This is a genomic window from Lactiplantibacillus sp. 3062, assembly GCF_055413545.1.
Genome location: NZ_JBVAYE010000007.1, coordinates 57672 through 140140, shown reverse-complemented (window position 1 = coordinate 140140; position 82469 = coordinate 57672). Strand labels below are relative to the sequence as shown.

Sequence of the window (82469 nt, the reverse complement as noted above, 5' to 3'; positions counted from 1 at the left end):
CTGTACTCTCCTTATTAAAATAGTAGAGACCAGCCAGTAAAAACAAGAATCCCAACAAGCATTGATTTGTCGGGATTCTTGTTTTTTATATAATTCAAATCAAACAAGTCAATATCAACATGGTTTGCTACCTACTATACTGTTTGGAAATGGTATGGATACTACTATTACAAAATAGGTTTTAGACTTGAGCTACTCTTGCCTGCTCCAAAATTTTGGCACTCAATATCAACGCTTTCTTGAACCACCTAGAGGTTTTCTATACTATTGGTTTAGTAACATATTCTAAAGCTGCTTCTTTAATTGTTGAATGCCAATTCAAATTCATTCACATCAATGCCTTATTAAACATCGGCACTTGAAATAATCATAATGATCAACAACATCAATCAAGTAATACCATTCTAATCCACAAAAAATATCCGTCAGCCCTTGCCAACGGATACCCAATTACTTCTGTTCACGTGCGGCTTGACCAAAAACAAAGAACGAACCAAGAATACCCACGCATGATAGTAAAAATAAAATGCCATAGCACAGTACATCCCCCACTGTCACTAAAGTCTTCGGAAAACCGGCAGTTGAGACCCATAGAAAAATCACGCTTAACCAAAACCAAAATGAGCGATAAAACCGAACCGGTCGACGTATCCGCATGACGCTCCCCCCTAACTCGTGATTCCAATGAAATAACCGATTGGAATAACGCCTATTATAGGCAGTGCGCAATTAAGTACAAGCTCTGAATACTCAAATCCAACGTTTAAGCTACAATTCATAACCGATTACGTTTGTTAAGTGCCAATCCGATTAATATGCCCCCTCGCAACCTCAATCACGACGAGCCAGTTTACGAGCGATAATCATAAATCGGTCTTCAAACGTCGTGACGCGACCATTAATGGCCAGTAAGGATTGTAACTGATGTAATTTGGGAAGCATCCGTGCCACGTCAAAATGCGGAAACTCCCATGGAATCACCGTGGCATAATAGACAATTGCGCCAACATCCGTAAAACTCAGTGCCGCGTAGGCTTGCTCAGCCCGCAGAATTTCAAATCCCGCAGCCTGCATTTGAGCCATTACCGTCAACAACTGATTGTCAGGATACGCCGGTTCGTAATGCTCGTCAAAGAATCGTGACAACGCATAATTATTGGTCGCACCAACTTGCTGAGTCACAAATCGGCCCCCCGGCTTTAAAACTTCCGCAATTCGCTTCACTGGCATCGCACCATGACTATTCGTTACAATATCAAATGTCGAATTTGGTACGGCCGTCAACTGTTCGGCGGCATCTGGATATAATGTTATCCCCTTTTTAACCACCGTTTGCTTCAACAACTCAATATTTGGTTGCCACCCCTCAGTCACCGCAGTCCGCGCTGGCTGATGGTTAAAACGCCCCATCAATTCACCACCGCCCGTATCAATATCCAACCATCGATCATCGGCACTTAGATGCTCACGAACTAGGGCAGCGTAATCCCACGGTAAGTCCGCAGTCTGCCACCGGCCAGCCAGATGACTAAAGTCCCAGCCGTGCATGGATTGCTGCGCTTCTTCAAACCAACTTCTTTCTAAAGCTGTCATATTTTGCCTCCTTCGTTTCCTGTAAACCAGACCACTCATCAAAGTCTCCGCTGGCCTATTTCAATACGAATTATGCTATGATTACAATATCTTTAAAAGGAGGTTCAGTCAATGACACAATTACTGGTCACGACCACTGAAAATATTCCGGGGCACCCCTATGAAGTTATCGGTGAAGTCTTTGGGCTAACCACTCAATCTAAGAATCTGGTCCGTAACATTGGGGCAGGCTTAAAGGGCCTAGTTGGCGGCGAAATCAAGGATTACACCAAGATGCTCGAAGAGTCGCGCGATGTCGCGGTCAATCGGTTGCGCGATAATGCAAGTGCCATGGGTGCGGATGCCGTTGTGATGATGCGGTTCGACACCGGCTCCATTAGTCAGGATATGCAATCGGTTGCCGCATATGGTACCGCAGTTCGTTTTATCACCGAAGATTTGACCACTGACAATGCTTAATCTGATTCGAGACTAACGAAACCGCCTGCCGGTAATCTGGGCAAGCGGTTTTTTAGCATGGTGGCAGCTGTTTGTATAACACAATTATAATTTTCGTCACCGGCGAATGAACAGACAACCACCACAAGCAAACAGTAATCCCATGGCCGTCAAATAAGCCGCTTCTGGGCTCACGATATTATCCAACAAGACCAATCCAACACTGCCGATTGGAATCGAAATCGTCGCTAATGAATTTATGATGCCGCCTAAGCTCCCAACGATACTTTGATCGGCCACTTTCAATAAACTCGCCATCAATTTAGGATTTGCTTGTCCCATACAAAATCCCCCAATCATCATGATTGTAACCACTACCCAATAGTTTTGCCAAAACAACAGATTAATAAATAAACCCTCAAACGCCACGACGGTAGTTAACATGACACCACGAAACGTCCACCTCTGAAAGTAACCTGTATGTAACAAATTCCCTGCAACCGAGCCAAATACGTCAGCAGTATTCATCACAAGAATTGCGACTCCGAATGAAAATGGTAACTGCGTCGCCCGGTGAATCAGGTATAAATTCAATAGTGCATCGACGCTTGCACCCACCGCATTCAAGAACAAGACGCTCCCCAATAGCGCCAAGACGTTCATGTGCACCCCCGCTTCCATTGCTTGTCGCACTTGTCGTAGCAGTTGACGAAATGTCGACGTCACGGTGACAGTTGCGGAAGGTAATTTTAGCGTTTCATACCCAGACAGCAGCACCAGACCGGCAATCAAGAACGTGATTGCATTCAAATATCCCGCGAGACGATAATCGCCCGTTGCGGCCAATAGACTGACACCCAACGCTTGGCCCATCGTCTGCATTAACACTCCGATGCCTTGGTTGATCCCTAAGGCCTCTTCTTGTAACTCAGACGCGACTTTAGCTTGTAATAATGGCATTCGGAGGCTGCCACTCAACATCCCCAACACGTCTGAGCACAAATTGATGACAATAATAATCAACAGCAACCCGACCTGTTTTTCAGTAATAAGTTGCGCTAACACGAGATATAATGCCGCTTGAACAAATTTCAAACCTGCTAACCACCCCCGCTTATTGGTTTGCGAGTCTGCCAATCGACCAGTAAGCATACCAAAAATACCAGGAAGCACAGTAGCCACCGAAACTAGCGAAACCATCAAATTTGCTTGTGCAAACGTTCGCGCGTACGTTAATAGAATAATGTTAAATAGGCTGGTACCAATTGTCTCAAAAAGATCAGCTACTGTTAACGTGACAAACGCTCGATTACGGCCTAGATTTTTCATAACGCCACTTCCAATTTAATATTATTTATCGCTTAAATAAATTTAAATGATAAAGCAACTTTAATCGTTTGATTTCTATTTGTCAAATGGTTAAGCTAGTATTGAGGTGAAAAATATGCCCAAAAACACACTGGCTCAGTTTGCAAAGTTAATGGTCGATCCCAAGGTGGCCGCTATCTTAAAGGCCACCAAATCTAAAACTGGTTTAACAACTAAGCAAATTTCAGCCCAAACTAAAATTCCCAACAATCAGTTGTACTACACCATCAATAAAATGCAGGATGCCGACTTATTAACCATCGTTAATCAAGTTCAGGTTAAAAATCTAACTGAAAACTACTATTCCAGTGCCCACCTCTCCCATGAGACGCCACAGGAATTAGCAGATCTTGATGGTCTCGATACTGATCTGACTGACATCTCCGGTACGTGGACTCAAGCCCATGTCCAACAAGTTTTACAATGGATCATGCTATTGAACCACGACTTTACCGAAGCCTACCAGGAAGAGATGACCCGCAAGCAACCTGACAAGTCAGCCATTTTTTTCAGTAACGCGATCCTAAACCTTTCAGCGGCAGGCGAGCACCAGTTGCGCTTAGATTTGATCAAATTGCTTGGCGATGCTGAAAAGAATGATCCTGATCCTCAGTCAACGGACAAGCGTCAGGTTAAACTACTCATTGAAAAGTGGCAATAATTAGAATATGCAATTGTTAGTCTTTTTGGCTTGGCTACCAAAGAATCACTGACTATCCAAGCTAACTAACGACCAAAACAAGGGTTAGCAAAAAAGCTCCGAATGACTAATAAATCGTCATTCGGAGCTTTTAATATTGGCTTTAAAATTGCATCAAGCTCAACATATCATAATCTTTAATCTTATCGCGGCCGTGCAACTCTTTGAGTTCGACCAAGAAAGCCGTCCCAACCACGTTACCGCCTAATTCTTCAACCATTTGAATCGTTGCTGAGATGGTCCCACCAGTTGCTAATAAATCATCAGTAACTAGCACATTTTGTCCCGGCTTGATTGCATCTTTATGCAAATAAAGTGCAGACTGCCCGTATTCCAAATCATAAGTTGCTTTGACCGTTTCGCGTGGTAACTTACCCTTCTTACGAGCAGGTGCAAAACCAACGCCTAATTCATAGGCCACTGGACAACCCACGATAAAGCCGCGTGCTTCAGGCCCGACAATCATATCAACATGTTTATCACGCGCAAATTGCACGATCTGATCAGTCGCTTCACGGTAAGCTTCCCCGTCAGCCATCAGTGGTGAAATATCGCGAAAAATGATTCCAGGTTCGGGATAGTCCGGAATACTAGCCACATACTTTTTTAAATCTAATGCCATTTGTTCTTAACAGCTCCTTCAATTCTTAACCGCAGCCTGGTTCTTCACCCATACTTGGAGCGCTGCAGATTTACTATATAAAAGCGTTTCTTCAGCAACGATTTGTTGTTCGCGCAGCTGATAACTAGGGGCGTGATGTAAATCCGCTTTTGCCGGATTCGAAACGCCATTCATGACACCATCATTTATTTTAACAAATCCGACCTCAAAAAACACCTGAATCATGAAAATAAGCAAATTTCGTTCAATATGCAGATGCTTGGCCACTAATGTTAATTGATGATGAATATCAACATCATGGTGCGCTGCGGTAAACTGGAAAAGTTTCGCAAACTGCGCGCGATTTGGCATTCCCGTTAAATAAACCGATTCTTGCCGATATAAGTAGAGCGTCAGCTGATCGAGCGCAATTGTGCTGAGTACCTGGGTCATATCCGCCAGCGTGTCAGGACAATCGACAATGAAGACCGCTTGATTAGCCGTCACGGCAGTCAGATCCGTTTTCGTATCCCCCACCCATACGGCTTGCGCTTGGGAACCTAAATACTGTTCAACTTTTTTCAACAGACGCTGGTGGAAAAAGAGGTAAACCCCCGGTGCTTGAAACAAATGGGCCGAAAGATGTTGCGTCCGGGCGTCGATCACCTGGGTCCCCGTCACTGCAATATCCTTAACCATGATTTGGGGCTTCGTCTGACCGTTCCAAGTATTTTCACTCAACTCACCCACTAACGTCACATCGGTGGGACTCGCCTGAATAGCCGGCAAGGCAGTACCCATCGAAAAACCGATAGCATCAATCGTATTGGTGCCATCACCCAGTTGTAATTTCAAGTGTTGCTGATCACTACCAATCGCGCGTGCTTGCGGAACAGTCGTTGGAACTAATTCAAACAACGGTGCCGGGTTATCCGTTCCAAAGGGGGCCAACGCTTGAATATCTGCCAGAGTTGCCAAGGTTGCCTCAGCTAATGGTAACGTGCCGTCAATTGGTAAACTGACTTGCGCATTGTCTGCTAATTGCTGACCCGCCGCCGCTTCCATCGCCTCTTTAAGCGTTGCTAACTGGTCGGCCATGACAGTTAGTCCAACCGCCATATGATGACCGCCAAAAGCCACCAATGACTCCCGAACTGGGTCGATCGCGGCAAATAAATTATACGCTTCGACGCTCCGGCCACTACCTTTGAGCCGGCCACCATCATCCTCATTTAACACTAGGGTTGGTTTGCCAGTCGTTTCGACCACGTGGCTCGCGACGATTCCCAAAACACCCTCGTGCCAACCATGCCCGGTAATAACTAAGGTTTGACGGGCCTCATTTTCCGACGTCTGTGCTTGCTCGATTGCACTGGCACTGATTGTCTTGACCAATCCTTGGCGTTTTTCATTCAATTGATTGACCTGTTTGGCCAGCGCGGTCGCCCGCTCATCGTCCAAAGTTGTCAATAATTCTACACCGCTCTGCGCCGACTGCAGACGGCCAAGTGCGTTTAGCCGAGGGGCAATACCAAACCCGATATTGGTCTCGGTCAATTTATCGGGAATCAGTCCGGCTTCTTGAATCAGTGCGGCCAAGCCTGGGCGGGTCGTCTGCTGTAAGACCTTCAGGCCGAGCGTTACCAAAGTCCGATTTTCACCAGTTAAGCTGACCAAATCAGCAACCGTTCCAATAGCAGCCAGATCTAATAGTTCCTCGGGTACTTCCTCAAGTAGCGCCGTCGCTACTTTAAACGCCACACCGGCACCAGAAAGACCACCAAATGGATAACTGCCCTCTGGATGTCGTGGATGGACAATGGCGTAAGCGTGCGGCAATTCAGTCGGTAACTCATGATGATCGGTCACCACGACATCGATGCCCTGTTCCTGCACTTGATTGATGACCGCATTTCCCGCGACACCGTTGTCCACCGTCACAAACAGCTTCGTTCCAGCCGCAATCAGCCGGTCAAAAGCGGCCTGATTAGGCCCATAACCATCCTTGAAACGATCTGGAATATAGTAATTCACGTTAGCGCCAATTTGGTCCAACGTTTCATACATAATTGACGTACTTGTTAAACCATCTGCATCATAATCACCGTAAATGGTAATTTGATCCCCGGCAATAATCGCCTCTTGAATGCGGTCAACGGCTTTTTCCATATCGTGCATGGTCGTTGGGTCCAACAATGGTTGTTGATCCGCGTGCAGGAATGGGGCGGCTTCTTTTGCCGTATTAATGCCCCGCATTATTAATAACCGGGCAACTAAGGGGGTCACGCTGGCCGCCTCAGCTAACTTATCAACATCGGCTTCATCAATGGCCGTTGTTAACCGTGGCACCCACTTTTTCTTTGCCGCTAACATGGCATCCTTCCTTTCAACAACTTACTTATCCGCTGGCGTGGTTGGTTGTTCTGCCACCGCTCGTTTTTGTTTACCTTTATTATTCAAACGCAACGTTAATTGCTTATTTTCGGCAGTCAACTTGTCAATCTTAGCCTGGGCCGCTGCTAAAGCTTCACTATGGGCTGTCCGTTCCTTAGATTCATTGACCGTCGCCATCAGTACTGCGGTAATGACACCCAAGATCAACGTCACCACAATGACCAAAATCAGTGGCCAATGAACTGCTGTAATTCCAAAATTGATTCGAACTGGTTCTACATTTAAAATTGCAAAAATAATCACTACTAGTGCAATGACTAGTGCACTCACTAACCGCCATTGATTCTTCATTAAACTCATCCCCTATTTAAAATTAAAAACCGTCCCCGTCAGCCAATCCCCGAGCTTGGGTGCCAGCTGATAACCTAAATTAGCTGCAGACATCACCCAAGGCCGATTCAGTTCGCGCCGTTGATGCCCGAGTTTGCTTACAATCAATTCAGCAAACTTAACGGGGTTCAATGCCAGCTGGTCGACCCGGTCTAAATAGTGCCCCGTGGGATCCGCAATTTTGAAAAAGTCCGTTTTAATGGGACCCGGATTGACCGTCAATACGTTGACATGAGCATCCTTGAGTTCTAAGCGCAACGCATTATCATAAGCAATAATGGCCGCCTTACTAGCCGCATAAACGGCTGATTTAGGTGTTGCGATTTTGCCAGCCATCGAGGCGATGTTGACAATTTCACCTGCATGTTGCTTGACCATCCGTTGCGCAGCCAGTTGGCTAACATACATGGTTCCCAATGTATTGACGCGCAACATTTTCGCCATCACCGGCGCATCCATGGTGATCACCGTGGTCATATCGCCAAAACCGGCAGCGTTAATGACCACATCCAATTGACCAAATAGCTCATCGATGGTCGTAAAGACGTGATCAACGTCCGCCACGTGACCCACGTCACAAGTAATCGCCACGGCCTGCCCTTTTGATAACAGACGACATTGATCAGCAACCTGTGTTAGCCGTTCTCGCCGCCGGGCGGCTAAGACGACATTGGCTCCCTGACTCGCCACAGCTAGGGCTAGTTGCTCGCCTAGTCCACTAGACGCGCCAGTAACCAAAACAGTTTTACCCACTAAGTTCGTCATTTACTTGACCTAACCTTTCTCAGGTAATGGAATATCAATTACATCAAAGTCACGAACGACTTTCGAGTGACTAAAGACTTTCTGTGCTTGTTTTTGTAGTTCCTTACTCAACTTACCCGTGTACCGAGCCGAGATATGGGTCAACAATAGCTGCTTAACACCGGCCTGTTGGGCTACCTGGGCTGCTTGGGTACTCGTTGAATGGTAATAGTTATGTGCCAACTTACCTTCATCTTTTCCGAATGTGCTCTCATGAACTAAAGCATCCGCATCCTGTGCCAAGCTGACCGCGTGCGGTGTCCGCCGAGTATCACCGAGAATCGTCACCGTCCGCCCTTTTTGTGGCGCAGCGATGTAATCTTGACCATTAATTGTCCGACCATCAGGCAACGTCACCGTTTTGCCGGCTTTTAATTGACCATAGACGGGACCACTCGGAATGTTCAGGGCTTTGAGTCGATCGGCTTGTAATTCACCCGGGTGGTCCGCTTCTTCTACCCGGTAACCAAAACAAGCGATCCGATGATCCAGAGGTTCGCAGCTTACTTTGAACGTCGCATCTTCAAAAACTGTCTCAGCCTTCGTGATTTCATGAAACTTCAATGGATATGACAAATGGGTGCCAGAGACCCGCAACGCCGTTTGAACGAAGTCGCGGACACCGACTGGCCCATAAATGGTGAGTGGTTCGTCCCCGCCTTGAAAAGAACGCGAGCTCAATAACCCCGGTAAGCCAAAGATATGATCGCCATGCAGATGGGTAATAAATATTTTTGCAATTTTGCGTGGTTTTAACGTCGTGCGTAAAATCTGGTGTTGCGTCCCTTCGCCGACATCGAACAACCAGACTTCATTTCGCTCATCTAATAGTCGTAATGCTGTGCTAGTGACATTTCGAAATTTGCCCGGTGAGCCGGCACCGGTACCTAAAAATTCTAATTGCATATTTTTGTTCGTCCTATCTATACAGTCTGCTAACTATTTTACCGAATCTAGCGGCAATACACAATTGTTAGCACTGCAAAGTCATGGCCGGTCAACACCGTGCGCTCACCGACCGCAATTCTAAAAAGCAAGCGACGTTGGGCGACTCCTCACAATTAACAGGAAGAACACGAACAACGCTGCTCATTTTATTTTAACATGTCAGGCTAAAATTATCGCACTTGGTTTCAAGATTCCACGCGCCAAGACTGCCTGCCACCGGTGTTATCTATAATCAAAAAATGCACTTTTCCGGGCAAACTGACTATGACGGGTTGTGACCGTTTTCATTCAACCCGTCATCGCCGGCAAATGAATCCTCAGTCCATCTTGCTTAACCCAATTGATTATCGTATACTTGCTTACAAATCGTCTGAACAAGAGGTAACCGTTATGCGACTCATCGACTTTAACTTATCAACCGCTGATCTACAGCAAACTTTACCACTGTATTGGGAACTAACGACTAATCAAATCTGGCCAATCCAAAGTGTTACGCTCGTCGATCACCAGCTGGTTTTAGTAGCTTCAAAAAGCGCGCTCCCACTGACACTCGACCAGTTCAATGCGCGGACGCGCCAAATCGATGGTCAAACGCAGCTCTGTATTCAAACCCCACCGCGCCCGCGCCGATTATTTGGCTATCGCTTAAGCCAGCAGCGCTTACTGTTTGGCTGAGCATCTAATCGCACGTCAGCTCAAAAACAGCGTCGTTAGTTAAAATTCTAACGGCGCTGTTTTTGGATTGTTCATTATTTTATCACTAGTCTACCTATCAGACTGTCGTAACGACAATCATCAACTAATTATGTCGTCACAAAAGTTTAGTCCATAAACTGGAAGGAGTAGTCCAAGATTTGAATCGTATCATCATTCTTGGCACCAGCTGCACGTAAGGCATCATCAACACCCATCCCACGTAATTGTCGAGCAAAGCGCATTAAACTTTCTTCATGATCTAAATTGGTCATCTTAAAGAGCCGTTCTAGCTTATCACCAGACAAGACGAACAAGCCCGGTTCTGGATTATCAATGCTAAAGTCTGCATCCGCTTCAGTCGTGTAATCACGGTGCTTCAAGTCGTCAACACCCTTGATTGGGAATTGTGGCGTCGTATCCAATAAATCAGCCGTCTTGGCTAACAAGGCTTTTAGTCCCTGTTGTGTAATCGACGATACCGGATAGACGGCTGGCGTGTTTGGCAACGTATCATCCGTCGCTAACTTCGCCTTAAAGTCTTCCAGATTAGCTTCGGCATCCGGCATATCCATCTTAGTCGCCACCACGATTTGGGGCCGCTTCAAGAGGTCAGGATCATAACTCGTCAGCTCGTGATTAATTTTGTGATAATCCTCAAACGGATCGTTTTCTTCTACACCACTCATATCAATCAGATGTAAAATAACGCGCGTCCGTTCAATATGCCGCAAGAATTGAATCCCTAAGCCGACCCCGTTAGCCGCACCTTCAATCAAACCAGGTAAATCAGCCATGACAAAGTCACGACCGTCATCCAAACGAACCATCCCGAGATTAGGCACTAAAGTTGTGAAGTGATAGGCCGCAATCTTGGGCTTAGCACTCGTGACCACTGAAAGCAGTGTCGACTTGCCAACTGAAGGAAAACCAACCAGACCAACATCGGCCAAGACTTTCAATTCCATTCGAATCGTTAATTCATCGCCGGGCTCACCATTTTCAGCAATTTCAGGAGCAGGGTTCTTAGCGCTAGCAAAATGAATATTTCCCCGACCGCCCCGGCCACCCTTGGCAACCACTAACCGCTGATCTTTATTGACGATATCGCCAATTAACTCACCAGTTTCAGCATCCGTCACCGTTGTCCCAAGTGGTACTTTGATAATTGTGTCCTTCGCGGAACGACCTGTCATCTGCTTAATCATTCCATTGCCACCAGCTGCGGCTTTGAACTTCCGCGTATAACGAAAATCCATCAGTGTCCGTAATCCTTCGTCAGCCTGCAATACGACGCTTCCGCCGCGACCACCATCACCGCCAGCGGGACCACCATTGGGAACAAACTTTTCACGGCGGAAAGCAACCATGCCGTTACCACCGTTACCGGCCTTTACATCTACTTTTACTTGATCAACAAACATGTTCTTTTCTCCCGTTTCTTCTATATTATTATCTACGAAATCCGATCGTGCGAAATTAGATACCTGACCTAGTATACAAATCTTCGGCCACTTCGTCAAAAGTTCCACGCCTAATTAGACAGATCATCTTTATTTGGATGCTAATGACGATTTGATGACAGGTTTTGGATTATTTTGACAGTTTTTGAAGGTTTTTGTTGCATTTTGACGTTTAAACAGGTATATTATTATGCGGAGGGATTTGAAAGTGCTTACAGAAGAACGTCAACAGTACATTTTAAATACGATCCGTTTCAAGGGCATTATTAAAATCAAGGACATCTGTTCTGAAACTCGTTGTTCCGAGTCCACGGCGCGCCGTGACCTCCAACAGCTAGAAGAACAGGGCGAGTTACTCCGCGTGCACGGTGGTGCGAAGTATATGAACTCACTCCAAGAGGAACCCGCGATGAATGATAAGGTTTCCCGTAACGTTAACGCCAAGGACCATATCGCGCAGCAAGCCGTTGCGAACATTCAAGTTGATGACGTCATTTATTTGGATGCTGGGACTTCAACCCTAGCCATGATTCACCATTTAAATCCGAGCTACAACTTACGTGTCGTGACTAATGGTGTTGTCCATGCTTCCGCTTTGGCAGACATGGGCATCCAAACCTACCTGCTTGGTGGCAATTTGAAAGGCACCACCAAAGCCGTGATTGGTCCCGAAGCCGTTAAATCGTTAGAGGAATACCGATTCAACAAAGTTTTTCTTGGTATCAACGGTGTCCACCCAAAATTCGGGCTCACAACGCCCGACCCCGATGAAGCGGTCGTCAAAAAAACCGCAATTCTACAAAGTGAAGAAAGCTTTATCTTAGCTGACAACACTAAGTTCGACCACGTTTCGTTTGCGCGCGTCGGTGATTTATCCAGTGCAACCATCATCACTGACCAACTCACGCCAAGCGTTGCCGAACAGTATCAACCATTAACTACGATTCAGGAGGTTCAATCATGATTTATACCATTACTGTCAATCCATCAATTGACTACGTGGTGCAACTACCCCAAATGACCCTCGGTAGTGTTAACCGGTTAGCACACACGGCGAAACTCCCTGGCGGTAAAGGCATCAATGTATCGCAGATTCTGAACGACCTAGACCAACCCAACAAGGCCCTCGGCTTTATCGGTGGGTTTACCGGCACGTTTATCAGTGATGCTTTAAAAGCCAAGGGCCTAGATTGTCACTTCACACCGATTGCCGATGACACCCGGATCAACGTGAAGATTCACGCTGAAGAAGAGACCGAATTAAACGGTGCTGGCCCGGACATCACCGCCAAAGAAATCGAAGCCTTCTACACCGAATTGGCCAATTTAACGCCGAATGACGTGGTCGTCATGTCTGGTAGTTTAGCGCCTAGTTTACCAGATAGCTTCTACTACGATATTATTCAGAAGGTCGAAGCTGCTGGTGCTAACTTTGTCATCGACACGACCGGTGAAGCTTTGAAGAAAACTTTACCCAGCCACCCCCTCGTTGTGAAGCCTAATAACCACGAACTTGCTGATTACTACCACACGACGTTTAATAGCCAGGCTGATATCATTGCAGCGGGCCAACGGATGCTAGCTGAAGGTGCACAACACGTGCTGATTTCAATGGCCGGCGATGGTGGCCTCCTAATCACCAAGGATGCGGTCTACTTTAGTCCCGCACCAAAGGGCCAGATAATCAACTCAGTTGGTGCCGGTGATTCAATGATTGGTGGCTTTGTCGGCACGTTCGCCAAAACACACGATGCTGTTGAAAGCTTCCGCTACGGCTTAGCTTGTGGCTCCGCAACCGCCTTCTCAGAAGACATTGCGACCCGCGCCAAGATCGATGAAATTTTGCCACTCATTAACATTGAAAAACTCGCTCACTAAAGAAAGGACTGTTAACTAAACATGGATATCCGCGATTTATTACTAAAAGATGTCATGATCATGGACATGCACGCCACGACCAAGGACGAAGCGATTGATGAGTTAGTTCATAAATATGCCGAACAAGGTATCATCAATGATGAGGCCCTCTACAAGCAAGACATCATCAAACGGGAAGCCGAATCAACTACCGGGATTGGCGACGGGATTGCTATGCCCCATGCCAAAGATAAGGCTGTTAACCGGGCAACCGTGATGTTTGCTAAGAGTAAGGCCGGCGTTGACTTCAACGCGTTAGATGGTCAACCCGTTCATCTTTTCTTCATGATTGCTGCTCCTGAAGGTGCCAACAACACCCATTTAGCCGCCCTCGCCGCCCTCTCAAGCTTATTGATTGATCCTGAATTGGTCGCTAAACTTAAGAATGCACAGTCACCTGAAGAAGTTCAACAACTCTTCGGTGATGCCCAGGCTGCTAAGGAAGAAAAGGAAGCCAAAGATGCAGCTGCCAAGGCCGAAAAAGAAGCCGCAGCTGCCAGCACCACCACTGACGAAAAACGTCCCTATTTAGTTGGGGTTACCGCCTGTCCAAACGGAATCGCCCATACTTACATGGCCGAAGCAGCCTTGATCAAAGCCGGTGAAGCGGCCGGTGTTGACATCAAAATCGAAACGAATGGTTCTGAAGGTGTTAAGCACTTATTGACTGCCGATGAAATCGCTCGTGCCGACGGTGTTGTGATCGCCGCTGACAAAAAGGTCAAGATGGCCCGTTTTGATGGTAAGCACCTGGTTAACCGCCCCGTTACTGACGGGATCAACAAGGCCGATCAATTAGTTCAAGAAGCCTTGAGCGGTAAAGCTCCTGTCTATCACGATGCTGATGGTGGTGCTGCAGATGACGATGAAGGTGGCAGCGCTAATGGTAGTGTTTGGGGTGAAGTTTACAAAGACCTCATGAACGGAATTTCCCACATGTTGCCATTCGTTGTCGGTGGTGGGATCTTAATGGCCCTCTCCTTCATTATTGAGCAATTCGTTGGTAGTAAGAGCTTAGCCTTTACCTTCTTCAACCAAGCTGGTAACATGGCTTTCGCCTTCATGGTACCTGTTTTAGCCGGTTACATCGCCGAATCAATTGGTGATCGTCCTGCTTTGATGCCCGGGTTCGTTGGTGGGTTCATGGCCACGGTATACACTGGCGCTTACGGTGGTGTTTACACGGCCTCCATTACCGCCAATGCTAAGAGTCCCGCTGGTTTCTTAGGTGGTTTAGCCGCTGGTTTCTTAGCCGGTTATATTACTGTTTGGATGAAGAAGTGGACCAAGAACATGCCACAATCCTTAGACGGGATGAAGCCAATGCTGATCTTCCCAATTCTGGGCTTATTGATTATTGCTGCGCTAATGTTCTTCGTTGTTAACCCAATCTTCTCAGTTATCAACGCCTGGATTACCCACTTCCTAAACTCAATGGGTACTGGTAATGCCGTTCTCCTCGGGCTTGTCCTCGGTGGTATGATGTCGATCGATATGGGTGGTCCTTTCAACAAGGCCGCTTACGTCTTCGCAACTGGTGCCTTTACCGCAACTGGACATGGGAACTTAATGGCCGCTGTTATGGCTGGTGGGATGGTTCCACCATTGGCAACTGCGATTGCCACTGCCTTCTGGCCAAAGAAATTTACGGATGACGAACGTAAAGCTGGTATCTCTAACTGGTTACTTGGTATTTCCTTCATTACTGAAGGTGCCATTCCATTCGCCACAGCTGACCCATTGCACGTTATCGGTTCAAGTGTGATTGGTGCTGCCATCGCCGGTGGCTTAACTCAACTTTGGGGCGTTGCCGTCCCTGCTCCTCATGGTGGCCTCTGGGTCTCATTACTCGCCACGAATATCTGGGGCTACATCGGTGCCACAATTATCGGTGCCGTTATCGCTGGGGTTATCCTTGGTCTCTGGAAACCAGCTAAAGCTTCTAAATAATGTGATATCTAAAAAGACGATCAAATTGATCGTCTTTTTTTGTTTTCAAAATTAACGAATCAGCCGTCTAACCCCGCAATAAAACGGGTATAATGAAAGTAATATACTGATTATGTTAACGAGAATCGAGACGAGTTTGATGAAACTACGAAAATCTATCTTTGGCATCAGCTGTGTATTATTCGGTATGATGCTGCTTTCCGGTTGCCAAAAACAAACTAAAATGACCCTGCCCCCTGTCAGTCACAAGACCTTAACAGCGATGGTGATCAGTGATGACCATGTCATTGCGCCCAGGCTGCATGATAATGGTAAGGCTTTCACGCAGTACGCGGCTAACGATGCCGGTGCGGATTTAAAATACAGCGCGACGATTTTTCGCGCTTTTATTGCTAAGGCGTTAATCACCAAGCCTGACGTTGTGCTCATCAGTGGCGATATTACTAACAACGGTGAAAAAGCCAGTCACGAGTACGTTGCCAAGCAGCTTCGCCGACTGACTGCTAAGCACATCCGCGTCTACGTCGTCCCCGGTAATCACGACTTGAACAACCCCATCGCCCGTCGCTTCAAAGGAAAGCATCAATATAGCACCGAGGCGACTAGCCCGACCCAGTTCAAGAAGATCTATCATCAGGCCGGCTACGGCCAAGCCAGTGAAACTGACCCAAGCTCATTGGGATATTTGGTAAAACCTAGTAAACACACTTGGTTTTTAATGCTAAACTCCGCCATTTATAAAAGTAATTATCAACAAGGTAATTCAACGGTCGGTGGTGGCCTGACCGATGGGACCTTACAATGGCTTACTAAAGTCGGTAAGCAAGCAAAACAAGCCCATGCGACTCTCATTCCCGTCCTACATCACAATACAATGGACCACACGGTGATTCATCAGGACTATACAATCGGTTATGCCGAAGATGTCCGTAAGGCCTTTACCACTGCGGGTATCAAGTTATCGCTCAGCGGCCATATTCATGCTCAAAATATCAAGTCTACCAAAGTCAAGAACCAGTCACTGACTGATATTGCCAGTGGCGCCCTGATACTGGGATCTCACTATTACGGTACGCTTAAGATCAACCAGAGTAACGGGACGGCCACGTACCACGCGACCCCGTTAAACGTGAGTGCTTACATCAAGCACCACCGTGGTAATAAAGCGATGCGCGCCTATCAAAAGTACGATCATGACGTGTTATATGCGGCTGGCTATAACGCAGCACTGAGTCAGTTATATGAGGACCGTGACGAAACGCAACTATCAAGCGCTAAAGTTAATCAGCTAGCCCGCGGCATGGCGGCCGCCAATATCGCGCTCTTTCGGGGCACCCCAGTCAAAAATAGCGCCGCTATTCAAGCTTGGCAACAAATGCCCCACAATACAAGTTTGCGCGGCTTCGTGTTAGCCACCAAGAAACTACACGGCAACGTGACGTGGTCTGGGTCCGTACAATAACCACTTTATAAACTAAAGACGACAGCGAATTTTCAGGCTGTCGTCTTTTTGATTAGTCACTACTTATAGCTGGTCAGTCACACCGGCACCACCCTACTTCGATTCGGCTAGATTGGTTTTCGCACACGTAGCATTTGGTTAACAATGGTCATTAAATAATCACGCTTGCTAAATCCGACGACGGCCGTTATCAAAATCAATAGATAACGGAGTACAACACTGTGATAGCCTCCTAAAAATAGAAAGCCAACCGCCAAAAAAGTGAGCGTAATCAGCCCCAGTATCTTGCGATCATATGGAAGCGTGCCAAGTTTTTCGCGACAGATTCGATTCATAAACCAATAATGAACAACCGCATACATCACATAGCAAATTAATGTTGTATATCCCGCCACCTCGTATCCTAAAATTGGAATCAACCAATAATTTAGCGCCACATTCAATACTGCGCCAATAACACTGGCAATCATGATTAAAGATGTTCGTTCATAATAGAACTCAAACTTTGCAAATAAATCAAAAGCAAAAATAAAAAAGACGCTCATTGCGATTGGTGGAACGATCCAGGTCGCCTTAGCATACGCTCGTGGTGCGAATATCGAAACGATTTCGGGCGCAAATGCAATCAATAGCAGGTTGACAACCGCAATTAAAACTAAGGCACCGTAAGCGACACCCGCAATATCGGCCACCCGTCGATCCTTGATTTTTTGATATATCCACGGACTCAGCGTTTGCGACAATGCAACGTTAAATAAAATCATGATTTGTGAAAGTGAGTACGCCAAACTATAAATGCCCGCACTTTTCGTATTTACCATGTTCGCAATCATAATCCGGTCAGCACTACTCAGAACGATTTGTGAAAGATAATGTGGGGCCAACGGGATGTTGAACATTAATGCGTGACGCCAAAAATAGCGCGAGAAAAACGTTTTGCCACGATACATTTGCACAAAAAACAAGCCCGTATAGCCTACCAGTTCCACTAATGCTAGCCCTAAAAATCGAGCTGTCACTTTATCATTCGCATACACAACGAGCAATACGCCCACTACTGGTTTGGCGATTGCGACCAGCAAAGTCACCACCACCAATGATTTGTATTGCAAGGCGACCCGTCGCTCACCGGCCCAAAAATTAAAAACTGACGAGGTCCATACCATCAGAAGCATCGCCAGCATCTGCGTCGTCGTTAAAGAAAAAACGTTATTCCAAAAATCACGAAAGCCAAGATAAATTAGCGTCCATGTTAACACCAATACAACCGTTAATCCTTGTAACGCGGCCGAATATCGACGCCGATCGTGGCTGAACTTGATAAGTCCTTGGGTATAAACGCCGTAGCACAGATTTAGCGAGACGATGATGGTGACGATGGTCAACCAGGAATACAGCACGTTAAATTGACCATACTCGGAAGCAGACATTATCCTGGTAAAAATCGGTGTTGCGATTATTGAAATACTCTTTTCAAAAAAAGCACAGACTAAGAACCAAAGTGAGGCCTTAACTTGCTTTGGCAAATGCCGATATTTATTTCTAATACTGACTAACATAAATTCCTTTCTCATAGATCTGAACTGAGCATCACATCCCGTGCTTACTAATAACAAATCTCATAAGCACCGCACACGTTCAATCACTTGGTTGTTGTCGATACCGGCGCCCATTTACCGACCAAATCGTTCTTAAACGTAAATAGTTGATCACATAGTAACAATTATCTGGGGATGTCACCATTGCGCGGACTAACGCAGCCAGGGCCTGCCCAAGTTTTCGTTTGCGCATACTGGCCATCGCCATCGTAAAATATTTTTGCCCACGATTAAACGTACTTTGGGCACGGACGTCATTTATTTTGTCTGTTAACGCCGACATCCCGCGGCCGAAACTGTCTGCTCCCGTCCGTTTACGTTCCGCATACAATTGTTGAATATAGCGCGATACCAGATACGTTTTCCACGCGTCGCTGGTCATACTATTACCGCGTAACCGATAGTTCAACACTCGGCGGTTAATTGACCCGATTTTGAATCCATTAGCAAGCAGCCGCAGCCAGAGATCATAGTCCTCAGCCGTTGGTAATAAACGGTAACTACCGACTTGTTGGACGGCCGTTTTCCGCATTAAAACGGTGGGATGAATAATTGTCGAACCATAGGGCAGGATTTTTTGAATTAGTGGTTCAGCCTCGGGAATGGCCGATTTTTCACCGACAACCTCATCCTGCTCATCAAAATAAGCAATATTTCCGGAAATTAAATCCAAATCGCGCGTTTTTAGCGCCTCTAATTCCACTTCGAGCCGATTAGTGACAGAAATATCATCCGCATCCATCCGCGCAATCAACTCATTACTTGCTAGCTCAATCGCCTTATTGAGACTAGCGGCCAGGCCGAGGTTTTCTGGATTGCACACTAGTTTGATCATTTCCACACGGCAATCGTAATCCATTAACAAGTCTTTTAAATCACTCCGTTCTGGATTATCCAGTACGATCACAAACTCCCTCGGCAAATAGGTTTGCTTCAAAATCGAGTCAACCGCTTGCTGGACTTGCTCAGGTCGTTCATTATATACACTCATAATTACGCTGATTGCCATTTTTTCTCCTCAATCTTCAATTCAGTTGAAAGTAAATACCCCAAGAATATCATTGCCGTCAGTACCATGCCGCTGCGCGCAACCTCACCTTTATAATTTGCGATTAGTAGAACTACGCCAAAGGCTAGAAAGATTTTACTATCACGAACAACCTTTCCAGACTTTTTGTGGCAAGCTGCCAACGAGGCTATAATCGTACCGTACAGTAGCACCATGTAAATGATGCCGCCCATAAATAAGTCATTAATAAAGCCAATGTCGGACGTTCCGAACCAAATATTGCTGGCATTGCCACCATATACGCGAACGCCATAACCAAACACCCAGTCTAAAAGCTGACTCGGAAACATCAAGAACGAGCCCGTCAGTTGTTCGTAATTGCCCTGCTTACTACCTTCAAAGACGAGTGCAAACGTATCTTCGAAGCCACTGACGATCCAGATATACGTATCAGGTTGGATGGATTGCAAAAACGCTAAACCCAATATGATAAAGGTCACACTCAATATGATAATCAACACAACTTGAAACAGCCCTCGAACACTGGACAGCATCCGTTTGACCAGCATCAAAGCAAAACCAAAAGCCAGCGTGATCAAGCCGGTTCGGCCGTTTAATACGATAATAAAGACACAAAATGGTAGGAACCAATAATACTTTTTGCCATGGTTCATTCCCAGATATATCGCAACTAGCCCCATCAAACTATGATAGATTGGAGTAAAAAATGTGTAATCACTGCTGATTCCATACAAACGTTCACCATAAATAAACTGATTCTGAATAATACCAGTGGCTGTTTTTGCTAAAATTGCAGCGCGAATACCCGAACTTGCCAGCATGACCAAAGCAAATAAGCATTGAACGACCACCATCCATAGCATCCAGGTCAAGACCGTTTCGCTTGTCACGTTAAAATACTTACGAAGAACTTCTAGCCATAACACCAAGGCAACGACGTTCAAAATAATCACAATATTTTGAAACACCCGGGGGTCATTTCCTGCCAACTTTGCCCTGAACGCAAAGTAAATCACTGATAGCATCACACCAATCACAAAAATGTGCAGCCGATTAATAGCAATCGATAAGTCCTTTGGCGACAATAGCAAGACGCAACCACCAGTAATACCCAGTGTAACAATCAGGGGCACATAACTACTGCTCCAAAAGTTGGGTTGGTAAATCAGGTAAAATCCGGCAATCAATAGTCCTAGTCTTAAGAATGGCCCACCAATCTGACGATTTACTGCAGTCATCGTTCCATTACTCCTTTATAAACTTGCTGGATTCGCTGAATGAATTGCCTTTGTTCATAGTCACTAAAATCGACCGCTGCTATTTTAGCCTTGGTTTCCTGATAAAATTTCCCATCCGAAAAGAGACGTGTCAGTACTGCCAATAATTCAGCATCACTCGCATAAACCAGGCCATTTACCCTTGCGGCCGTTTGAGAGATGCCCCCAATGCGGGGGGCAAACGGAATCGCACCCAATAAGGCTGCCTCGACCATGGTCAATCCAAACGCGTCTGATTTGGACGTCGACAGCACAACTTTGGCATGCCGCATGTATTTGTAAGGGTTACTTTTAAAACCAAGCCAGCGTATTTGCGGGGTGGCTGCAATCTGTTTAGCGATGGGTGTACTCAGGCTACCATCGCCGACAATCCCAATCTTTAGTTCAGGAATATCATCCAATAATTTATGTGCAATTCTCACAAATCTTGCCGGATCTTTGACATCTTCCAACCGTCCCACGAACAAAAGGTCAAATGCAGTGGTTGTACTGACAGTAGCCAGTTGACGTACCCGTGAGCTGTCGATTCCATTGGGAATAATCGCTGTATTGGATAAATGATTATGGAAGACATACGATTGCATGGCCCAATCTGAAACATATAAAACCCGTGAGCTCTTGTTGCCGATATATTGAAACGCCAAACTTTTCCAGTTCACACTAGTCTGCCATGCCGGAGCTTGATGGATATGGATAATAATTGGCACATGGTGAAAAAGCAGGTTGACCAAAAAACTCGCTTTGAAATCGTGTGCATGAATAATATCTGGCTGGAGTGCCAGAATAGCACGCCGAAATTTAAGAAGCTGTTTCGGTGAAAAACTTTGATACGCGATCCCGGCTGCTTGTAAGCTTTCTTGTATTGATCCTGCTTGTGAACAGTAAGTGAAATCATAGAATTCACTCAAACCCTGACTAATATTAATGACCACCTGCTCAGCACCACCTAATTTGGCGGAAAACAAGACATGAACGATTTTTGTCATCGACGTTCGCCCCTCCTAGGCCAGGCAACGCAAATAGTACGCCTGCGTTTGTTCAAGCATCTCATGCTCAGTATAATGTCGTTGATATACTTGATAGGAATTAGTCTTGACCTCAGCAATTTTTTTTGATTGATAGAGTGTCAGAATCTTTTCAGCAATCTGTTGGGTATCATTAGCGACCAAAAAGCCATTATGATCAATCAATTCCTGAATACCCCCAACATTCGATGCAATAATTGGCAGACCTTGAGCTAAAGCTTCCACTAAACTGATCGGTAGGGCTTCATAATCAGAAATCAGCACCCCGACGTCCGATTGAGAATAATATTTCTGCACATTATCCACCACCCCATAAAACCGCACTTTAGCGTCCAGGTTCAACTGGTGCGTTAACGTTTTACAGGCTTCAATCGCAGGACCGTCACCCAAAAAATGGCACACGATCGGCAGATTCTCAGGTAGGTATGTCAGTGCTTGAATCAAGAGGTCCTGCCGTTTCGGTGCGTCAAAACGTGCCGCCATCGATAATACAAAGGTCTCGGTATTGTTCACCTTTTTTGCGCTCACCAATGCGGTCACGCCATTATGAATAACCCGAGCAGGATGGGCGCTAGTAATCACACCACTTTGGACACCTAAATCATAATCAAACTGTGAGACACAGATATAAGCCGTTGTCAGGCGACTTAATGCTTTTTCAATAGTTTTCATCAATAGCTGCCGTTTCTTCCCGACACCAGGAGTAAAGCCCCAGCCATGGACCGTAAAAATGACTTTCATTGGCAATCTAATCGTGGCGAGCCTCCCAATCATACCAGCCTTCGAAGAATGCAAATGAATAATATCTGGCTGCCAATTTTTTACTAATTTCCTTAACGTGTAGATTGCTTTCAAATCACTCAGCGGTGCAATCGGATGTACCAGGCTGGCAACTCTGACAACTTGCACGTCTTGAAATTCTTTCGCGACGCTTGCACTCAGGCGTCCTTCAACGCCGTATACTAAGGCAACGGCATTGCCACGCATCACTTGCGCTTTGATCAAACTATATAGATGCGCCTGGGCCCCACCCCAAGTCGCTTGAGTAATGATGTAAACAATCTTCACTACCGCGCACCATCCCCGGAAATAATCACCCTAACCGTTCCCATCAGCATCTTGATATCAAACCAAATCGAAAAGTGCTCAATGTAATAGTTATCGTACTGACACTTGGCACCGGGTGTAATATCATAGCCACCATTGATCTGCGCATAGCCGGTAATGCCAGGAATGATTCGTAGCCGTTTCGGAAAATCAGGATAGCGTTCACTGAATTGTTCGGTTAGTTCTGGCCGTTCCGGGCGAGGTCCGACCAAACTCATATCGCCCTTCAAAACATTCCAAAATTGTGGTAACTCATCGATCCGAGTTTTGCGCATCCAGCGTCCAACCGGCGTCACCCGAGGATCATTTTTTTGTGCCCAGATCGCACCCGTCTGCGCCTCAGCGTCCTGATACATTGATCGCAGCTTAATCACGTCAAAGGTCGTCCCCATCCAACCGACTCGCGCCTGCTTGTAGAAAACGGGACCGTCAGAAGTCAACTTGATAAGTATGGCAAACACAATTACGATGGGAACGCTGAGCAGTGTGCCCAATAAGCCGACTGCTAGATCGAAACACCGCTTTAGATCCATCTTCCAGCCGGTGACCGGAACACCAATTTTGCTAATAAATTCACAGTGTTGTTCGTCAGCCACGATTGATTCATTAATCTCAACTTCGTGCATGCTCACATTCCCCTTCCCAGTACTTGGTTAATCCTCTTCTCAACGGCCACTCTGATTCATAATTTAAGCGTGCCAACTTGCCAATACTTGCAACTGAATGATCAACTTCACCACCCCGCTGCTCGGCCCGTTTGATTTCAAGTTGTTGACCAGCAATCTCTTGATACATCTGAATAATGCCATTTAAACTAGTTTCTAAGCCATTGGCAATATTGATCACTTCATGTTGCACTTGATGTTCTGTAATCAACCATAATGCCTTGATAACATCACTTACATATACAAAATCACGGGTCTGCGTTCCATCACCGAATAATGTAAATGGTCGCTGTGTTTTCAAACAATCCGTCAAAATCGACAAAACCCCCGAATACGGTGAGCTTGGATTCTGACGCGGTCCATAAACGTTGAAGAACCGCACACAAACGGTCGGCAAATCGTACAACTCACCGTATGCCAATACAAAACGTTCAGTCGCATACTTATCAATAGCATACGGTGACACGGGTGCGACGCGCGAATCCTCGCGTTTTGGTAATTCAGGTAGATTGCCATAAACCGCCGCCGAAGAAGTGAATAGAAATTGCTTAATAGGCAAGCGAATTTGGCGAATATGTTCGAGCAAGTTAAATACCGCGGTATGATTGACAGCATGCGTTTCTGCCGGCCGCTCAATCGAATCCGCCACACTCGCAATCGCTGCCAGAAAATAAATATAGTCTGGCCGTTCGTCTGCTAACAATTGTTGCATGAATTTATCGTCACAGACATCCGCGACGTATATCGTAATCTGTTCCCAATGCTTGATATTGCTGATGGCCCCCATTGACAGATCGTCTACCACCACCACCTCAAAGCCAGATTCAACTAAATGATCAACCAAGTGCGAGCCAATGAACCCCGCACCTCCCGTTACCAATGCCTTCATAACTATTTACCCCTCTCAAAAAAGCCAAAATTTTCGTCGTTGATTTGGTCGCAAGACTTCCCCTAACACTACTGGATCCCCGTTCAGTAGCAGTCTTGCATTCACTGCAAAAGATGCAGGATTGGTACTATCTAACCGTGCTAATGCCTGATAACCTGCCCGCATCATAAATCCTCGTCGTGCCATCAAATGCGCATCTGAAGCAATCACTTGGACCAGCCCGCATTCAACTAATTCCAGCGCTGTACTTTTAACCGCTCGCCCAAATTGCCCAACGAGACTCCCCGCTGTTAGCTGTGCCAAACAGCCCTGCTGCACTAAATCATAGAGCCGCTCTGGTTGTGCCATAATCTGAGCATTTCGCTCTGGATGGGCAATCACCGGAGTCGTCCCTTGCTGTAAGAGCTCAAAGATTACTTGCGCCACGTAATTAGGTACCTGCTCGTGTGGCAATTCTAGTAACAAATAGCGCCGACCAACATCAATTCCTAGCAAGTGCGGCAGAGCCGTCGCCAAATCATCTCTCAAATGGACCTCCTGACCGGCAAAAACGGTCAGTGGAATTTGTTGCCGCTTAAGTTCGGCCTGGAGCTCGGCAACGGCCCGCTCAACTACCAGGCCGGTATTCTGATAACGCCGATCTAGATGATGTGGCGTTGCCAAGACGTAATGAATGCCATCAGCCACCGCTTGTCGCGCCATTTCGACTGCCTGAGCAAGCTGCTGGGGGCCGTCATCCAATCCCGGTAATAAGTGACAGTGCAGGTCAATATACTCAGTTGGTCTCAGTCCCATAATAGCCGTACCCATAACCGTGAGTTTTAATGTCCACGTCATTTAAAATAGTCCCGAGTAATTGTGCGCGAGCATTCTTCAAGGCACTCACTGCCTGGCGCACCGCAACTTTTTCGACAAAGTTTTGGCGAACGACTAGGACAGTGCCATCCACTTGACCAGCTAAAATCCGAGCGTCGGTCACGGGCAGTATCGGCGGCGCATCAACAATCACTAAATCTAACTTACGTGTTGCGACCGTTAAAAACTCGGTCATTCTATCGCTGGCTAATAACTCAGCTGGATTGGGTGGTTTAGGTCCACTCGGCATGACAAACAAATGATCAAGTACGGGATAAATGGCTTCGTTCACGTCCGTCAGTTGCCCGCTTAACCATGAACTCACTCCCCGTTGGTTACTGATCGCAAACGTCTGATGAATCGTCGGCCGCCGCAAATCAGCATCGACAAGTAAGACTTGCAGGCCTTTCTTGGCGTATTCCACGGCTAAGTTGCTGCCGACCGTTGATTTTCCCTCGCCCTGAATCGCTGACGTGATCATTAGTGTTTTCAACGGTTTACCGACCATCGCATAGTTAAGATTTGTTCGGATCGTTTTGACTTGCTCAGTTACGACTGACATCGGTGCCGTCAAAGTTGTTAACTGTATGCCGGTATGCATATTCGCTACTCTTCGCCTCAATTTCATAACCGTTCCCCCCTATGTTAAACTCGTTTGACTGCCGCTTTAACAACTGACGTCACCGGCTGTGGTTTAATCGCCGGTTGGTCGTGAGTCGCTGTGACCGGCTGTTGATGATTAATGATTCCTAGACTTGTCAGCATTAATTCATCTGCTAGGTATTCGAGTGTCTGCACCCGCCGATTGGACAAGATTCGGACACTTGCATACACCAATCCCAAAATCAGCCCCCCCACGAAACCAATTAGGATATTGATGATTTTTTTAGGCGCTACCGGCTGATCCGGCGTCTCTGCGGGTGCAACGATCGTTACATTATTGACCTTAATAATATGCTGGACCTGATCTTTAAACGTTGCAGCAATTTGGTTCGCAATCATTGCACTAGCTTTCGCATTTTTATCACGAACACCGATTGAAAACACCTGCGAATTGGCCGTACTGGTCACGCTGACCGTTTGCTTAAGCGACTCAAGTGAGCGTCGAATGTCAGTTTCTGCCATTAAAGTCTGCCGTGCAGGCTTCAACACGACTGGTTTTGTAATTAATTCCTTATAAGTCGTAATCATCTGCACATCGGCTTGCTGGCCCGTCAAATCCGCGCCCGCACTACTGTGTTTGCGGTTAACTAATATTTGAACATTGGCTTGATATTCGGGCTGAATGACCCACAAAGTCACCACTGTTGCAATCGTCCCGCCCAAAATCATTAAACTCAATAATACCTTCCAATACTGACGAATGAGTTTAACAATAAAATCAAAGGTTATTACTTGCTCCATTCCACACGCTCCAATATTTCTTGACTGACTTTTATTAAACGATTGACATTATTGTAGAAAACCAGTTGCAAACGACGCAATAGTTTTCACGAATTTTCATGAAACTCATATAAATACAAGCGAATATTCGACAATCTCTAAATTTAAATTGACATTATAGACAATAATGTTATATTTATTGATAGTTACTAATCAAAATAATATAAATCGTATAATTATTTGACTTTATTTTAGCTCGTATTTACCCACAATTATTTCGATTAAATCATCGGTTACTCCAGCAACCAATGTGCTTTTCAACTAATCACAAAATCGACATTTTTACAAATCAATGATGTTTTCAAGCATCAAAAAAGACCACCTAGTTCGTGAAAACTAGATGGTCTTCTTAACATTAATTACATTAGTTAGCCAGATGACAACTATGTGGCGCCCTTTTGATAATGCTTCGGTGTTACACCACCACCGGCTAATGAAAATTTGACAGTTTGTGCAACGTTTTTAGCAATTCCCAGGGACTGAATCTCTTCCAGTGAGGCACCAGCAATTTTACTCATCGATCCAAATTTACGCAACAACTTATTACGCGTCTTCGGCCCAACCCCGGGGATCTCGTCCAAGCGCGAACTCAATGAATGTTTGGTATGGACTTGTCGGTGAAACGTAATCGCAAAGCGGTGCACTTCATCTTGAATCCGTTGTAATAAATAAAATCCTTGACTCTTCGGATCTAGATGCAAATGCTGATCACCAGCAGAAGCGAGTAGGTCCGCCGTCTTATGATGGTCATTTTTGACCATTGCCGCGACTGGCGTTGCAATCCCTAATTCGTTCTCTAAGACGTCCTTAGCGGCTTCCAGCTGGATCTCGCCACCATCCATCAAAATCAGGTCGGGCAATGCTGCATGCTCCTTCAGTAGCCGTGTATAGCGCCGCCGAATCACTTCACGGGTCGATGCAGCTTCATCAGCATGATCGACCGTCCGCAACTTATATTTCCGATACAATTTTTTATTCGGTTGCCCGTCCATGAAGACGACCATGGCAGAAACCAAGTCGGCCCCCTGAATATGAGAGTGGTCAAAAGCCTCAATTTTATGACCAGCAGGAATGCCTAAAGCATCCGTGATTTCTTGCATCGCCCCCGTCGTCTTGCGCTCATCCAATTCCAACAACCGGAACTTCTCTTCTAAGACGATTCGAGCATTTTTTTGTGCCATGTCCAGCAAATCCTTTTTCTGGCCGCGTTGAGGGGTCCTTACCGGAATTCCGAGAATGTCACTCAGGACCTGCTTATCAAGACCGTTGGGGACTAAAACTTCGCGTGGTAGAACGTTATTTTTGCGATTATAAAATTGCAAGATAAAGCTCGTCATTTCTTCAGGTGCAGTTGACACTACTGGGAACAAGCGTTTCTCGCGCTTCATCAACCGCGCTTGCCGAATAAAGAAGACCTGAATCGAAAGCCAGCCTTTATCAAGATAGAAATTAAACAGGTCGCGGGGCGTATTATCGTTTGAAATAATTTTCTGCTTTTCAACCGTCATTTCAATATAATTCAGTTGATCACGTAATTCAGCGGCTCGTTCAAATTCTAGGTCAGCGGCCGCTTGATCCATTCGTTTAGTTAACTGCTTCTTGACCGTTTCAACGTGACCATTCAAAAAGGATTTAATCCGCTTGATCTGAGCGTCATATTCTGCCACCGGCACCGTTTTAAAGCAAGCTCCCAAGCATTGGCCCATATGATAATAGAGACACGGCCGCTTCTGGAAACCATGGCAACGCCGCAACGGATAGACCTTCTGAATAAAATTGACCGTTTCCTGAGCCGCGTAAACATTGGGATATGGCCCAAAGTAGTAGCCACCATCTTTACGAACATCACTGACGATCAGGATCTGGGGGTCTCGTTCATTGGTAATCTTAATGTACGGATAACCGGTTCCCTTTTTTAATTTAATATTAAAGTACGGTTGATGTTTTTGAATTAACGTAATTTCTAGCAGGAAGGCTTCCTTATCCGTTGAGGTCACAATAAACTCAAAGTCCGCAATCTCTGATACTAACCGCGCGGTCTTACCAGTATGGCTGCTTTTGAAATATGAACGCACCCGATTTTTCAAGTTCTTGGCCTTACCCACATAAATGATCTGACTGTTTAAGTTCTTCATCAGATAACATCCTGGTAAGTCCGGTAACAAGGATAACTTATGTTCAATATGCGCGGATGCCATAACACACCTTCCCTTCATTTAGATTAGCATTATTAGTATACCGCCTGCTAGCATGGGGCTCAACCAAACAGCCCGGAAATATGATTTTTATTATGACCGACTATTCATCACTGTCGCTACTGATCACAGTGTAGCAAAAAACCGGTAATCAGCAACTGAGCTGATTACCGGTTATGTGTTGTTTACATCAAAATTTTAGAAAGAAAATCTTGGGCCCGCTCTGTTTGCGGGTTCGCAAAGAATTCCTCAGGCGTATTATTCTCCTGAATATAGCCATCAGCCATGAACCAGATTCGATCCGCTACTGACTTAGCAAAACCCATTTCGTGAGTGACCACAACCATGGTCATCCCATCCTTAGCAAGTTCTTGCATCACGTTTAACACTTCCCCAACCATTTCCGGGTCCAAGGCAGACGTTGGTTCGTCAAACAGCATCACTTCAGGGTTCATCGCCAACGCACGAGCAATCGCCACCCGTTGAGCCTGACCACCTGAAAGACTACTTGGAAAGGCATCCGCATGATCGTCCAACCCAACGCGTTGCAATAATTCGTGCGCTTGCTTAGTCGCCGCGGCATCATCGACATGCTTGACCTTCATCGGCGCCAATTTAATGTTTTCCAATACAGTCATGTTGGGAAATAGATTAAACCCTTGGAAAACCATTCCCATTTTTTCACGTAGCGCGTTAACACTCTTCGTATCCAAAGTTGTGAGATCTTGACCTTCGAAAGCGACTTGACCACTTGTGGGCGTCTCGAGTAAGTTTAAACAACGTAAGAAGGTACTCTTCCCACCACCAGAAGGACCAATCACCACGATCACCTGACCGGGTTCAACTTTTTCTGTAATATCCTTTAAAACGTCATTTTCACCGAAGCTCTTCGCAAGGTCTTTAACTTCAATTACTGGTTTAGTCATGTTGCATTCTCCTTTCGAAGTAGTTCAAGATCCGTGAAGCGGTAAAGGTTAAGATGAAGTATAGCACCATAATAACAACGATCGGTGCAACCCCCCGGTACGTATCTGAACGAACAATGTTACTTTGATAAATTAATTCAGTGACCCCAATAATCGAAACGATGGAACTATCCTTGATCAACGTAATAAATTCGTTCCCAAGTGATGGCCAAATGTTCTTCAATGCTTGTGGCAAGACCACGTAACGCATCGTTTCACCGTTGGACATTCCTAAACTCCGAGCAGCTTCCGTCTGCCCAACATCGACGGAATTAATCCCGCCACGAATATATTCAGCAACGTACGCACCAGAGTTCAAGGAAATCGCAATAATCCCAGAAGTCAGTGCTGGTAAATTGACGAATAACCCAAGTCCGAAGTACACAAACATCACTTGGACCATCATTGGCGTCCCACGAATAAATTCAACATACGCAGTTGCTAACCACCGAATGGCAGTCTTAAGTGGATTTCCTTTAGCCATCCGTGCTAATGCCAATAAAATACCGATGATAAAACCGAAGAAAACGGAGCAAACCGTAATGATTAACGTATATTCGATCCCGGTTGCAAAAGCCTTCCAGTAATGTCCCATTGACGTATTAACGGTATTGGTCTTCAAATACTTGCCGGCTGCCGGTAAGTATTGCTTTTTAACGAGGTTCTGTTTCTTAATCCGATCAACGGTCTTATTGACTTTGTTAACAAGACTAGTTGAACCTTTCCGAAATGCGATCGCCGAACTCGTTGCACTAGAGCTCATGTTGAAGTCACTAGGAATAGCAACCAAACTCTTATTGTTTGCAACATAGGCTTCTGCAGAAGGCTTTTCCATAGCAACCCCATCAACTTTGTGACTCTGAAGTGCCAAAATCAGATCAGATTGTGAAGTCATCCCTTTAGCCTTGGCAGTCGTTTGGTTTTTGACGGCATTATATTGAGTCGTTCCAGTTTGGGCACCCAACGTGCCATTCTTGAATGAATTCTTATTCTTGTACTTGCCCTTATCAGTCTTATTGATGACAATATCGTAGCCACCTTGATAATAAACGTGGGTAAAATCAACATTTTTCCGCCGTGAAGGGGTTGGGTTCATCCCAGAGATAATCATATCAACCTTGCCAGTTTGGAGTGCCACTAGCAATGAGTCAAATGACATGGATTTGATCTTCAGTTTCACGCCCAGATCCTTAGCAACTTGTTTCCCAATCTGAACATCCATCCCAACGATCTTACTCTTACCGTTGACCGTTGCTTGAAACTCATACGGTGGATAATCAGGCGACGTCCCCATTACTAAGACGCCCTTTTTCTGAATTTGTTCTAATGAATTATCGGCCGCTTGCGCATGTTGCGTCTGTCCGAGTGGGACGACGGTCATGATCAGGGCCACAATAATGGCTAAAAACCACCCAAATCTTTTTTTCATAGGTATTCTCCTCGTTTTGTAATTTACAAGAATAAAGTATAACCGCATATGATTATTTATGCAAGTATTTTTGAGAATTTCTTTATTTTATGCATAAATAAGTCGTTTATACACGTTTTGACCCATTGATTGTGCATAAAAGACGAATAACTGACAAATTGTCGGAAATTTGCTATGATAGGCGTTAATCGAAAGGAATGATTTTATGAGTTTAAAAGTACAGCGTCAAGATAACCTTGATAAGCTATTCGACAAGTTTGCCATTGGTCCTGACGATAAGGATAAACTCACCACTAAAGCGGTTCAGGATACTATTGACGAACATGCTAAACGCAAAGAAAATAAGGCAGCTGATAAAAAGGACGCCCATAAATAGCAGTCAAAAAAAACGCAATGGCAGTTAGCCATCGCGTTTTTATTTGAATAACTATTTAGCAAATTTTAGTCCCGATTGTTTGCATCTTTTCGCGCCGCTCTGCTTCCGTTTCTGGTGAAACATCGCGCCAATCAACAACAGCCAAAGCACCGTCGAGCATCCCGCTATCATCCTTGAGCGCTAAAGCATTATGCCAGCGAGAAATGTTGAGGCCGTTCCCCAAGTAGGCTTCATCAGCCGGTGCAACGTGCATCACATAACCAGCATTATTTTCTAATGGCGTGGTATAGTCGGGATCAGCGGCTTTAAGAATAACTAACTGAAACTTATTACCAATGGCACAGCTACCGCCTAAACTCGAATATTTGTTAGAACCATCGTCAGTTGTTAAAATTACTTGACTCCCTGCCGGAATCTTATCTGCAAGGTAGGCTTGAGCATCGTCTTTGATATTAATCTTCATAGTTAAGCATCCTTTCCGTTTCAAAAACATTTAAGTTGTGCACAACTCTTTTACAGTCTTTAATTTACGCTATTTCAGCTGCAAATGCAATTAATTTACCTAGAAAAGTAAAAATAAACAGCCGAACTCAATAATGACACAATTTTTGCAAATGATATGTGGTCGTCCGTCGCAATAAAAAAGAGTTGGGCTGCCAGCCTTACCTGCTGACAGCCCAACTCTTCAGGTTAGACCACTCTTCACCGACTATTTAACTGGTTTACCATTCGGGTACTTATCGTTGAGTTTAACAATATTTTGTTGCGCAACTTCTTCGAACGGAATATCCGCCCATTCAGCAACTTGTGATAAGTACCATAACACATCGCCCATCTGTTTCGTCAGCTGATCTTTATTCAAACGTTCACCATGAAACGTATACTTTTTGACTAAGTCAACGACTTGACCAGTCTCTGAAGCTAATCCCAGCGATAAGTTCGTCAGCACCTGCTCATTACCATATAATGTCCGATTTGCTAACGACTGATACTCATTAAATTCCAAGTTAGTTGCCTCCCACAGTGTGCGCTTCGATCCATTGCCAAACAGCATCCTTGCCTTCTTTGGTCTTAGCTGAAAAGGCGATAAAATCGTCTTCAGCTTGGAAGTTAAGCGTCTTTTTAATTAAACTTTCCTGTTTGTTCCACTTACCACGCGGAATTTTATCACTCTTAGTTGCCACGACCAGTAATGGCATCTCATAGTAACGCATCCATTCGTACATTGCGACATCGTCTTTAGTTGGCGCATGACGTGCATCGACTAGAATAACGACACCTCGCAGTGTCTCTCGGCTTGTTAGATACGTCTCAATCATTTGTCCCCACTTCTCACGTTCCTTCTTAGATACCTTAGCATAACCGTATCCCGGAACATCGACGAAGTATAATTGATCTTCAACTTTATAAAAGTTCAGTGTTTGGGTCTTCCCAGGTTGACTAGACGTCCGCGCATAGCTATTGCGGTTAATCAACACATTAATCAGGGATGATTTTCCGACGTTAGAGCGCCCCGCTAACCCAATTTCTGGAAACCCAGTAGTCGGGTACTGGCTCGGCGCTACCGCGCTCATGACAAGTTCAACGTTATGCACTTCCATCGAATTAACTCCTTCTGCAATCGTATTGCATTCATTTTACCATAATTTTTGCAGCGGGTTGTCATCCGCGCTCAAATTCGATTTAAACAGCACTCAGGACCGCGAATGAAAACTCATCGCGGTCCTGAGTAATGTCTATTGATCTTCTGAACGAAACGTTAGGAAGCTTTTTGATCAGCTAAAACCAGTTCTGGTTCAGCGTGATCAGCAACCGTCTCGCGAGTAATAATCACCTTTTTAACATCTTCACGACTTGGAATATCATACATAATGTCCCGCATCGTGTCTTCAATAATCGAGCGTAGACCCCGAGCACCAGTATTACGTGCTAAGGCTTCTTGCGCGATGGCACGTAAAGCGTCATCGTTAAAGTCTAATTCTGCACCGTCTAGAGCAATTAGGCGTTGATATTGCTTGACAAGCGCATTCTTTGGTTCCGTTAAGATCCGGACCAAATCATCTTCCGTTAAACGTTCTAGCGCAGTCAAGATTGGAAGGCGCCCAATAAATTCAGGAATTAAACCGAATTGTAAGAGGTCTTCTGGCACAACTTGTTGCATGAGACTCTTGGAATCGTCTAGAACGGCATTCTTACCATCGGTGTCCGTACCGAAACCAATCGTTTTATCGCCTAGGCGACGTTTGACGATGTCTTCGATTCCATCAAAGGCCCCACCAACGATGAATAAAATGTTGGTCGTGTCAATTTGAATAAACTCTTGTTGGGGATGCTTACGCCCGCCCTGCGGTGGCACATTGGCAATCGTACCTTCCAAAATCTTCAAGAGGGCTTGTTGAACCCCTTCACCGGAAACATCCCGTGTAATTGAGACATTTTCACTCTTCTTGGCGATCTTATCGATTTCATCAATATAAATAATCCCTTTTTCGGCACGTTCAACGTCGTAATCCGCATTTTGCAGTAATTTCAGCAAAATATTTTCAACGTCTTCACCAACATAGCCGGCTTCGGTTAACGTCGTGGCATCCGCAATAGCAAATGGCACATCCAAAATTCGCGCTAAACTCTGAGCTAAGAAAGTCTTACCAGAACCAGTTGGTCCCACTAAGCTAATATTACTCTTTTGTAATTCAGGACCATCTTCGGTCTCTTCATCATTATCAGCCATGGCCTTAACCCGCTTGTAGTGGTTATAAACCGCAACTGATAGGGTCCGCTTAGCTTCATTTTGGCCGATCACGTATTGGTCTAACTCGTCTACAATTTCCTTTGGCGTTGGGATATCTGTTAATTCATGGGTTTGTTCTTCGCTAAACTCTTCATCGATAATTTCTTTACATAAATCGATACATTCATTACAGATATAAACGCCGGGGCCAGCCACGATCTTTTTAACTTGATCTTGTGATTTACCACAAAATGAGCAGTTCACAGGGCCGTTTGTCTCGGTATTTTCAAACATTCATTCTCACCTCATCGATGTATTTACATGGATTAATCATAACAGAAAAACTGAGCTAAAACCAGCTTAGGCACTGTCTTCTACGTCCACTACTATAACATGGACGAACCTAAACCCGAAATTATCTGTTCAATCATCCGGCTAACCACTTTGAAAACCGAATGATTCTCGCAGTAAATCACAGGCGTCAGCCAAATAGCTATTAAATTAATCTTACGATTAGCTGGCGCTATGTAAAAGGGTCTCGGAAGAATTATTCTTCCAAGACCCTCGACTTGTATCTAATTGAATTAATTAGTTCTTGTCGCTGTCGTCTTTTTTGTCTTCTGCTTTGGCATTTTGCTTAGCAGAATCCGCAATCAAGTCAACGGCTTGGCGAATCGCAATGTCATGTGACAACATGTCATCCGTTAAAGCACCACGAACAGCACTTTCTTCCATGTTGTATTGACTAGCTAAATCCTTAACTTCGGCCGCAATTTCATCCTGAGATGGCTTGATGTTTTCAGCTTCAACAACCGCTTCTAAGACCAAGTTAGTCTTAACCCGGCGTTCAGCATCAGCAGCAAATTGCTTGTGCAAGTCGTCTTCAGTAGTACCAGTCAACTTGTAGTAAGTCTTTGGATCGATACCTTGTTGTTGCATATTAGCCAAGTATTGATCCATTTGACGATGAATATCGTCTTCTTTCATGGCATCAGGAATTGCTTGAATTTCAGCATTGTCAACCGCTTGGTTTAAAGCTTCGTCTTCAATGGCATCATGTGCAGCGGATTCCTTTTGTTCCTTAAGTTCGTCCTTGATCTTAGCTTTTAATTCTTCAAGTGTGTCAACATCTTCGTCAACATCCTTGGCAAATTCGTCATCTAATTCAGGGAGTTCCTTAGTCTTGACTTCATGAACTGTCACTTTGAAAGTGGCTTCTTTGTTTTGTAAGTCTTCAGCTTGGTAATCCTTAGGGAACGTTACCTTAACTTCAGTTTCGTCGCCAGCCTTGACACCAACTAATTGGTCTTCAAAACCAGGGATGAATGAGTTAGAACCTAATTCAAGTGAGTAGTTTTCTGATTCGCCACCTTCAAATGGTTCGCCATCAACGAATCCTTTGAAATCAATAACCACCGTATCGCCCTTAGCGGCTGGTTGGTCTTCCTTCAAAACTAATTCAGCTTGTTTTTCACGCCGTGATTCTAATTCGGCATCAACATCCTTAGCATAAACGCGAGTATTTTGACGCGTTACACTAAGTTCCTTGTATTGACCAAGCTTAACTTCTGGTTTAACCGTTACAACGGCCTTTAATACCCAAGGCTTACCTTTTTCCATGCTATCAACATCGATTTGAGGTTGATCAACTGGTTCGATTTCAGTTTCCTTGATTGCTTCTTCATATGCCTCTGGGAGCACGATGTTTAAAGCATCTTGATAAAGTGCTTCTTCACCATACATTTGATTGAAGATTTGACGTGGAACCTTACCCTTACGGAAACCAGGAACATTTAAGTTCTTTTTAGTCCGTTGGAAGGCCTTGTCGATACCTTCACTAATTTTATCAGCACCAATTTCGAATGTTAATTCGCCTTGGTTGCCTTCTTTCTTTTCCCACTTTGCAGCCATTGTATTCCCTCCGAAACATTATAATTTCTACAATTCTAGTCAATTGCATACTTGTTAAGTTTAACCTATCGACACCGTAAAGTAAACCAAATTGGCTAAAAAAGCGCATAAGCTCGCGATTTATTGTTCGTTTTTCTTAAAAAAAGCGACTTGGAAGAAGACTTCCAAGTCGCTTAGATCAATCAATGAAAATCAGTTAGAGATTAGTCATCAATTTCTGAAACAACACCGGCACCGACAGTATGACCACCTTCACGAACCGTGAACTTGGTACCCTTTTCGATGGCAGCTGGTTGAATCAATTCAACAGTGAACGTTACGTTGTCACCAGGCATAACCATTTCAACGCCGTCTGGCAATTCAATAACACCAGTGATATCAGTGGTGTGGAAGTAGAATTGTGGACGATAGTTTGAGAAGAATGGCGTATGACGGCCACCTTCTTCTTTGCTCAAGATATAAACTTCACCCTTGAACTTCTTGTGGGTTTGGATCGAACCTGGCTTAGCCAAAACTTGGCCACGAACAACTTGTTCACGGTTAACACCACGTAATAACGCACCAACGTTATCCCCGGCTTCACCTAAGTCAAGTGTCTTACGGAACATTTCAAGACCCGTAACAGTTGACTTAAGAACATCTTCGTGTAAACCAACGATTTCAACTTCGTCGCCGACCTTAACAGTCCCACGATCGATACGACCAGAAGCAACAGTCCCACGACCAGTGATTGAGAAGACGTCTTCAACAGGCATCAAGAAAGGCTTTTCAGTATCACGAACTGGAGTTGGGATGTATTCATCAACAACATCCATTAAGTGCATGATAACCTTTTCTTGTTCTGGGTCGCCTTCAAGTGCTTTAAGCGCTGAACCACGGATAACAGGAATATCGTCACCAGGGAAATCGTATTCTGAAAGTAATTCACGTACTTCCATTTCAACCAAGTCAACTAATTCGTCATCGTCAACAAGATCAGTCTTGTTTAAGAAGACAACGATATAGTCAACACCAACTTGGCGAGCCAAGAGGATGTGTTCACGCGTTTGTGGCATAGGACCATCAGTTGCGGCAACAACTAAGATCGCACCGTCCATTTGAGCGGCACCAGTAATCATGTTCTTAACGTAGTCAGCATGTCCTGGGGCATCGATATGAGCGTAGTGACGCTTTTCAGTTTCGTATTCAACGTGGGCAGTGTTGATAGTAATACCACGTTCACGTTCTTCCGGAGCAGCATCGATAGAAGCAAAGTCTTGTTCTTTAGCCAAGCCCTTAGATGCTAATACCTTAGTGATTGCAGCGGTCAAAGTAGTCTTCCCATGGTCAACGTGGCCAATAGTACCAATGTTTACATGGGGTTTTGTTCTTTCATAATGTTCTTTTGCCATTAATGAAACCTCCTGTGATTTTCGCAAGAATAACGTCGAGGCCAAAATGGTCTCAACAATTCTTTAGTTAGTATTATACTACATCCTAGTGAAAAGGCCAAATCGCGCACCCATCACTGAGAATCCTTAAATATTATATATAGCCTAATCTGATTTGTAAACAGATATTATTCAAAAAATTGAATTTTTGTTAGTAAATTCTTATTACGCACGCTTATGATTGTAAATCAAGGCTAAATTGCTGAATTTTTTGCTGAATTTTCATCATTTTTTCAGTTTGATCATCAGACGGCGTTATCGTCTGCCCAGTTTGCAAACTGATCAAAAGATCGATCCAAGCCGTGGAATCTGTAATAACCTGTGCAGCGCATGGATATAAATACATTAATTGCAATTGTAAAAGGTCTCGTAAGCTTTCATATAAAAAGACATCTTGATTACCAAGTCGCACTTTCAAAGCATGGTAAACGGCCTTGCTCGTCTCGTCCTGACCGAGTGCGACTAACTTTGCTGGACACAGTGTCAACATCTTCTCATCCAGTAGCCACTGCATCTTGACCGTCTCTGATACTTGCAATTGGTACAGTGTATATAACACTTCTACTCGTGTTAAGGGATGCAAAAACGGATCTACTAATAGAAACTTGGCTGCCGTCAGATAGTGCTCATATGGCAGGTGACGGGCTGCTTGCAAACCTGCCACCTGTTTCTGGACGGGCTGGTCAGATAAATGATAAAAATGACGCATTGTTGTGGTCAATGTCGATCCTAGCGTTCGCTCAGCCGTACTCTCCGCCGCTTTTAAAATTGTGCTTGCAGCCGTAGTCCACGCACTCGTTGGGCGTGCCTTGATCATAATGTGGGCAGAAATGAAGTCATGATTAGCAACCAATGCATTCAGATACAGATCTGCGGCCGCATCGGTTGCTAAATACTGCGCTTCAAACTCACTGGCATAATTAGCTGCTGCCACATATTGTTGATCAGCCACCAACGCTTGGACCAATTCGTAATTAACTGGTACCGTTTGCTGTGCCTGATACACTTGCTCCCACAAACTAGCCGCCTTGGACCAATCCTGAGCTCGACTGGCTTGTTCGGCGGCCAATTGTGTTTCAGCTATTGTCATTGAACCTTCCTCCTCTTCATTGTAACCAAAAAAGTCGGAAGTAGCTTCCGACTTTTTTAATACTAAGCTTTAGATTCAGTCTCGACTGGTTTGGCTGGTTTAGCCTTCTTTGTACGCCGATGATGCTGATTAACTTCCATAATAACCGGTAAAATAACTGGGTGCCGCTTGGTCTGGTCCCATAAATAATGGTTCAACTTCTCACGGACAGCCTGTTTTAAATGGCCCCAATCAAACTCTTTATTATCGAGATTTTCTTGCACCGTCGTTTTGACTAACTCAGCGCTCTCTTGCATCAAGTCTTTACTAGTCTTGACGTAGACGAAGCCCCGTGAAGTAATCTTAGGAGTCGCAATAATTTTCTTCTTTTTGCGATCAATCGTGACCACTGCCACGAAAATACCGTCTTCAGACAAAATCTTGCGGTCACGTAACACAATGTTTCCAATGTCACCGACCCCGATGCCATCGATCATCGTATCGCCGACTTCGATTGAACCGGCCAAGTGCATGGTATCACCGTCATAACGTAACTGGTCACCCTTGGCTGCGATCAGGACATGGTCGTCCGGAATTCCAACTTCACGTGCAAAGTCCGCATGAGCATCCAACAGACGATACTCCCCTTGAATCGGAATGAAATATTGGGGCTTCATCATGTTGATCATCATTTGCAAGTCACGTTTAGCGGCATGGCCGGAGGAATTCATTTCATCAGCAATCGCCTTAACGTCCGCATCAGCACGATAAATCATATCACGGGTCTTGGCAACCACGGTTTCCATCGAATGTGACGGTGTGGTAGTAATAAATACCAGATCACCCTTTTCGATATTGACCTTGCTCTCCTGCTTATTAGCCATCCGTTGTAAGGCCTTAATAGGTTCGCCCATTCGGCCCGTTTGTAAAATCACGATTTGTTCAGGTTTAAGTTTATCAATGGCTTTAAGTGGCACGACAACGTCTTCAGGCATGTGTAACTTGCCTAAATCGATTGCGGTCTTCACGATACTCTCAACGTCACCAGGCATTAAAGCGACTTTCCGATTAGACTTTGCAGCGGCATCTAAAACTTGCTGAATACGCAAGATATTGGATGCAACTGAAGCGACAATGATCCGTCCTGGATGATATTTAAACGTTTCTAAAACATAGGCCGCAATTTCACGTTCACTGACCGGCTGTTCATAATTTTCTGCATTAGCTGAATCACTAAGTAACGCCAAGACGCCTTTTGATCCAATCTCCGCCAACCGCGCAAAATCAGTCTGATAGTCGCCTGCGGCCGTCGGATCAAACTTAAAGTCACCGGTATAAACGACCTCACCGGCACTGGTTTGCAACACGATTCCCATTGAATCTGGAATCGAATGGGTCGTGCGGAAAAACGAAACCGTGACCGTGCCAAAATCAATTTCTGTCTTCTCATTAATGATGTGGAAGTCATTAAAGTTTTTAGCTTTAGGGTCCTTTTGCAATTGAATTTTTGCCAACTCAATGGTTAGCTCTGAACCAAACACGGGAACGTTGAACTCATTCAAAAAGTACGGTAACGCACCAATGGCATCAGCGTGGCCGTGGGTCAAAAAGACACCGACGATTCGATCAGCATTTTCTCGCAAATAACTGAAGTCCGGAATCACGATATCAATTCCTAATAACTCATTTTCTGGGTACTTTAACCCACAATCTAAAATATAAATATCACCATCGACTTCGACAGCATACATGTTTTTGCCGTTCTCACGGACCCCACCAAATGGGGTAATTTGAATTTCACTACTCAATTATTTCACCTTGATTCTTCTAAATGTTTAATGTTTTAAAAAGCTGAGCCGTTTGTTCAGTACTCAATGGTAAGATTGGTAACCGTGGTTCACCCACCGGCTGACCCAAATGATTTAAGGCCGCTTTAACTGGCGATGGCGATGGTGCACTAAACAAGGCACTCATCTTGGGTGTTAAATCCCGTTGATACTTAGCGGCCGTGGCAATCTCACCCTGGTCGATGGCACTAAACATCGCCGTCATTTCGTCACCATAGATATGACTTGCCACTGAGATAACCCCAGCACCACCAATTTCCTTGGCAGCCAAACTCTGAGAATCTTCACCAGTATAAACAAGAAAATCAGCCGGTGCATTTTCGACAATCGCGCCAAACTCTTCCATCGTCGCACACTGCTTAATCCCAATAATATTGGGATTTTGTGCTAATGTTAAGATCGTGGCCACGGTCATCTTCACAATAACCCGGCCCGGAATATTATAAATAATAACTGGTAAGCCACCTTGATCAGCAACCGCTGTAAAGTGGGCAATCATACCAGCTTGATCAGGCTTGTTGTAGTAGGGAACCACCACTAAAGCTGCATCAATCCCCTTAATCTGACTAACCTTCTTAGTAAATGCGATGGTAGCAGCGGTACTGTTTGAGCCGGTCCCGGCCACGATTGGTACCCGACCATCGACAATCTCAGCTGCTTTCTTTAGTAAGGTTAATTTTTCATCTTCGGTTAGCGTTGGTGCTTCACCAGTTGTCCCACCCACCAGAATACCTTGGGTGCCGTGTGCCAATAAATGTTCAATCAAACTTGCTAACCGCTTTTCGTCCAATTGTTGGTGATCATCGAAAGGGGTCACCATTGCGGTCATCAAATCAACGTTTGCAAAGTTCATGATCTAAAAACTCCTCTATTAAAATTTACAAGTACCAGCGTACCTGTTCCGATTAAGTAACTCTCCCCAGTTTACCACATTTTAAAGTAAAGCAATAGTTAGACCATTCAATGCAATCTAATGTGGTCGTTGCTGACTAAAATACGCGACCCACAGCATCAATGCCATCAGCTGTAATCCAGCCGTAACAATAAAGATTGACTGATACCCCCACCAATTGGCAACAATCACGGCTAACCCGGGGCCGACCACGTTACCACAAGCTTGCGCGGACTGATTTAAACTAAACACACGCCCAAACGCTGCGTGTGGGACATGCTCGACTGTCATCACTTGAAGCGCGGGCAATAGTGCCGCATCCGCAATTCCCAGTATTAGCCGTAGCCCGACCAGCCACGCGACCTGATGTACCAAACTAGTCAACAATAAGTCAACAATCGCTAAAATCAAAAAAGTAACTAAGCAACGGCCAGCGCCCAGCCGATCCAGAATGCGCCCAACACGACCAGCCATTAGAATCGTGGCAAGTCCCGGCGCAGCCGCCACAATCCCTGTCATCAAGATAATCGTCTGCGCCGTTGCTTGGGGCGCTAACTGTCCGACCAGCAAGCTTAACAGTGGTGTTATCGCATTGGTCGTCGCCTGAACAACTAGTAACGATGTCAGCAAGGCACAAATAAAGCGACCACCCAATTGATGTAAGATTGGTCGCAATGGTGGTAACGTGGCGCGACTAACTGCCGTCACCTTCTCTTGAACACCCCACCAGGTCATGACAAAGACAAGCGCCATCAAACTACTGGTAGCCACGAACGCCCCCCGATAGCCAACGGTATTAGCCAGCAAGCTTCCCAAAAGTGGCCCCATCAATGTGCCACTGATGCTACCAGTGACCAGTTTACTTAACCACTGGCCACGTTGTTCCGCAGGTACGGTAATCGAAATCAGTGCGTTAGCATTATTGATGTAACCTGAAAACGCTCCCTGTGCGGCTCGTAAAATCAAGAGGACGATCACGTTAGGTGCTAGTCCCACACCGAGAATCGTTAAGGTCATCATGCCAGATGCGCGTAGACACATCAGCTTACGCCCCTTTTGATCCGCCAATCGGCCCCACAATGGTGCGACTAAAGCTTTGCAGGCGTATGTCACGGCAAACGCCGCTGCCCCTAGAAAATTCAACTGGGTCGTTGAATAATCGCCTAATGTCTGAATATACAGCACAATAAACGGTAACGTCATTGCGTTACCTAAATCAGTGATTAAACTGCCAAACCATAAGACCCGAAAGTTACGAGTCAACGTTGCCATTGCTTCCATGAAATCCCCTCATTCACTTTTGAATAAACATAAGTATAGCGAACGGTTGTTTGGGTTTAATAAAGTTTATGTATCGTTTCTGTAATTTTTTACACAAAAAAAGAACCACCCGCAGGCAGTTCTCGTAATCTCAATATTAACGACGAAGACCAAGACTTTGGATTAAGTCACGGTAACGGTTAACGTCTTCTTTACGAAGGTAAGCTAACAAGTTACGACGGTGACCAATTTTCTTCATCAACCCACGTTGTGAATGAAAATCCTTCTTGTGAACTCGTAAATGTTCGTTTAATTCGTTGATGTCTTCCGTTAAAACTGCAACTTGGACTTCAACAGAACCAGTATCGCCTTCGTGACGAGCATACTTGTTAATAAGCTCCGTCTTCTTTTCGCGTGAAATTGCCATGTGTTTCAACCACCTTTCCAATAATTGCCCTAAACTGAGTAAATCGTTGGTGGTGCACGAAAAACTAAGTAAAGGGTTGCTGAACACTTGATATAGTCTAGCAAACTAAGGAGTAAAAAGCAAGTTTCAATACATATCAAGATAAATTACTTTACACATAACGGTTGCATTCAAGCCGGGGCTTATGTATAATAGCATTTGTTGAAAAAATGATGGAGGTGAATCTGATGCCAATTATCAAATCCGCTATTGAACGCGTGAAAACAAACAATAAAGCAAACGTCCGTAACACCGCCCAAATGAGTGCGATGCGGACTGCTGTTAAAAAATTTGAAGCTGCTAAAACTGCTGGTGCCGACAACGTCGACGATTTATACTTAGCAGCAACTAGCGCCGTTGACAAGGCTGCTTCTAAAGGTCTTATCAAGCGCAACAAAGCTGCCCGTGACAAGTCACGGATGGCTGCACGTTACGCTAAATAAGCTAATTTTACGCCCGAGCATTGCGACGGCGTTTTTTTATCGCCTTTAATGACTCAAAAGATGGTCGACCGAATTCTGAGAATTCCGGTCGACCATCTTTTTTGGGCTCCATATCTAAGCACTATTACTTTTGCCTTCGTGAATAGTCGTTCTCGCTTGTCCAACAAGCCAATGCCTAACGGGACAGCCGCGTTCCGACCGCTGCCTGTCGCTCATTAACAAATTGAACCATAAATAACTCAAAGAGCAACTCCGGGTCGCGTTGTGTCGTTTTCATTTGTACTTCTGTTTGGAGCAGTCCTAAGTACGCCGCCCGTAACGCAGCTTGATCAAAATGGCGGACCGTTTGCATGGCTAGTTTGACCCGATATGGGTGCACTTTAAGCGTGCTAGCTAGGCTGCCCTGACTATAGCCTGCACGCGCCATAATTTTGACCTGTAGCAACAATCGGAATTGTCCTAATAAGATTGCATTGATCTTTAGTGGGGCTTCCTGAGCTGCCACCAGTTCATGGTAAAGTTCGACCGCTGACTGCGTCTGATAACGAAGTACATCGTTGACCAAATCAAAAACATTTTGCGTCAGTGATTTAGTCACCAAAGCCTGAACTGCCGCTAAATCAATTCGTTGGGATTGGGCTGCGTAAATCATCAACTTCGGTAATTGTCCCATAATCAGTCCCAACTGCCCGTCAGTTCGATTAACCAGTTCCTGTAGTGCGTCCGCATCAATGCGAATCTGTTTCTCATCTAACGCCGCTTGCACATAGCGTTGCGTTTCAGCCTCCGAGACTTGGTTGACTTCAACCGTCGTCGCCTGTTTTTTTAACGTTTTAACGAGCTTTTTACGCGCATCTAATTTCTCATAGGGTGCCATAAACACCAGAATCGTACTTGGTTCCGGTTGTTCAAAATAGTGCTGTAGTGAGGCCAGATCATGGTCAACCTTGGTCTTCTTATTTTCACCCGTCAAAAAGTACGGGTGATTAATAAAGACTAATCGCCGTTCACCAAAAAACGGTGCCGACATTGCATCATCTAAAGCCACAGCTACTGGCGTCGTTTCCATATCATAACTGCCGACGTTCATCGTTTGTTCTTCACTGGGAATTTGCTGCGTAAAAGCCTGTTTGAGCTGATCGGCCAAATAGTCGACCGTTCCCAAGATAACATAGATCGATGCCAAGTCACCGTTGCGAATCGATTTTAACGCCTGTTGTGCGTTGATGGCGATCACCTTCCTTTAAAAATGTTTGCCAACGTCCCTGGCGATGATTAACGAAACGATAGGTTATCATCCCCTGCAAAGCCGTTGAATAAGTGACAATATGCTGTTCAGCTAGAGTTATTAGTGTTTCTTGATTCGGATGCCCATAGCGATTGTGCCGACCCACCGATAAAATACCGTGGTGCACACCTAATTGGCGCAAAGCTAACGGATCCGAGGCTGTTTTACTGCCATGATGCCCTAGCTTTAAAACGTCCACGCGTAATTGTGGATATCGGGCAACGATTGCACGCTCCCCCGCTCGGTCAAGATCACCCGTAAACATGAAACGTTGCTGACCAAAAACCCCCGTTAGCACCAACGAATCTTCATTTTCAGCCCGTCCCGGTTTAAACGGATGCACCGCAACCAATCCATCTGCAAACGTATGGCCGGCCAATGCTTCAACCACTTTAGGCCGCTTTCTGGCAGGCACTAGCAGCTTTTGAAACTTGGCCAGGCGCGCCATTCCGGCAGGTACCACCACTTGATTGACCGGCATCAAGCGTAAAAGTTCACCCAAATCACCAATATGGTCAACATCCTTGTGTGATAAATAAACTGTATCCAAGTGAGTGATCCCTAGCCGGTGCAAATAATTGACCGTAATCGTTTCCGCACGCGATCGCGGTTGTACCTGCTCTGCCTGCCAACGTGGCCGGGAAAAGTGTAGTTGCCCCCCAGTATCGATCAAACTCACTTGGCGGTTAAATGGTTGGCGAATCAAGATCGAATCGCCCTGACCGACATCGATAAATTGAACGGCACCGTGAAGTGGAAAACGTAGACTAAGACTAAAACAAGCATATGCCAGTAACAGTCCCCAGTAATACCGACGCCGCGGTGTCCGTAACAACCACAAACTCAATAGACTGAGCGTCCATGCCCACAGTGTACTCGGTTGACCGATAATGAGTAGGCCTGGCCAATGGCTGACCCACTCAAGCCAATTCTGAAAATTAACCAACACCCATTCACACGCGCTGGTGACATTGGCAGAACCAAAGCCAATGCTCGCCCCCACGACCGTCACCGGTAATAATACCCAACTAAAAATAGGCGCAACCACCAAATTGACTGCTAAGGACCACAGATGCCACTGCGCCGTAGCCACAAGCAAAACCGGTAAACTGATAACCTGAATCCAAATTGCTAATCGCCACGGCGGCAAACCAGGCATTAAGATCAGTAGCAAGGCTAGTCCATAACTGAGCTGACCACCTAATTGGCTCAATACCAAAGGATTATGGGCAATCCCCATTATCAGGGCAAGGCTCCAACCACCCAACGCCCCACTTGACTGATGTGTTAGCAACTGCCAAATAATTGGTAAAGCCGCGGTTACAACTGCCCGCCGCAAGCTATCGGCACCGCCGCCCAAGACAAGGTATGCTGGCAAGAGCCCTAATAACCAAATATCGATTGCTTGCTGACTTAGATGCAGTCGTAACAAGACCCATTGCAAGAATTTAACTAATAAAATAACATGCATACCCGACAAACTGAACAAATGCAATAGTCCCAGCTGTTGAACGGCCCCCATTGTCGTCTGAAAATCTGTGGGGCGTATCCCAACCAGTAGACTCGTCGCATAACGACTAAGCGTTGGTGGCAATCTTTGACAGGCTAGAAAGAATTGCTGACGCCATTGGTGTAATCGATCAAGTAGCACCAGCCAACCACGCTGCGGCGCAATTTCTATTCGTTGAACCGCTGTGACCGTCACTTGGCGGGCGATGCCTTGACTGCGATAATACCTAGGCGCATTAAACTGCCCCGGGTTGGTAGGAGGTGCGATGGCGGCGACTTCCCCCTGAACGTGCCAGATCGTCCGGTGAGTAAACTGGGTCAGATACTGTTTTTCAGTGGCACTTTTCAGCTGTCCTCTAACAAGTACTTTGCCCATTGGACTAGTGGCAATCAGCTGATACTGACCACCGCGCACCGTAATCGCATCGGGTTGGACAGCCAAATGGCTTGTGACCACCTGACTGGGCTGCTGAACAATGGAGGCGAAACGGTGGTTTTGCCAGTTCAGCCAGATTGCCAAAGATAAAACACAGCCAATCGTCACCATCAAACACTGTCGATCTCGTAATCGGATGACTCGCAATAACCAAATTAATAATAATCCGGCTGCCAGCCATTGTTGGTCAACTAACCAACTACTAAGTAAGCCGCACGCAATGGCGGCAAAAAATAGTGCGCGCAATTAGTCACGATCTAACAAGATTTGATCAAGATTCAGCTTATCCAAATCTGATTGGTCGAACTGAACTTGTTGTAAAGCCACGTGTTTTCGTTCAATTAAGGACATGGCATACGCATCGTTATGATAATTACGTAAATAATGAATTTTTTGAATTCCAGCTTGTAATAACATTTTCGTGCATTGTAAACATGGAAAGTCAGTGACATAGATTTCAGCACCATCCGTAGCTGCACCGAATTTTGCACACTGCAAAATCGCATTCATTTCCGCGTGAATAGTGCGAACACAGTGCCCATCAACAAGGTAACACCCCTCATCGATACAATGAACATCGCCGGATACTGAACCATTGTAACCACCCGCAATAATGCGTTTGTCGCGAACAATCGTGGCACCAACCGAAAGCCGCTCACACGTGCTTCGACTCGCCAATAAGACCGCCTGCATCATAAAATACTGATCCCATGGAATTCGTTGATCTTTCATCATTTTATGCCTCACTTTCAATGACAGTAGTATACCAAAATGTGCGCTTTGAAACTAGACGGTGAGCTGGTCTTTGTATTTGGCCACAGTCTTTTCTCCAAAGCCGCTGACGTTTTTCAAATCATCAATTGTTTTAAAATTACCATGTTGCTGGCGATAATCAATGATTTTTTCAGCTTTCTTCTGCCCGATTCCGCTCAACGTTTGCAACGCGGCCACATCAGCCGTGTTGAGATTGACCTTATCCGTTGCCGCATGATCACTAGTTGGTGTTCCGCCAGTAGGCCCCGTTGACTGGACGACTGGTGGCGCAACAGCCGGGGCCTGTTCGCCCTTAGCTGGCACGTAGATCACTTGCTGATCGGTTACTTTGGCAGCCAAGTTGATCTGCCGAGCATCTGCCTGTGGCTGCATGCCTTGTGCCAGTTGGATGACATCCGCGACCCGCATACTAGCAGTAACCTGATACAACCCTGGTTTATTAACCGCACCCTTAATATCGACATACCCGGGTGAACTAGCACCTGTTGGTCGGGCTGGGCTCGGTGTAGCGTTCGACGGTTGGGTACTCGTTGCGGGCTGGTCAGCATTGGCAGACGTTCGACTCGAGCCTCCCATTGATGTGGAATTGAACGAATGTGCCAACAAATTATCCGTACCGGCGGGTTCAGGCTGCTTAAGTTGACTCAGTGCCCATCCCGTTATCAAAATAATGATCACGGCAGTAACACCACCAACAATCCGCCAGTGCATTTTGAGCAGCTTAATCCAATCTATCATTTGTTTTCACCCCTTCAGCGAATAGTTACGCAAAAGGAGCGGCTGCCCATGAAAAAAGTTTGGGTTTTACCCCAAACTTTGCTAACTTGCATTTCAATTTTACTATTGGTGTGTCTGCAAATAATGAACGGCCTGTTTAAATGAGGTCACTGGAACAACTTTCATATTAGGCGCGTACTTTTTCGCGGTCGCTTTAGCAAGTTGATAGTTAGTTTGACCCTTTTCTTCAACCGCCAAAAGCACTTTGGTTGGTTTCACATACGGTGCAAAGAAAATTGTCGCCCCTGCTCGCTTAGCAGCAATCACTTTCTTGTCGATACCACCAATTTCACCAACTTGTCCATTTTGATCGATGGTGCCGGTCCCCGCAATCTTCCGTCCGTGTCGCAAATTCTGATTAGTCAATTGCTGATAGATTTGCAAGCTAAACATCAATCCGGCCGAGGGACCCCCGATTTGTCCGGGATCAACCTTAACCGGAATAGTCGTCGTCACTTTAATATTATCAGTTAGGCCGATACCAATCCCGGCGCGGTGCGTGCTCAGCTTGATTAGGGGCGCACTTGCTTGCTTCAAATGGCCCTTTCGCCGATACGTGATCGTCACTCGATGTCCGACGCCCTGCTTACCAATATAATGCTGATACGCACTGGCTGTATTAAAATGGTGGCCATCGACTTTCGTAATCGTATCGCCAACTTTTAACTGGTTTCTAAATTTCGAATTAGACTGAACCGTTAAAACGTAGATACCCTGATAAACCTTGCGGTATTGCTGATGCGCAGCCGAATACGCCGTCGCGATAGCTTCGTTGATTGCACTTCGCATATAAAACTTCTGAACCCGATTATAAGTCGCGTCATCCTGACCGCCAGTCATATCCTGAGCACTGACCACGTCATAGTGCGGATTCAATTGTGCGTAAAGCCACATCAGCGGCGTCGCTCGAGCTTCTGCGACCGAGGTCAACATAAACTTACCCCGGTGATGATCCGGATGCCGCTTGACGGTCACAAAAGTCTTCAAATTGTTTGCACTTCCGGGTCCTTCAATATAGTACGGTAAAGGAATTAGAAATAGTGCAAGTACCACCAGTATCACGACCAGCAAGCCCCAGTAACGTTTTAACAACTCCCGGCCCTTAGTCATGCTGATCAGTTCCTAACCGCTGATGGAGTTTTTGCGCCACCGCGGTCGGGACGTACTTGGAAACGTCCGCTCCCATCTTGGCAACTTCCTTAATTAAGCTGGAAGAAAAGTAAGCGTACGGGGGCCGTGCAATCAAGCAAATCGTTTCGATCGTCTCGTCTAATGACTTGTTCATCCAAGCGATATCGCGTTCATATCCAAAGTCCTGTTCATTCCGCAAACCTCGTACCAAAACTGTCGCATGGACACTCGCCATAAAGTCAACGGTCAAACCAGTTGCGGCCTGAACTTCAACGTTGGGTAAATCCGTCAGCTCATCACTGATCATCGCGACTTTTTCCGTCATCGTAAATAACGGTTGCTTACTCGTATTGACCATGACGGCCACAATCAACCGGTCAACTAATCGACTGGCACGTTGAATCATATCCAAGTGGCCCCGTGTGATTGGGTCGAAACTCCCCGGAAAAACTGCTGTCACCATAACTTACCCGACCTCCGTTACTTTTTGGTAAATGGTAATGACCGTAATACCGTAATCTTGTTGTCTGATCAACTCAAATCCGGGTAAGACCGTTGGCAAGTTCGCATTCGTATCCGTCTCACAAATGATCCGACAACCCGGATTCAGCAATCCTAGTGCATCACAATGCTGAATATCCTTCACAATCTGTTGCTTGGCATAGGGTGGGTCTAAAAACACCCAATCAAAGTATTCATCTTGGGATGCTAATCGGTCCAAAATACGCTCAGCATCGCCTTTGATAACTTCAAATCGTTCGGGGGCTTTTGTAACGGCAATGTTATCCTTGATCGTCTTGATGGCTTGATACTGCCGATCAATCAAGACGGCCCGAGCCACTCCGCGTGATACAGCTTCGATACTCAAGCCACCGCTCCCAGCAAATAAGTCTAGGGACTGCCCACCATCGAAATAGGGGCCAATAATATTAAAAACAGCTTCTTTAACCTTGTCCGTCGTCGGCCGAGTTTGCATGCCTGGCACGGCTTTGAGCCGCCGACCACCAAAGTCTCCTGCTACAATTCGCATTTCATCTTCACCAACTTAATCCTCATCATCGTCATCAGGCGCACCAGTCGTGGTTGGCTTAAAAAAGCCTTGATCCACACGTTCGCCAAAGTTCATTGCAACGTCCGGGCGGTATGACGGTTCAACCCTGCGGACAAAATTTAATTTTTTGATTTTCGTGGTCGCGGCCGGAATTTGACTTTCATCCATGTACAAGACCACATAATGCTCTTTACGCGATTGGTATTGAATTAATCCAAAACGTTTCAATTGACGCACCTGCTTCATCGAATGCATATAAACGATGAGCGACCGGCGCGGTTTAACTGTAAAATCCATCGAACCTCACCTCTTCTACTAGCATTGCTGTTTAAATGTTAGGCTAGATTCAGCATTTCGTCAACTAAGTTCTTAACTACGCAGTGGTTTTTATTGGCGAAGCGCTGAAGCTAAAAAACACTAGTAACCTAAGCCACTAGTGTTTTTGCTTGAAATATCCTTATTGTGGTGCAATCTCGAGCAGTAAGTCATCCGTCTGAATGACGTCACCCGCATTAACATAAATATGTTCGATGACCCCATCTTCCGGTGCCTGAATGGTTGTCTCCATCTTCATTGCTTCCGTCACAAGTAATGGCTCACCTTTCTTAACCGTTTGGCCCTTCTTAACTAACAGTTTCAGAACTGAACCACTCATCGTTGCGCCAACTTCATCTTCATTAGTTGGTTCCGCCTTGCGCGTGCTGGTTGCCGATTGGTGAATAGCATTGTCCTTGACCATAATCTCTTGATTTTGACCATTGATACTAAAGTAAAGTGTCCGGACACCATCGACATCGGGATCACTAATCTGATTAAGCTTGACGATCATCGTCTTACCTTTGGCTAACTCAATATTGACCGTCTCACCGAGCCGCATGCCTTGGAAAAAGGTCGGTGTGTCTAACAGTGATACGTGCCCGTAGCGCTTATGGCTAGCGTCGTAATCCATGAATACTTTCGGGTACAGGATGTAGCTGAGCACTTCCTGATGGCTCGCTTCATGACCAAGCTTAGCCGATAGCTCTGCTTTGATCGCAGCAAAGTCAGCTGGTTTGGCTAAACTACCGGGCCGCACAGTCAACGCTGGCTGGCCTTTCAAGACAATCTGCTGGAGCTTCTTTGGAAAGCCTCCGACTGGTTGACCAAGATTGCCAGCAAAGAAGTTGATGACCGATGCCGGGAAATCGAGCTTGGTACCCTGATTATAAACATCGTCCGGTGTCAAGTGATTTTCCATCATGAACAGGGCCATGTCACCAACAACTTTAGAGCTGGGCGTAACTTTGATAATATCACCAAACATATCATTGACCGTCGCATACATCGTCTTAACTTCTTCCCAACGATCCCCAAGACCAACAGCCTTAGCTTGTTGCTGCAAGTTAGAATATTGTCCACCCGGCATCTGCGTCTGATAAATATCTGTCTGTGGTCCGGTCATACCGTTCGAGAAGTCTTGGTAGTATGGCCGTACGCCTTGCCAATACCGATTGATGGCTTCAACGTTGTTAATATCAACATCAGGTTGACGATCATTGTGGGCTAATGCGTAATACAACGAACTCATTGATGGTTGGCTGGTCGTGCCTGATAGCGCACTCGCAGCAACATCGACCACGTCAACACCAGCTTCCACTGCTCGGGCATAGGTAAAGATTCCATTACCAGTCGTATCATGCGTATGCAGATGAACTGGCACGGACAGCGCGTCTTTCAACGTCGATACTAATTCATAGGCGGCCTCTGGCTTTAACACACCCGCCATATCCTTGATAGCAATAATATCGGCACCAGTTGATTGCAGATCCAAGGCCAGCTGACGGTAATAATCAAGATTGTATTTTTGCCGGTCAGGGTCCATAATGTCGCCCGTATAACAAATCGTGGCTTCCGCAATCTTCCCGGTTTCCTTGACGGCCTGAATACTCTTTTCCATTTGAGGAATCCAATTCAAACTGTCAAAAATGCGGAAAACATCAATGCCACTCTTAGCTGCTTCTAAGATAAATTCGCGAATCACATTATCTGGATAGTTCTGGTAACCCACCGCATTGGAACCACGGAACAACATTTGGAAGAGTGTCCGGGGCATTGCCTGCCGAAGTTCTTTCAGCCGATTCCAGGGATTTTCATTTAGAAAACGATAGGCCACATCGAACGTCGCACCACCCCACATCTCATAGGAGAATAACTGTGGCAACGCTTTTTGTGAAGCCGCGGCAACGGCTAACATATCCTTCGTCCGCATCCGCGTTGCAAATAAACTCTGATGCGCATCCCGCATGGTCGTATCTGTTAATAACACTTGCTTCTGGGCTAACAACCACTGTTGTAATCCCTGGACACCTTGTTGATCCAACACGTCTTTTGCCGTGACGATGTCGGGTGCGATCGGTTGAAAATCATCCTTAAACTCAACGTCCGGATAGTACTTCTTCGAATGTTGGGCAACGTCAGCGAAACCATTGACCGTCACATTCCCAATATACTTCAACATCTTATCTTCACGTTGCGTATCGTCAGGGAATTTGAAGAGCGTTGGGGTCTGATCAATAAACCGGGTCCCCGCTTCACCTGCTTGGAACGTTGGGTTGTCAATCACATTCAGCATAAACGGAATGTTCGTCTTCACGCCGCGAATATCGAATTCAACTAGGACGCGTCGCATTTTATGAACGGCCGCTTTGAAGTTCCGCGCCGCAACACAAGCCTTTACAAGCAGTGAATCAAAATAAGGTGTTACGATTGCGCCGGAATAGGTATTACCAGCATCCAAACGAACCCCATTACCACCTGGTGACCGGTACGTCTCGATGCGACCAGTATCTGGCATAAAATCATTTGCGGGATCTTCCGTCGTAATTCGACACTGAATTGCCGCACCCTTATATGTCAATGCGTCTTGATGTGGTAACCGTAAATCCTCGAATAGGTCACCACCCATCGCAATTTTGAGCTGAGCATGGACAATATCGATTTCGGTAATCATTTCTGTCACCGTATGTTCAACTTGAACCCGCGGATTAACTTCCATGAAGTAGAATTGGTCCCCTTCAACCAAGAATTCAACCGTTGCGGCGTTTAAATAGTGTACACTCTTCATCAAGTCGACTGCGGCGTTACAGATCTTTTGACGCAACTCGATTGGCAGGGCCACGGCCGGTGCAAATTCAATCACCTTTTGATTACGGCGCTGAACAGAACAGTCACGTTCAAATAAATGCATGACATTGCCGTGAGCATCCGCTAAAATCTGGACTTCAATGTGTTTGGGATTCGCGATGAATTTTTCCAAGTAAATCTCGTCATCACCAAAGGATTGCATGGCCTCTGAACGGGCACGGTCAAAAGCTTCTTGTAATTCAGAAGCTTCATGAACGATGCGCATTCCCCGACCACCACCACCCATGGCAGCTTTGATCATAATTGGATAACCGTATTGCTGAGTAAACTGTAACGCCTCGTTCAGGCTAGTAACCGGGTGTAAGGTGCTCGGAATCGTCTGCACGCCGGCATCGCGAGCTACACGTTTGGCCGTAATCTTATCACCAAACATCTCGAGGTGCTCTGGCTTAGGACCAACGAAGGTCATGCCTTCTTCAGCAATCCGCCGAGCAAAAGTAGCATTTTCAGATAAAAAGCCGTAACCTGGGTGAATCGCATCCACATGATTTTCTTTAGCAATGCGAATAATATCTTCAATATCCAGGTAAGCCGCAATCGGCGCCTTACCCTCACCTACTAAGTACGCTTCATCAGCTTTAAAACGGTGAACTGAAAACTCATCTTCTTTGGCGTAAATCGCAACAGTCTGAAGGCCTAATTCGTGGCAAGCACGAATGACCCGGGTCGCAATTTCACCACGGTTAGCAATTAATACTTTCTTCACCAAAATCCCTCATTTCCAAATAAAATCGTCTTAGCCTGCCTGTCGAACTGTATTAAGGCGCGCCATTTTTTCAAGTGCACTAATGTTTAATACCAATCCTAGTGAAAGCGTCAATACCATCATGCTAGAACCACCATAACTCATGAATGGGAAGGTCACCCCAGTAATCGGAATCAGACCAACGATCCCACCCACATTAATAAATGCTTGAATGGTCATGTAGGCTGCGACACCGTAACAGACCAACGCGTTGAACGTATTAGTCGCACGAACCCCGATATAGATCGTGCGCATCACGATGACAAGTAGTAAGCCCATTACGATTAAAATGCCAATTAGTCCGAGTTCTTCGGCAGTGATTGACATAATAAAATCAGTGTTCGGTTCGGGTAAATAACCACGTTTTTGCAAACTATTCCCAATCCCAACGCCTGTCAAACCACCGTTTGAGATGGCATAGTAAGAGTTGACTAACTGCGTCCCCGCTCCTGAAGCCGTTTTAAACGGATTCAGGAAACCGAGAAACCGCCGTAACTGATAAGAATTTGCAAAAGCACTTTGGGGCATGCGACTCACTAAAGGTACTAAAATCCATTCAAAGGCCGCGACCGCCCCAGCAAAGACACCAACACCTACAAAGTATGAAATGCCACTCGCAAACAAAATAACCGCCGCGATGGCTAAATTAATCGTGGCCCCACCAAGGTCGGGTTGCACAAAAATCAGTAAAATCATCGCGAACAACATCACAAACTGAGCACCCAATTCACGGATTCGAGCCACCCCAAAATGTGCCTCCCGTTGAGAAATAATTGATGCCAAGTAAATGATCAGGTAAAACTTGCAAAATTCAGCTGGTTGGATCGAGACTGGTCCCAAAATGATCCAGCCAGCCGCCCCATTAATTGATTGACCAACCAATCGGAGGAGAACCAGAACAAATAACATCGCAAACCCTAACATACCAAGTAACTTGGTTTGCTTAAAATAGTCGATCTTCAAATTCATACAAACCAAGGTGATCACTAAGCCTAAGACGACCCAGATCAGTTGTTTAACTAAATAACCGGTGGGTGTCGAACCGTTTTGTGCGGCTACGTATGAACTCGATGAATAGACCATGACAACGCCGATCCCGCTGAGAATCAAATACGGGATAAACAGCACATAGTCCATATAGTGTAACTTTTTCCACATGAGCTTAAATCCCACCCTAATTAATATCTCAATTCGGATTATCCCCCACAATAACGCGAACTGTTTGCTTGCAACAATTATAGCATAAGTCGATTTTAACACAGCATTTTCACATATTAATTTGTTGTTTTTTAATCAAGTTTGGATTACTGATTTACAAACCAGTGCGTTTAGCCTCATTAATAACCGACTGGTAGCGCCTCCAAATCAGTGTATTTTCCTTAAATGAACGTACCTAGACGATTTGAACAACCCGCGCCGTTCCGGCACTTGACGTCGGAATGAATTTGTCGCGCATTGCCACCCATAACGCGATAAGCGCCCCCGCAAGAGCCAACAATCGACAACGTGAACGATAAAATAGCCGTGGTAAGCCCTATTTAGGACCCACCACAGCTATTTTGGATTGCTAACCGCTCGTTAACGATCGCTTTCGTGTCACGCACTGGGACGATTGCACGCTCACTCGGACTCATCTGCCGCAATCGCGGCTCGCAACTTACGCTGATACCAATCCCTAACACGCCGGACATTCGCAACTGCCCGTTCAAATGAGAATGCGCCCAGTAATAGCAGGCACGGTAAGTACTGAATTAGGTACCGACTCCGACCACCTTCGAACAAGAGGAGGAAGATAAACCCCACCAATCATCGCCAACCGGAGCAATTGAATCAATTGCCAGCGCGGGCCAAAACCCAACGCGATAATCACGAGTAGCACTAACCACCACAGTTGCGCCACAAACCGAAAATCTGCAATATGGCGACCGTATAAATAAATAAAGTTTTTTAACCAATTACTAAAGCCCTGGTTGCTTGGTTTTTGATTTTCGCGAAAGAAATTGCCTTCCTTCAACCAGCCAAAGGTCCCGTCAGCAGTATTATTGCGTTGCTTTTTTACCAAGAATTCAAGGTAACCCCACGGTCCCAGTTTCTTGAGCTGACGCTTCAGCATCTTGATTGAGTAAGCCGTTTTTTGTGCCTTGGTGGGCAAAACGGCCATCTGTATCGCCTGCTTTTCACTATACCCGCCGGTGCCGTAAACGCCCATGGCCATAAAATGAATCGCCGGAATCGACCTTGATTTATCGATTTTGATATACGTCTGGTTCTGGATGGCCTGATTCGTATAATGATAAGTGAGGCCGGCACTTTCGAGCATCAAGATTGCCATGGCGACCGTCACAAAAATCATCGTCGTTTGTGAACCCTGCCGCGACCGCAAGCGTGCTAAAAAGCTGATGATGGCAATGGCGATTACCGGAATAATGGATGAGGGTTTCATGAAGTACGTTAATGTCACACTCACGCCAAACCCGACGGCGGCGGCCACACGCAGTGACGGCGGTCGCTTCGTTTGACTCATCACAAAATAGCACAGCATGAAAAACGAAACCAGCGGTAGTCCCCAAGCATCCGTATACGGCATAATAATACTTGGAAAAACCGCTAACCAACCGGCGTGCAGATACATAGCGATTCCTAACGCCGAGCGTCGTACCACAAATACGCTCATTAAATTGAAAGCTGCTGAAAGATCGACAAAAAACAGCGTCACGTAATCAAAAAATTGCCATGAAGTTTGACCAGTCACTTCCGATAGCCAGTGCATAAAAAGCATGATTGGCATGTTGTTTTGATTAAGACTGTAATACGCCGTCACGCCCACCTCCTGGACGTGTTTCGCACTGGTAGCCGCATAGTGGAGCATCCCAGCGTCAAAGCCACTGACGGGATGGACAAATGTCACGAATACGAGCTGACCAATAAAAACGAGTGCTAACAAGACACCAGCCGTCCGGAGCTGATTTGTGATTAGTAGTCGATATAGCACCCGATGAACGCGCGGATACGCATAGTTCATAATCAACACGGCGACAATCACAATAATCAACCCCGTCGTCAATAAGGTCGTACTCGTCCCAAACGTCGCGTTATCCCCTAAAATAATATTCGGCGACATTACTGCAAATAACAACATTGGTGCAAATAGTAACCACCAAACGCTCGTAATCATCTTCTGACTAAATTGATAAAAATAACGTCTCATCATTAATCTACTTCGTTTGAATTCTTGCACCTGAACTAAACAATCAAGATATTCCGCTAACTTCGCGTGATATCTTGTAGTCAGCCAACACGTGCCGCTTCAACTCATTTTCCTTTCCGGCGTCGATAGTGATTGTGAATTGTACGCCTATCATCACGTAAGACGGCCAACAACCGTTGCCATTCTTCGGTGAACCCCCGCATTTTCCAAGTTGCCTGGGTCGTCATCGCATTGATAACACCAATCAATCGAATCCAAGCTGTCAAAAACATATAAAGTGGCAGCGTTAATGTTAGCCACCATAAATGCTTGTAGAAATGGCGTTCTTCAGGATACGGCTTTAATAAAATACCAACACTAATAAAGTTAATAACCCCTACCATGACGTATAAACTATAGATCAAGAGATATGAAAGCCCCACGACCACAGTTGAATAGCCAAAAGCAATCAAAACAATCGTCGCAAAAGTCCAAATCATTCGTGGAAACGTAAACGTGTGATCAATCATAATTCGCCGCACCAAAAATTCTTTGAAAAAGCCCTTGATGCTAGCTGTTTGTGACATATAATGTTGTGCAACTTCCAGTTCACCACGTTGCCAGCGCTGGCGTTGCGTATATAACTCGGAAAAGCCTGAAATTGGCGCCACATAAAAAATAGCATCTGCACAAATAACGACCTTTTTGCCTAAACGTGTCCGAATCTGAAACGTCATGTCCGTGTCCTCACCGATTGTATCGGTGTCATACAAGAAAGTTTCCATTAACACTTCCCGTCGAAATGCCGAGAAAGCTCCTGACATGGTAAACAACTGGTCGCGGAACGACTCGATGGTACGGCCAGAAAGAAAAGCCTGTGCATATTCGTAATACTCATTTTTAGCCAACAGCCGATGCCACCAACCATGAACTTGCTTAACCAAGTTTCTTTGTGGGAGCACTGCCCCGGTCATGGCCGCAATCTGCTCATCGTTCTCGAACCGTAGTACCATATTTTTAATCGCGTTGGGTTCCAATAAACCATCACTATCAATATTAATGACATAACTACCAATACTCTCGTAAATGGCCGCGTTAAGCGCGCGAGCTTTCCCCTTGTCAGTATTGACATACCGTAAAAATAAATTAGGAAACGCATTTTGGGCGCGGGCATACGCCCCAAAACTATCATCGGTACTCTGATTATTCGCCAAAATAATTTGCATGCTTTTTTTATCATACGTTTGATGATCGATGGAACGAATGCAGTCAAATAACGTATCTTCAGAATTATAAACCGGTACAATGATGGTTACCCACGGCCACTTAGCAGGCGCTTTAAGCCGGGGCATGTGGCGATGTAGTCGCATTAACTTAATAGTCGACATAATTGCCGGAATAATTTCCACCACGATCGGCACTAAGGCCCAGGTAATCCAAAACCCCATTCTAGTCAGCGCTAAGTTTATCCAGTACATCACAGGATTCGCTCCCTCCAATCAATAAACTGCTGATAAAGTCCTCGAGCTAACTGTGAATAGGTAAAAACATTGTAATATAAGACAATGACCAGAACATAGAACAGTAACCGCCCAATCACTGAATGAGCCAGAAAGAATGTTTGACCACCGCCAAAGTGAACAATCACAATCACCACGGACAGGCGTAATACATTAATCAAGTAAATATACAACAATCCAAAAACACCATAAAACACCTTTTCACGGCGCTGGTAAGCCGGGTAAAAGGCTACTAGCGAAATAAATGCGCACGTCTCAATGATTCCCGAGCATTCATAATCAATCGACATGATTACCGGATTACCACTATTAATAATGTAGACCAGGCCCATTTTGAACATAATACTGCACTAACCGATGATATCACTAAACAGCGCTACCCCATGAATCACAGCGTGGGTAAAAAACCACACCCAATACGGACGACTAATTGCCGTCAAGATAAAAAAGAGCCCGGCGCTTCCCACAATGAAGTAGAAGGCAGATAGCCGAGCCCGTTTGAGCACTGACAGTCCGTATAACCATATCACAATCCCTAGTAGGATCTTTACATTCATCGTACATCAGTCCTATTAATTAGCTTACCGACGCGCCTAAGCCGCCGGTGGTTATAAATTGATTGTCAGTAAATTAAATATCATTAGTTCAATAGTTATCGATTCAATTCACATCGTGCAAGTTAATCTATCTTTAATCATGATTAAAACGTGCCAATTTTAGATTCCTGTTCGTCAGCCGGTGCGCGTCCTATGCCGACCTCCGGGGCTGGGTGCCAATTGCTGGAACGCAGCCGACGTCGATTTGAGCTAACGCCTAACCCGCGTCATCTCAAATACGAGTCTTATTCTAAGCCGGAAGAAAGACACTTCCGACTAAGAATAATTTGGCTACTGAGCATTGTCACCCAGCCCCTCCGGTCGGGAAGCCGCTCGAATGGCTAATGAACGACCATCGAACTCGGTACAATTTGTCGTTGACTATTTTGATACTGGAATTTTAAACAAAGCGTTAGGTGTATTAAGCACTCCGTCAAGAGATTAAATCTCACTACAACAATTTAGGATTAGTGAGCTATCTCAATATCATTTTCAGTCTGACAGTTGATTGACAAAATTATGGTTTATGAAAAACAATGACGAATTCACCAAAAGTTGGGTACGCACATGTCCGCCATTCGAACACTGTCCCGACTTCCAGGCGTTTCGGCCAATGCTCAGCGGTGAAATTCCACTTAGCAAGCGTCCTTGGCTTGGTTAGTGGAAGACCAGTATTTAAGACGTGGGTTGCGGCTTAAATCTGTGTCCACCGCGTTCCAGCAATTGGCAGAAATGCCTGGAAGTCGGCTTAGGACGAACCAGCAAAACAAGTTTACACCAACTCGTATCTATTTCCAGCGGGTTTAAGCTGGCTGCTTCTGAATTTAAAGGAACGGCACGTTTTAATCGTGGTTAATGCTAAATAATAACGAGCACAACATGTTATCAATCATCAGTTCTTAGTGGTCGGTAAATCCGTTGCAGTTAATCGACGCCGCTTGCGGAATTTAAAGTATCCCCAAGCAACGATTACGACACCGACACCGGAAATTACGTACGGACCAGTTGAGCCCCCGGCCACGGTCATTTTTTGATTACCGATATTCGGATTGGACATCGTAATCGTTTGGCCGGTCATCGTTGAAATATCGAACTTGCTCAAGTCCACTCGGAATTCAGCAATCGAATGTGAACCGGCTTGAGAAACATACCCGTTGCCGACCGTCCCGTACTGATGGCCCTCATTGTACTTACCACCCGTAAATGAGACAGCTTTGACCGCCCCGTCACTTTGCGAGCTAGGCATCTCATTGGACCACACGTAATACTTCTGACCACCAATGTCGAAATTATAATCCCCGTAACCGGGAACCTGTCCATACTTCATCTTGACATAAACGTAGACGTACTTCCCGTCACTAACCATTGCCATATAACCGTTATAACCCTCGGTCAAAGTCACGTTCTTCCAATCATTAAAGTTACCATCGATTTTAATGTTGAGATTATCATTGTCATTGGCTACATTATTGTCCGTCGTCGAGGACGCCTTGGAAGAGACCGTGCTTTTATCAGTAATTACCCCAGCTGAGCTAGTTGCTGAGGAACTGGCTGCACTACTGGTGCTAGTCGTAGAACTTGAACTAGTTGTAGAATTCGCATTTGTACTTGAACTGGTACTACTACTTGAGCTAGTTGAAGTCGTCGTAATTGTTCCAACAGTGCTAGTCGTAGAGTCACTGCCGATATTCGGATTGACCATCGAAATCTGCTTACCACTCGCACTGTCAGTTAATCCTAACTTGGTTAAGTCAATCTGAAATTCGGCATAATTATGCGAACCGTCGTTGGTCACATATCCCGTCCCGACAGTTCCATACTGAGTACCATCGTTCCATTTACCACCAGTTAATGTGAAGGACTTGACCGTTCCCGAGCTAACACTACCTGAAATATTCTTAGACCAAATATAATACGTCTTACCATCAATAGTGAAATTATAGTCGCCATATCCTGGCACAGCACCATTTTTCATCTTGACGTAAACATTGACATACTGGCCAGCACTCGCGAGTGCCGTGTAACCATTATAGCCCTCCGTTAACGTCGCATCTTTCCAGTCGTTCATCTTGCCATCAATGGTGATGTTGGCGCTAGCATGCGCTGCGGTCGTCATTTCAGGATTGATCATTGTTGCCCCCGTTACCCCAAAAACGAGCATGCCTAAGATCATCAACTTATTAATTTTTTTCACGATGATCACACCTCCCAAGTTCAATACCATTTTAACGGGTAACGAAGACCTTTAGACTCTTTTTACCCTATAAGCTAATACTATACTCTGGATAACAATTTATCAATCATTATTTCCATCTAAATGAACCCAATAACCATTAATGGGACAATATTTGAGTTGGTGATTAAACGACTCCTCTTCGAACCGCTTTGGACGATACAGCCTTAGGCATGCCAGTACCAAAAAAGCACGCCCTATTAAGGACGTGCTTCCAAGCAATCAACTTACTTGTTCATTTTACGCTTTTTAGCTTCTTTTTCACGGGAGTTCGTGTTCAAAATGCGTTTCCGCAAGCGAACATGATCTGGCGTAATCTCACAGAATTCATCACTATTCAAGAATTCAAGCGATTCTTCCAATGTCAAATGCGTTGGCGTCTTGATTGTCGCCGTCAAATCCTTGTTAGAAGAACGCACGTTGGTCATGTTCTTACCCTTAGTAATGTTAACTGAAATGTCATTTTCGCGGCTGTTTTGGCCCACGATCATGCCTTCATATACTTCGGTACCTGGATCAACAAAAATCGTTCCCCGGTCTTCGATTCCCATTGTGGCGTATGTCGTAGTCTTACCCTGGTTGATTGAAACCAAAGCACCGTTACGACGGCCTGGGTTCCAGTTAGGAATAACTGGGAGATATTCAGAGAAAGTATGGTTCATGATTCCGTAACCACGCGTCAATGAAAGGAATTCAGTTGAATAACCGATCAAGCCTCGTGAAGGTGCTAAGAAAGTCAACCGGGTTTGGTTATTACCAGTACTTTCCATGTTCTTCATTTCAGCCTTACGCTTTGATAAGGTATCAATAATTGAACCAGTATATTCGTCTGGCGTATCGATTTGAACAGATTCAAATGGTTCGCAACGCTTACCATCAATTTCGCGATAGATAACTTCTGGACGAGATGCTTGTAGTTCATAACCTTCACGCCGTAACGTTTCGATTAAGATTGACAAATGCAATTCCCCACGACCAGAAACGACCCATGAACCAGGTTCGTCAGTATCATCAACCCGAAGTGAAACATCGGTTTCAAGTTCAGCCTTCAACCGCATTTCAAGTTGACGGGCAGTTACGAACTTACCTTCCTTACCCGCAAATGGTGAGGAGTTCGTACCGAAAGTCATTTGTAAAGTTGGTTCGTCAATCCGTAAGATTGGCAAAGCTTCAGGATTAGCTGAATCAGCAACCGTTTCACCAACGTTGATATCTTCCATCCCAGAAACAGCAACTAAGTCACCGGCGTGGGCTTCATTGATTTCCAAACGTTGAAGACCAAAGAACCCAAACAACTTAGTTACGCGGAAATTTTTCTTACTACCATCGAGTTTCATGACAGAAACACTGTCACCAACCTTGATCGTACCACGGAAGACCCGACCGATACCAACCCGACCAACATAATCGTTGTAGTCTAATAAGGCCACTTGGAATTGTAAAGGTTCGTCAGAGTTGTCAATTGGTGATGGGATCGTCTTGATGATCGTATCGAAGATTGGTTGCATCGTATGTTCCTGCTTAGCAGGATCTGATTCATAACTAGAAGTCCCATTTAAAGCTGAAACATAGACCACTGGGAAGTCTAATTGTGATTCGTCAGCACCTAATTCGATGAAGAGGTCTAACACTTCGTCAACGACCTCTTCAGGACGTGCACCGGGGCGGTCGATTTTGTTAATAACAACGATTGGTGTTAGGTGTTGTTCCAAAGCTTTTTTCAAAACAAACCGAGTTTGAGGCATCGTTCCTTCAAACGCATCAACAACGAGTAATACCCCGTCAACCATGCGCATGATTCGTTCAACTTCACCACCGAAGTCAGCATGTCCTGGTGTATCTAGAATGTTAATTTGTTTGTCGCCGTAACGTACGGCCGTGTTTTTCGAAAGGATCGTGATACCGCGTTCCTTTTCAATGGCATTAGTGTCCATCGCCCGATCGTCAATCTGGACATGTTCGTCAAGGGTATCCGATTGTTTAAGCATTTCGTTAACCAACGTCGTTTTACCGTGGTCAACGTGGGCAATAATGGCAATGTTGCGGATATCATCTCTAAATTTCAAAATTGATCTTCCTTTCATCCTTCAAAATTCTGACTATCTTCGACAGCAGAAATCTTACATATATTAATACAATCCGCCGTTACTATCAAGTCATAGCTTCAACTTGAAGCCTTCATAACGACGTTTTCAGCGGCTTTCATCCATTGACATAAAAAAACTGTGACATATGGGTCACAGTCCCACTACTTACTAGACGATTGCCAAAATTGAGCGTTGTGCGCGCCTTGTCGCTATCAGTACAGCACCCGATGATAACATATTAACCGGGTAGCCGTCAACTCTAGACACAACCAAGCCAAGGCTTTCCGCGAGAACGCGACCAGCCGCAAAATCCCATGGTCGCAAGTATGACAGGTAGCCGACCAGTTCGCCCGCTAAGACCTGGCTAATTTGAATACCAGCACTACCCATAATCCGTGGTCCCAGTGATTTGGCAATAATCGTCTGCATATTGAAGCGGTCTTGAATTAGTAACGGCGCACTCGCACCAAACAGCCCCGCACTCAGATCAACATCCGCGGGTGCAGCCAGCAATTCACCGTTAAGCGTGACGCCGACTTCAGGACCACCAGCATATAATTTATTCGCCATGACATCAAAGATATATCCCAGCGTTGGTTTACCGTCAACATACAAGCCCACCATCATCGCAAAATGATTACGCTGATGCACAAAATTCATGGTACCGTCGATTGGGTCAACGATCCAGACGTGACCATTCATATCAGTAACTTGGTCGCCGGTTCCTTCCTCAGCTAAAATCTTCGCAACTGGATCCAAGGCTCGAATCTGACGCACCAAAAAATCTTCATTGCTATGATCCACGTTAGTGACCAAATCACGCCGACTCGTCTTCTCCGCAACCGTCAAGTGGGTGCCCATCTTCGCCAACACTTGCGCTCTCGCAGTTTGCATCACGACTTGCATTTTCTGATTTAACTGTTTCACCACATTCGTTTGCACGTTAAGTCACCTAGTCTCGGTATTGAAATCGCTGCTTGTTAGTTTCCTGAGCTGCGCGCATTGTTTGATAAATCCGATAACCTGAAGCAGCCTCATAATCACGAGCCAGTCGTTTTTCTTCCGACTTAGCCGGAACGACCGTCTTAAAATCACGATAGGCTGCCAACAAGTCTGCTGTAGCGATTGTTCCTTCATTAGCGGCCTCGATGGCTTGATAAAAGGTCGTAACCTTAATGATCTCGGCCGTGGTCCACGTCTCATCCAGTGGATATTGGTAATTATCATTGTGTTTAGGCATCTTCATCCAACTCCCCCGCCGTGACCCGGTCAAGTTCCTCTTGAACCTGGCTCGCAATCTCAGCGTATTCTTTCTGCTCTTCATCAGATAGCACCATATCCGCCATTCGTTTGATTCCGTTAGCACTAATCAGTACCGGTGATGATAATCCAACCAGCTGGTCGTCATCGACTGGTGTTTGGATATTTGTGACGGTACCGATAAACGGTGTCTGGGCGTAAAACGCATTGAGCACTTGTACTAATGCTAACACACTCAAGGTCTGATTAGTAACAATCGTGGGGTCGTCGATCTGCTCCGTCGCTGCACTCATTTCGTCCATCCCAAAACTAATATCCTGGTTAGCCAAATAAGTCATCACGGGCGCCGGCCCAATATATGAACGACTCCATGAGATCAGGTGTGTCGCCGCAGTTCCCACTACGAATGCGCGGACATCCGCCGGGCCGACACTTAATTGCTGACATAGTAGTTGCTCCAATAAACGACTCTGCGGCAAAGTACCCAATCCGACCACTTTAGAATGATCAATGCCACTGAAACGCGCAGCTAAGACACTTAAAACCGCATCATTGCTACCAGCCAAAATAATTTTTCCGTTAAAACCAGCGCCCATCGCATCATTCACAAACGCGCGAAATAGCGGCAAAGTCGCCTTTAAATCACCACTGGCATCACGGTCGCTTGCCAATGGCACTAAATTTCCAATAATCAAGCTATCTGCTTGTGAATAATCCGGCTTAGCTTGCGCCACTAGTGTAAACTGACGACAAGTTAAACTCGCTGTTACCATTGCTTGGTAGCGCGGCGCTTCTTCAGCACCCGTTGCGACCACTAATTTCACTGGCAAATCTTTGGCAATTGCGACTAATATTAATTGTTGTACGAACTCGAATAATCCCCGAATAATTACTGTATTAATCATTTCAATCCCTCCAACCTTCGATAATAATTGTACCTGAGCTGTCAACGAATTCAAGTAAATGTTAATAAAAAGCTTACTCTTTTGTAACATTTTTGCGTAACCAATTGGTCCACTTCCCCCCGAAGCAAACACATTTTGATATGTTATTAATATAGACCACTACATGCTAAAAAGTTAGCAATTTGAATAACAACATCCGCATCAGGTTCAAAGACGTCACTTACGGATCAGCTGAGTAATGATTAACAAGACTGACCTTCATTGCGCCTGACAGCGCGTTAAGTTACGTTTTTACGTGACTATCTTGACTGGTACTTCGGTAATCCATACTGGCTGCAACATCCTATGTAAAATAAAAGTTTGAGACTCACGCCTCAAACTTTTATTAAGCCATCATCCGCTTTAGATGTGCGTTGGGTAACCCATCGCTTCATCCGCCGCTTCTTGAACTACTTCACCTAGGGTCGGGTGTGGATGAATCGTCAAAGCAAGGTCTTCGACATTCATCCCACCATTGACCGCAACGCTTAATTCAGAAATCAAATCACTGGCACCTGGTCCGGCAATTTGGGCGCCGACAATGGTGCCTTCGTCCTTCGTACTGACAAGACGGAAGAAGCCGTCCATGGCGTTCAACGAGATTGCACGACCATTACCAGCAAATGGGAACTTCGACGTCTTCACCTGCAAGCCGGCTTCTTCAGCTTCAGCCTTCGTCATGCCAACTGTTGCCAATTCTGGATCAGTAAAGCAAACTGCCGGAATTGAAACGTAGTCGTTCGCCGTCTTCTTGCCACTGATTGCACCAGCAGCAACTTTGGCTTCAGCAAAAGCTTTGTGTGCCAGCGCAGCACCGGCGACAATATCTCCGATTGCGAAAATATCCTCAGCGGCCGTCCGCCCCTGTTCATCAACTTCGATCAAGCCGCGCTTCGTTAACTTGACGTCAGTGTATTCCAAGCCCATGTCGTCAGTATTAGGCCGCCGACCAACCGTGACCATAACATAGTCAGCATGAATCTCAGTTTCTTTCCCGTCGACAGCGTAGGTAACCGTAACGCCACTATCATCTTGTTCGGAGTTTTTAGCCATCGCATTAGTAATGACATCAACCCCCTTCTTCTTAAAGCTGTTCAAGACAAGCTTGACCATATCTTTTTCGAAGTTAGGTAAGATTTGCGGTGTCCCTTCAAGAATCGTCACGTGAGCACCGAGGTTGGCATAGGCACCAGCCAACTCAGAACCAATGTACCCACCACCGATAACCACTAATTCTTTAGGCACTTCGGGCAAATTCAAGCCACCCGTCGAGTCAACGACCCGACCACTGAACTTGAAGCCCGGAATTTCAACTGGCCGTGAACCAGTTGCGATGATCAAATGTTTGAATTTATAAGTCTGACCAGTATGGTCACCATTCATCACCCGTAAGGTATGATTATCATGCATATAGGCTTCCCCACGGACCACTTCCACCTTATGCTTCTTAAGCAGCATTTCAACGCCACCAGTCAACCGATCAACAACTTGATGGTCTTTCCAGTCCTGGGTCACTTTAAAATCCAACACCGGATCCTGAATATTTTTAATACCAAAGATCTTACTGTCCTTGGCTTCTTGTAGCCGATGACCAGCACTGATCAAAGCTTTTGATGGAATACAACCAACGTTAAGGCAGACACCACCGATATATTCCTTTTCCACCACGGTGACTTTTTGGCCGAGTTCCGCGGCCCGAATCGCAGCGACGTAACCCCCAGGGCCCGCGCCGATGATCATTGTATCGCGTTCTTCAGCAAAATCTCCTACAACCATTCTGACCTCATCCTTCCATCAAAAGTAATTCTGGATCATGTAACAATTGCTTCAATAAGTTCATTGCCCGTTGTGCTGTTGCACCATCAATCAGACGGTGATCAAAACTCAAGGACAACTTCTGCATCTTACCAACAACGATTTCACCATCGTCATTGACGTAAGGTTCCTTACCGATACGCCCAACACCTAAAATGGCAACTTCCGGTTGGTTGATAACTGGGGTAAACCAGCCGCCACCAATTGAGCCAATATTACTAATAGTAATAGACCCACCACTCATTTCACTGGCCTTTAACTTGCCATCGTAAGCTTTTTGCGTATTGTCAGTAATTTCTTTGGCAATTGCAAACAAGCCCTTACCTTCAGCGTGCTTAATATTTGGCACTAACAATCCACGGTCAGTATCGGTAGCTACCCCAATATTGAAGTAGTGTTTGTAAACAATTTCCTTGTTTGCATCATCGATCGACGCGTTCAATTCTGGGAATTGTTGTAAAACCGCAACCAAAGCTTTCACGAAGTATGGTAAGAAGGTAAGATGGATGTCGCGATCCAAAGCAACTTGCTTGTACTTCTTCCGGTGTGCCATCAACGCACTCACTTCAACTTCATCAAATAAAGTAACATGTGGCGCGGTGTGTTTACTGTTCACCATAGCCTTAGAGATTGCCTTCCGAATTGGCGTCATCTTTTCACGCGTCTCTAATTCAGGTGTGTCAGAAACATATGGTTTAACTGGTGTTGGTGCTGGTGCTTCACTTGCAGCCGGAGCCGTTGTCGCTGGCGTAGCTGCCGGTTTAGCACCCGTTGCCGCTGGCGCACCCGTGTAATTGTCAATATCTTGCTTTGTGATCTGACCATGGGCACCAGTTGGCGTAACTAACGTGATGTCAATGTCCTTATCACGTGCGTACTGGCGCACTGATGGCATTGCCAAGACCCGTTTATTAGGATTGCCCGCAGCCGGGGTTCCAGTCGGTTGTGCTGATGTTGCAGCGGGAGTTTCAGCTGCTTCACTTGCCGGGGCTTCCGTCTTAGTAGCCGCTGGTGTTTCAGCCTTAGCCGCTGGCGCAGCGTCGCCAGAACCATCGTCAATCGTGACGATCACATCACCAATTTTAGCCGTTTCACCTTCTGGAACTAAAATATCAATAACTTTACCACTTACTGGCGATGGTAATTCTTCCACCGATTTATCATTTTGAATTTCAACTAGAGAATCGTCTTCTTTGACTTCATCACCAGGTTTTACGAGCCATGATGCAATTTCGCCTTCTTCAAGACCTTCACCAAGCTCTGGTAATTTAAACTCGTAAGCCATTGGATAACTTCCTTTCATGACAGTCTCAGGTGACTGTTTTTCGATGCCGCGTCTTGATTAATAGTTCAAGATTTCGCGGGTTTTTGCCTCAATTTCATCTTCAGCTGGTAACCAATCGTCTTCTGCTAATCCGAATGGGTAGACCGTATCTGGTGCGTACACCCGGCCAACTGGGGCACTGAGATAAAGCGCACCTTTTTCAGCAATCAGTGAAGCAACGTTCGCAGCAATCCCAGCCTGTCGTTGTGCTTCTTGAATCGCAACGGCCCGACCAGTCTTTTGAACAGACTTGAGAATTGTTTCTTCATCTAAAGGTGACAAGGTCCGTAAGTCAACAACTTCAACGGAGATTCCTTCTTTTTCGAGCTTTTCCGCAACCTTCAGTGACTGGTTAACTTGTGCACTGTAAGCAATCAAGGAAATATCAGTACCTTCACGAACCACGTTTGCTTTATCTAACGGAACGGTATAAGCTTCATCCGGAATATCCGCCTTCATTGACCGGTATAACTTCAAGTTTTCAAGGAAGAAAACTGGATCGTTATTCCGAATAGAAGAAATTAATAGCCCCTTGGCATCGTAAGGATTAGATGGCGTCACGACCCGCAAACCAGGAATTTGAGCTAAATAGCCTTCTAATGAGTCCGCGTGCATTTCTGGTGTATGCGTTCCACCACCATATGGTGATCGAATGGTAATCGGCATATGCCGAGTGCCACCTGTCCGGAAACGTTCCCGTGACATTTGACCAGCAATTGAATCCAAAGTTTCAAAAATGAATCCAAGGAATTGAATTTCAGGGATTGGCCGGAAACCTTCCAATGCCAGCCCAATTGATAAACCGCCAATACCGGATTCTGCTAAAGGAGTGTCAAAAACACGATCTTCACCAAATTCGGCTTGCAGGCCATCAGTTGCCCGGAAGACCCCACCGTTTTTACCAACATCTTCACCAAAAACTAAGGTCTTTTCGTCTGACCCGAGTTCTAATCGAAGTGCATCGGTGATCGCTTGAATATACGTTTTCTTTGACATGTTACTTCGACTCCTTTGCTTGGAATTCCGTAATTTGTTGTTGAATGTTTTGTGGTTGTTCCTCAAAAACATTCCCCAAGAATTCGGTCATTTTTTGCTTTGGTGCTTCATCTGCTTGTTTAACAGCAGCCTTGATATCTTCTTTAACTTGTTCAACGTATTCGTTTTCTTGATCTTCTGACCAAACACCTTGATCAGTCAAGTACTTACGGTAACGAATCAATGGATCATTATCGAACCAAGGTTGTTCTTCGTCCTTAGTCCGGTAACGCTTAGGATCATCCCCAGCATTCGTATGTGGGCCAAACCGGTATGTCAGCGTTTCAATCATGACAGGACCGTTGCCAGCAGCAGCGTATTCCCGGGCGGCCTTTGTTACTTCATAAACAGCTAGGAAGTCCATCCCATCGACCTGAACACTTGGAATACCGGCAGCAACTGCTTTTTGAGCCAACGTCTTCGCAGCTGTTTGCTTGCGCCGTGGTACTGAAATGGCATAACCATTGTTTTGAACAATGAAGACGGCCGGTGCTTCGAAGGCTCCGGCAAAGTTCATACCTTCATAGAAGTCACCTTGCGAAGTCCCACCATCACCAGTATAAGTGTAGGCAACTTTGTCTTCGGTACCGTTCTTTTTAATCCCTAAAGCCACACCGGCAGCTTGTACATATTGAGCGCCGATAATAATCTGTGGTGGCATTGCATGGAAGTCTTCTGGATATTCGTTACCCAAGACATGACCACGAGACCACAGGAACGCTTTGTAAACAGGTAGTCCGTGTTGAATCAATTGTGGAATATCACGGTAAGCAGGCATTAAAACGTCGGTTTTCTTCATCGCGGCGTTACTCCCCATCTCACTGGCTTCTTGGCCCTCAGTCGGCGCATAGAATCCTAAACGTCCTTGCCGTGTCAAAGCGTTAGAACGTTGATGTAACGTCCGTTCCCATAACATTAATTTAAAGAATTCAACGAGTTGTTCGTTTGAATATTTAGAGACAATTTCTGGTTTAATTACTTTAGCTTGACCATCCAATACTTGCACGGGCTCAAAGTCTTTCCCAAGTGCATCGCGGATCGCACCAAAATCAACAATTGGTTTTTCGTTGTCCATAAATGACACATCCCTTTCATGAACGTACAAACGTTGTGCATCGCACCACGTTCGTAATCGTTTTCATAATTACAAGTCTAATTTACCATTGCGTTTCATCTTTTGCAAGCCCTTCCAAAGAGCGAAAAGCCGGCTTTTTCTGTCCAAATGATTGTGAACTATTTAATTTGTGCTTAGTTCTGTTTTCATCTTTTTCATAACGGGCGCTACTTTTTGGCGTAGGCTTATGATAAACTAGATATTAAGTGTAAACTGCGCGATCTTAATTTTGGAGGTAATTGGAATTGATTAAAATGCGCGACATTATCCGCGAAGGTAATCACACGTTACGCGCGGAAGCAAAGCAAGTTAAATTTCCGTTGAGTGAAGCTGATCAGAAGTTGGCCAATGACATGATGGAATACTTAGAAAACAGCCAGGATCCCGAATTGGCTAAAAAATACGGACTGCGTGCCGGTGTTGGTTTAGCTGCACCGCAAGTCGACGTTTCGGAACAGATGGCTGCTGTCCTTGTTCCGAGTGAAAATGAAGATGATGAACCGGTCTTTAAAGACGTCATTATCAACCCCGTGATCATCAGTCACTCCGTCCAACCCGGCGCCTTAACTGAAGGTGAAGGTTGCTTATCCGTCGACCGTGATATTGCTGGCTACGTTATTCGACACGATCGGATTACGTTACGCTACTATAATATGGCTGGTGAAGAGAAAAAGATTCGTCTCAAGAATTATCCGGCCATTGTTTGTCAACATGAAATTGACCATCTTCATGGTATTTTATTCTACGACCATATCAATGGCGACAATCCATTTGCCGCTGATGATGATTTAGTTCTAATTTCTTAAAGTCATTTAAAAAAGCAGTCCTGAAATGTTCAGGACTGCTTTTTTGGTGCACTCGAATTCAACCGACGCAAATCTTCCAAATACTCTAAAGTGGCCTCATTCATCAAATAGGCAATATCTAAGTGGAGCTGTCCGCTGCGCAGCCACGCATCAGTCACTCGTAACGCTGGTCCAGCTTCCCGGAAAGCAACCACCTGATTGTGAATTGCGTACGCTTGCAATTCGTTATTGAATAATCGCCGAACTTCTGGCAAATCGGCCGTGACCATGCCTGGTGCATCTAGCACGTACTCAAAGGCCATCACACCACGCCCCCAGACGTCTGCGACGGGCACCGAATGAATCGCCCCCGCAACCTCTTGAATCGTCATCGCATTTGCGAGCACTTTGAATGCTGCTACCATCGCACTATCAACCGTTCGTTGGCCAGCCCGCCGAATCTTCAACGCTGCACGCTTCAGCACTTGCCGTCGCAGCAATTCATAAACGACGATTGCCATTAGTACCCCACCAATGATTGTTAACCAACTCTGCATGCTCAACCCTCAATTCTTTTTTTGTATAATGATTCACAATTTTAGGAATTTTTCATTTTATTACTTATGTTTAGCATAGCATGTTTCATCAAAAAAAATTCTTTTAACCGCTCTATTTTTGAAGAAAGTTAACATTGTATACACCCATCTCAAATTATGCTAAAATGTAAGATAATTGTTGTGTTTACACAACCTGGTGTACGGATCAAACTTTTATTTTTGCTATCTATTTAGATTACTTAGTATCTAAATAAATCTTGTTTATATTAAGGAGTTTTACGCATGATTTACAAAGTATATTACCAAGAAACCAAAGAACGGAACCCACAACGGGAAACGACCCAATCTTTGTATCTCGAAGCCGAGACCGAAGTAGCGGCACGGACCTTAGTGGAAGATAATACAGATCACAACATCGAATTTATCGAACCGTTAGAAGGTAACTTCTTGGATTACGAACAAAAAAATCCAGAGTATCACCTAACGGAGTTCAATAAATGAAACGGTTAAACGTCAAAAATAACGAAACCGCTGTTTTTGCAGTCGGCGGTTTGGGAGAAATTGGGAAAAATACCTATGGTATCCAATTTCAAGATGAGATTATTCTGATTGATGCCGGAATTAAATTCCCTGAAGATGAACTTCTCGGAATTGATTACGTTATTCCAGACTATTCTTATCTAGTTGCAAATCAGCAAAAAATAAAAGCTTTAGTGATTACGCACGGTCATGAAGATCATATCGGTGGGATTCCATTCCTATTAAAACAGATCAACGTGCCAATCTATGCCGGCCCCCTAGCCTTAGCCTTGATTAAGGGTAAGTTAGAGGAACACGGGTTATTAAAAACAACTGAATTACACGAGATCAATGAAGATACGGTGCTCAAGTTCCGTAAGACGCGTGTCTCGTTCTTCAGAACGACCCATTCAATTCCTGATACACTGGGAATCGCCGTTCAAACACCACCTGGCACGATTGTAGAGACCGGAGACTATAAGTTCGATCTGACACCAATTACTAACCAGCCGCCGAACCTTCAAAAGATGGCGCATCTCGGTGAACGTGGTGTCTTGGCGCTAATGTCAGACAGTACTAACGCCGAACGGCCAATCTGGACGAAATCTGAACGGTGGGTGGCGCAATCAATTCGCCACATTTTTGAACAAGTTGAAGGTCGAATCATCTTTGCTACCTTCGCTTCTAACATCTCGCGGATTCAAGAGGCAGCGCAGGTCGCCCTTGAACATCATCGTAAAATCGCGGTATTTGGGCGTAGTATGGAAGCAGCTATCGTCAACGGACGTGAATTAGGCTATTTAAACATCCCTGACGAAGCCATCGTTGATGCTAACGATTTACGCTCCCTCCCCGCCAATAAAGTCATGATTCTATGTACTGGTTCCCAAGGTGAACCAATGGCGGCGCTCTCGCGAATTGCCAACGGTACTCATCGCCAGATTTCTATTGAACCTGGCGACACCGTGATCTTTTCAAGTTCACCGATTCCTGGTAATACGTTAAGTGTTAACCACGTAATCAACGAACTCGAAGAAGCCGGTGCGAATGTCATTCATGGTAAAGTCAATAACATTCATACATCTGGTCATGGTGGTCAGGAAGAACAGAAACTGATGCTACGGCTGATGAAACCAAAGTTCTTTATGCCGATTCACGGTGAATATCGAATGTTGAAGATTCACACCGAACTGGCCGAACAATGTGGTGTGCCACTAGACCATAGTTTTATCCTTGAAAATGGTGATGTGCTTGCCTTTACGAAGGATTCTGCCCGGGTTGCCGGTCACTTTGGTGCTGGCGATGTCTATGTTGATGGTTCTGGAATCGGCGATATTGGCAACGTTGTGTTACGCGACCGCCAAGTGCTTTCGGAAGAAGGCTTGGTTGTTGTCGTTGCTACCATCAATTTGAACAAAAAAGAGATCCAAGCTGGTCCAGATATTCTGTCACGTGGTTTTGTCTACATGCGCGAGTCTGGCGATCTAATTAACGAAGCCCGGCGGCATGTCTTCCGTACGATCCGGCGCAAAATGAAGTCGGATAAAGCAACCGAAGCGACTATCCGCAATGCGATTATTGACGACCTGCAGAGTTTCTTATTTGATAAGACTGAACGGCACCCAATGATTCTGCCAATGTTGATTATGAACTAACTACTTGCCGGAACGATCTCGTTCCGGTTTTTTATGGTGTAAGACTGATATGAGGTGTAATTTTGATTGCTGAATACTACATTATTATTAATGAACTGGCAGGATCTGGTCACGGTAAGGTCGTTTGGGAAACCGTCAAGCCGATTCTAGAACAACGACAGATTCGATTTGAATATCGAATTTCTGAATATGCCGGCCACACAATTCGGCTCGCAAATGAGTACGTTAAAACCATTCAACGACGACCAAACGTGACCCCGGTCATTCTGGTCATTGGTGGTGATGGCACACTGAACGAGGCCTTGAATGGTATTATGCAGGTCCCACAAGCTGAACCGATCCCGCTCGCCTACATTCCTGGAGGTTCGGGCAACGACTTTGCTCGCGGTCTGGGTATGGCGACTGATCCAGCAATTGCACTTGCACAAGTACTCAACAATATGCGGCCCCGTTCGTTAAATGTTGGTTATTTCCATGAAACCTTGAAAAACGAACACCGGTATTTCGTCAACAACGTTGGTTTAGGATTTGACGCTCAAATCGTTGATGACACAAACCGTAGCAAAAAGAAGGGCCGTCTGGGTCGTTGGGCTTATCTCAGTAACATGCTGGCCGCATATTCCCAACAGGAAGGCTTCCCGCTAACCGTACACGTTAACCGGAAGCGAGACTATTATAAGCGGGCTTTCCTTTGTACAGTCTCGAACATTCCATACTTTGGTGGCGGAGTTAAAATTCTGCCTCAGGCTAATCTGCACGATGATCAGCTCGAATTGATCGTTGTCGAAGAGCCTCACTGGTGGATTATCCTCTGGTTGTTCGTCTTACTGCTACTGGGTGGCCGTCATCTTAAGTCGCGTTTCGTTCACCATTATCGCAACGCTAACTTGCACTTGTTGGTTAACTCTGTTGAAATTGGTCAGATGGATGGTCAAATTATTGGGAATCGTAATTACGACCTCTACTTGTCCACCCATCCCTACCCATTCTGGATCGACACTAGTATCCATGACCACCACTAACTCTACTGCTAAAACAATACAAATTAGCGATAAAAAGTCGTTGCGAAGATGCTCGCAACGACTTTTTTATAGGACCAAGATTGGCAATTCATACTACTTGAGCGCCATCCACTTACCGGCCAGCAATGCTAATGACCACTTAATTGACTCCCCACCCACTCGGCTAATAAAAAAGACTGCTGACCATCTCAATATGGTCACACAGTCAGTCTTGATTAATCTTAGTCCTCAGAAGCGTTGATTGCTTCCAGAAGCATGTCAAGTTGTTCACATTTACGAGATAAGTGACTCACCCGTTCTTTCAAATGCGGATAAATGGTCACAACCCGTGAGCGATCCTGTTGCCGAACGGCTAGCGTCCTTAAATGATCGAGTTCGGTATTAGCCTCTTGATATTCTTCCAGAATCTCAAAACGATTACTCACTGATAGCACTTCCTTATCACAATAGATGGTCCAATTTTTCGAATTGAAAAACGACAAACATAATATACCACAATTATTGGTAAGTTTAAATCATAAAATTCAAAAAAATTTAAATAAAAATACCCCTAACACTTAACAATATCGTGTTAGGGGTATTTGCAATTAAAATCGGCTTACTTAACCGTACCTGCAAAACTTGGCATGAAGTAAGAACTGATTGTCTGAACTTGAACGTTTTGGCCTTCAGTTGGAGCCGCAACGTATTGATTATTTCCAATATAGATGGCATCGTGATAAGTGCTACCACGACTACCCCAGAATAAAATATCTCCAGGTTGAGCATCCGCAACGGAATGCGTCGTCACATAAGATTCCTGTGCAACCGTACTATGTGGCAAGGTAATCCCAGCTGCATGTTGGTAAACATAGGAAACTAAACCAGAACAATCCATTCCCGAAAGACTCGCACCACCCCAAACATAAGGGATGTTGGCACTAGCCAACTTCAGCGCAAGGCCGGTTACAGAACCAGTAGCTAAATCACTCGTTGAACTAGTAGTGGTACTGCTACTATTAGTCGTTGCGGTACTACTTGCGGTATTGCTTGCACTGCTAGTGGCTGCTGAAGAACTACTCTGACTGGTCGTGCTTGAACTAGTCGCTGCCGAGCTACTCTGGCTCGCTGTACTCGTAGTTGATGCTGCACTAGCAGCTGTACTTGATGCTTGACTAGCCGTGCTAGTAGCAGTCGTACTGCTAGTACTAGTTGCACTCGCAGTTGAAGCGGTACTTTTACTAGTCGTTGTTGAACTAGCAGCTGATGAGGACGCGCTACTCGTTACTGAGGCACTCGCTGCAACACTCTTCGACTGACTGGTAGCAGTCGAAGAACTAGCACTACTTGCTGATACGGCTGCACTCGTTGCGACTGCTTTGACCGGTGCATTTGAGGTCGTAGCCGTTGATGAAGCAACAGAGCCGGTCGATGATGATATCGTTGACGTGCTAGTACTGCTTGCTGAGTTCGCACTGACAGCATCCTGACTTGCTGCACTGGTGCTACTTACAACGCTTGCACTCACACTTGAAACCGAACTCGCACTTGTACTTGAGGTGGAACTCGCACTAACAGCCGTCGTGGCCTTGGCAGTCGTACTCGTAGTTGACGCTGCACTAGTAGCTGACATGGTTGTTTTTTGACTCGTCTTAGCGGTCGTCTTGGTCGTTGCTCCTGGCACTTGAATGTTCTGACCCACCACAATTAAATCGCCAGAAAGACCATTTAACGTCTGGAGAGCGTGAACAGAAGTGTTGTACTTATCAGCAAGCGCCCAAAGAGTGTCACCCGCTTTAACGGTATATGTACCCTTAGTAGCGGCTTTCTTAGTTGCTGACTTAGTCGTGGCGGTCTTAGTTGCGGATCCACCAATTTGTAAGTTTTGACCAACATAAATTAAATCGATATTACCATCAGATGCTTTAATCTGGTTAAGTTTTTCAATACTCTGCACGGAAACACCGTGTTGTTGAGCGAGGCCCCAAACTGTATCGTTTGCTTTTACAGTGATTGAGGCAGCATTGGCAGCTTGGCCTGTAGCAAGCAATAAACCAACGGCACCAACCGTACTGGCTAGGACCTTGCCCGTTGTATGTGCTTGTGACATTTAATTCACTCCTTAGTTTTTGAACTCAAATTAACAGTAACAAAATCGTCTTGTGACTGAAGATTAAGAAATTCTTAACCTGCTTTTACAAATCATAATTTTATTGTAGCACAATTTACCAAAATACAAACTAGAATCGCTCGTTTTTTTACAAAACAGTCCGGTTATTTTGAAAAACGTTTGCCAATGCCAAAGCGGCGCATTTGGCTGTTATAGCAATGTTTATGCATATAAACGGAATGTTATCTTTTGATTACTTCAAGTAATTAGTTGCACTGTTTGGACGAGTTACGCTATTCAGTAAACCAACCAAAAAGCACATTAACCTTTTTGTAGGTTAATGTGCTTAAAGTTGCGAGCTAGATGCGAGGATCAAACAACCGATCAACTGGTTGCTGTTCATGTACTAATTTGATTGCATCACCCAATAATGGACCAACCGAAAGTTGCACCAACTTATCAAATTGTTTATCCGCTGGGATCTGAATCGTATCCGTCACGATGACTTTCTCGAACTTGGAAGCCTGTAATTTAGCCACTGCATCCTGTGAAAAGATTGCGTGAGTCGCACAGCCGTATACGGTCGCTGCTCCCGCTTGTGCTAAAGCATCTGCCGAGACATCGAACCGAGTTCCCGTATCAATCATATCATCGATCACAATGGCGACGCGCCCTTTCACATCACCAATAATACTACTTGGCACTAGGTCATCATCATCTGGGTGTCGATTATCAATAATCGCAATTGGGGCCCCCAATAGTTCTGCCATCTTACGTGCCCGCGAAACACCGGCATGATCTGGTGACACGACGACGAGATTATCGGTAATGCCGCGATCTTTAAAATAACTTGCCAAGAGTGGGGCCGCAAATAAATGATCAACCGGAATATCAAAGAATCCTTGAATCTGTGCGGCGTGCAAATCGACCGTCAAGACTCGACTGGCCCGGTCCTTTTCCAATAACGTTGCAATTAATTTCGCAGTAATGGGCTCACGTGAACGCGCTTTGCGATCTTGACGTGAGTACCCGTAATAAGGAATAACCACGTTAATCTGACTGGCACTAGCACGTCTTAAGGCATCGATCATGATCAATAATTCTAATATTGTATCATTGACCGGTTCCGAAATAGATTGAATGACGAAAACTTCCGCCCCACGAATACTTTCTTCGATGTTGATCTGAATTTCACCATCACTAAACCGCTTTACGGAACTTTTGCCGAGTGGAATTCCGACCCGCTGCGCAATTTTTTCGGCTAACGGTAGGTTCGAATTCAGGGCAAACAGTTTCAGTTTGGCATAAGATTGATCTGTTGACATAACGACCTCCATAAAAGTTGTTTGATGATTTCGCTACTTTGATTATAGCAGTAACCACGGCTAAAAACCGCACACAAGCAAATTTTCTTGCATAATGAGCGTCGCCGACAATGTGTCGTTCACCGTAATTTCAGTTGCAATAACCAATTAATTATCAATTAGCTACTTGCGGCATGAAATTAGCTGGCGTGATACCATTCATGCCAATCATCGGATCGATTCGGCCAGCGCTGACTAGCGCTGGGGTCAAAATTGTTGGTCCAGCAGACTGGGAACTCGGTTCCTGAGTTTTTTCAGTGGCCGACTCCTCGTCAGAAGCAACTTTCTTAACCGCCGTCGCTTTTTCGCTGGCTGGCATTGCCTCTGCTTGGTCAGTAGTCGCAATAGTGGCCGTTTCATCGGATACGGTATCCCCGCCAAAGACTTGTTGTAACCGTTTCGTCAGTGTGGTTTGGCGATTAACCGATTCATTGGTAACGCTCCGCTCAAATGATTGACTATCACCTAACAGGATCAGCATTTGTTCAGCACGTGTCACGGCAGTATACAGTAGATTGCGTTGTAGCATCCGTGCAAATTGTGGTACCAGTGGCAGAATCACCATTTTAAACTGGCTCCCTTGAGACTTGTGGATCGACATACTGTACGCTAATGTCAATCGATTCCATTCATTGCGTTGATAAGTCACTTCATTTTGATCAAAGGCAATCGTGATCTGGTCTTTCTTCGATTCATTGTGAGAATCATTTGCCAGATCGATACCGACGATTTTACCAATGTCGCCATTAAAAACATTATCCTCGGGTGAATTAACGAGGTGCAGGACCTTATCACCGACCCGAAAATCTTGACCGTTATACGTTAGATGCTTCTGATGGGCACTCTTCAACGGATTAAAGATTTTCTGAACCGTGGTATTCAGCTGATCGATCCCGGCAGTGCCGCGATACATCGGGGCCAGAATTTGTACCTCCTCAGCACTGAAGCCCTTCGCCTTGGCACGTGCCACAACTTGTTCAACAATGTGATTGACTTGATAAGCGTTGCAGGCAATAAATGAGCGATCCGGTTGGTTGACGGCAAAATCGGCCGGTAAATGACCATCTTTGATGGCGTGGGCCAACGGAATAATACTGGAATCATTGCCCTGCCGGTAGATTGTCGTTAACTCAATTTGGGGCAGTTCACTAAACTGCAATAAATCATGAAACACTTGCCCGGCTCCTACCGATGGCAGTTGATCCTTATCGCCAACAAGAATGACTTGCATGTGACTTGGAATCGCCGTCAGTAACTGCTGAAACAGTACCGTGTCAACCATCGACATTTCGTCAATAATCAGGAGGCCCCCATCTAATTCCTTACTAGGCTCCTCGGGACCATCTTCACGCCCCGTCAACCCAAGCAACCGATGAATAGTACTAGCTGGGAGCCCAGTCGTTTCAGCCATCCGCTTGGCTGCCCGTCCAGTCGGTGCCGCCAGCAGGATTGGAAAAGGCTTATCCTTATACTGATTGATATCTAGTGCAACGTCGTGTAATTCCGCATAGAGCGCGACTAAGCCACGGATAATGGTCGTTTTACCAGTCCCCGGTCCCCCAGTTAGTAGAAAAACAGGCGCCGTAATCGCCGCTTTTAGTGCTTCGGTTTGTGATTCATCATAAGTAATGTTGCTAGCTCGACCGACATGCTCGATAGCATGATCCACGGCACGTTCAGACAATTTTTCATCATTATCGGCGGCTAACAACCGTTGTAAATGTTCCGCAACGCGCCACTCGGCTTCATAGAGGCCGCGCAAGTAGATACGATTCTCGTCACCCACGATTTTATTTTCCTTCGCCAAGACGACCAACTGATCAGCCAGCTTCGAAGGATCAATTTGAACATTGCGAGCATTCTCAAGTAGTTGCAACGTTTGATTCAGCAACGGTTGAGCCGTGGTATACGTATCACCGTTTTCCACGCACAGCTCATTAATCTCAGTCAATAGGGCCGCCTTTAACCGGTCATCCGCTTGGGGATCAATTTTAAGTTGGGCCGCAATTTGATCCGCTTTTTTGAACCCGACGCCTTTGATATCCTCAACCAAACAGTACGGATTCTCTTGAATCTTAGCCAAAGTGTCACCTTGATAGCGTGCATAGATGGCCGCAGCTAACCGACTCCCAAAACCGTACGCATTAAGTCCGATGATAGTTTGCTCCAAACCGTTATTGACCGTGAGCGTGTCGATCAAAGTCGTCTGAACGCTGGCCCGAAGTCCGATTGGTTTTAAAACCTTCGGATCAGCTAAAATTTGATCAATGGCGTCTTCGCCCAAAGTATCGACGATTCGCTCAGCAGTCCGCTTACCCAACCCAGGAAAATCACTACCAGATAGATAGGCAATCAAGCCTGCGCGTGTCGTGGGCGTTTCATTTTGATAATTATCCGCTTGAAACTGAACCCCGTATTTGGGATGCGTGACCGTTTTACCGGTAAAACGATACGTTGTCTCCTCCTGAATATCCGCAAAATTTCCAGTAACAACGATCTCATCTTCCGACCAATCAATGTTCTGTTCAGTTACTTTGACTAATAAGACTTTATAAAAACTATCGGCACTGCTAAAAAAAACGGCAGCGACTTTACCGACGATAAAGTGTGTGACCGGTTCCCGACCAATATCGTCGGAAAATAAATGTGCTTGTTCGTCCGTCACGGAAATCCTCCTAAATTAGTGATTTTGATTATCTGCTTGTGCGGCTAACATTTTTTCAATATCCGTTAGCTGTTGCTGATGACTTTTAAAATATTGACTGTCCAATTTCTGCGCGCGTTCAAACCAGGTGGCATACGGTTTTCCCAGTACCATTGCGGTCAGTCCAAGGTTAAAAGCAGC

Annotated in this window: 72 protein-coding genes and 2 pseudogenes (1 of these 74 only partly in view); 13 read left to right on the top strand and 61 right to left on the bottom strand. The window is 45.4% G+C overall.

What is annotated here, in order from left to right:
• Nucleotides 1-450: 450 nt before the first annotated feature.
• Together ACWQAU_RS10800 and ACWQAU_RS10795 are read right to left on the bottom strand one after the other, a co-directional pair.
• Nucleotides 451-657, bottom strand: a complete 207-nt coding sequence (locus ACWQAU_RS10800; protein WP_003640763.1) for a hypothetical protein — start codon at nucleotides 655-657, stop codon at nucleotides 451-453.
• Nucleotides 658-831: 174 nt separating this feature from the next.
• Nucleotides 832-1593: a class I SAM-dependent methyltransferase gene (locus tag ACWQAU_RS10795; protein WP_027822109.1), complete on the bottom strand. Its 762-nt coding sequence runs from the start codon at nucleotides 1591-1593 to the stop codon at nucleotides 832-834.
• 111 nt (nucleotides 1594-1704) lie between these two features.
• Between ACWQAU_RS10795 and ACWQAU_RS10790 the strand changes: the two genes are divergently transcribed.
• A complete protein-coding gene (locus tag ACWQAU_RS10790) occupies nucleotides 1705-2052 on the top strand; it encodes a heavy metal-binding domain-containing protein (protein WP_003640765.1) in 348 nt (115 codons plus the stop codon).
• Nucleotides 2053-2148: 96 nt separating this feature from the next.
• Here ACWQAU_RS10790 and ACWQAU_RS10785 read toward each other — a convergent pair whose 3' ends face one another.
• Nucleotides 2149-3360 (bottom strand): MFS transporter, encoded by a 1212-nt coding sequence (locus tag ACWQAU_RS10785; RefSeq protein ID WP_027822108.1) that lies wholly within the window; start codon nucleotides 3358-3360, stop codon nucleotides 2149-2151.
• A 115-nt stretch (nucleotides 3361-3475) separates the two neighbouring features.
• On the opposite strand from ACWQAU_RS10785, the gene ACWQAU_RS10780 reads away from it, so the two are divergent.
• Nucleotides 3476-4060 carry a winged helix-turn-helix domain-containing protein gene (locus ACWQAU_RS10780; RefSeq protein ID WP_013355655.1) on the top strand — a complete coding sequence of 195 codons (585 nt, stop codon included), beginning with the start codon at nucleotides 3476-3478 and terminating at the stop codon, nucleotides 4058-4060.
• Between the two features lie 142 nt (nucleotides 4061-4202).
• On the opposite strand, the gene ACWQAU_RS10775 is transcribed toward ACWQAU_RS10780, so the two are convergent.
• From ACWQAU_RS10775 to rnz, 5 genes are read right to left on the bottom strand one after another with little or no spacing between them, the layout of a single operon-like run.
• Nucleotides 4203-4721 (bottom strand): adenine phosphoribosyltransferase, encoded by a 519-nt coding sequence (locus ACWQAU_RS10775; protein ID WP_003640768.1) that lies wholly within the window; start codon nucleotides 4719-4721, stop codon nucleotides 4203-4205.
• A gap of 18 nt (nucleotides 4722-4739) precedes the next feature.
• On the bottom strand, nucleotides 4740-7073 hold the full coding sequence (gene recJ, locus ACWQAU_RS10770) for a single-stranded-DNA-specific exonuclease RecJ (protein ID WP_027822107.1): 2334 nt from the start codon (nucleotides 7071-7073) through the stop codon (nucleotides 4740-4742).
• Nucleotides 7074-7094: 21 nt separating this feature from the next.
• The gene (locus ACWQAU_RS10765) at nucleotides 7095-7445 is read right to left on the bottom strand and encodes a LapA family protein (protein ID WP_003644563.1); all 351 of its coding nucleotides are present in this window, start codon (nucleotides 7443-7445) and stop codon (nucleotides 7095-7097) included.
• 12 nt (nucleotides 7446-7457) lie between these two features.
• Nucleotides 7458-8249, bottom strand: coding sequence for an SDR family NAD(P)-dependent oxidoreductase (locus tag ACWQAU_RS10760; protein WP_003640771.1), 792 nt, complete (start codon nucleotides 8247-8249; stop codon nucleotides 7458-7460).
• A gap of 9 nt (nucleotides 8250-8258) precedes the next feature.
• A complete protein-coding gene (rnz, locus tag ACWQAU_RS10755) occupies nucleotides 8259-9194 on the bottom strand; it encodes a ribonuclease Z (protein WP_003640772.1) in 936 nt (311 codons plus the stop codon).
• Nucleotides 9195-9626: 432 nt separating this feature from the next.
• On the opposite strand from rnz, the gene ACWQAU_RS10750 reads away from it, so the two are divergent.
• A complete protein-coding gene (locus ACWQAU_RS10750; RefSeq protein WP_003644565.1) occupies nucleotides 9627-9911 on the top strand; it encodes a hypothetical protein in 285 nt (94 codons plus the stop codon).
• Nucleotides 9912-10057: 146 nt separating this feature from the next.
• Here ACWQAU_RS10750 and obgE read toward each other — a convergent pair whose 3' ends face one another.
• Nucleotides 10058-11353 (bottom strand): GTPase ObgE, encoded by a 1296-nt coding sequence (gene obgE, locus ACWQAU_RS10745; protein ID WP_003644566.1) that lies wholly within the window; start codon nucleotides 11351-11353, stop codon nucleotides 10058-10060.
• A gap of 247 nt (nucleotides 11354-11600) precedes the next feature.
• On the opposite strand from obgE, the gene ACWQAU_RS10740 reads away from it, so the two are divergent.
• The 4 genes from ACWQAU_RS10740 (at nucleotide 11601) to ACWQAU_RS10725 (ending at nucleotide 16721) form a co-directional block, all read left to right on the top strand.
• Nucleotides 11601-12356 carry a DeoR/GlpR family DNA-binding transcription regulator gene (locus tag ACWQAU_RS10740; RefSeq protein ID WP_003644567.1) on the top strand — a complete coding sequence of 252 codons (756 nt, stop codon included), beginning with the start codon at nucleotides 11601-11603 and terminating at the stop codon, nucleotides 12354-12356.
• Nucleotides 12353-13270 (top strand): 1-phosphofructokinase, encoded by a 918-nt coding sequence (gene pfkB, locus ACWQAU_RS10735; protein ID WP_027822106.1) that lies wholly within the window; start codon nucleotides 12353-12355, stop codon nucleotides 13268-13270. Before ACWQAU_RS10740 ends, pfkB begins: the two co-directional genes overlap by 4 nt.
• A 21-nt stretch (nucleotides 13271-13291) precedes the next feature.
• The gene (locus tag ACWQAU_RS10730; protein ID WP_003640777.1) at nucleotides 13292-15259 is read left to right on the top strand and encodes a PTS fructose transporter subunit IIABC; all 1968 of its coding nucleotides are present in this window, start codon (nucleotides 13292-13294) and stop codon (nucleotides 15257-15259) included.
• 139 nt (nucleotides 15260-15398) lie between these two features.
• Nucleotides 15399-16721: a metallophosphoesterase family protein gene (locus ACWQAU_RS10725; protein ID WP_003645646.1), complete on the top strand. Its 1323-nt coding sequence runs from the start codon at nucleotides 15399-15401 to the stop codon at nucleotides 16719-16721.
• A 107-nt stretch (nucleotides 16722-16828) separates the two neighbouring features.
• Here ACWQAU_RS10725 and ACWQAU_RS10720 read toward each other — a convergent pair whose 3' ends face one another.
• The 13 genes from ACWQAU_RS10720 to ACWQAU_RS10660 form a co-directional block, all read right to left on the bottom strand.
• The gene (locus tag ACWQAU_RS10720; protein WP_027822105.1) at nucleotides 16829-18280 is read right to left on the bottom strand and encodes a lipopolysaccharide biosynthesis protein; all 1452 of its coding nucleotides are present in this window, start codon (nucleotides 18278-18280) and stop codon (nucleotides 16829-16831) included.
• Between the two features lie 79 nt (nucleotides 18281-18359).
• Nucleotides 18360-19328 carry a glycosyltransferase gene (locus ACWQAU_RS10715; RefSeq protein WP_027822104.1) on the bottom strand — a complete coding sequence of 323 codons (969 nt, stop codon included), beginning with the start codon at nucleotides 19326-19328 and terminating at the stop codon, nucleotides 18360-18362.
• On the bottom strand, nucleotides 19313-20587 hold the full coding sequence (locus ACWQAU_RS10710; RefSeq protein WP_027822103.1) for a hypothetical protein: 1275 nt from the start codon (nucleotides 20585-20587) through the stop codon (nucleotides 19313-19315). The genes ACWQAU_RS10715 and ACWQAU_RS10710 overlap by 16 nt, the downstream gene beginning before the upstream one ends.
• Nucleotides 20584-21612: a glycosyltransferase gene (locus tag ACWQAU_RS10705; RefSeq protein ID WP_027822102.1), complete on the bottom strand. Its 1029-nt coding sequence runs from the start codon at nucleotides 21610-21612 to the stop codon at nucleotides 20584-20586. Before ACWQAU_RS10705 ends, ACWQAU_RS10710 begins: the two co-directional genes overlap by 4 nt.
• Nucleotides 21613-21627: 15 nt before the next feature.
• Entirely contained in the window at nucleotides 21628-22719 is a 1092-nt protein-coding gene (locus tag ACWQAU_RS10700) for a glycosyltransferase family 4 protein (RefSeq protein ID WP_027822101.1), read from the bottom strand.
• Nucleotides 22719-23384, bottom strand: coding sequence for a sugar transferase (locus ACWQAU_RS10695; RefSeq protein ID WP_003640784.1), 666 nt, complete (start codon nucleotides 23382-23384; stop codon nucleotides 22719-22721). The genes ACWQAU_RS10700 and ACWQAU_RS10695 overlap by 1 nt, the downstream gene beginning before the upstream one ends.
• Nucleotides 23371-24312, bottom strand: a complete 942-nt coding sequence (locus tag ACWQAU_RS10690) for an NAD-dependent epimerase/dehydratase family protein (protein WP_003640785.1) — start codon at nucleotides 24310-24312, stop codon at nucleotides 23371-23373. Before ACWQAU_RS10690 ends, ACWQAU_RS10695 begins: the two co-directional genes overlap by 14 nt.
• 15 nt (nucleotides 24313-24327) lie before the next feature.
• Entirely contained in the window at nucleotides 24328-25107 is a 780-nt protein-coding gene (locus ACWQAU_RS10685) for a tyrosine-protein phosphatase (RefSeq protein ID WP_003644575.1), read from the bottom strand.
• On the bottom strand, nucleotides 25088-25795 hold the full coding sequence (locus ACWQAU_RS10680) for a CpsD/CapB family tyrosine-protein kinase (protein ID WP_003640787.1): 708 nt from the start codon (nucleotides 25793-25795) through the stop codon (nucleotides 25088-25090). Before ACWQAU_RS10680 ends, ACWQAU_RS10685 begins: the two co-directional genes overlap by 20 nt.
• 17 nt (nucleotides 25796-25812) lie before the next feature.
• The gene (locus tag ACWQAU_RS10675; protein WP_027821336.1) at nucleotides 25813-26571 is read right to left on the bottom strand and encodes a YveK family protein; all 759 of its coding nucleotides are present in this window, start codon (nucleotides 26569-26571) and stop codon (nucleotides 25813-25815) included.
• A gap of 422 nt (nucleotides 26572-26993) precedes the next feature.
• Nucleotides 26994-28808, bottom strand: a complete 1815-nt coding sequence (gene uvrC / locus ACWQAU_RS10670; protein WP_027821337.1) for an excinuclease ABC subunit UvrC — start codon at nucleotides 28806-28808, stop codon at nucleotides 26994-26996.
• A 182-nt stretch (nucleotides 28809-28990) separates the two neighbouring features.
• Complete coding sequence (locus tag ACWQAU_RS10665; RefSeq protein ID WP_003640790.1) at nucleotides 28991-29731, bottom strand: amino acid ABC transporter ATP-binding protein; 741 nt, start codon at nucleotides 29729-29731, stop codon at nucleotides 28991-28993.
• The gene (locus tag ACWQAU_RS10660) at nucleotides 29724-31199 is read right to left on the bottom strand and encodes an ABC transporter substrate-binding protein/permease (RefSeq protein ID WP_003640791.1); all 1476 of its coding nucleotides are present in this window, start codon (nucleotides 31197-31199) and stop codon (nucleotides 29724-29726) included. Before ACWQAU_RS10660 ends, ACWQAU_RS10665 begins: the two co-directional genes overlap by 8 nt.
• 205 nt (nucleotides 31200-31404) lie before the next feature.
• Here ACWQAU_RS10660 and ACWQAU_RS10655 point away from each other — a divergent pair, with 205 nt between their 5' ends.
• On the top strand, nucleotides 31405-31575 hold the full coding sequence (locus ACWQAU_RS10655) for an SPJ_0845 family protein (RefSeq protein ID WP_003640792.1): 171 nt from the start codon (nucleotides 31405-31407) through the stop codon (nucleotides 31573-31575).
• 55 nt (nucleotides 31576-31630) lie between these two features.
• Here the strand turns inward: ACWQAU_RS10655 and ACWQAU_RS10650 are convergent, their stop codons facing one another.
• The 11 genes from ACWQAU_RS10650 to rpsO all read right to left on the bottom strand — a co-directional run bounded on the left by ACWQAU_RS10650 (nucleotide 31631) and on the right by rpsO (nucleotide 43142).
• Nucleotides 31631-32038: an iron-sulfur cluster biosynthesis family protein gene (locus tag ACWQAU_RS10650; protein WP_003644577.1), complete on the bottom strand. Its 408-nt coding sequence runs from the start codon at nucleotides 32036-32038 to the stop codon at nucleotides 31631-31633.
• 246 nt (nucleotides 32039-32284) lie between these two features.
• Nucleotides 32285-32581 (bottom strand): nucleoside triphosphate pyrophosphohydrolase family protein, encoded by a 297-nt coding sequence (locus ACWQAU_RS10645; protein WP_003640794.1) that lies wholly within the window; start codon nucleotides 32579-32581, stop codon nucleotides 32285-32287.
• Nucleotide 32582: 1 nt separating this feature from the next.
• On the bottom strand, nucleotides 32583-33176 hold the full coding sequence (gene yihA / locus ACWQAU_RS10640) for a ribosome biogenesis GTP-binding protein YihA/YsxC (protein ID WP_003640795.1): 594 nt from the start codon (nucleotides 33174-33176) through the stop codon (nucleotides 32583-32585).
• A 158-nt stretch (nucleotides 33177-33334) separates the two neighbouring features.
• Nucleotides 33335-34600 carry an ATP-dependent Clp protease ATP-binding subunit ClpX gene (gene clpX, locus ACWQAU_RS10635; RefSeq protein ID WP_003640796.1) on the bottom strand — a complete coding sequence of 422 codons (1266 nt, stop codon included), beginning with the start codon at nucleotides 34598-34600 and terminating at the stop codon, nucleotides 33335-33337.
• A 294-nt stretch (nucleotides 34601-34894) separates the two neighbouring features.
• Entirely contained in the window at nucleotides 34895-36217 is a 1323-nt protein-coding gene (gene tig / locus ACWQAU_RS10630; protein WP_003640797.1) for a trigger factor, read from the bottom strand.
• Nucleotides 36218-36420: 203 nt separating this feature from the next.
• Complete coding sequence (gene tuf, locus ACWQAU_RS10625; RefSeq protein ID WP_003640798.1) at nucleotides 36421-37608, bottom strand: elongation factor Tu; 1188 nt, start codon at nucleotides 37606-37608, stop codon at nucleotides 36421-36423.
• 214 nt (nucleotides 37609-37822) lie between these two features.
• Nucleotides 37823-38737 (bottom strand): hypothetical protein, encoded by a 915-nt coding sequence (locus ACWQAU_RS10620; RefSeq protein ID WP_027821338.1) that lies wholly within the window; start codon nucleotides 38735-38737, stop codon nucleotides 37823-37825.
• 62 nt (nucleotides 38738-38799) lie between these two features.
• Nucleotides 38800-40524, bottom strand: a complete 1725-nt coding sequence (locus ACWQAU_RS10615) for a ribonuclease J (protein WP_003640800.1) — start codon at nucleotides 40522-40524, stop codon at nucleotides 38800-38802.
• A 19-nt stretch (nucleotides 40525-40543) separates the two neighbouring features.
• Nucleotides 40544-41416: a 4-hydroxy-tetrahydrodipicolinate synthase gene (dapA, locus tag ACWQAU_RS10610; RefSeq protein WP_003640801.1), complete on the bottom strand. Its 873-nt coding sequence runs from the start codon at nucleotides 41414-41416 to the stop codon at nucleotides 40544-40546.
• A 117-nt stretch (nucleotides 41417-41533) separates the two neighbouring features.
• The gene (locus ACWQAU_RS10605; RefSeq protein ID WP_027821339.1) at nucleotides 41534-42736 is read right to left on the bottom strand and encodes an MFS transporter; all 1203 of its coding nucleotides are present in this window, start codon (nucleotides 42734-42736) and stop codon (nucleotides 41534-41536) included.
• A gap of 136 nt (nucleotides 42737-42872) precedes the next feature.
• Nucleotides 42873-43142 (bottom strand): 30S ribosomal protein S15, encoded by a 270-nt coding sequence (gene rpsO, locus ACWQAU_RS10600; protein ID WP_003639022.1) that lies wholly within the window; start codon nucleotides 43140-43142, stop codon nucleotides 42873-42875.
• Between the two features lie 227 nt (nucleotides 43143-43369).
• Here rpsO and rpsT point away from each other — a divergent pair, with 227 nt between their 5' ends.
• Nucleotides 43370-43624, top strand: a complete 255-nt coding sequence (rpsT, locus tag ACWQAU_RS10595; protein ID WP_003645660.1) for a 30S ribosomal protein S20 — start codon at nucleotides 43370-43372, stop codon at nucleotides 43622-43624.
• Nucleotides 43625-43799: 175 nt separating this feature from the next.
• Here the strand turns inward: rpsT and holA are convergent, their stop codons facing one another.
• The 22 genes and pseudogenes from holA to pdhA all read right to left on the bottom strand — a co-directional run bounded on the left by holA (nucleotide 43800) and on the right by pdhA (nucleotide 71594).
• On the bottom strand, nucleotides 43800-44861 hold the full coding sequence (gene holA / locus ACWQAU_RS10590; protein WP_003640804.1) for a DNA polymerase III subunit delta: 1062 nt from the start codon (nucleotides 44859-44861) through the stop codon (nucleotides 43800-43802).
• A complete protein-coding gene (locus ACWQAU_RS10585; RefSeq protein WP_027821341.1) occupies nucleotides 44812-47103 on the bottom strand; it encodes a DNA internalization-related competence protein ComEC/Rec2 in 2292 nt (763 codons plus the stop codon). Before ACWQAU_RS10585 ends, holA begins: the two co-directional genes overlap by 50 nt.
• Entirely contained in the window at nucleotides 47104-47589 is a 486-nt protein-coding gene (locus ACWQAU_RS10580) for a ComE operon protein 2 (protein ID WP_003645663.1), read from the bottom strand.
• 54 nt (nucleotides 47590-47643) lie between these two features.
• Nucleotides 47644-48369 carry a helix-hairpin-helix domain-containing protein gene (locus tag ACWQAU_RS10575; protein ID WP_053338961.1) on the bottom strand — a complete coding sequence of 242 codons (726 nt, stop codon included), beginning with the start codon at nucleotides 48367-48369 and terminating at the stop codon, nucleotides 47644-47646.
• A 102-nt stretch (nucleotides 48370-48471) separates the two neighbouring features.
• Nucleotides 48472-49518 (bottom strand): SepM family pheromone-processing serine protease, encoded by a 1047-nt coding sequence (locus ACWQAU_RS10570; RefSeq protein ID WP_027821343.1) that lies wholly within the window; start codon nucleotides 49516-49518, stop codon nucleotides 48472-48474.
• Complete coding sequence (coaD, locus tag ACWQAU_RS10565) at nucleotides 49511-50002, bottom strand: pantetheine-phosphate adenylyltransferase (RefSeq protein ID WP_003644584.1); 492 nt, start codon at nucleotides 50000-50002, stop codon at nucleotides 49511-49513. Before coaD ends, ACWQAU_RS10570 begins: the two co-directional genes overlap by 8 nt.
• Before the next feature lie 3 nt (nucleotides 50003-50005).
• Nucleotides 50006-50569, bottom strand: a complete 564-nt coding sequence (gene rsmD, locus ACWQAU_RS10560) for a 16S rRNA (guanine(966)-N(2))-methyltransferase RsmD (protein ID WP_003644585.1) — start codon at nucleotides 50567-50569, stop codon at nucleotides 50006-50008.
• A 15-nt stretch (nucleotides 50570-50584) separates the two neighbouring features.
• The gene (locus ACWQAU_RS10555; RefSeq protein WP_003640811.1) at nucleotides 50585-50887 is read right to left on the bottom strand and encodes a YlbG family protein; all 303 of its coding nucleotides are present in this window, start codon (nucleotides 50885-50887) and stop codon (nucleotides 50585-50587) included.
• A gap of 160 nt (nucleotides 50888-51047) precedes the next feature.
• The gene (locus ACWQAU_RS10550) at nucleotides 51048-54479 is read right to left on the bottom strand and encodes a pyruvate carboxylase (RefSeq protein WP_027821344.1); all 3432 of its coding nucleotides are present in this window, start codon (nucleotides 54477-54479) and stop codon (nucleotides 51048-51050) included.
• 30 nt (nucleotides 54480-54509) lie between these two features.
• A complete protein-coding gene (locus ACWQAU_RS10545; RefSeq protein ID WP_003645668.1) occupies nucleotides 54510-55676 on the bottom strand; it encodes an FtsW/RodA/SpoVE family cell cycle protein in 1167 nt (388 codons plus the stop codon).
• 462 nt (nucleotides 55677-56138) lie between these two features.
• Nucleotides 56139-57729 (bottom strand): annotated as a pseudogene (locus ACWQAU_RS10540) (TIGR03766 family XrtG-associated glycosyltransferase).
• Between the two features lie 101 nt (nucleotides 57730-57830).
• Entirely contained in the window at nucleotides 57831-59183 is a 1353-nt protein-coding gene (locus tag ACWQAU_RS10535) for a TIGR03111 family XrtG-associated glycosyltransferase (RefSeq protein WP_011101666.1), read from the bottom strand.
• Nucleotides 59183-59782, bottom strand: a pseudogene (xrtG, locus tag ACWQAU_RS10530) (exosortase family protein XrtG). The gene ACWQAU_RS10535 and the pseudogene xrtG overlap by 1 nt, the downstream one beginning before the upstream one ends.
• Before the next feature lie 931 nt (nucleotides 59783-60713).
• Complete coding sequence (locus ACWQAU_RS10525) at nucleotides 60714-62015, bottom strand: Firmicu-CTERM sorting domain-containing protein (protein ID WP_027822006.1); 1302 nt, start codon at nucleotides 62013-62015, stop codon at nucleotides 60714-60716.
• A gap of 266 nt (nucleotides 62016-62281) precedes the next feature.
• Complete coding sequence (typA, locus tag ACWQAU_RS10520; RefSeq protein WP_003644590.1) at nucleotides 62282-64120, bottom strand: translational GTPase TypA; 1839 nt, start codon at nucleotides 64118-64120, stop codon at nucleotides 62282-62284.
• A 189-nt stretch (nucleotides 64121-64309) separates the two neighbouring features.
• A complete protein-coding gene (locus ACWQAU_RS10515) occupies nucleotides 64310-65083 on the bottom strand; it encodes an inositol monophosphatase family protein (RefSeq protein WP_027821184.1) in 774 nt (257 codons plus the stop codon).
• A 10-nt stretch (nucleotides 65084-65093) separates the two neighbouring features.
• On the bottom strand, nucleotides 65094-65381 hold the full coding sequence (locus tag ACWQAU_RS10510) for a UPF0223 family protein (RefSeq protein WP_003645919.1): 288 nt from the start codon (nucleotides 65379-65381) through the stop codon (nucleotides 65094-65096).
• Complete coding sequence (locus tag ACWQAU_RS10505; RefSeq protein ID WP_079111867.1) at nucleotides 65374-66306, bottom strand: Rossmann-fold NAD(P)-binding domain-containing protein; 933 nt, start codon at nucleotides 66304-66306, stop codon at nucleotides 65374-65376. The genes ACWQAU_RS10510 and ACWQAU_RS10505 overlap by 8 nt, the downstream gene beginning before the upstream one ends.
• A 402-nt stretch (nucleotides 66307-66708) precedes the next feature.
• Nucleotides 66709-68121, bottom strand: a complete 1413-nt coding sequence (gene lpdA, locus ACWQAU_RS10500; RefSeq protein WP_003640822.1) for a dihydrolipoyl dehydrogenase — start codon at nucleotides 68119-68121, stop codon at nucleotides 66709-66711.
• A gap of 7 nt (nucleotides 68122-68128) precedes the next feature.
• Nucleotides 68129-69445 carry a 2-oxo acid dehydrogenase subunit E2 gene (locus ACWQAU_RS10495; RefSeq protein ID WP_003644592.1) on the bottom strand — a complete coding sequence of 439 codons (1317 nt, stop codon included), beginning with the start codon at nucleotides 69443-69445 and terminating at the stop codon, nucleotides 68129-68131.
• A 57-nt stretch (nucleotides 69446-69502) separates the two neighbouring features.
• A complete protein-coding gene (locus tag ACWQAU_RS10490) occupies nucleotides 69503-70480 on the bottom strand; it encodes an alpha-ketoacid dehydrogenase subunit beta (RefSeq protein WP_003639044.1) in 978 nt (325 codons plus the stop codon).
• 1 nt (nucleotide 70481) lies between these two features.
• Complete coding sequence (pdhA, locus tag ACWQAU_RS10485; protein ID WP_003644593.1) at nucleotides 70482-71594, bottom strand: pyruvate dehydrogenase (acetyl-transferring) E1 component subunit alpha; 1113 nt, start codon at nucleotides 71592-71594, stop codon at nucleotides 70482-70484.
• Between the two features lie 284 nt (nucleotides 71595-71878).
• Here pdhA and def point away from each other — a divergent pair, with 284 nt between their 5' ends.
• Complete coding sequence (gene def / locus ACWQAU_RS10480) at nucleotides 71879-72439, top strand: peptide deformylase (RefSeq protein WP_003645922.1); 561 nt, start codon at nucleotides 71879-71881, stop codon at nucleotides 72437-72439.
• A gap of 29 nt (nucleotides 72440-72468) precedes the next feature.
• Here def and ACWQAU_RS10475 read toward each other — a convergent pair whose 3' ends face one another.
• Nucleotides 72469-72975 (bottom strand): hypothetical protein, encoded by a 507-nt coding sequence (locus tag ACWQAU_RS10475; RefSeq protein WP_003640826.1) that lies wholly within the window; start codon nucleotides 72973-72975, stop codon nucleotides 72469-72471.
• Nucleotides 72976-73257: 282 nt separating this feature from the next.
• On the opposite strand from ACWQAU_RS10475, the gene ACWQAU_RS10470 reads away from it, so the two are divergent.
• The 3 genes from ACWQAU_RS10470 to ACWQAU_RS10460 all read left to right on the top strand — a co-directional run bounded on the left by ACWQAU_RS10470 (nucleotide 73258) and on the right by ACWQAU_RS10460 (nucleotide 76171).
• Nucleotides 73258-73476 (top strand): DNA-directed RNA polymerase subunit epsilon, encoded by a 219-nt coding sequence (locus ACWQAU_RS10470; protein WP_003640827.1) that lies wholly within the window; start codon nucleotides 73258-73260, stop codon nucleotides 73474-73476.
• Nucleotides 73473-75149, top strand: a complete 1677-nt coding sequence (gene rnjA / locus ACWQAU_RS10465) for a ribonuclease J1 (protein WP_003640828.1) — start codon at nucleotides 73473-73475, stop codon at nucleotides 75147-75149. Before ACWQAU_RS10470 ends, rnjA begins: the two co-directional genes overlap by 4 nt.
• Nucleotides 75150-75211: 62 nt before the next feature.
• Entirely contained in the window at nucleotides 75212-76171 is a 960-nt protein-coding gene (locus ACWQAU_RS10460; RefSeq protein ID WP_013355677.1) for a diacylglycerol/lipid kinase family protein, read from the top strand.
• Nucleotides 76172-76392: 221 nt separating this feature from the next.
• Here ACWQAU_RS10460 and ACWQAU_RS10455 read toward each other — a convergent pair whose 3' ends face one another.
• The 5 genes from ACWQAU_RS10455 to ACWQAU_RS10435 all read right to left on the bottom strand — a co-directional run.
• Nucleotides 76393-76596, bottom strand: coding sequence for a hypothetical protein (locus tag ACWQAU_RS10455; RefSeq protein WP_003645925.1), 204 nt, complete (start codon nucleotides 76594-76596; stop codon nucleotides 76393-76395).
• A 173-nt stretch (nucleotides 76597-76769) separates the two neighbouring features.
• Nucleotides 76770-78260 (bottom strand): C40 family peptidase, encoded by a 1491-nt coding sequence (locus ACWQAU_RS10450; protein WP_027821186.1) that lies wholly within the window; start codon nucleotides 78258-78260, stop codon nucleotides 76770-76772.
• Nucleotides 78261-78619: 359 nt separating this feature from the next.
• A complete protein-coding gene (locus tag ACWQAU_RS10445; RefSeq protein ID WP_003645927.1) occupies nucleotides 78620-79585 on the bottom strand; it encodes a ribose-phosphate diphosphokinase in 966 nt (321 codons plus the stop codon).
• Between the two features lie 154 nt (nucleotides 79586-79739).
• Complete coding sequence (gene recD2 / locus ACWQAU_RS10440) at nucleotides 79740-82289, bottom strand: SF1B family DNA helicase RecD2 (RefSeq protein WP_027821187.1); 2550 nt, start codon at nucleotides 82287-82289, stop codon at nucleotides 79740-79742.
• A 15-nt stretch (nucleotides 82290-82304) separates the two neighbouring features.
• On the bottom strand, nucleotides 82305-82469 hold the end of the coding sequence (locus ACWQAU_RS10435; protein WP_003640835.1) for a tetratricopeptide repeat protein. Its footprint extends 510 nt past the window's final position; the window shows 165 of its 675 coding nt (coding positions 511-675); its start codon lies beyond the right edge, outside the window; the stop codon is at nucleotides 82305-82307.

What these genes read in the sequence shown, in the direction of transcription:
- ACWQAU_RS10800 (WP_003640763.1), bottom strand. Translation starts at nt 657, where the DNA reads ATGCGGATACGTCGACCGGTTCGGTTTTATCGCTCATTTTGGTTTTGG.
- ACWQAU_RS10795 (WP_027822109.1), bottom strand. Translation starts at nt 1,593, where the DNA reads ATGACAGCTTTAGAAAGAAGTTGGTTTGAAGAAGCGCAGCAATCCATG.
- ACWQAU_RS10790 (WP_003640765.1), top strand. Translation starts at nt 1,705, where the DNA reads ATGACACAATTACTGGTCACGACCACTGAAAATATTCCGGGGCACCCC.
- ACWQAU_RS10785 (WP_027822108.1), bottom strand. Translation starts at nt 3,360, where the DNA reads ATGAAAAATCTAGGCCGTAATCGAGCGTTTGTCACGTTAACAGTAGCT.
- ACWQAU_RS10780 (WP_013355655.1), top strand. Translation starts at nt 3,476, where the DNA reads ATGCCCAAAAACACACTGGCTCAGTTTGCAAAGTTAATGGTCGATCCC.
- ACWQAU_RS10775 (WP_003640768.1), bottom strand. Translation starts at nt 4,721, where the DNA reads ATGGCATTAGATTTAAAAAAGTATGTGGCTAGTATTCCGGACTATCCC.
- recJ (WP_027822107.1), bottom strand. Translation starts at nt 7,073, where the DNA reads ATGTTAGCGGCAAAGAAAAAGTGGGTGCCACGGTTAACAACGGCCATT.
- ACWQAU_RS10765 (WP_003644563.1), bottom strand. Translation starts at nt 7,445, where the DNA reads ATGAAGAATCAATGGCGGTTAGTGAGTGCACTAGTCATTGCACTAGTA.
- ACWQAU_RS10760 (WP_003640771.1), bottom strand. Translation starts at nt 8,249, where the DNA reads ATGACGAACTTAGTGGGTAAAACTGTTTTGGTTACTGGCGCGTCTAGT.
- rnz (WP_003640772.1), bottom strand. Translation starts at nt 9,194, where the DNA reads ATGCAATTAGAATTTTTAGGTACCGGTGCCGGCTCACCGGGCAAATTT.
- ACWQAU_RS10750 (WP_003644565.1), top strand. Translation starts at nt 9,627, where the DNA reads ATGCGACTCATCGACTTTAACTTATCAACCGCTGATCTACAGCAAACT.
- obgE (WP_003644566.1), bottom strand. Translation starts at nt 11,353, where the DNA reads ATGTTTGTTGATCAAGTAAAAGTAGATGTAAAGGCCGGTAACGGTGGT.
- pfkB (WP_027822106.1), top strand. Translation starts at nt 12,353, where the DNA reads ATGATTTATACCATTACTGTCAATCCATCAATTGACTACGTGGTGCAA.
- ACWQAU_RS10730 (WP_003640777.1), top strand. Translation starts at nt 13,292, where the DNA reads ATGGATATCCGCGATTTATTACTAAAAGATGTCATGATCATGGACATG.
- ACWQAU_RS10725 (WP_003645646.1), top strand. Translation starts at nt 15,399, where the DNA reads ATGAAACTACGAAAATCTATCTTTGGCATCAGCTGTGTATTATTCGGT.
- ACWQAU_RS10720 (WP_027822105.1), bottom strand. Translation starts at nt 18,280, where the DNA reads ATGTTAGTCAGTATTAGAAATAAATATCGGCATTTGCCAAAGCAAGTT.
- ACWQAU_RS10715 (WP_027822104.1), bottom strand. Translation starts at nt 19,328, where the DNA reads ATGGCAATCAGCGTAATTATGAGTGTATATAATGAACGACCTGAGCAA.
- ACWQAU_RS10710 (WP_027822103.1), bottom strand. Translation starts at nt 20,587, where the DNA reads ATGACTGCAGTAAATCGTCAGATTGGTGGGCCATTCTTAAGACTAGGA.
- ACWQAU_RS10705 (WP_027822102.1), bottom strand. Translation starts at nt 21,612, where the DNA reads ATGACAAAAATCGTTCATGTCTTGTTTTCCGCCAAATTAGGTGGTGCT.
- ACWQAU_RS10695 (WP_003640784.1), bottom strand. Translation starts at nt 23,384, where the DNA reads ATGCACGAAGTTGAGATTAATGAATCAATCGTGGCTGACGAACAACAC.
- ACWQAU_RS10690 (WP_003640785.1), bottom strand. Translation starts at nt 24,312, where the DNA reads ATGAAGGCATTGGTAACGGGAGGTGCGGGGTTCATTGGCTCGCACTTG.
- ACWQAU_RS10685 (WP_003644575.1), bottom strand. Translation starts at nt 25,107, where the DNA reads ATGGGACTGAGACCAACTGAGTATATTGACCTGCACTGTCACTTATTA.
- ACWQAU_RS10680 (WP_003640787.1), bottom strand. Translation starts at nt 25,795, where the DNA reads ATGAAATTGAGGCGAAGAGTAGCGAATATGCATACCGGCATACAGTTA.
- ACWQAU_RS10675 (WP_027821336.1), bottom strand. Translation starts at nt 26,571, where the DNA reads ATGGAGCAAGTAATAACCTTTGATTTTATTGTTAAACTCATTCGTCAG.
- uvrC (WP_027821337.1), bottom strand. Translation starts at nt 28,808, where the DNA reads ATGGCATCCGCGCATATTGAACATAAGTTATCCTTGTTACCGGACTTA.
- ACWQAU_RS10665 (WP_003640790.1), bottom strand. Translation starts at nt 29,731, where the DNA reads ATGACTAAACCAGTAATTGAAGTTAAAGACCTTGCGAAGAGCTTCGGT.
- ACWQAU_RS10660 (WP_003640791.1), bottom strand. Translation starts at nt 31,199, where the DNA reads ATGAAAAAAAGATTTGGGTGGTTTTTAGCCATTATTGTGGCCCTGATC.
- ACWQAU_RS10655 (WP_003640792.1), top strand. Translation starts at nt 31,405, where the DNA reads ATGAGTTTAAAAGTACAGCGTCAAGATAACCTTGATAAGCTATTCGAC.
- ACWQAU_RS10650 (WP_003644577.1), bottom strand. Translation starts at nt 32,038, where the DNA reads ATGAAGATTAATATCAAAGACGATGCTCAAGCCTACCTTGCAGATAAG.
- yihA (WP_003640795.1), bottom strand. Translation starts at nt 33,176, where the DNA reads ATGGAAGTGCATAACGTTGAACTTGTCATGAGCGCGGTAGCGCCGAGC.
- clpX (WP_003640796.1), bottom strand. Translation starts at nt 34,600, where the DNA reads ATGTTTGAAAATACCGAGACAAACGGCCCTGTGAACTGCTCATTTTGT.
- tig (WP_003640797.1), bottom strand. Translation starts at nt 36,217, where the DNA reads ATGGCTGCAAAGTGGGAAAAGAAAGAAGGCAACCAAGGCGAATTAACA.
- tuf (WP_003640798.1), bottom strand. Translation starts at nt 37,608, where the DNA reads ATGGCAAAAGAACATTATGAAAGAACAAAACCCCATGTAAACATTGGT.
- ACWQAU_RS10620 (WP_027821338.1), bottom strand. Translation starts at nt 38,737, where the DNA reads ATGACAATAGCTGAAACACAATTGGCCGCCGAACAAGCCAGTCGAGCT.
- dapA (WP_003640801.1), bottom strand. Translation starts at nt 41,416, where the DNA reads ATGAACTTTGCAAACGTTGATTTGATGACCGCAATGGTGACCCCTTTC.
- ACWQAU_RS10605 (WP_027821339.1), bottom strand. Translation starts at nt 42,736, where the DNA reads ATGGAAGCAATGGCAACGTTGACTCGTAACTTTCGGGTCTTATGGTTT.
- rpsO (WP_003639022.1), bottom strand. Translation starts at nt 43,142, where the DNA reads ATGGCAATTTCACGCGAAAAGAAGACGGAGCTTATTAACAAGTATGCT.
- rpsT (WP_003645660.1), top strand. Translation starts at nt 43,370, where the DNA reads ATGCCAATTATCAAATCCGCTATTGAACGCGTGAAAACAAACAATAAA.
- ACWQAU_RS10580 (WP_003645663.1), bottom strand. Translation starts at nt 47,589, where the DNA reads ATGAAAGATCAACGAATTCCATGGGATCAGTATTTTATGATGCAGGCG.
- ACWQAU_RS10575 (WP_053338961.1), bottom strand. Translation starts at nt 48,369, where the DNA reads ATGATAGATTGGATTAAGCTGCTCAAAATGCACTGGCGGATTGTTGGT.
- ACWQAU_RS10570 (WP_027821343.1), bottom strand. Translation starts at nt 49,518, where the DNA reads ATGACTAAGGGCCGGGAGTTGTTAAAACGTTACTGGGGCTTGCTGGTC.
- coaD (WP_003644584.1), bottom strand. Translation starts at nt 50,002, where the DNA reads ATGGTGACAGCAGTTTTTCCGGGGAGTTTCGACCCAATCACACGGGGC.
- rsmD (WP_003644585.1), bottom strand. Translation starts at nt 50,569, where the DNA reads ATGCGAATTGTAGCAGGAGACTTTGGTGGTCGGCGGCTCAAAGCCGTG.
- ACWQAU_RS10555 (WP_003640811.1), bottom strand. Translation starts at nt 50,887, where the DNA reads ATGGATTTTACAGTTAAACCGCGCCGGTCGCTCATCGTTTATATGCAT.
- ACWQAU_RS10545 (WP_003645668.1), bottom strand. Translation starts at nt 55,676, where the DNA reads ATGTGGAAAAAGTTACACTATATGGACTATGTGCTGTTTATCCCGTAT.
- ACWQAU_RS10535 (WP_011101666.1), bottom strand. Translation starts at nt 59,183, where the DNA reads ATGTACTGGATAAACTTAGCGCTGACTAGAATGGGGTTTTGGATTACC.
- ACWQAU_RS10510 (WP_003645919.1), bottom strand. Translation starts at nt 65,381, where the DNA reads ATGCCTAAACACAATGATAATTACCAATATCCACTGGATGAGACGTGG.
- ACWQAU_RS10505 (WP_079111867.1), bottom strand. Translation starts at nt 66,306, where the DNA reads ATGATTAATACAGTAATTATTCGGGGATTATTCGAGTTCGTACAACAA.
- lpdA (WP_003640822.1), bottom strand. Translation starts at nt 68,121, where the DNA reads ATGGTTGTAGGAGATTTTGCTGAAGAACGCGATACAATGATCATCGGC.
- ACWQAU_RS10495 (WP_003644592.1), bottom strand. Translation starts at nt 69,445, where the DNA reads ATGGCTTACGAGTTTAAATTACCAGAGCTTGGTGAAGGTCTTGAAGAA.
- ACWQAU_RS10490 (WP_003639044.1), bottom strand. Translation starts at nt 70,480, where the DNA reads ATGTCAAAGAAAACGTATATTCAAGCGATCACCGATGCACTTCGATTA.
- pdhA (WP_003644593.1), bottom strand. Translation starts at nt 71,594, where the DNA reads ATGGACAACGAAAAACCAATTGTTGATTTTGGTGCGATCCGCGATGCA.
- ACWQAU_RS10475 (WP_003640826.1), bottom strand. Translation starts at nt 72,975, where the DNA reads ATGCAGAGTTGGTTAACAATCATTGGTGGGGTACTAATGGCAATCGTC.
- ACWQAU_RS10470 (WP_003640827.1), top strand. Translation starts at nt 73,258, where the DNA reads ATGATTTACAAAGTATATTACCAAGAAACCAAAGAACGGAACCCACAA.
- rnjA (WP_003640828.1), top strand. Translation starts at nt 73,473, where the DNA reads ATGAAACGGTTAAACGTCAAAAATAACGAAACCGCTGTTTTTGCAGTC.
- ACWQAU_RS10450 (WP_027821186.1), bottom strand. Translation starts at nt 78,260, where the DNA reads ATGTCACAAGCACATACAACGGGCAAGGTCCTAGCCAGTACGGTTGGT.
- ACWQAU_RS10445 (WP_003645927.1), bottom strand. Translation starts at nt 79,585, where the DNA reads ATGTCAACAGATCAATCTTATGCCAAACTGAAACTGTTTGCCCTGAAT.